The 115,343-nt window shown below is 35.3% G+C and carries 112 protein-coding genes, 3 tRNA genes, 1 pseudogene and 1 riboswitch (1 of these 117 running past the window's edge); of the genes and pseudogenes, 48 read left to right on the top strand and 68 right to left on the bottom strand.

The features are described 5' to 3' along the window. The first annotated feature begins 7 nt into the window (after positions 1–7). Entirely contained in the window at positions 8–1,468 is a 1,461-nt protein-coding gene (gene guaB, locus Q1V95_RS07565) for an IMP dehydrogenase (RefSeq protein WP_300672591.1), read from the top strand. 177 nt (positions 1,469–1,645) lie between these two features. Next, a complete protein-coding gene (locus Q1V95_RS07570; protein ID WP_300672338.1) occupies positions 1,646–2,098 on the top strand; it encodes a DUF6759 domain-containing protein in 453 nt (150 codons plus the stop codon). Between the two features lie 174 nt (positions 2,099–2,272). Here the strand turns inward: Q1V95_RS07570 and Q1V95_RS07575 are convergent, their stop codons facing one another. From Q1V95_RS07575 to Q1V95_RS07590, 4 genes are all read right to left on the bottom strand, one after another. Continuing rightward, on the bottom strand, positions 2,273–3,322 hold the full coding sequence (locus Q1V95_RS07575) for a DUF4407 domain-containing protein (RefSeq protein WP_300672340.1): 1,050 nt from the start codon (positions 3,320–3,322) through the stop codon (positions 2,273–2,275). 191 nt (positions 3,323–3,513) lie between these two features. After that, positions 3,514–4,086, bottom strand: coding sequence for a DKNYY domain-containing protein (locus Q1V95_RS07580; RefSeq protein WP_300672342.1), 573 nt, complete (start codon positions 4,084–4,086; stop codon positions 3,514–3,516). 6 nt (positions 4,087–4,092) lie between these two features. Beyond that, positions 4,093–5,052 carry a YihY/virulence factor BrkB family protein gene (locus Q1V95_RS07585; RefSeq protein WP_300672344.1) on the bottom strand — a complete coding sequence of 320 codons (960 nt, stop codon included), beginning with the start codon at positions 5,050–5,052 and terminating at the stop codon, positions 4,093–4,095. 3 nt (positions 5,053–5,055) lie between these two features. Beyond that, entirely contained in the window at positions 5,056–5,571 is a 516-nt protein-coding gene (locus Q1V95_RS07590; RefSeq protein WP_300672346.1) for a gamma carbonic anhydrase family protein, read from the bottom strand. A 317-nt stretch (positions 5,572–5,888) separates the two neighbouring features. On the opposite strand from Q1V95_RS07590, the gene Q1V95_RS07595 reads away from it, so the two are divergent. From Q1V95_RS07595 to Q1V95_RS07615, 5 genes are all read left to right on the top strand, one after another. Then, positions 5,889–6,767, top strand: coding sequence for a NifU family protein (locus Q1V95_RS07595; RefSeq protein WP_300672348.1), 879 nt, complete (start codon positions 5,889–5,891; stop codon positions 6,765–6,767). Positions 6,768–6,805: 38 nt separating this feature from the next. Then, positions 6,806–7,867 carry a ferrochelatase gene (gene hemH, locus Q1V95_RS07600; RefSeq protein WP_300672350.1) on the top strand — a complete coding sequence of 354 codons (1,062 nt, stop codon included), beginning with the start codon at positions 6,806–6,808 and terminating at the stop codon, positions 7,865–7,867. A gap of 109 nt (positions 7,868–7,976) precedes the next feature. Then, positions 7,977–8,897, top strand: coding sequence for a hypothetical protein (locus Q1V95_RS07605; RefSeq protein ID WP_300672352.1), 921 nt, complete (start codon positions 7,977–7,979; stop codon positions 8,895–8,897). Positions 8,898–8,959: 62 nt separating this feature from the next. After that, a complete protein-coding gene (locus tag Q1V95_RS07610) occupies positions 8,960–9,883 on the top strand; it encodes a hypothetical protein (RefSeq protein ID WP_300672354.1) in 924 nt (307 codons plus the stop codon). 41 nt (positions 9,884–9,924) lie between these two features. Further along, positions 9,925–10,260, top strand: a complete 336-nt coding sequence (locus Q1V95_RS07615) for a WG repeat-containing protein (protein WP_300672356.1) — start codon at positions 9,925–9,927, stop codon at positions 10,258–10,260. A gap of 43 nt (positions 10,261–10,303) precedes the next feature. Here Q1V95_RS07615 and Q1V95_RS07620 read toward each other — a convergent pair whose 3' ends face one another. The 3 genes from Q1V95_RS07620 to Q1V95_RS07630 all read right to left on the bottom strand — a co-directional run bounded on the left by Q1V95_RS07620 (position 10,304) and on the right by Q1V95_RS07630 (position 16,459). Continuing rightward, positions 10,304–13,216: a VIT domain-containing protein gene (locus Q1V95_RS07620; protein WP_300672357.1), complete on the bottom strand. Its 2,913-nt coding sequence runs from the start codon at positions 13,214–13,216 to the stop codon at positions 10,304–10,306. Positions 13,217–13,372: 156 nt separating this feature from the next. Beyond that, positions 13,373–13,654, bottom strand: coding sequence for a hypothetical protein (locus Q1V95_RS07625; RefSeq protein ID WP_300672358.1), 282 nt, complete (start codon positions 13,652–13,654; stop codon positions 13,373–13,375). Positions 13,655–13,717: 63 nt separating this feature from the next. Continuing rightward, the gene (locus tag Q1V95_RS07630; RefSeq protein WP_300672360.1) at positions 13,718–16,459 is read right to left on the bottom strand and encodes a pitrilysin family protein; all 2,742 of its coding nucleotides are present in this window, start codon (positions 16,457–16,459) and stop codon (positions 13,718–13,720) included. Positions 16,460–16,560: 101 nt separating this feature from the next. Here Q1V95_RS07630 and ruvC point away from each other — a divergent pair, with 101 nt between their 5' ends. Genes ruvC through Q1V95_RS07645 form a run of 3 tightly spaced genes read left to right on the top strand, consistent with a single transcriptional unit; the run spans position 16,561 to position 19,715 of the window. Next, entirely contained in the window at positions 16,561–17,115 is a 555-nt protein-coding gene (gene ruvC, locus Q1V95_RS07635) for a crossover junction endodeoxyribonuclease RuvC (RefSeq protein ID WP_300672362.1), read from the top strand. 12 nt (positions 17,116–17,127) lie between these two features. Continuing rightward, complete coding sequence (locus Q1V95_RS07640; protein WP_300672364.1) at positions 17,128–19,260, top strand: helix-turn-helix domain-containing protein; 2,133 nt, start codon at positions 17,128–17,130, stop codon at positions 19,258–19,260. Between the two features lie 8 nt (positions 19,261–19,268). Continuing rightward, positions 19,269–19,715, top strand: a complete 447-nt coding sequence (locus Q1V95_RS07645; RefSeq protein WP_300672366.1) for a hypothetical protein — start codon at positions 19,269–19,271, stop codon at positions 19,713–19,715. 36 nt (positions 19,716–19,751) lie between these two features. Here Q1V95_RS07645 and Q1V95_RS07650 read toward each other — a convergent pair whose 3' ends face one another. The 20 genes from Q1V95_RS07650 to Q1V95_RS07745 all read right to left on the bottom strand — a co-directional run bounded on the left by Q1V95_RS07650 (position 19,752) and on the right by Q1V95_RS07745 (position 42,187). Continuing rightward, the gene (locus tag Q1V95_RS07650) at positions 19,752–20,432 is read right to left on the bottom strand and encodes a hypothetical protein (protein WP_300672368.1); all 681 of its coding nucleotides are present in this window, start codon (positions 20,430–20,432) and stop codon (positions 19,752–19,754) included. Positions 20,433–20,459: 27 nt separating this feature from the next. Then, positions 20,460–21,326 (bottom strand): dTDP-4-dehydrorhamnose reductase, encoded by an 867-nt coding sequence (gene rfbD, locus Q1V95_RS07655; RefSeq protein ID WP_300672370.1) that lies wholly within the window; start codon positions 21,324–21,326, stop codon positions 20,460–20,462. 12 nt (positions 21,327–21,338) lie between these two features. Beyond that, on the bottom strand, positions 21,339–21,818 hold the full coding sequence (locus Q1V95_RS07660; RefSeq protein WP_300672372.1) for an acyl-CoA thioesterase: 480 nt from the start codon (positions 21,816–21,818) through the stop codon (positions 21,339–21,341). 60 nt (positions 21,819–21,878) lie between these two features. After that, positions 21,879–22,376, bottom strand: coding sequence for an OmpH family outer membrane protein (locus Q1V95_RS07665; RefSeq protein WP_300672374.1), 498 nt, complete (start codon positions 22,374–22,376; stop codon positions 21,879–21,881). Between the two features lie 29 nt (positions 22,377–22,405). After that, positions 22,406–23,071: an OmpH family outer membrane protein gene (locus Q1V95_RS07670; RefSeq protein ID WP_300672380.1), complete on the bottom strand. Its 666-nt coding sequence runs from the start codon at positions 23,069–23,071 to the stop codon at positions 22,406–22,408. 18 nt (positions 23,072–23,089) lie between these two features. Beyond that, positions 23,090–25,630 carry an outer membrane protein assembly factor BamA gene (gene bamA, locus Q1V95_RS07675; protein WP_300672382.1) on the bottom strand — a complete coding sequence of 847 codons (2,541 nt, stop codon included), beginning with the start codon at positions 25,628–25,630 and terminating at the stop codon, positions 23,090–23,092. 39 nt (positions 25,631–25,669) lie between these two features. Beyond that, positions 25,670–26,413, bottom strand: coding sequence for an isoprenyl transferase (locus Q1V95_RS07680; RefSeq protein WP_300672384.1), 744 nt, complete (start codon positions 26,411–26,413; stop codon positions 25,670–25,672). A gap of 3 nt (positions 26,414–26,416) precedes the next feature. Then, complete coding sequence (locus tag Q1V95_RS07685; RefSeq protein WP_300672386.1) at positions 26,417–27,163, bottom strand: DUF6089 family protein; 747 nt, start codon at positions 27,161–27,163, stop codon at positions 26,417–26,419. Positions 27,164–27,360: 197 nt separating this feature from the next. After that, positions 27,361–29,775 carry a polysaccharide biosynthesis tyrosine autokinase gene (locus Q1V95_RS07690; RefSeq protein WP_366143273.1) on the bottom strand — a complete coding sequence of 805 codons (2,415 nt, stop codon included), beginning with the start codon at positions 29,773–29,775 and terminating at the stop codon, positions 27,361–27,363. A gap of 80 nt (positions 29,776–29,855) precedes the next feature. Further along, on the bottom strand, positions 29,856–30,719 hold the full coding sequence (locus Q1V95_RS07695; protein WP_300672390.1) for a polysaccharide biosynthesis/export family protein: 864 nt from the start codon (positions 30,717–30,719) through the stop codon (positions 29,856–29,858). Positions 30,720–30,747: 28 nt separating this feature from the next. Beyond that, entirely contained in the window at positions 30,748–31,857 is a 1,110-nt protein-coding gene (locus Q1V95_RS07700; RefSeq protein WP_300672392.1) for an MraY family glycosyltransferase, read from the bottom strand. A gap of 201 nt (positions 31,858–32,058) precedes the next feature. Then, positions 32,059–33,066 (bottom strand): glycosyltransferase, encoded by a 1,008-nt coding sequence (locus tag Q1V95_RS07705; RefSeq protein ID WP_300672394.1) that lies wholly within the window; start codon positions 33,064–33,066, stop codon positions 32,059–32,061. 6 nt (positions 33,067–33,072) lie between these two features. After that, entirely contained in the window at positions 33,073–34,143 is a 1,071-nt protein-coding gene (locus Q1V95_RS07710; protein WP_300672396.1) for a formimidoylglutamase, read from the bottom strand. A gap of 55 nt (positions 34,144–34,198) precedes the next feature. Continuing rightward, positions 34,199–34,660 carry a heme-binding domain-containing protein gene (locus Q1V95_RS07715; RefSeq protein WP_300672398.1) on the bottom strand — a complete coding sequence of 154 codons (462 nt, stop codon included), beginning with the start codon at positions 34,658–34,660 and terminating at the stop codon, positions 34,199–34,201. After that, entirely contained in the window at positions 34,657–36,312 is a 1,656-nt protein-coding gene (locus Q1V95_RS07720; protein WP_300672400.1) for an Ig-like domain-containing domain, read from the bottom strand. Before Q1V95_RS07720 ends, Q1V95_RS07715 begins: the two co-directional genes overlap by 4 nt. A 68-nt stretch (positions 36,313–36,380) precedes the next feature. Further along, a complete protein-coding gene (locus Q1V95_RS07725) occupies positions 36,381–37,658 on the bottom strand; it encodes a serine hydrolase domain-containing protein (protein WP_300672402.1) in 1,278 nt (425 codons plus the stop codon). Between the two features lie 145 nt (positions 37,659–37,803). Next, the gene (locus Q1V95_RS07730) at positions 37,804–38,742 is read right to left on the bottom strand and encodes a 2-hydroxyacid dehydrogenase (RefSeq protein ID WP_300672404.1); all 939 of its coding nucleotides are present in this window, start codon (positions 38,740–38,742) and stop codon (positions 37,804–37,806) included. A 51-nt stretch (positions 38,743–38,793) separates the two neighbouring features. Continuing rightward, positions 38,794–39,315, bottom strand: coding sequence for an acyl-CoA thioesterase (locus Q1V95_RS07735; protein WP_300672406.1), 522 nt, complete (start codon positions 39,313–39,315; stop codon positions 38,794–38,796). Between the two features lie 3 nt (positions 39,316–39,318). Further along, complete coding sequence (locus tag Q1V95_RS07740) at positions 39,319–39,957, bottom strand: hypothetical protein (protein ID WP_300672408.1); 639 nt, start codon at positions 39,955–39,957, stop codon at positions 39,319–39,321. Positions 39,958–40,072: 115 nt separating this feature from the next. Next, positions 40,073–42,187: a TonB-dependent receptor plug domain-containing protein gene (locus Q1V95_RS07745; protein WP_300672410.1), complete on the bottom strand. Its 2,115-nt coding sequence runs from the start codon at positions 42,185–42,187 to the stop codon at positions 40,073–40,075. Positions 42,188–42,230: 43 nt separating this feature from the next. Beyond that, a riboswitch (TPP riboswitch) is annotated at positions 42,231–42,322 on the bottom strand. Positions 42,323–42,445: 123 nt separating this feature from the next. On the opposite strand from Q1V95_RS07745, the gene Q1V95_RS07750 reads away from it, so the two are divergent. Beyond that, complete coding sequence (locus Q1V95_RS07750) at positions 42,446–43,828, top strand: DKNYY domain-containing protein (protein WP_300672412.1); 1,383 nt, start codon at positions 42,446–42,448, stop codon at positions 43,826–43,828. Here Q1V95_RS07750 and Q1V95_RS07755 read toward each other — a convergent pair. Further along, on the bottom strand, positions 43,825–44,217 hold the full coding sequence (locus tag Q1V95_RS07755; protein WP_300672414.1) for a DUF2752 domain-containing protein: 393 nt from the start codon (positions 44,215–44,217) through the stop codon (positions 43,825–43,827). The genes Q1V95_RS07750 and Q1V95_RS07755 overlap by 4 nt on opposite strands. 273 nt (positions 44,218–44,490) lie before the next feature. Here Q1V95_RS07755 and Q1V95_RS07760 point away from each other — a divergent pair, with 273 nt between their 5' ends. Further along, positions 44,491–47,253: a bifunctional aconitate hydratase 2/2-methylisocitrate dehydratase gene (locus tag Q1V95_RS07760; RefSeq protein ID WP_300672416.1), complete on the top strand. Its 2,763-nt coding sequence runs from the start codon at positions 44,491–44,493 to the stop codon at positions 47,251–47,253. Between the two features lie 331 nt (positions 47,254–47,584). Here the strand turns inward: Q1V95_RS07760 and Q1V95_RS07765 are convergent, their stop codons facing one another. From Q1V95_RS07765 to Q1V95_RS07820, 12 genes are all read right to left on the bottom strand, one after another. Then, positions 47,585–48,700 (bottom strand): DUF695 domain-containing protein, encoded by a 1,116-nt coding sequence (locus Q1V95_RS07765; RefSeq protein WP_300672418.1) that lies wholly within the window; start codon positions 48,698–48,700, stop codon positions 47,585–47,587. A 414-nt stretch (positions 48,701–49,114) separates the two neighbouring features. Continuing rightward, positions 49,115–49,957 (bottom strand): DUF6620 family protein, encoded by an 843-nt coding sequence (locus Q1V95_RS07770; RefSeq protein ID WP_300672420.1) that lies wholly within the window; start codon positions 49,955–49,957, stop codon positions 49,115–49,117. Between the two features lie 18 nt (positions 49,958–49,975). Further along, the gene (locus tag Q1V95_RS07775; RefSeq protein ID WP_300672422.1) at positions 49,976–50,914 is read right to left on the bottom strand and encodes a hypothetical protein; all 939 of its coding nucleotides are present in this window, start codon (positions 50,912–50,914) and stop codon (positions 49,976–49,978) included. Positions 50,915–51,237: 323 nt separating this feature from the next. Beyond that, positions 51,238–51,708, bottom strand: coding sequence for a hypothetical protein (locus tag Q1V95_RS07780; RefSeq protein WP_300672424.1), 471 nt, complete (start codon positions 51,706–51,708; stop codon positions 51,238–51,240). Positions 51,709–51,713: 5 nt separating this feature from the next. Next, the gene (locus Q1V95_RS07785) at positions 51,714–51,962 is read right to left on the bottom strand and encodes a hypothetical protein (protein ID WP_300672426.1); all 249 of its coding nucleotides are present in this window, start codon (positions 51,960–51,962) and stop codon (positions 51,714–51,716) included. Positions 51,963–52,204: 242 nt separating this feature from the next. Continuing rightward, complete coding sequence (locus tag Q1V95_RS07790) at positions 52,205–53,140, bottom strand: SPFH domain-containing protein (RefSeq protein WP_300672427.1); 936 nt, start codon at positions 53,138–53,140, stop codon at positions 52,205–52,207. Between the two features lie 278 nt (positions 53,141–53,418). Then, a complete protein-coding gene (locus Q1V95_RS07795; RefSeq protein ID WP_300672429.1) occupies positions 53,419–53,934 on the bottom strand; it encodes a hypothetical protein in 516 nt (171 codons plus the stop codon). Between the two features lie 49 nt (positions 53,935–53,983). Beyond that, entirely contained in the window at positions 53,984–54,436 is a 453-nt protein-coding gene (locus Q1V95_RS07800) for a hypothetical protein (RefSeq protein WP_300672431.1), read from the bottom strand. 1 nt (position 54,437) lies between these two features. Then, complete coding sequence (locus Q1V95_RS07805) at positions 54,438–54,614, bottom strand: hypothetical protein (protein ID WP_300672433.1); 177 nt, start codon at positions 54,612–54,614, stop codon at positions 54,438–54,440. A 70-nt stretch (positions 54,615–54,684) separates the two neighbouring features. Further along, the gene (locus Q1V95_RS07810) at positions 54,685–55,248 is read right to left on the bottom strand and encodes a hypothetical protein (protein WP_300672435.1); all 564 of its coding nucleotides are present in this window, start codon (positions 55,246–55,248) and stop codon (positions 54,685–54,687) included. A gap of 2 nt (positions 55,249–55,250) precedes the next feature. Next, complete coding sequence (locus Q1V95_RS07815) at positions 55,251–55,631, bottom strand: hypothetical protein (RefSeq protein ID WP_300672437.1); 381 nt, start codon at positions 55,629–55,631, stop codon at positions 55,251–55,253. Between the two features lie 4 nt (positions 55,632–55,635). Further along, entirely contained in the window at positions 55,636–56,010 is a 375-nt protein-coding gene (locus Q1V95_RS07820; RefSeq protein WP_300672439.1) for a hypothetical protein, read from the bottom strand. 826 nt (positions 56,011–56,836) lie between these two features. Here Q1V95_RS07820 and Q1V95_RS07825 point away from each other — a divergent pair. Further along, positions 56,837–59,107 carry an aconitate hydratase gene (locus tag Q1V95_RS07825; RefSeq protein WP_300672441.1) on the top strand — a complete coding sequence of 757 codons (2,271 nt, stop codon included), beginning with the start codon at positions 56,837–56,839 and terminating at the stop codon, positions 59,105–59,107. Positions 59,108–59,179: 72 nt separating this feature from the next. Here the strand turns inward: Q1V95_RS07825 and Q1V95_RS07830 are convergent, their stop codons facing one another. The 7 genes from Q1V95_RS07830 to Q1V95_RS07860 all read right to left on the bottom strand — a co-directional run bounded on the left by Q1V95_RS07830 (position 59,180) and on the right by Q1V95_RS07860 (position 64,343). Then, positions 59,180–60,253, bottom strand: coding sequence for a hypothetical protein (locus Q1V95_RS07830; RefSeq protein ID WP_300672442.1), 1,074 nt, complete (start codon positions 60,251–60,253; stop codon positions 59,180–59,182). Positions 60,254–60,505: 252 nt separating this feature from the next. Next, positions 60,506–60,964, bottom strand: a complete 459-nt coding sequence (locus tag Q1V95_RS07835; protein ID WP_300672444.1) for an Hsp20/alpha crystallin family protein — start codon at positions 60,962–60,964, stop codon at positions 60,506–60,508. A gap of 26 nt (positions 60,965–60,990) precedes the next feature. Further along, positions 60,991–61,284: a hypothetical protein gene (locus tag Q1V95_RS07840; RefSeq protein WP_300672446.1), complete on the bottom strand. Its 294-nt coding sequence runs from the start codon at positions 61,282–61,284 to the stop codon at positions 60,991–60,993. Positions 61,285–61,541: 257 nt separating this feature from the next. Then, on the bottom strand, positions 61,542–61,880 hold the full coding sequence (locus Q1V95_RS07845) for a hypothetical protein (protein WP_300672448.1): 339 nt from the start codon (positions 61,878–61,880) through the stop codon (positions 61,542–61,544). Position 61,881: 1 nt separating this feature from the next. Further along, entirely contained in the window at positions 61,882–62,457 is a 576-nt protein-coding gene (locus Q1V95_RS07850; RefSeq protein ID WP_079666646.1) for an RNA polymerase sigma factor, read from the bottom strand. 27 nt (positions 62,458–62,484) lie between these two features. After that, positions 62,485–63,168, bottom strand: coding sequence for a LytTR family DNA-binding domain-containing protein (locus tag Q1V95_RS07855; protein ID WP_300672453.1), 684 nt, complete (start codon positions 63,166–63,168; stop codon positions 62,485–62,487). Positions 63,169–63,341: 173 nt separating this feature from the next. Continuing rightward, positions 63,342–64,343 carry a histidine kinase gene (locus tag Q1V95_RS07860; RefSeq protein WP_300672455.1) on the bottom strand — a complete coding sequence of 334 codons (1,002 nt, stop codon included), beginning with the start codon at positions 64,341–64,343 and terminating at the stop codon, positions 63,342–63,344. A gap of 193 nt (positions 64,344–64,536) precedes the next feature. On the opposite strand from Q1V95_RS07860, the gene Q1V95_RS07865 reads away from it, so the two are divergent. The 7 genes and pseudogenes from Q1V95_RS07865 (at position 64,537) to Q1V95_RS07895 (ending at position 75,743) form a co-directional block, all read left to right on the top strand. Next, entirely contained in the window at positions 64,537–65,370 is an 834-nt protein-coding gene (locus Q1V95_RS07865; RefSeq protein WP_300672457.1) for a DUF5694 domain-containing protein, read from the top strand. A 36-nt stretch (positions 65,371–65,406) separates the two neighbouring features. Further along, positions 65,407–67,533, top strand: a complete 2,127-nt coding sequence (locus Q1V95_RS07870; protein ID WP_300672459.1) for an outer membrane beta-barrel family protein — start codon at positions 65,407–65,409, stop codon at positions 67,531–67,533. Between the two features lie 209 nt (positions 67,534–67,742). Continuing rightward, a pseudogene (locus Q1V95_RS07875) lies at positions 67,743–69,472 on the top strand (thiamine pyrophosphate-dependent enzyme). 96 nt (positions 69,473–69,568) lie between these two features. Beyond that, positions 69,569–70,318, top strand: coding sequence for a histidine kinase (locus Q1V95_RS07880; protein WP_300672461.1), 750 nt, complete (start codon positions 69,569–69,571; stop codon positions 70,316–70,318). Next, on the top strand, positions 70,284–70,994 hold the full coding sequence (locus Q1V95_RS07885; RefSeq protein WP_300672463.1) for a response regulator: 711 nt from the start codon (positions 70,284–70,286) through the stop codon (positions 70,992–70,994). The genes Q1V95_RS07880 and Q1V95_RS07885 overlap by 35 nt, the downstream gene beginning before the upstream one ends. Before the next feature lie 158 nt (positions 70,995–71,152). Beyond that, complete coding sequence (locus Q1V95_RS07890) at positions 71,153–73,432, top strand: cation:proton antiporter (protein ID WP_300672465.1); 2,280 nt, start codon at positions 71,153–71,155, stop codon at positions 73,430–73,432. A gap of 115 nt (positions 73,433–73,547) precedes the next feature. Beyond that, positions 73,548–75,743 carry an outer membrane beta-barrel protein gene (locus Q1V95_RS07895; RefSeq protein ID WP_300672467.1) on the top strand — a complete coding sequence of 732 codons (2,196 nt, stop codon included), beginning with the start codon at positions 73,548–73,550 and terminating at the stop codon, positions 75,741–75,743. A gap of 386 nt (positions 75,744–76,129) precedes the next feature. Here Q1V95_RS07895 and Q1V95_RS07900 read toward each other — a convergent pair whose 3' ends face one another. The 7 genes from Q1V95_RS07900 to Q1V95_RS07930 form a co-directional block, all read right to left on the bottom strand. Beyond that, positions 76,130–76,474 carry a hypothetical protein gene (locus Q1V95_RS07900; RefSeq protein ID WP_300672469.1) on the bottom strand — a complete coding sequence of 115 codons (345 nt, stop codon included), beginning with the start codon at positions 76,472–76,474 and terminating at the stop codon, positions 76,130–76,132. A gap of 397 nt (positions 76,475–76,871) precedes the next feature. After that, positions 76,872–77,672, bottom strand: coding sequence for a DUF1444 family protein (locus Q1V95_RS07905; RefSeq protein ID WP_300672471.1), 801 nt, complete (start codon positions 77,670–77,672; stop codon positions 76,872–76,874). A 51-nt stretch (positions 77,673–77,723) separates the two neighbouring features. Then, positions 77,724–78,422, bottom strand: coding sequence for an RluA family pseudouridine synthase (locus Q1V95_RS07910; RefSeq protein ID WP_300672473.1), 699 nt, complete (start codon positions 78,420–78,422; stop codon positions 77,724–77,726). After that, positions 78,422–78,748, bottom strand: a complete 327-nt coding sequence (locus Q1V95_RS07915) for a hypothetical protein (RefSeq protein WP_300672475.1) — start codon at positions 78,746–78,748, stop codon at positions 78,422–78,424. Before Q1V95_RS07915 ends, Q1V95_RS07910 begins: the two co-directional genes overlap by 1 nt. Positions 78,749–78,751: 3 nt before the next feature. Next, positions 78,752–79,603, bottom strand: coding sequence for an alpha/beta fold hydrolase (locus Q1V95_RS07920; RefSeq protein ID WP_300672477.1), 852 nt, complete (start codon positions 79,601–79,603; stop codon positions 78,752–78,754). Further along, positions 79,584–80,399, bottom strand: a complete 816-nt coding sequence (panB, locus tag Q1V95_RS07925; RefSeq protein ID WP_300672479.1) for a 3-methyl-2-oxobutanoate hydroxymethyltransferase — start codon at positions 80,397–80,399, stop codon at positions 79,584–79,586. The genes Q1V95_RS07920 and panB overlap by 20 nt, the downstream gene beginning before the upstream one ends. A 47-nt stretch (positions 80,400–80,446) precedes the next feature. Next, positions 80,447–81,160 carry a Crp/Fnr family transcriptional regulator gene (locus tag Q1V95_RS07930; RefSeq protein WP_300672481.1) on the bottom strand — a complete coding sequence of 238 codons (714 nt, stop codon included), beginning with the start codon at positions 81,158–81,160 and terminating at the stop codon, positions 80,447–80,449. A gap of 92 nt (positions 81,161–81,252) precedes the next feature. On the opposite strand from Q1V95_RS07930, the gene Q1V95_RS07935 reads away from it, so the two are divergent. From Q1V95_RS07935 to Q1V95_RS07970, 8 genes are all read left to right on the top strand, one after another. Continuing rightward, positions 81,253–83,631, top strand: a complete 2,379-nt coding sequence (locus tag Q1V95_RS07935) for a heavy metal translocating P-type ATPase metal-binding domain-containing protein (RefSeq protein ID WP_300672483.1) — start codon at positions 81,253–81,255, stop codon at positions 83,629–83,631. Positions 83,632–83,741: 110 nt separating this feature from the next. Beyond that, a complete protein-coding gene (ccoS, locus tag Q1V95_RS07940; RefSeq protein WP_300672485.1) occupies positions 83,742–83,933 on the top strand; it encodes a cbb3-type cytochrome oxidase assembly protein CcoS in 192 nt (63 codons plus the stop codon). Between the two features lie 2 nt (positions 83,934–83,935). Further along, complete coding sequence (ccoN, locus tag Q1V95_RS07945; protein ID WP_300672487.1) at positions 83,936–86,206, top strand: cytochrome-c oxidase, cbb3-type subunit I; 2,271 nt, start codon at positions 83,936–83,938, stop codon at positions 86,204–86,206. Positions 86,207–86,287: 81 nt separating this feature from the next. Continuing rightward, on the top strand, positions 86,288–86,437 hold the full coding sequence (locus tag Q1V95_RS07950) for a hypothetical protein (RefSeq protein WP_300672489.1): 150 nt from the start codon (positions 86,288–86,290) through the stop codon (positions 86,435–86,437). 14 nt (positions 86,438–86,451) lie between these two features. Beyond that, positions 86,452–87,330: a cbb3-type cytochrome c oxidase N-terminal domain-containing protein gene (locus tag Q1V95_RS07955; RefSeq protein ID WP_300672491.1), complete on the top strand. Its 879-nt coding sequence runs from the start codon at positions 86,452–86,454 to the stop codon at positions 87,328–87,330. 131 nt (positions 87,331–87,461) lie between these two features. Continuing rightward, positions 87,462–88,913 (top strand): cytochrome c oxidase accessory protein CcoG, encoded by a 1,452-nt coding sequence (gene ccoG, locus Q1V95_RS07960; protein ID WP_300672493.1) that lies wholly within the window; start codon positions 87,462–87,464, stop codon positions 88,911–88,913. Between the two features lie 9 nt (positions 88,914–88,922). Further along, the gene (locus Q1V95_RS07965) at positions 88,923–89,378 is read left to right on the top strand and encodes a FixH family protein (protein WP_300672495.1); all 456 of its coding nucleotides are present in this window, start codon (positions 88,923–88,925) and stop codon (positions 89,376–89,378) included. Next, entirely contained in the window at positions 89,369–90,109 is a 741-nt protein-coding gene (locus Q1V95_RS07970) for a sulfite exporter TauE/SafE family protein (RefSeq protein ID WP_300672497.1), read from the top strand. Before Q1V95_RS07965 ends, Q1V95_RS07970 begins: the two co-directional genes overlap by 10 nt. 52 nt (positions 90,110–90,161) lie before the next feature. On the opposite strand, the gene Q1V95_RS07975 is transcribed toward Q1V95_RS07970, so the two are convergent. The 4 genes from Q1V95_RS07975 to Q1V95_RS07990 are packed head-to-tail and all read right to left on the bottom strand — an operon-like array spanning position 90,162 to position 92,530. Beyond that, entirely contained in the window at positions 90,162–90,632 is a 471-nt protein-coding gene (locus Q1V95_RS07975) for a DUF6702 family protein (protein WP_300672498.1), read from the bottom strand. Between the two features lie 49 nt (positions 90,633–90,681). Next, positions 90,682–91,398: a TIGR00730 family Rossman fold protein gene (locus Q1V95_RS07980; RefSeq protein WP_300672500.1), complete on the bottom strand. Its 717-nt coding sequence runs from the start codon at positions 91,396–91,398 to the stop codon at positions 90,682–90,684. Further along, positions 91,395–92,108, bottom strand: a complete 714-nt coding sequence (locus tag Q1V95_RS07985) for a sugar phosphate nucleotidyltransferase (RefSeq protein WP_300672502.1) — start codon at positions 92,106–92,108, stop codon at positions 91,395–91,397. Before Q1V95_RS07985 ends, Q1V95_RS07980 begins: the two co-directional genes overlap by 4 nt. Before the next feature lie 8 nt (positions 92,109–92,116). After that, a complete protein-coding gene (locus Q1V95_RS07990) occupies positions 92,117–92,530 on the bottom strand; it encodes an RNase adapter RapZ (RefSeq protein WP_300672504.1) in 414 nt (137 codons plus the stop codon). 159 nt (positions 92,531–92,689) lie between these two features. Here Q1V95_RS07990 and Q1V95_RS07995 point away from each other — a divergent pair, with 159 nt between their 5' ends. The 6 genes from Q1V95_RS07995 (at position 92,690) to Q1V95_RS08020 (ending at position 97,231) form a co-directional block, all read left to right on the top strand. Beyond that, positions 92,690–93,910 carry a hypothetical protein gene (locus Q1V95_RS07995; RefSeq protein ID WP_300672506.1) on the top strand — a complete coding sequence of 407 codons (1,221 nt, stop codon included), beginning with the start codon at positions 92,690–92,692 and terminating at the stop codon, positions 93,908–93,910. Between the two features lie 4 nt (positions 93,911–93,914). Next, positions 93,915–94,451, top strand: a complete 537-nt coding sequence (locus Q1V95_RS08000; protein ID WP_300672508.1) for an adenine phosphoribosyltransferase — start codon at positions 93,915–93,917, stop codon at positions 94,449–94,451. A gap of 70 nt (positions 94,452–94,521) precedes the next feature. Continuing rightward, the gene (locus Q1V95_RS08005) at positions 94,522–95,223 is read left to right on the top strand and encodes a tetratricopeptide repeat protein (RefSeq protein ID WP_300672510.1); all 702 of its coding nucleotides are present in this window, start codon (positions 94,522–94,524) and stop codon (positions 95,221–95,223) included. Positions 95,224–95,226: 3 nt separating this feature from the next. Beyond that, positions 95,227–95,709, top strand: coding sequence for a 6,7-dimethyl-8-ribityllumazine synthase (ribH, locus tag Q1V95_RS08010; RefSeq protein ID WP_300672512.1), 483 nt, complete (start codon positions 95,227–95,229; stop codon positions 95,707–95,709). Between the two features lie 216 nt (positions 95,710–95,925). After that, entirely contained in the window at positions 95,926–96,780 is an 855-nt protein-coding gene (locus Q1V95_RS08015) for a neutral zinc metallopeptidase (RefSeq protein ID WP_300672514.1), read from the top strand. A 274-nt stretch (positions 96,781–97,054) separates the two neighbouring features. Then, positions 97,055–97,231, top strand: coding sequence for a histone H1 (locus Q1V95_RS08020; protein WP_300672516.1), 177 nt, complete (start codon positions 97,055–97,057; stop codon positions 97,229–97,231). Between the two features lie 120 nt (positions 97,232–97,351). On the opposite strand, the gene Q1V95_RS08025 is transcribed toward Q1V95_RS08020, so the two are convergent. After that, complete coding sequence (locus tag Q1V95_RS08025; RefSeq protein ID WP_300672518.1) at positions 97,352–98,056, bottom strand: helix-turn-helix transcriptional regulator; 705 nt, start codon at positions 98,054–98,056, stop codon at positions 97,352–97,354. A gap of 177 nt (positions 98,057–98,233) precedes the next feature. Here Q1V95_RS08025 and Q1V95_RS08030 point away from each other — a divergent pair, with 177 nt between their 5' ends. The 11 genes from Q1V95_RS08030 to Q1V95_RS08080 all read left to right on the top strand — a co-directional run bounded on the left by Q1V95_RS08030 (position 98,234) and on the right by Q1V95_RS08080 (position 107,169). Then, positions 98,234–99,040, top strand: a complete 807-nt coding sequence (locus Q1V95_RS08030; RefSeq protein WP_300672520.1) for a hypothetical protein — start codon at positions 98,234–98,236, stop codon at positions 99,038–99,040. A 22-nt stretch (positions 99,041–99,062) separates the two neighbouring features. Beyond that, positions 99,063–99,590 (top strand): hypothetical protein, encoded by a 528-nt coding sequence (locus tag Q1V95_RS08035; protein ID WP_300672522.1) that lies wholly within the window; start codon positions 99,063–99,065, stop codon positions 99,588–99,590. Between the two features lie 849 nt (positions 99,591–100,439). Beyond that, entirely contained in the window at positions 100,440–101,765 is a 1,326-nt protein-coding gene (locus Q1V95_RS08040) for a tyrosine-type recombinase/integrase (RefSeq protein WP_300672524.1), read from the top strand. A 4-nt stretch (positions 101,766–101,769) separates the two neighbouring features. Then, on the top strand, positions 101,770–102,699 hold the full coding sequence (locus tag Q1V95_RS08045; RefSeq protein ID WP_300672526.1) for a hypothetical protein: 930 nt from the start codon (positions 101,770–101,772) through the stop codon (positions 102,697–102,699). 146 nt (positions 102,700–102,845) lie between these two features. Beyond that, positions 102,846–103,136, top strand: coding sequence for a helix-turn-helix domain-containing protein (locus tag Q1V95_RS08050; protein WP_300672528.1), 291 nt, complete (start codon positions 102,846–102,848; stop codon positions 103,134–103,136). A gap of 17 nt (positions 103,137–103,153) precedes the next feature. Continuing rightward, positions 103,154–104,116, top strand: coding sequence for a hypothetical protein (locus Q1V95_RS08055; protein WP_300672530.1), 963 nt, complete (start codon positions 103,154–103,156; stop codon positions 104,114–104,116). An 18-nt stretch (positions 104,117–104,134) separates the two neighbouring features. After that, positions 104,135–104,752, top strand: coding sequence for a hypothetical protein (locus Q1V95_RS08060; protein ID WP_300672532.1), 618 nt, complete (start codon positions 104,135–104,137; stop codon positions 104,750–104,752). A 6-nt stretch (positions 104,753–104,758) separates the two neighbouring features. Continuing rightward, positions 104,759–105,151 carry a terminase small subunit gene (locus Q1V95_RS08065; protein WP_300672533.1) on the top strand — a complete coding sequence of 131 codons (393 nt, stop codon included), beginning with the start codon at positions 104,759–104,761 and terminating at the stop codon, positions 105,149–105,151. Next, positions 105,144–105,392, top strand: coding sequence for a hypothetical protein (locus Q1V95_RS08070; protein ID WP_300672535.1), 249 nt, complete (start codon positions 105,144–105,146; stop codon positions 105,390–105,392). The genes Q1V95_RS08065 and Q1V95_RS08070 overlap by 8 nt, the downstream gene beginning before the upstream one ends. Positions 105,393–105,754: 362 nt before the next feature. Then, positions 105,755–106,447 (top strand): hypothetical protein, encoded by a 693-nt coding sequence (locus tag Q1V95_RS08075; protein WP_300672537.1) that lies wholly within the window; start codon positions 105,755–105,757, stop codon positions 106,445–106,447. Between the two features lie 77 nt (positions 106,448–106,524). Continuing rightward, positions 106,525–107,169, top strand: a complete 645-nt coding sequence (locus Q1V95_RS08080) for a hypothetical protein (RefSeq protein ID WP_300672539.1) — start codon at positions 106,525–106,527, stop codon at positions 107,167–107,169. A 142-nt stretch (positions 107,170–107,311) separates the two neighbouring features. On the opposite strand, the gene Q1V95_RS08085 is transcribed toward Q1V95_RS08080, so the two are convergent. The 3 genes from Q1V95_RS08085 to Q1V95_RS08095 all read right to left on the bottom strand — a co-directional run bounded on the left by Q1V95_RS08085 (position 107,312) and on the right by Q1V95_RS08095 (position 107,562). Continuing rightward, a tRNA-Leu gene (locus Q1V95_RS08085) sits at positions 107,312–107,395 on the bottom strand. A gap of 8 nt (positions 107,396–107,403) precedes the next feature. Continuing rightward, positions 107,404–107,476, bottom strand: a tRNA-Gly gene (locus Q1V95_RS08090). A gap of 4 nt (positions 107,477–107,480) precedes the next feature. Continuing rightward, positions 107,481–107,562 (bottom strand) — tRNA-Leu (locus Q1V95_RS08095). 178 nt (positions 107,563–107,740) lie between these two features. Here Q1V95_RS08095 and Q1V95_RS08100 point away from each other — a divergent pair. From Q1V95_RS08100 to Q1V95_RS08110, 3 genes are read left to right on the top strand one after another with little or no spacing between them, the layout of a single operon-like run. Next, the gene (locus Q1V95_RS08100; protein ID WP_300672541.1) at positions 107,741–108,115 is read left to right on the top strand and encodes a DUF3127 domain-containing protein; all 375 of its coding nucleotides are present in this window, start codon (positions 107,741–107,743) and stop codon (positions 108,113–108,115) included. Positions 108,116–108,171: 56 nt separating this feature from the next. After that, positions 108,172–108,822 (top strand): leucyl/phenylalanyl-tRNA--protein transferase, encoded by a 651-nt coding sequence (gene aat, locus Q1V95_RS08105; RefSeq protein ID WP_300672543.1) that lies wholly within the window; start codon positions 108,172–108,174, stop codon positions 108,820–108,822. Next, a complete protein-coding gene (locus tag Q1V95_RS08110) occupies positions 108,815–109,711 on the top strand; it encodes a DMT family transporter (RefSeq protein ID WP_300672545.1) in 897 nt (298 codons plus the stop codon). The genes aat and Q1V95_RS08110 overlap by 8 nt, the downstream gene beginning before the upstream one ends. Before the next feature lie 51 nt (positions 109,712–109,762). Here the strand turns inward: Q1V95_RS08110 and Q1V95_RS08115 are convergent, their stop codons facing one another. From Q1V95_RS08115 to Q1V95_RS08140, 6 genes are all read right to left on the bottom strand, one after another. Next, positions 109,763–111,133: a tetratricopeptide repeat protein gene (locus tag Q1V95_RS08115; protein WP_300672547.1), complete on the bottom strand. Its 1,371-nt coding sequence runs from the start codon at positions 111,131–111,133 to the stop codon at positions 109,763–109,765. 91 nt (positions 111,134–111,224) lie between these two features. Then, entirely contained in the window at positions 111,225–112,607 is a 1,383-nt protein-coding gene (gene glmM / locus Q1V95_RS08120) for a phosphoglucosamine mutase (RefSeq protein ID WP_300672549.1), read from the bottom strand. A 72-nt stretch (positions 112,608–112,679) separates the two neighbouring features. After that, the gene (locus Q1V95_RS08125; protein ID WP_300672550.1) at positions 112,680–112,820 is read right to left on the bottom strand and encodes a FeoB-associated Cys-rich membrane protein; all 141 of its coding nucleotides are present in this window, start codon (positions 112,818–112,820) and stop codon (positions 112,680–112,682) included. A gap of 18 nt (positions 112,821–112,838) precedes the next feature. Further along, positions 112,839–114,878: a ferrous iron transport protein B gene (feoB, locus tag Q1V95_RS08130; protein ID WP_300672552.1), complete on the bottom strand. Its 2,040-nt coding sequence runs from the start codon at positions 114,876–114,878 to the stop codon at positions 112,839–112,841. 2 nt (positions 114,879–114,880) lie between these two features. Then, complete coding sequence (locus tag Q1V95_RS08135; protein WP_300672554.1) at positions 114,881–115,129, bottom strand: FeoA family protein; 249 nt, start codon at positions 115,127–115,129, stop codon at positions 114,881–114,883. 114 nt (positions 115,130–115,243) lie between these two features. Beyond that, positions 115,244–115,343 carry the final stretch of a GLPGLI family protein gene (locus Q1V95_RS08140; protein ID WP_300672556.1) on the bottom strand. Its footprint extends 794 nt past the window's final position, so 100 of the gene's 894 nt are visible here — the last part of the coding sequence; its start codon lies off the right edge, out of view; its stop codon occupies positions 115,244–115,246.

The raw sequence follows: 115,343 nt of genomic DNA on the forward strand, positions 1-115,343 counted from the left end.
AGTAAAAATGTCTATTCATAACAAAATTGTTGAACAAGCCATCACTTTTGATGATGTTCTTCTCATCCCTTCTTACTCAGAAGTTTTACCGAATCAGGTATCTTTAAAATCTAGACTTACAGACAAAATCACGCTTAATGCTCCAATCGTTTCTGCAGCGATGGACACTGTGACAGAAGCAGATTTAGCAATTGCTTTAGCAAGAGTTGGCGGTTTAGGATTTATCCACAAAAATATGACGATCGCTGAGCAGGCTGCACAAGTTAATCGTGTAAAACGTTCAGAAAACGGCATGATTTCCGATCCTGTAACCTTGTCAAAAGACCATACTTTGGGACAAGCTAAAGATTTGATGTCAAAATACAAAATCTCTGGACTTCCTGTTGTTGACGCTGACGGAATCTTGATTGGAATTATCACAAACCGTGATGTTAAATATCAGGAAAACCTTGACATGAAAGTCGCTGAGATCATGACAAGCGAAAACCTTATCACGTCTGATAAAAATACGAACTTAGAAAAAGCTAAAGAAATTCTTCTTAAAAATCGTGTTGAAAAATTACCGATTGTTGACAAGAAAAATAAATTGGTTGGTCTGATTACCATTAAAGATATCGACAATCAAATGGAATATCCCAATGCTAACAAAGACGAAAACGGTCGCCTAATTGTTGGTGCTGGTGTTGGTGTTGGCGAAGATACTATGGATCGCGTTAAAGCACTTGTTGCTGCAGGCGTTGACATTGTTGCGATTGATTCGGCACACGGTCATTCTAAAGGTGTTCTTGACAAAATTTCTGAAATTAAAAAAGCTTATCCTAACCTAGACATCGTTGGTGGAAACATCGTAACTGCCGAAGCTGCAAAAGATTTGATAAAAGCTGGCGCTAATGTTCTTAAAGTTGGAGTTGGTCCCGGATCGATTTGTACAACACGTGTTGTAGCTGGTGTTGGTGTTCCTCAACTTTCTGCAATCTATAATGTGTACGAATATGCTAAAAAGAAAAATGTTGCCGTTATTGCGGATGGAGGCATCAAGCTTTCTGGTGATATCGTAAAAGCGATTGCTAGTGGAGCAAGTGCTGTAATGTTGGGTTCTCTTTTGGCAGGAACTGAAGAAGCACCTGGTGAAGAAATTATCTTCCAAGGTAGAACTTTCAAATCTTATCAAGGTATGGGAAGTCTTTCTGCAATGAAACGTGGCGGTAAGGAGCGTTACTTCCAAAGTGAAGCTAAAAAATTCGTACCAGAAGGTATCGAGGGACGTGTACCTTACAAAGGAAAATTGGAAGATGTTATTTTCCAATTAACTGGTGGTCTTCGTGCTGGTATGGGATATTGTGGTGCTAAAGATATTGAAACTTTACAAAAAGAGTCTAAAATGGTAATGATTACAGGAAGTGGTCTTAAAGAATCACATCCTCACGATGTTATCATCACACAAGAAGCGCCTAACTATTCTTTATAAACTAAAGATTTAGATAAAACAATTAAGCTGTCCTCTGTGGCAGCTTTTTTTTGTTATTAAACTTTTTTAAAAGTGAAATTTGATTTAAAGTAAAACTTATTTCTGTAATTTTAAACTTTATAAAACTGCTGGTTTTACTTTCTTTAAAAAGCCCAAATCAAAACTATTTTTGAAATTATGTTTAAAATAAAAGCTTATTTTCTTATTGCATTTTTGTTATTATTAGTTGGTTGTGACATAATGCCTACGAGCTATCCTACATACAGACCCAATTCGGGAACAAGTTCATCTGTTAATGAAAGCCGAGAGTTTGCAGAACTTATTGCAAAAGACCAAATCAATAAAAAAGATGAAACAGCACAGGTCCTCACCTATTTGCTTAACAATTCGGATCCCAAGGACAAACAAACAGCTGCGGTTATTACCAACACTTCGAGTTGTGATATCATTGTAAGATTGATACAATCGGGAACAAACAAAGTTTACAACTTGCCCGTTTCTAAAAATACCAAAAATCAATTCGTTATCGATAAAGGGAATTATACTTTGAAGTCCAACGTTTGTGGTGCACAATACTATTCTCAAAAAAACATTTCGGATGCACTTGTAATAAGTTTAGGCACGAAGTAATTTTTTACTTTTTGAAATTAAAGACTGATACTAGGCGATAAATTTCTGTGTACATAATCTGTTTCCAAAACTACTAATTCAAGAAAAATTAAAGAAAATTTGCACAGAGAATTTATAGCAACAAAAAATCCGACTCAGCGAGCTGAGTCGGATTTACTTTTTTGAAAAGAAATACTATTCTTGAAATTCAGAATCGTCTTTATCGAGATCTCGTTCAAAAACCTTCAATCGATGTTTGCTACTCATATCGCCTTTGGCAATTTTTTCTTTAGCATAAACTTTAAAAGAATGTTCGGTCTTTTCTAAAAGATAATCATAAGGACCAACATTGGAAATTAGCTTAATCAACACTGGCGAAATCTCGAGACAAATAAACATGCCCATAATAAAACTCGCTGCCAAAGCAATGATTGCTGAGTTTTTCCCCAACTCATCCAAAGCCTGTAATCGCGCGGCAAAACCATTGAATTTGTCTTCAAAAGTTTCGGTACTTTTACGTTCGGTTTCAAGGTTGGTGTAGACTTTAGAAATTTCTTTATCGAGATACTCCAAACGCGGCGCGACTTGTTTTTGATAATTTTCTAAATCTTGTCGGCGTTGCTCTTTTAGTTCGGCTTTACGTTTAGCATTAGGACCATAACCTTCTTTACCGCTGGTAAGTCCAGTTTTGGTACCAAGAATTTCCTTTTCCAATTCTACCGCTGCCGAATCATAAGAAATTCTGTAAGCTGCAATTTTATCATTAATCTGCTTTTTCTCGGTATCAAATGGTCCAGATTGTTGCAAAATTCTGCCGTTCATTTCGGCTTGCAATTGTTTTTTATTCCGTTGAATAATCGTGTTAAGTTGCTTGTTGACTTCCTTTTCAAAAATCTTAAGTTCCAAAGGTTTTGCAATGATAATGCCTAGAAAAGTTGCCAAAGCCAAACGCGGCAAAGTCATCAACAATTGATGCCACCAACCGACAGTTTTCTTAATCGACGATACAATATAACGGTCGAGATTAAAAATCATTAAACCCCACAATAGTCCAAATCCAGCAGCAACCCAATAATCATCAAATACCGTAAAAATGGCATATCCTGCAGACAAGGTTGCAAAGATTGCAGTAAACAAAACGATACCACCAATACCCGCAAACTTGTTCCATTCCGAAGGCGTTTTCTTCAAAATATGAATATTGCCTCCCGAGCATAATATTAAAAAATGTTGTAATCCATTCATTGTTAAATCAGTTATTTAGTTCACTATTTGTCAGCACATTCTTTATTTTGTTACAAATAGTAATAGGCTTAACCAAGTAGCGAAAAATATGCCAAGACTTTTAATCTTATTTTTAAATTTATCAATGACTTTTCAACAAGCATTCGAAATACTTATTAATAAAGAAAATTTGAAAAAGTTAGGATCAAAAATTATTTCTCAAGAACGAGATATTGATCGGGAGATTTCAGCGCAAGTATTTTGCCTTGCTGATCTTTGATTTGTGTTGTACTTTTTGGTGCAAAAGCATTAATAGAACTAGCATCTTGATAAAATTTATTCTTATCAATCGCATATCTATAATGTTTGTTTAGAACTTGGAAACTATTGACATCTGCATTTTCAATCTTACTAATTTGCATTCCGCCACTCGTCGGTCGATAATAATAAACATTGTTTTTATCTTTTGCATACCACGAATCCCCAATCTGTTCAAAACTATATGCATCAATATCTTGCGAAATCACAGCATTAAAATATTCCACATCTTGCAGCTTCCCATTGACCTCTTTTTGTGCAAAAGTTTTTTCAAACAGGACACCAGTTTTATCTTTATAAAATTGATTTTTGATGTGCATTAGTGCTAGACTATCCGCCAATGCATATTCTACTGGATTCGTTTTTAATTTGGTATCCTTAGGTTTTGACAAAGAAATACTATCGTCTCCTTGTTTTTTAGAACACCCAACAATTAAAACCAAGAACAAAAATTTCAAACTTTTCATTGAAAACTAGGATTCAGTTTTATTCGCCAAATCGTCCTCAACAGGGACAATGATGCTATTTTCTTGGTCGCGTAATCGCTTTTCGGCATTCCATTTTGCAAACTTCGACGGTTTTATCGAGTGGCCTTTCATGTAGGCATAGACTTTTGTAAACTCTGCGCCGAAGAAAATAATTTGACAACTATAATTAACCCACATCATAATAAGAATAACTGTTCCAGCAGCACCAAAAACCGAGGTCGGCTTGGACAGATCAAAATACATGCTCAACAACATTTTACCAATATTGAATAGCAAAGCGGTTACCACAGCGCCCATCCACACAGACTTCCACGAGATTTCGACATCGGGCAAAACCTTGAACATAAAAGCAAACAACAAAGTCACCACCAAAAATCCCATAATAAAGTTGGAAACCTGCATCAAGATATAAGTTTCGATACCGAAATAATGCGTGATAAGATTATTTGCTAAACCCAACAACGAGGATAACACCATACTGATCAACAACAAAAAAGCAATCACCAAAATCATCCCCAACGAGTTGGCGCGATCCAACAAAAATTTTTGCCAAGCCCGCTTTGGTGCAGATTCGATGTCCCAAAGTTGATTAAGCGAAGTTTGCATTTGGAAAAACAAAGTCGTCGCACCATAGATTAAAGTCCCGACACCCAAAGCCTTCATCCAGATATTTTGTCGATCAATTACAGCACTGGTAATAATACTTTCGATACTTCCTGCAACATCTTTGCCCATAATCCCACGAAACTGTGCAGTAATCTCACCGCGAATGGCTTCTTCACCAAAAAAATTTCCCGCCACCCAAATCACAATAATCAGCAATCCAGGAAGCGAGAAAATCGCATAATAAGCAATACTCGCACTATCTTTGCTCGCAGACGACTTCATCCACTCGCTGCTGCTTTGTTTCAAAACATTCCAAAAGTCCGAGATTAGCTTTATCATATTTTAGTCTTTATACCAACCAGAATATTTCACGTAGTTGTCGGCAATTCTGTTAATCTCGCCCTCAATCAACTGTTGCGAAACATCTTTCACTTTTTTAGCAGGCACACCAGCCCAGATTTCGCCTTCCCCAATATGTGTATTTGCAGTAACAACCGCACCTGCAGCAATAATCGAATTACTTTCTACAATGCAATCGTCCATCACAATCGCACCCATCCCAATCAACACATTATCCTTCAGCGTACAACCGTGCACAATCGCGTTATGACCGATGGACACGTTATTTCCAATAACCGTCGGACACTTTTGATAAGTACAATGCACCATCGCGTTATCCTGTATATTCACTTTGTTGCCAATCTTTATCGAGTTAACATCACCACGAATCACCGCATTGTACCACACGCTGCAATCTCTCCCCATTTCTACATCGCCAACAATCGTCGCCGTCTCCGCCAACCATGTGTTCTCTCCCAATTTGGGCGTCTTTCCTAGAAGTTCTCTAACTATTGCCATTTCTTAATTTTATAATTTTACTTTTATTAATAACATTTTTTTAGAAGCCATTTCAAGTCATCATTTTTTTAGGAGCTATTTCCCGCTGTCCGCACTCGCTTTTGCAAGCCAAAACAAAGGCCAAATTTTTGCAAAGAGCTCAAACAAATGCTCCCATCGGGGCTAGAAATTCCGCATCCGTAGAAAAATAACCTTTATAGAAAAAATCAAACAATACATAAAGTCTTATTCTTCAAGCATTCATAGATTTTTAGGCTTATTGTCCATTTTTTTCTTCCACCAAATTACGATATTTTTGCATAAGAAAAATCCAGTCTATGAGACAAATTTTAATAGAACCAACAGAAAACCCTAAAGTCCTAAAGTTTGTAGCAGATTACAACCTTATCCCAGGCTCTTTAGAACTCGATAGAGATTCCGACATTTCGGAAATCCCATTAGCGCAAGAATTGTTCAACTATCCTTTTGTTAACCGTATTTTTATCACGGCTAACTTTATCGCAGTTGCCAAAGAAGACATTGTAGAATGGGAACATATTGCCGAAAGTCTTAAAAACGTTATCGAAGACGAACTTCTTGCCAATCCAAGAATCTACCTGCAAAAGAAAAAAGAATTGTACCAAATCTATTCTGAAATGACGCCTAATCCAAATGTTATGAAATTCGTTTCTAACAAAATGCTTATGGACGGCTTTTTAGAATGCAAAAATGTACAAGACGCAGAGTTTGTTCCTTTAGCAAAAGCACTTTTCGAGGAATTCGATTTTGTAAAAGAAGTCTTTATCAGCGACAACTTTGTTGCAGTGACCAAAGATAACCAATACGAGTGGCATCAGATTATGACACAAGTCCGCTCCAAAGTGGCGGATTATCTACAAGGTGGTGGCGAAATCTCTAATGTAGAACCGCATCCACACGAAAATCCTGTTCAAAAAATTCTTAACAGAGATTATACTGACAACGAGCAAAAAATCAGCGACATCCTTATGGAATACGTGGCACCAGCCGTTGAAAATGATGGTGGAAAAATCTCTCTTATGGAATATGATGAAAGCAACAAAACGGCTAAAATGCTTCTGCAAGGAGCTTGTAGCGGATGTCCGTCATCAACAGCAACGCTTAAAAACGGTATCGAAAATATTTTAAAACAATTTGTTCCTGACTTAGTAGACAAAGTTGAAGCAGTCAACGGATAATCTTTTAAATATATTTGCAAACCTTTTAATACAAAAAATTGAATACCAATACTACTCAACCAAAAGCCAACAAAAAAGGAATCCTCCTCGTTAATCTAGGTTCGCCAAAGTCAACTTCTGTTGCAGATGTCAAAGACTATCTCGACGAGTTTTTGATGGACGAACGTGTTATCGATTATCGCTGGATTGGTCGTGCGCTTTTGGTGCAAGGTATTATCCTGAAAACACGTCCTGCAAAATCTGCCGAAGCCTACAAAACGGTTTGGACAGAGCAAGGTTCACCTTTGATTGTCATAACAGAACAAATCAAAGAAAAGCTTCAAAAGCAGGTTGATGTTCCTGTAGAAATCGGAATGCGATATGCAGAACCTAGCATCGAAACTGGTATTCAAAAACTGGTTGACCAAGGCATTTCGGAGATTGTTTTGTTTCCTTTGTATCCGCAATATGCGATGAGTACGACAGAAACGGTTATCGAAAAAGCAGAAAGCGTTCGCAAGAAAAAATTTCCGAATGTAAAAATCAATTACATTCAGCCGTTTTATAATCGTGAAGATTATGTAACTTGTTTAGCAGAAAGTATTCGTGAAAAATTGCCGACTAATTTTGATGCCTTGCAGTTTTCTTACCACGGTGTTCCAGAAAGACATCTTTATAAAACCGACCCTTCTAACACATGCAAAATTGATGATGCCAACTGCATCAACAGCCAAGTAGAAACGCACAATGCTTATTGCTACAGACACCAATGTTACAAAACAACCGAACTGGTGATTGAAAAATTGGGTATTCCGAAAGAGAAAGTGATTGTAAGTTTCCAATCGCGTTTGGGAAAAGACAAATGGGTTGAGCCTTACACCGATGAGACTTTCGAAAGCATTCCTAAAAAGGGAATTAAAAACATTGCGGTAGTTTGTCCAGCTTTCGTGTCCGATTGTTTGGAAACTTTGGAAGAAATCTCGGTGGAGGGAAAAGAAGAATTCTTACATGCTGGTGGCGAAAATTTCCATTACATACCTTGTCTTAATGACGAAGACCAGTGGATTAATGTTGTTAAAACTTTGTGTGAAGAAAAACTTAATCAATTTTATTTGGTTTAAAAAAAAAGTAAACTTAGTATATAAAAACCTCAGAAATTCTGAGGTTTTTTCGTTTTGTTAAATAGCATTAAAAACAAAAATATTATCTTCGAAAAGCTAAAACACTTATATGAAAAATTATTTAATACTTCTATCGATATTTTGTTTAGCATTATTTAATAGTCAAAATCGTTACGAAGCTTTTGCGAAAAATTGGCAATATGGTATTGTCGACACCAAAGACCTGAGTGAGTATCTAGCACCAACTTATACCAAAATAGATTTCCACTTCAAAGATTATTTAGCTTTGCAAACAGGCGCAAAAACTGATTTCTATTCTAAAACTACAGCCGAAAAATTTAGTTTAACAGACCAAGAACAAGACGCAATAAAACTTAACAACCGAAATTATTTTCATTATCAAGATGCGACATCCTCTTATCTAATTCCTGAAAAAGTCTCGGAGCGAATAAAGCTTAGCAAAAAATATAATAGTTTTAGAAGATTCAATACTTTTGTTATTGCTTCGTTTGACAAAGGATTTGACATCTACGACAGCAACCTAAAACTCATCAAAAATATTCCCGCTCCTTACAATTATTTCAACTATTTCAAAGTTAAAGGAAATCAAGATTTAGAGCCTTTAATGCTTTTCTATGGCGACAAAACAATTGAAATCTATGACAACCAAATGAAACTTTTGGGCAATTACAAGTCCACAGAAAAATCTGAGGAAACGGTCTTGTCGATAATTAAAAAAGATTTTGAAGTGACACTTGTTCCGCCACCAACTGTGATAAGTCCTGTAGCAGCTGAAAATTGGATTTCCAAAATTGATGGTGATAAAACTACAATCCAAAATACAATGTCGCCAAATAAACAATTTAGTTTGAAAGGACGCTATCAAGCAAGATTTGCAATTTCTGAGGATTGGATTAGCCTCGAGGAAGTCAACTATCTGCAAAGCTTCCAGTTTGAAGTCGATTTTAAAAACAAAAAATTTATTCTACCTCAAAAATACATCGACGAACTAGATTTAAAATTTGATTAAAATAAGTTTTTGAAAAATTTTAGAACAAAACAATTATCTTTCATAACGATAAAAACACAAAAATGAAACAACTAATACAACTGACATTCTTATTTGTTTTCAGCATTTTATTTTCGCAAAATCGCTATGCCGCTTTTGCTCACAACAGAACTTACGGCATTGTAGACACCACCAATCAGACAGAATTTTTGGCGCCAACCTATCAAGATGTTAATTTCTTTTTTACTGATTTTTTAGCGATGAACAAAGAGAGAGCAACCGATTTTTACTCCAAGCAAACAGGAGAAAAGTTTCCAATGATAGCAACATTTACTGGAGGCATCAAAATTGGCGACAAAACTTACATTCATTATAAAGACCAGAATTTCAGTTATTTAATTCCAGAACATTTTGCAGAACGAATTAAGCTTCCGAAGAAATATGAAAATTTAAGTGAAAATAAAGATTTCATCATTGGTGAATTAGGAAATAGCTATGATATACTTGACTTAAAATCTCTAAAAATCACTAAAACGATAAACGCTTCGGCATATTGGTCAGGTATTTTTGACAATCAAAAAACCGCCAAGACGGAAGGTCTATTGATATTCTATGGCAAAGGAACAATCGATGTCTACACCGACAATCTAAAGCTTTTAAAAACTTATAAATCATCCGAAAAATCACGAGAAAAAGTACTTGATTTTATTAAAAAAGACTTCGTTGAACGACAGACTAAATACATGAACGAAACCGTAACGGCGGGCATACCAACTTGGGATTATAAAAGCTCGGACAGCATAACCAAAGTGTGGCAATACCGACAACCAAAAAAATCTTTCACTGTTGCAGGAAAATGTCACGCATCCTATGTAGGTGGAGAAAACTGGGTCGAAATACAAGTTTTGGACAAGTTTCAAAGCTTCCAATTCGAGGTCGATTTCGACCACAAAAAGTTTTTAATTCCTCAAAAATATATTGACTTCATGGACTTGAAGTTTGATTAATTTCATTTAATTTGCAAAACACTCAACAAAAAAATAGTTTTATGAAATTTATAACGACAATAACAATATTAGCAGCAAGCACTTTTTTCTCACTTGTTAATGCGCAATACAAAAAAGTATATAGCTATGACAAGGAGCAGGCGGGCTGGGCTAAAGTAAAAACAATTGGTGGCACTTTTGGTTTTATTGATAAAAACAAAAAGGTTGTAGTGCAACCAGTTTATGCTAAAATTGGTAAGTTTAATGAATATAAGCAAGGTTGGGCTTTGGTTAAAAACATATCTGATGGTTATGGTTTTATCGATAATACAGGAAAAGAAGTGGTTCCCGCAACTTATACTTTAGAAGAATTGAAAACAAAATACAACAAGAAGTAATTGTTGCATCTAAAAAAATCCCTCTTTCTGAGGGATTTTTTATTTAATACTCAAACTCTGCGACAAGTATTCCGTTGTTGTTGCCACCTTCGCCTTTCTTATCACTTTGGAAAACTACTATTTTTCGTTCTTGTTTTCCAGAAGCATAGTTTAGAAATATTTCTGCCATCAATGTCGTTGGTCCAGAAATAGAAGCTTGCTGCTCACCGTAGAAGTCAGTTTCGATTTTATATTTGCCTTTAATTGCCTTTTTAAGAATAAATTGTTCAGGACCAAATCCTCCCATAAAATCGTCACTTAACCTGCCTCCAACGGCTGTATTTTTATTAGAATACATGCACTTTTCACCACTAGGATCCGTTACCCAAAGGTCGATATCGGTATTATCTTTGTTCCAGTTAAGAACCACACGAATATTGACTGGAAGTTCTGCAATCAATTTTGGATTGATATCTTTAGGATTGGCTTTACGATGGTTGATTAACTCATTCAGTTCCATCAAAACAGTTTCCTCGATTTCAAAATCTCTGTCCGCTATCTCCTCAGTATAATCATTAGTAAAAACCTTATACAATTGCGCCAAAGCTTCTTGATATTGCCCATCATCTTCCAACGCTAAAGCGTAATCTCTATAACTTTGAGGATCCATAGGTCGCCACTCCAAAATCTTTTTGGCTATAAAAACAGATTTATCATTAATACCTTGTTTTTTCAATTGGTAAAGAACAAGTTTGTACAATTCTTCATTTTCTAAATCCAAGTCTGTGATAGAACTCAAAACCCTTAGACCAAGTTCTTTTTCCTTAAGATTAAATAATAGATTAGCAACATCAAAATAATAACTTGGAGTCTCCGCAAAGGATTTTCGTAGCTTAAGATACTCTTGATAAATTAATTTGGCAGAATTCAAATTCTGAAAATACTTCATATATTCTGCAGTAGATTTGACATCAATTGTTTTAATGTTTGCTTTAATTTCGTCGGCAGAATTTGTAATTGTAAGTCCTGCCACATGTCCTTCTAAAGCTTGTACTGTCGAAACATTAGCAGAATTAACCACTTCATAACTTGCAACAGAATAACTTGCAGTTTTTCTAGAAATACCAGAAGCCGTTACTACAACCGATTCAATATCTTTTGTCTGTACAGAGTCTATTTTTGGCCGCGATTCATTTGCAACAGGGACAGCAACATCAGGGACAACGACAATACTTGGAACATCCGCTGGCACTTCTTTAGCATTGACTTTCGGATATTTTTTTACTCGGCTAAAATCTGTATTCCACCATTCCTTTAAACTTTGTAAAGTTTCTTCCGCACGCTTCATAATATCAACACGTCTTTCAGTCATTTCGTTTCGCTTGTTTTTAATAATCTCATCATAATTTTTGCGAAGCTCTGCTGGTGGAACAATGCTGTATTTCACATAGTCATCAAGGCTTTCCAAAACAATCAAACTTGTATTGCTGGTCACAATTCCGAACTGCTTTCCAAGATTTCTAATTTCATCGGCATTTTCTTTTGGCTGAAGTTCGAGATCTTCAATTTTATTTTGCGCCCAAACCTGTGCTATATTCCAATTGCTGGTTGCATTTTTTTCAAAATCTAAATCGACTACTTTCTCTTCCGAAACTTGATTATCATAACCAAAAAGAAGCACTACTTTAGTATTTTTCGTGTTTGAAATCCCCACTATATTAATGTTGTTACCAACATTTTTCCCTGAACTAGGATACAATTCCGAGATTGAAGAATTTGGTTTTATCCCTAAAAATTTCAAATTGGTTTTTAGCACTTTATTTAATTCTACATTAACATCGTTGCTTGCCAAGTTGATAAATTCGCCGCCCGTTTTTCGACTAATAAATTGAAGTTGCGAGAAATTGGAAGTCACATTAGAAGTCACGCAAAATGTAGGTTTCGTCAAATTCATTTTTAAATCACCAAAACCAGAAATACCATCTGTAAAGAACAAATACTCATCTACTTCAATATTTTTGAGTTGGCTAAAATCAGTTCCACCATCATATTGAATTGTTGATAGATATTGTTTTAATTCAGAAAAATTGCCATTCGAAATCTGGAAGTCTTTTGCATTTTCCCATTTGTTATTTAGTAGAACCAACTTCAGCTTAACATTTCGGTTGGTATTAAAATAAGCTTCCAAAAATTTCAGTTCTTTCTCCAAGTTTCTTTTGGACATACTCAGAGAATTATCCCAGATTAATCCAAGCGTTTTTGGAAGCGTTCGCGCTTTAGTAATCGGTTGCATCGGGACATTCAGTAAGAAATAATAACTCCCAGAAGCAGCTTGGCTAATTAGTTTTCCTTTTAGGTCTTGATCCAAATAAACCTTTAAATTGTCTTTGGTCTTAAAATTAGTTTTAGAAATCTCCGCCGTCCACGCGTTTCCTTGTTTAACAAAATTAAAATCGCCATCAGGACGTTGTTCCAAAGTCGGTATTTGAACTTCATCAAAAACTTGAACTTTTAAATCAAACTTAGGAATTACAACATCTTTTGAGAAAACATAGTTGTAAAATAATTGTCCATTTTCAGACTTTAGATTCTCATTGAATTGTACTTGCACCATCCTCGTTCCGTTTGCTGGAATAGGATAAATACGTGTTCTAAAGCTATTTTCAACTTTTTCAATAATTCCGGGATCCACTTTGCGCCGTTCTACACTTTCAAAAACCTCTTTTGCTTTAGCTTTTTCAACAGGCACAGCATCACGCAACTTTCCGTTGACATCCAAAGCAAATCCGCTAATACTAATCCCTTCGGGCAAGGGAAACGTAAGACGACCTTCCAACACCCGATTAGAATTATTTTTGAAAGTCATAGTCACAATTGTGTTCGCGAGATTACCGACAATTTTAGTTTGAACATCCAATTTGTCTAGGCTCACAAGCTTATCAGAAGTACTTTTTCCGCGCTCATTTAAGATTTCCATTTTAGCAATCTGAGCAAATGAAAAAAAACTGCATAAAAAAGCCAGAAACAAAAAAATATTTTTTCTCATACAATCCGTTTTAGTGTTTCATAAAAATAAGAAAGTCCGAGCAAAAAACTCAGACTTTCATTTAATATTTAAAATAATTTGATCTTTCTAATCGCTCCATGTCATTGTTACAAGCTCGTCTTTAGAATTGTAGAAAACCATATACCTTGATATTCGAAAAACTGGAACATAAACGAGGCGCACTTCACCAGGCGCAGAGTCATAGGTCATATCGGGTTTTCCCAAAATACGTGTAACTTCCGACAAATGCATACCTTTTCTAATTTGACTAAAATTGTAATTTATCAATTTAAAATCAATATACAAATATGCAAAAGCACAAAAGATAATCACTAGAAAAGTTAGGATAAAAAGCGCTGCGTTTTTCATATTTAAAAAAGAAACAAAAGTCCAAGTATAAAACTCAGACTTTCATTTAATATTGTTATGAATTTATTTTTTGTTAAAATCACCTGCAAAAATCGAAGTCAACTTATCTTCAGAAATATATTTTCTCAGAACGGCGTTGACTTGATCTAATTTAAGCGCCGAAACTTGCGCCTCAAGCTTGTCATAATCTTCCAATGGAATACCGTATTGCATTTGCATATTTGCTAAATTCATCAATGTTCCTTCAGTACCCAAACCAGTTTTTCTAGAGTTAAGCCATGACGTCAAATTGGATTTCATCTCCTCTTGTGTAAAACCACCTTTAATAGCGTTTGCAATTTCCTCTTTCAAAGCCTTATTAACAGCGTCTTTTTTGGTAGGGTTGTAGAACGCATACCAAGACCATGATGCCACATTATTATTTGGCGGAATATTCATATACGATCCTGCACCGTAACTAATACCCTCTTTCTCACGAAGACGCATTGGGATACGCGCAGACAAGAATCCTCCACTTCCTAGGATTTCGTTAACCATGATCATCGCTGGATAATCTGGGCTATTTCTGTCCATTTCGAAATTGATACGTCCAACCGCTGCGGCGTTTTCTTTATCTGGTGTGTTGAAGTCTTTATCTAACTTTTTAGTTGAAAACAATTCTGGTTTAACATATTCGTACTTAGATTTAGAATTCCATTTTCCAAAAGTATCTTCTAGTAAACTTCCCACCGTTTTTGCATCCAAATCTCCCACAACAGAACCAACACCATTGTTACTTCCTAACATTGTGTTGTAAAAATCTACCAATTGCTGGCGCGTTACTTTTTTATTGTTTTCAATGAGTTCTTTTGCTGTTGGCGTGTAATAAATACTTTCTTTAGGATAAGGCGACGCAACACGGTCAATCTCGTTGAAAGCAATCGATCGCGGATCGTTAAGCGAAGCTTCCACATAAGTATTGTATTCGTTAACCGTCTTTACCAACTCTGCTTCTGGGAATGTTGATTGGCTCAAAATCTCTTTAACCAAGCCCATTACTTTTGGCAAATTCTCTTTGTAAGTATTAATGTTCACAGAGAAAGTCTGTCCTCCAAAGCCAAAGTTAAGGTTGGTCTTCCACTCGTCCAACATATCTTGAATTTGCTCTTTTGTATGCGTTTTCGTTCCTGTTTTTAGAACTTCTGCCATCAACGAAGCAACATCAGATTTCCCAGTTAAATCTTTAGCATTTCCAATTGGGAAACGGAAATTGGCAACTACTTTTCCTCCTTTAATTTCTTTTTTAATTAAAGCATATTTCATCCCATTGCTCAACTTAGATTCTGTAAGGTTGGCTTTAAGATTTTTAATCGTTGCTTCAAAAGGCGCCGCTTCTTTTTCGATGGCACGACCTTTATAATCTTTGGTCAAACCTGCAATCTGCGTATCCGAATATTCTAAATTTTTAACACGAACTTCGTCCTTAGTTGGGATAAATACACCAACCGTTCTGTTATTACTTCTAAAATACTTTTCTGCAACACGTTGAATGTCTTCTTTGGTTAATTTTTCAACATTATCGCGATACAACATTTCGAGTTTGTAATTCCCAGCTCCAATGATTTCCGTTAAATTAATAGCATAGTTAATGGTATTATTCTTCGTGTTTTCCAACTGTTTAAGGATTTTAGCTTTTGCACGTTTAACATCATCATCAGTGAATTTAATTGTCCCAACTTTGTCCAACTCTTTTCTAAACTCATCTTGTGTTGCTTTAACATCTTTATCATTCGGAATTTCTAGACCGAAGTACATATAACTTGCATCGCGAACCGTTGGCTGCCAAGCATAGACAGAAGCCGCTTTGTGCGTATCGATCAAAGCTTTGTACAAATAACCAGACGGATCCGAAGTCAAAATTTCACTTAAAGCATCCAATGCGGCATAATCTTTATCAGCAAATGGCGCCGTATGATAAAGCGCTCCCACAACTTTGCTATCACCAGAACGCTTCAACTCTATAAAACGCTCGCCGTCTTGTGCTGGCTCCACGGTATAAGTCAAGTCGATAACTCTTGATGGTTTTGGAATGGATGCAAAATATTGAGAAATATAGTCTAAAGCCTTTTTCTCGTCAAACTTACCAGCAACAATTAAAGTGGCATTGTCTGGCTGGTAGAATTTTTCATAAAACTTTCTAAGCGTTGGTGCTTTTACACGTTCGATATCTTCCTTGCTTCCAATGGTTGAATTTCCGTAATTGTGCCATAAATAAGCAGTTGATACAATGCGCTCCTGCAAAACTCGGCTTGGACTATTTTCCCCAATTTCGAATTCATTTCTAACCACTGAAAATTCTTTATCAAGATCCGATTGTAGAATTGTCGCATTAATCATTCTGTCGGCTTCCATTTCCAAAGCCCAACGCAGATTCTCGTCACTCGATGGGAAAACTTCGTAATAATTGGTTCTGTCATACCACGTTGTACCATTGGCATCACCTCCTTTATCTGACAATTGTTTTTTGATATCGCCTAATTTTTTGGTGCTTTTAAAAAGCATGTGCTCTAGCAAGTGCGCCATACCTTTTTCGCCGTAACCTTCGTGTCGAGAGCCAACATTATAGACAATGTTAACCACCATATTACTTTGAGAACCGTCCGGAACAAGTAAAACTTTGAGACCGTTTTTCAGATTGTATTCTTTGATTCCCTCTGTGTTACTGACAAACACAGGTGCTTCAGTCATATTTTTTTGCGCGTAGATTGCAATTGGTGCAACGCCGAAACTCAGCGAAAACGCCGAGATGAGTAAAAGTCTTTTCATAGATATTTTATTAATTTTTGGAATCTTTAAATGTACTATTTTATTTAATTCAAAATTTTTATTATTTAATTTTTAAAAAATCTTGGCGTAACTTTGTGAGGATGCAAACTGAAAAAATCATTTTAGGAATTGACCCTGGTACGGCGGTTATGGGATTCGGACTTATCACTATTAAAGGTGGTAAAATGTCCCTACTTGCCATCCACGAATTGATTCTTAAAAAGTATGAAACCCACGAAATAAAATTAAAGCACATCTTTGACCGAACTCTTTCGTTGATTGACGAGTATCATCCTGACGAAGTGGCGCTAGAAGCACCTTTCTTTGGAAAAAACGTACAAAGTATGTTGAAGCTCGGTCGTGCACAAGGTGTCGCAATGGCAGCAAGTCTCCACCGTGATGTTCCAATTGTAGAGTATTCTCCCAAAAAAGTTAAAATGGCAATTACAGGAAACGGAAATGCCAGTAAAGAACAAGTTGCGGGGATGTTGCAAAAACTTTTGAATCTAAAAGAATTCCCAACCAAATATCTCGATGCGTCGGATGGTTTGGCAGTTGCGGTTTGTCATCATTTTAACTCTGGAAGTCTTTCTACGGAGAAATCCTATTCTGGATGGGACAGTTTTCTTAAACAAAATCCCAATCGAATTAAATAAAACTAAAATCTTATGGAACAAAACGAGGCTTTATTTGATTTGATTGAACATACCAATCGAAGTATATTTTTAACAGGAAAAGCAGGAACTGGTAAAACGACTTTCCTCAATAATTTTGTTAAAAAAACTCAGAAAAAACATATCATCATCGCACCAACTGGGATTGCTGCTATTAATGCTGGCGGTGTTACCATACATTCGATGTTTGGATTTCCATTACGAACTTTTATCCCAACAACAGAACGTATCGATCAAAATCTTGCCAACAATATTGCTGACCTTACAAAGCATTTTCTTTACCGAAAAGATAAGTTGAAGCTTCTCCGAGAGATTGAAGTCATCATTATTGACGAGGTGTCGATGTTGCGTGCTGATGTCTTGGATATGATGGATTTTGCACTTCGTCACATTCGCAGAAATCCTTTAAAATTCGGAGGTGTGCAAATGTTATTTATTGGTGATCTTTACCAGTTGCCTCCAGTTGTTAGAGACGAATATTTGCTGAATCAATATTATAAATCGCCTTTTTTCTTTCATGCAAAAGCAGTTGAAGCATATCCAATTATCACAATAGAACTTCGAAAAGTCTATCGCCAAACGGATGAAAAATTTCTGGAGATATTAAATGCCATCCGAAATGGTGATGTCGAAAACATTGATTTTAATGAATTAAATTCTCGTTACGATCCAGACTTCGAAGCTGAGGAAGAAGCTTACGTCTATCTGTGCTCGCACAATAGACAAGCCGACGAAATCAATCAGCGAAAGCTAAAAGAACTCGGCAACTCTTCGCATTATTTCGATGCCGAAATTGTTGGCGATTTCAAAGAAAGTCAATATCCAAACGAGGAAACTTTGGAGCTAAAAGTAGGTTCGCAAATTATGTTCATCCGAAATGACACGTCGCCAGACAAACGTTATTATAACGGAAAATTGGCTGAAATCACTTACATCAACGGTGACGAAATAAGTGTTGTCATGGAAGGCAGCGAAGAAGAATTCATCATCAAACCAGAAATCTGGGAACAAAAAAGATATGGACTCGACGCCGAAAAAAATATTACAGAGGAGGTTTTGGGAAGCTTCAAGCAATATCCAATTCGCTTGGCTTGGGCGGTTACCATCCATAAAAGTCAAGGTTTGACATTTGACCGATTGATTATCGATGCCGGAAAAAGTTTTGCTTCTGGGCAAGTCTATGTTGCCTTGTCGCGTTGCCGCACCTTGGAAGGTATTGTTTTGAAATCCAGAATTACGCCCGACGTTATTTTTAAAGATCATCGCGTTGCAGAATTTCAATCCACGACCAATGCTAATGATAAAATGGAAGCTATTTTGGAAGCTGAAAAATATGATTACAGCATCGAAAAAGTTATCCGAAGATTGGATTGCACTTGGTTTGCACAGACTTTAGAAATTTGGTACAATAGCGGGAAAGACAGTCGTTACCTCGATCGTGAACAGAAGAAAAATTTGTATTTAACACTAAAACCAGAAATCAATAATCTGGGACAAATTTTTGTTAAGTTCGAAAAGATTTTAAAGCAACTAACTTATAAATTCATCCATCAGGAAAGCGATTGGCAGCAAGTTGAAGAAAAGGCAAAAGGCGCTGTTAATTTCTTTTTTACAAATGTTAATGATAAAATATTTATCCCTTTAAAAGATTTTTATGCCACAACAAAAGGCGTTAAAGGTCTAAAAGCTTATAACGAAGATTTTAAAATTTGGATTGATGATTTGCAAGAATATCTAAAAGACATCAAGGATGCAAAACTTCTAAATGTTGAATTATTCGACAAGAAAAATGATGTTGAAATCACCGCAACCATCAAAAAAATCCCGACGCATATTATCAGCTACCAAATGTTTGAAGAAGGAAAAACATTAAGCGAAATTGCTAGAGATCGCGGTTTGGTCATTTCCACTGTATATGGACATTTAGCCAAATTTGCTGAGCAAGGTGTCTTGGACAAAAAAGACCTTTTGAGAATCTATCCTAAAGAGAAAATTGAAAGCTTCGAAAAAGCATTTAAAGAAAATCCGCAAGAAACACTCAACGATTGGAAATCCGTTTTGCCATCGGACTTTGAATTCAATGAAATAAGGTTATTATGGAATTATTTTCTTAATTTGAAGCCCTAAATAAAATTATGGAACAACTCGACATTTTTGATTCTTTTGATAGTGAAAACATTAGACGCCGCACACTTCTCCCGCTGTGGATGAAAATCTTCACATGGATTTTCCTAGTAACAGGAGTTGCCGCCGCAGTAATCTTACCGATTGCGTCTATCTTTTTAACGAAAATTGATTTAGAAATTTATGGTTTCTATGCCACACAACTTTGGACTTTTGATGGTGTTGCCATTTTATTAATTTTTCTGCTAAAAGGTATTGTGGCTTATGGATTATGGTTCGAAAAAGATTGGGCTATAAAATTGGCAATTGTTGATGCTATTCTTGGGATTGTAATTTGTATTTATGCCATGTTTATACAATATTCGACGCCAGAGCATTTCGAAGTTAATCTTCGCTTAGAATTAGTTTTGTTGATTCCGTATTTAATAAAATCTTGGAGATTAAACTCCATTTGGTAAACATAAAAAAACATCTCGTTTGAGATGTTTTTTGTTTTATTTCTGTTCTGTATAGATTGTGGTCAAAAAATCAGCATAAGAGCGTTCTAGCCCAATAATATCGCTGGACTTAATATTGATTCCGCCGTAGATACTGTTATTCTCTTTAACCTTAAAATTAGAAATTTGGAAATACTGTGCAGGATGATCTTCCTTTCCAGTAACCTTTATACCACTTCCCAAAAACTGTCTTGTAGAAACACTAATTTCTTCACCGACACCGAAAGTCTTTTTGATAAAGTGTCTATCTTGCAATTCTAATTTATCTTTGTTAATACCAATTTTTTGAGCTTTCCCAGCTGATGCAATTAGATAAATGCAGTTGTGCTCAACAGGAATCTGATCTGCTGGAACATAGTACAGATTCAACATATAATGATTTGGGTTAAACGCTTCATCTTCCAAGCCATCAGGTTTTCTCCACGAAAAAGTATTTGCGCCGATTTCTTTTGCTTTTTTGTACACAGCATTAAAAACGGTGACATCATCATTAGAAAAACCATTCACCAAAATCTCGCCAAGATATTCGCCCTTGGTAATTTCGGGATTAATTTTGTATAAAAATTTATCAGTATTGTCACTGGTTTTTGCAACATTACTCAAGATGACATTTTGCGCAAAAGTCAAAACGCTCAAGAATAAAATAGCGAAAGAAAATATTTTTGTGTGAAGCTTCATTATTTTAATATTTAAGTAAGAAAAGCTTTATTTAAAACTTTTTAAAATTTCGATGCAAGATTCCAAACTATGTTCCCAACGACGCGGCTCGATACCATAGGTCGATTCAATTTTGTCAAGATTCATGGTAGAACGCATTGGACGTTTTGCAGGTGTCGGAAATTGCTCGGTTGTAATTGGGTTAAGTTTAACTTTAGAACCAGAAAATTCCTTAATTTTTTCAGCAAAATTAAACCAAGTCGTTTCTGGATAATTTGAGAAATGAAAAATCCCAAAATGCTTAGCATCTTTTTTAATAATTTCCATTATAGCATCTGCTAAATCGTTTGCGTTGGTTGGTTGACCATATTGATCATTCACGATTCCCAATTCTTCCTTGGTTGCAAACAAATTAAGCATGGTTTTAACGAAGTTCTTATTAAACTCCGAATACAACCAAGATGTTCTCAAAATAATCGTTTTTGGGTTGTTATCTAAAGCCAGCTCCTCGCCTTTTCTCTTACTTGCACCATACACGCCTTGTGGATTGGTAAAGTTATCTTCGCAATAATCGATATTGGTATTCCCCTCGAAAACGTAATCTGTAGAAACATGAATTAAAGTACACTCGTGGCTTTCGCAAACGTCTGCCAAATCAGCAACTGCATAAGCATTAACAGCAAAAGCTTTTTCCTCTTCGGTTTCCGCTAAATCGACGGCTGTGTAGGCTGAAGCGTTGATGCAATAATCAGGTTGATAATCCTGAAACTCGCGTGAAATATCCTCGTGTTTTGTAATATCTAAAACGGATGATCCTGTAAAGTTAAAATCAAAAACATCGTGGTATTTATGTGCTAGTTTTTGCAAGCAATGCCCTAATTGTCCGTTGGCTCCGATTACTAAAATTCTTTTCATACTTATTTATTTTTAGTTTTTATTAAATGCTCGCAAAACCTTTGTACGTTCTGCAAAGTCTTTTTCGGGAAGATCAACAATGGTTGGCGTAAAGAGATCTAAAGTCTCTTGCGGATGCGGCACACTTGTCCGAGATTTCATACTAAAATGGATAACCGTCATCCAAAGCACAGCGTGAATCGTTTTTTCGTCCTCGCTTTTCATTAAGATTTCCACTTTAGAAATGCGATCTTGCAATTCTATTAATTTGCTAGAAATTACAACTTTTTTATTATATCGAACTTCTTTGAAATAAGCAATTTCATTTTGAATACTTACCCAAGTAAAACCTGTTTTGGTAGCGTATTCTTCGTAAGTAAATCCAAAGTGTTCTTCTACATGATCTTCCCTTGCATTAAGCATGTATACCAAATAATTAATGTTGTTGAGATGCCCAATTGGGTCGCAATCTGCAAAGCGAACTTTGGCAATACTCTTGAATTCATTTTCCATAGGGCAAAAATAAAAAAACCACTCCAATAAGAGTGGTTAATATCTGTTAATTAAAACGAATTATTTAATTCCTAATTGCGTTTTAACATCTTGAGTCGCATCTGGACCTCCTTTGTAAACGAATACTGTATCGTCAACGATGAAGTCATATCCTTTAGCTTTAGCTACTTTAGAGATAGCGTCTTTAATTTTAGCTTCGATTGGTGTAAGACCAGCGTCATATTTGTCTCTGATATCTTTTTCGCCAGCCATAGCTTCTTGTTGTAAGTTAGCTTGAAGTTTTTCTAATTCAGCATTTCTTTGCTCATTAATTTGTTGTGTTTGAGTAGCTGCTTCTTTAGAATATTTTTCGAACAATTGTTGAGCCGAAGCTTTCTTTTTATCTAATTCTGTTTTTTTAGCATCAGATAAAGTTTTCATTTGTTGGTCTAACTTAATTTTTTCGGGCATTACGCTAAGTACAGATGCAACATCTAATGAAGCAATCTTTTGAGCTTTTGCAACGCCTACTGCAACAAACATCATAACTGCTGCAAATAATACACTTAGTTTTTTCATAATAGAATTTATATAATTTTAATTGTTACTTAATTTGCTTGGAAACTATTATCCGTTTTTAATTTTTGAGTTTCGTTTACATTACCTCTCGCAGGCTTACTTGTTCTTGATTTTGGATTGTTATCATTATTAAGAACTGGTGCGCCAACTTTGTTTCCTGGCTTCGTATCATTATTAGATTTTGGAAGATTCTTCACTAATAAATCTAGCACAGCATCCGTATAATCATACTTTTTGTCCAAGAACAAAACGCTAGTGTTATTGCTTTTATCAATAACTATGCCCAATGTATTTTTTTTGGACATCACATCAATACTATTCCAGATTTGATCTTGGTAAGGCTTAACTAAACTAGAGCGAAGCTGATCAATCTCACCACCTGTACCAAAACGGCCATTAATAGTGTTGCGGATATTATTTTCTAAATCCGATATTTCTTTTTCTCTCAATTTTAATTGATCTCCAACTAATAAAACTTTTTCGCTCTCGAAAGCCGCTTTTTTAGTCTCGTATTCGTTTTGCAATCTTTGCAAATCGCCTTGCCATTGAGACACTTGATTGTTAAGTCTAGTCTCAGCTTCTTTATATTGTGGTAATTTGCTCAATATATAACTGGTATCAACAACACCAATTTTTTGTGCGAAAGCTGTTCCTGAAAAAACACATAATGTAAAAGCTAAAACTAATTTCTTCATATTACAAATGTATAAAAATTATAATGGTTGGTTCATTAAGAAGTGCGTTTGCCATCCTGACGGTTCTGTTTGACCAAGACCTTTGTCAAATCCATAAGCAAAGTCAAATCCAATCAAACCAAATGCAGACATCGAAACTCTAATACCAACACCTACTGATCTCTTCAACTGGAACGGGTTATAACTTCCCCAAGAATTCCAAGCATTACCACCTTCAACAAAGGTTAAAGCAAAAATCTTTGCAGTTTGGTTCATAGATATTGGATATCTTAACTCCGCAGCAAATCTGTTATAAATTGTTGCGCCACCATAAGGCGTAATATCATAAGGTGTAGATGCTGTGAAACCTGTAGAAGAAGCATTCTCATAACCTCTCAAAGGAACAATCTCTCTACCATCGAATCTACCATTGAAAAGCCCGACACCTCCGACATAGAATCTCTCAAATGGTGGCGCTCCCAGCTCTTTGTTATATCCACTAAGGTATCCCATCTCTGCAGTTGTTCTAAGAACAAGTTTACCGATAACTTCGTTGTAGAAATCTGCTTTAAATTTAACTTTAAAGAATTCCATCCACTTATACTTATCCAAAGCTGACATTGTAGAATAATCTTTCTTCTCAAATATCGAATAAGGTGGTGTAAATTTCACATTAAAATCCAAGTTTGATCCATAAGTTGGGAAAATTGGATCTAGACCAGCTGAACTACGTGTAAGACCTAAGTTGATTGTAAATGACTTTGTCGTACCATTCATTTCTTGCTGATCCCCAAACTGGAATGGATAGTTCTGGAAGTTATAACTCTGGAACTGTAGACCAGTGTAGAATGAGAAATAATCATCTGGCCAATTTAGTCTTCTTGTTAAACCTACGTTAGCAGAGAAAATATTTAATTTTTGGTTTTCACCTGAAACATAATCGTAATTAACACGAGAGTAGTTAAAACCAACACTCAAGGCAGTTGGACGTGTACCAAATAACCAAGGCTCAACAAATGAAATTGAGTAGTTGGTAAAATACTGTCCTGCCTGTGCTTGCAAAGATAAAGTCTGACCATCTCCCTGAGGAACTGGCTTAAAGTCTTTAAGCTTCAAGAAGTTTCTTAGCGAGAAGTTGTTAAATGTCAAACCTAAAGTTCCGATAAAAGAGTTACCTCCATAACCAGCTTGCAATTGGACTTGCGAAGATCCTTTCTCCACCAAGGTCCAATGCATATTAACCGTATTATCCTGCGGATTTGGTTTAACATCAGTTCCGATTTGTTGAGGATCAAAAAACTGCATCCCTGCCAATTCGAAATAAGTTCTTTTAATATCAGATTTTGCAAACAAAGCACCAGGCATTGTTCTTAAAGATCTAAGGATAACGTGGTCATGTGTTGTTGTATTACCAGACCAAGTTACACGGTTCCAAGTTGCCTTTTCACCTTCGTTGATACGGATTTCAAGATCAATAGAATCTCCTTTAACTGCTTTTTCTACTGGTGTTATTGTTGAGAAAAGGAAACCATTGTTCATGTAGATAGACTTGATGTCAGAATCATCTTCTTTACCACCATCTTCACCTACTTTCTTGTTAAATCCAACTGCATCGTAAATATCACCCGTTTTATAACCTAATATCTTTTGTAAAAACTCTGTTGTAAAGGTTGTATTTCCAATAAAGTTAACATTACCAATATAATATTTTTTACCTTCTTTAAGGTCAACATTGATATGGTACCCCTTTTGATCACGCGTTACTGAATCAGACACAATTGCAGCATCTCTAAAACCTAAAGAGTTGTAATAACTGATAAGGTGCTTTTTATCCTCTTCATATTTATCTTCAATAAATTTTGATGGTTTAATAAGCCCGATTAAGAAACGCTTTTGCTTAGTGTCTTTGAAACCATTTTTTCTAAGTTTACTAGAAGAAACGTTTTCATTTCCTTTGAAAATAATTTCGTCAATCTTAACCTTTTTGCCTTTATCAACTTCAATAGTCCAGTCTACCATGTTAGGATCGGTAGCACTTGGTGTATCCGTAATCTTGATTTTAGCATCCGCAAAACCTTTTTTGATGTATTCTTGCGGAATTTTATTTTGTAAACTAGAAACTAGATTGTTATTAATCTTTGTTCCTGGTTTAAGATTATTATCTTTAATAAATTTTTCGTTCTTCGACTTCCCAACACCCTTTCCTGTGAACTTCACTTGTCCAAGTTCTTTAAGATCTTGCAAAGAAAAACGAAGCACAGCTTGATCGCCATCTACAGTTTCTACAAGAACTTCAACTTTCGAAAAAGATTGAGAATCCCATAATTTCTTAATTGCAGAACTAATGCGCTGACCTGGTATTTCGATTTTTTCTCCCTTTACCAAACCTGCCATTCTAAGGATCTGTGCCGAAGAATATTTTTTAACACCATCAACAACGATGTCTTTTAGAAAGTACTCATGTCCATCTGGCTCATTTTGTACTTCTGTAGTTTGGGTACCAGTTTGTGGGTTTATTTGTGCATTAACTACATTAGCTGTAGCTGCAAAAAATATTATAGGTAAAATAATTTTTTTCATTTCTCTTCCTGAGTTCTTCAATCGCTAAATCCCCTTTTGTTACTTGACTTGCTCACTAGTCATTCCGTAACGTCTTTCTTTATTTTGATAATCCAATATACATTGGAAAAAAATGTCTTTACTAAAGTCTGGCCACAACACATTCAAGAATTGAAGCTCAGCATATGCTATTTGCCAAAGCATAAAATTACTAATACGAATCTCTCCACTTGTACGAATCATAAGATCTACAGGTGGAAAATCTTTTGTATAAAGATGACTTTCGAATACTTTCCCGTCAATATCTTCTACTGACAATTGCCCATCTTTAACATCAGAAGCAATTTCTTTAACTGCTTTTAGAATTTCATTTTGAGCACCATAGTTAAGCGCCAAAATAAGATTCCCTCTTGTATTATTTTTTGTTAAATCAACCAAATTAAGGAGCTGATCTCGCACTAATTCTGGCAATTTAGAAATATCCCCAATAAAATGAAGTCTTAAACCTTTTGTATAAATTTCCTCTGCCTCGTTAAGCAGAGATTCTGATAACAAAGACATTAATGTGTCCACTTCATCTGTTGGACGTTTCCAATTTTCTGTTGAAAAAGTATAAAGTGTTAGGTAGGGTATATTGATTTCGTTACATGCATTAATGGCGTTACGAACGGCCTCGATAGCATTACGATGACCAAATGTCCTCTGCTCTCCTCTTGTTTTTGCCCAACGACCATTACCATCCATAATGATTGCAACATGCTGCGGCAAATTCTCCTTATCTATTTTTTCTTTTAAGTCTGACATTTACTATTTGCAATTACAAGGAGGTCGTCCAAATGAATATGATAAGATAATGGTCGCCGAATTAACCCAATCATTAGAATTTGGATTCCCAACATTTCTAACATCTTGTACAACTTGTGGTGCATTTTCTACAACACTATAATCGATGGCATCAGAAAAACTTTGTCTAAATGTGAATTCTCCTGAAATAGCCCAATTATAATTAAACTTATACTTCAAACCAGCACCAAATGGCAAGTCCATAGACATTTTTTTAGCAGTACTGAATGTAGGTTTTCCATCAGGCGAAGAGTCATATTTAGCGACATCATGCATCATACCTCCAATTCCAGCAAAAATATAAGGACTTAATTTACTTTTATGCTCTTCATTGATATCGAAGAAATAATACTCGTATAGTAAATCTGCATGAAAGATGGAATTGTCACCATACAAGCCTCTTTGTCTTCTATAGTTCTCTTTTGCATGTAAGTCACTAAATTGAATATGGCTATATCCAAGATTAATCCTAAGAGATTGCTGAGGATTAACATTTAATCGATAAATGATACCAAGATACATTGGTACACCAAGATCTAAGGTTTTTCCAAAAATGGGTTTTTGTAAGATAAAATTGGTATTACCAATATCACCTACCAAATTACTAACACCCAACTGGACACCTAATTCATGACGTTGAGCCTTTAATGTGGTCACACTAAAAAAGCAAACAAAAATCAGTAAAAAACTATAAACAAATTTTACTCTCATATTATTTCGGGACTATTTTTCCCTAAAAATTGCTGCAAATATAACACATTTTTACTTTAGGGAACTTCTTAAATTTTCGTTAAAAATAATCGAACTTAATTAAAATAAGTTAATTAGATAACGAAAAAAAATAAAATTATTATAAAGTCATCCAAAATTAAACTTTTGCAAACACAAAAAAACTTTTCTTAAAACAATTAATTTCTTCTGAAAATCTTTCGAATCTGATTTCTGACTTTAATAATCATTGGTTCTTTGTAATCGACATCTTCTTCAAAATAACCATAGCCATAACCGTAACCATAGCCGTAACCATAGCCATAACCATAACCTTGTTTCGCTTCATAATCATTGTAGATTAATCCAATATGACTAACTTCTTTTTTAGCAACCTTTTCCTTAATCATATTAAGCATATACTTTTCAGTATATTCGTGTCTAACAATATATACGGTTGCATCAACATACTTCATTAACTCAAAAGCATCTGCAACCAAGCCAACTGGAGGAGAATCTATCACAATAAACTCATATTGCTTTTTTAATTCTTCAATAAAAATTTGATTTCTCGCTCCCAAAAGTAACTCTGAAGGATTTGGAGGAATTGGACCAGAAGTTATGACATCCAAACTAGGTATTTGAGTCTTGTTAACAATTTGCTCCAAGCTAACCTCTCCTGTAAGATAATTAGAAACACCATCTTTGTTGGTAAATTTGAAGTCGCCAAAAATTTTAGGCTTACGTAAGTCCATACCTAATAACACCGTTTTTTTCCCACTTAGAGCTAAAATTGTTGCCAAATTCATTGACGAATATGTCTTCCCTTCTCCACTAATGGATGATGTTATCAAAATAACTTTGCAAGGCTTACTATCATCGTATAAAAACTTGAGATTCGATCTTACACCTCTAAAAGCCTCTGAAATTGAAGATTTTGGACGATCCAAAACAGTAAGATTACTATCTTCAGTATTTTTACCAATAACTCCTAGTAAAGGTATTTTTGTAACATTAACAACTTCTTTAATATTTCGCACTCTATTATCTAAAACTTCTGCTATTGCAATAAATAGAAGAGGAAGGAACAACAACCCGCCCATAATCGCACTTTGTATCATTTTAATATTAGGAGCAATAGGTCCTTGACCAAGGTTTTTTGCTTTATCTATAATCGTTAAATTACTCTTATTAGAAACAATACGCATTTGCGCCTTTGCTTGTTCACTTAATAAAGTATTATAAGTAGCTTCGATAATGCTGTAACCTCTTTGCGCATCTAAAAACTGGCGTTGCTTTTCTGGCAAAGTATTCAGATCACCATCAATCTTTTGAACTTGCGAATTAAGATCTAGCAATTGCTCATCAAACTTAGAATAATATTGCCTAAGTCCATTTGTTGAATTGTTTCTAGCTTCGTTAATCAACCTATTAATTTCACGCATTGGCTCAGAATTAGGCGTGTAGATTGTTGCCATCTCTCTACGCTTTGCATAAAGTGCCTTTAATTCAGATACAGAAGCAGAGAAGGCTCCATCCTCAATGCCTGCAGAGCTAATGTTAATTATTTTTTCAATATTATTAGAGCTAACAACATTTCTTACTTGGTCCAAGTTTTTCATTTTTGATAATAGCTCGGCCTTCTTAGATTCTAATTGCTTTAATTCTTCAAATGTTTTAGAATCGAGGTTAGTCATATCAAAAAGCTTATTATCAATCTTAATTTGATTAAGCTTTGCAGCACTTGAATCTAACTTCTTTCTAACATCATTAAGATTCTCAGCAAGATATTCTAATGTATTTTTATCTACCGTATTGGTATCTTCTAATCTCTTCTTTATTAATTCATCAATCGCAGTATTCAAAAAACGAACGGTTCCGTTTAGATTATAGCCAGTCTTCCCAACAAACATAATAGTGGGCAACTCTTGATCGAAATTAACAGAAAGTGTTGATACGATTCCACCTACAGCCTCACTAACCGACATTAATGAAATATTAATATTATCAAACTTAATAGGTGACGGATTTGGATTTTTCTCTAATTTGAAACGTAAATTAGGCGAAGTATACCACTCATCAACCCCAATTATTTTATTTGCAGGCCGTGCATAACTAGGTATATCAGAATAAGATTCGGTGATGTAACTATACAATGTTGTAGATTCACCCTCTTCTGGAAGGATAACTTCATACTTATCGTTTCCTTTAGGAATTAAAGTGATTTGATAATTAACTTGCTGCAAATGCGCCTTATCAATAACGAGTACAACTGGAGAATCATCTTGATCCAAATAGGTATGCTTTATTGCTCCCTTGGTAGTATAGTTGGTATAAAGATCTAATTTATTAACTAAATACTCGTTCAAACTACGTGAAAATAGAATTTTCTTGATGTATATACCATCTTGGTTACCACCCTGCCCCCAAATAAAGTTAATAGACTGATTTGGTGTAAAATAACTAGATGTATTATTAGAAATACTTAATGATAATTGCGATTGATATATACGCTGCGCATAATACTTACTATATAAATACGAAATTGAATAACCCAGCATACCAAGAATGACAAACCAGTACCAATTTCTTAAGATACGATGTAAAAAATGCATAGGATCGAACAAGCTAAAAGATTTACCCTTAACTTCCTCTTCGACATGCTGTTGCTTGTTATTATTTTCTGGAATCATTTTTAAAGCTTAGTAAAGATCAAATAGATAGACAGAACTGTTGTCAATAATGACACTCCTGTTGTTAAACTTTGTAATGGCTCCTTGCCAAAACCTGAGATACTCTTCTTATTGGTACTCAACATTATCATATCTCCATTTTGTAACCAAAAATATGGAGAATTCATAACATCTTCTCTTGTTAGGTCTAGCTTAACACGTTTTACGCCTTCAGGATATTTTCTAAGTAGCACTATATTCTTACGATCTACCGTTCTATTAAGCCCATCATTAGTTGAGATCGCTTCTAGAATATTAAGCTGTTGTACATGCGCCACTTTAGCACCTGTCAATCCAACACCTTCCATATCTCCAAGAATAAAATAATTGATACCATCTAGACTTACACGAACCTCCGATTTGCCATCTAGAAAATTCTCGTTGACTTTGGTTTGAATCTCTTGGCTGATATCCTCTAATGTACGACCTTCCGCTTTTACAAAACCAATTCCAAAAACATAAACATCACCTTTAGAATCCACTTTCAAACCATTGAAATAAAAACGAGCATTCCCAACCATTCCCCCTCCAGACGCTGATCCTCCTACAGCATTTGCTATAGGGTTCTGACCACCACCAGACTCTGAGCCTCCACTTACATTATAGCTTGAATAAAATTGTGCGGCATCGCCTTTTGGAGTAGTAATAATATTAAGTCCTAAAATATCATTTTTTGTAACATGATATTCTTGTATGTTATATGGAATTAAGCCTTCTGAATTAAGCGTTAAGCTTTCACTAGGTTGTAAATAAGTAATGTCTTTTCTCGATATACAAGAAGACACCAAAAAAGTAAAGCTTAATAATAAAAATATTTTTTTTAACATTGTTAATTATATAATTTCAAAATTAATATTATTTCATAATTCTTTTTAACCAAAATGGAAAAAAAGAACATACAAGTCCTATAATAAATACTATTAAAAACAATAGGTTAATATCTGTATGTCTCAATAGATACACAGCAACAATAATAATCAAATAACCTACACAAATTACAAAAGTGGATTTTCTATGACTTAATCCCAAATCCAAAACTCTATGATGTAGATGATTTTTGTCTGGTTTAAAAAGAGATTGGCGTTTAAAAAGTCTAATTAAGATAACAGAAAATGTATCTACAATTGGTAAAATAAGGATCGTCAAAGCAATAATAGGCGCTGATAACAAATGATAGTGCGGAACTAAAGCATCTTTCTTTGCAATAAAAATATCTATAAAATTAATTGCTGTGAAAGCCAATAGGAATCCTAATATCATAGAACCTGTATCTCCCATAAAGATCTTACTGTTCCTTTGCGAAGACAAATTATATCGTAAAAATGCTAAGACCGCACCAATTATAATGATACAAAACACCACCAAAGGATAATTATATTCGCCTAATCTAAAAAAGCTAATCGCAAAAAGCGCACTTGACAAAACGCTATAACCTCCCGCAAGCCCATCAATGCCATCAATAAGATTAAAAGCATTAATCAAAATTATAAAGGTTAGAACACTAAAAAATACACTGAAATAGTAATTGAGTTCTTCGATGCCAAATAATCCAAAAAAACTTCTAATTCTAACATCAGAGCCAACCACAACTAATACGGAAACGATGATCTGAGCGATAAGTTTTTTGTAGGCACGCATCACAACAATATCATCGGTAACACCTACGAAAAACAAAATCACTAAAGAAGCAAACAAGAACTTGTATTGGTCAAACAACTCATATGCAAAAATTGGTGCGCAGACACCTAAAGAAAAGAAAATAGCAATTCCTCCCAAATTAGGAATCTTGCGTTCATGAGAACTTCTTAATGTCGGTTCGTCCATCAAGTTTTTCCTTCTAGAAATCTTGATAATTGCGGGAATCGTAAAATAGGTCAATAAGAAAGAAATCGCGAATCCAAAAATCATCTTTAAAATAAAGACAGTTTCAAAATCCAGACTCTGTACAAAGCTTAACTTTCCCATTGATCTTTGTAGTTTTTCATCATAAAATTTGTGTTCAGCGACACTACTCCATAGTATCTGCCTGCGCAAAAGTACTAATAAAAACCCAAAAATCTTAACAAAGACTTAAAATTACTTTTATTTTTTCATAAACAATTATCAAACTATCATTAATAAACGAATACTGCTGCGAAAATCAAAAAAATAAAAAAAATGAAAAATCTATTTTGCAAGCTTCGATAACAATAATCGATGAAAACGAATTGGAACAAAAAATTGAATTAAATAATAAATTCGCTTCGAAATCGACAAGCTCGAAAAATAGTTTTCGCCAAAGCGTTTGTAAGCTAATACTTCCTTCTTAGCAATATTTCGGTCTTGCATAAATTTTGACAAGTCTTGGCGCATTTGCAAATAATCGGCATCATTTTTAACGAAAGCTAAATAAGCCAAAAACGTATAAACGCCTTCTAAAATTTGGAAATTTTTAAGCTCTATATTTCTTGCAGAAAAAACTGATTGCTTAAAAGCCACTTCAACATCCTTAACAGCATTTAGAATATCAAGTCCTTTTAAAGTATGTGTTTTGGTAATAGAATCAGTGCGTTCTAGATATTGATAATGAAAATGTTGCGTTTGCGCAATGGTTTTGCAATTCAGCAAAAGTTGTGGAATCAATTGTATATCTTCAAAATGAATTCCTTTTTTAAAATTTTTGTTCGAAAACAAATCAGCTCGAAAAATCTTATTACAAGCAAAATAACTTAAATCCGAAAAAACAGAAAAATGCTCATCCAAAACAATTTTCTCCGGCATATTAGGTATTTGCGTTAGCTTCTGAGTAACATTTCCAAATTGATCCACTTTCTGCAAGTTGCAAATCACCATTTCGGCTTGATGCTTTTGCGACAAATCATACATTTCTTCAAACATATTCGGCGTCACATAATCATCACTATCAACAAATCCAATATATTCGCCAGTACAATGTTTTAATCCAAAATTTCGTGCGTCGCTAAGACCACCATTTTCTTTGGAGAACGCTTTTATTTTATTTGGAAAACGAGAGGCAAAATCATCAATAATCTGTTGCGAATTGTCCTTGCTTCCATCATTTACGACAATAATCTCGAGGTCAGATAAAGTTTGACTAACAAGAGAATTCAGACATTTTTCTAAATAAACCTCAACATTATAAACGGGAACAATTACAGATACTTTTGCTTGCATACAAAATTAGTTACGGGTAAAACGTTCTCCCAAATAGCCTCTTTTTGCTTCTTCGAAATCTGAACGCGAGCAAGGAATTAAATTGTTAGAATCTTCATCTTCTCCAAAATACCACAGATTTCTGAATGTATCGCGTTGAAAAGCATAACTTTCGTCACCGACCATCACCCAATACGTTTCGAATTTTCGTTCTTTTGGATGCGTTCTTTGGATATTGATTCCTTCTATCAGATACCAAATCATTTGTGCCAAAAGCTGATGATTCATCCTATCGTCAGAATAAATATTAAAATTAAAAATCCCGACAGATTTTAGATTTTCACTAAGACCAATTTCCTTCATATAGGCGCAAACTTCGCGTTTGTTAAGCCCATTAACTTGTGGATTAATCGAGAAAGGATCCATTCCACTTTCGATGGCGTCACAATTAATCGTCACCAAATCGGTTTTTCTAAAATAAGGTTCAGTACGATCTGTCGAATTCATCATTTCGGCCAAACGAATCACATCAAACTGAACTTCTTTTATCAATTTTACAGAATCAACTTCGTTAAGATGTTTTTGATAACCAAGATGATGATAGTTCTGAATTTCAAAATTTTTGGAACCCAAAATCTTACTCAAAAAGTTACGTTCATTAATTTCTTCACCTTGTGCCAATGACACAATGTTGTTAATCTGCGTATAATTTATTTTCTTGTAATGAAAGTCTAAAGCCGAGTAAAGCGAATACGCCAAATCTGTAGAACCGCCAACCACAACTGGAATTGCATGTTTGTAATGACAAGCCGACAATACTTCTTGTAAAATATAATGCGTATCCTCCAAACTTTTTCCAGAAACCAAATCGCCCAAATCCACCATAGGAATTTCAAAATCCAATTTTGACAATCTGTAAAACTCGCGACGAACATTCATAAAATCCTGAACCTCCGCATCACCACGCGCACCACGATAATCCGAAACAAACAACAACACAATGCTATCTTCCAAAATCTCGTTGCTAATGTGTGCTCCCAATTGCCATTCTTCGGTTTTTATTGGTTTTGGTGCGATGATAAAATCTTCAAAATTCATGATTGTTACTATTTACGATTGATGATTTATGATTTACGATTTCGAAATCTAAGTTTTACTTTTCTTTTAAATCTTTAAGAACTTCGCGGAAATAATTCGCCATCAATTCTCTATCGATTTTGCTAAGGTTGGCTTCTGGATGCTTCTGAATGTAAGACGGCAAAGGCATTGCATAATTTTCCACACTAGTTACACTTTTCTCCATCATACCTTGCTTCTGAAAATTATTGTAGGTTCCCCATTTTGAAAAGTTAAGTCTTTGACGACCTTCCGAAATATGATCTTTTATCATCCAAGAAATTGGCGCAACATAAGCATAATCTGGATATTTAACTTCATTAGAATGACAATCATAACAGGCTACCTTTATCAAATGCTCGACTCTCGAATTGGCTTTGTTAATATCAACAAAGTTCTCATCTTTCTTGACAGGCTCATTCGTTCTGTCAACCGGAATTAATTGTATCAATCCAAAAGCGGCAATTAGTATGATTAAAATTTTAAAAAACTTTTTCAATTTCCTTGTGTTTCAGCGTTCAAATCCCATTTTTCATTAATCTCCCACATTGGACGAATATTAACTTTCGTCATTGGGTTTTGATCTTTTCCTTTTTTAAATAAATAAACATCTTCTGCATATCTATTTTCTGTAAAAGACGACGTCTCCCAATAGCCATCATCATTATTATCCACCAAAATACGAAGAAAATAATCAGCAGGTTTCAAATTCGTAAAATGAACTTGACTGCCTTTCGTATATTCCTGGTACATAACATCGCCTTTTTCATTTAACAATTGTAACCAAAAATGCGAGGTCGGCGGATTTAGAATTTCAACTTTTAAAGAACCATAATCGGCTGGTTTCCCAATTTCAAAATCGAGTCGATACGACTTAGCAATGGATTTATAAAAAGATTTCACAGTTTCTTTCGGAATAGAAAGTTGATAAGATTTCCCAACTTTAAAATCCGAATTCACAATAATATCTTCGCTATTGGTTTTAGAAATACTTGCTGTAAAACTTTGCGAAATACTATCTGAGGTTAACTTCCACTTGTCTGACTGAATCTCCGAAAGCGCAAAATTAGATTTAATTTTAAAGACCGTATTTGGTGGCAATACTTTCTCCCCAGTACTCGCCAAAGTCATTTCAACTTTTGGATCGTATTTATAATAAGTAGAAATCGTATCCGTTTTAACAGAAGTTTTTGCAGCTAGTTTAACATTATCACTTTTTTCAACACCAATTTTCTGCGCCACAGCATCGAACCAAACATATACAGAATCAGATTTCGCCTGATGTGTCACTTTGAAATCGGTAAGATTTGGAGAAGCCGAACTAACCTCAACCTTTTCTGGTTTTCCGTCGTAGATCAACACAAGTCCACCGTTAGTCTGCTTATATTCCTTGTATTTGACTGCTGGTTTGCTTGGGAAAAGTTTAATCTTCATACCAGAAATATTCTTTTTGTCCTCGATATTAATAACGTCTTTAGAAAAAGCAAACTTCTCTTTACCATTATCAAAAATCGAGTTTTGATTCAAATCTTCGAAAGCCAAAATTTTGTACTTTCCGGGACTTAAATAATTGAGTTCGAAATAGCCATCTGGATCAACATTTGTAATATAGTAAGGCTTTTGACGATAATCCATAGAATCTTTAACTTGATAAAGTCCGACAACATAATTAACATCTTTGCCCTCGCTTTTCTTTTCTCCCAAAGCATCAATCAAAGTTCCGCTAATATAGTTATCTTCAATCTCGGAACCAGTTGAAAATGCAAAATTAAAATACGGCAAAGGATTAGCCTCATTAAGATCCGTAATCGAATTTCCGAAATTGAAATTATAAGTTGTATTCGCCTTTAAAGTATCCGACCACTGAATGGACAAAAACTTAGTCCCAAGATTGGCGGGCAAAATCTTTTTGATATTCTTAATCGGTGGCGAAATAATAAGATTCTTGTTAATATCTTTTAGCTTGATATATTCGTCAAAATTAATACGCAATTCCTTAAGCGTTGTTGGGACATTAACGCGCGTGGTGTCGATATTGCTCGACAACATTTTTGGAGGAATCGTATCTTTTGCACCACCATTTGGCGAACCAACACGCGCACAAGAAACGACCAACAAACCGAATAGGAAAAGAAAAAAAATCTTCTTCATTATAGTATTTATACTGCAAAAATAAAAAAACTAAAACGGAAAACACGTTTTAGTTCTTTTTATGATTTTTATTCTGAATAATTGCCGTGACTGACATTGGTAGAATCCGCATTTTCGTTGGTTGGTTGTTCACCCGTCATTACTTTGTTAAGCTTATCAACTTCAAAAGGAAATGGCTCAAACATTCCTGACAATGCCATCGCAGAATAGACACGCTGCGAATATTTGTTACCAATAGCGATTATCGTTGTTTTTGATTTTAAAAGATGAACAAAAACCGCATTGCTGCCATGCCACCAACCATTATGATAAGTCAATTTTTCGCCATCGTCAAAGATTTTCATTCTAAAACCAATTCCGTAATTATTGATTCCTTTTTTCTCGTTGCTATAAGGTTCGAAAATTTTATCTTTTAATTCTGGTTTCAAAAAGTCTTTAGAAAACAAAGCAGTCGAAAACTTCAACAAATCTCTTGGCGTTGTATAGACATTTTTATCTCCGTAGATTAGGTCAAAGTGATCAAGCGGATATAATTTATTTTGTCCATTATAGAAAGATTGCGAAGCCGTCGGAATATCTTTTTCCTGAAAAATATAAGTATGATCCATTTTCAAAGCTTTAAAAACAATTTCTTGCATCGCTTGAGGAAATGGCGTTTTAGTAACTTTTTCAACAATTAAAGCCAACATCGCAAAATTGGTATTACAATACATAAAACCTGTGTTGCTCGGTCTTGCCAACTCTGGCTTGTCACGCTCCAAAATATTAAGAACATCTTGATTGGTCACAAAAGTTTTTTTCAATTCTTCGGGCGCAGGTTTTACCGATTGGTCAAAATGCTCATATTTGGGAAGTCCGCTGCGTTGCGACAATAGACTGAAAACCGTGATACTGGGATAAGGAAATTTTGGAAAGAACTTTGTCAAATTATCATCTAAATTAAGCTTTCCCGCTTCTACCAACTTAAGAACCGCCATCGCCGTCATCGTCTTACTAACCGAAGCAACATGAAGCGGCGTATCTTTATCAATCGGCATTTCGTTATTAACGCGACCAAAACCTCTGTATTTTTCAACAAGGATGTCATCGCCTTTTGCCACTAAAAAACTTCCGCTAAGATTTCCGTTTTCCCAAACCGTTTTATAGTAATTATCAATTTGCGAAACAATTTCGGCTTTGTTGTCAAGTTTTCGATCTTCGTCTGTAAAGACTTTATCGAGTTGAACGTTAGAATAGTTGGGTAATTTGCTTTCGTAAGTTATATTTTCCTTAGCAGGTTGTTCTTTTTTACAACTAAAAAAAGACATCAAAATCACTAACAAAAATACACTTTTAGATTTCTTCATTGTTCCTTACATTAATTACATTTAACAGAACGGCTAAAGTATGAATTTGTTAAAAAAAATGAGTCACCCGAAAATGTTATTTTATGTTAAATTAATTACAAAAAAAGAAGCTTAAATGATTTAAGCTTCCTTTCTTTTATTTGAATTAAATATTGTAAAGTTTCAAAATTTTATCAACGATAAATTGCGCTAACTTTTCTTTACTTTGATGTGTCCAGCCTGCGATATGCGGCGTTACAATTACATTTTCAGAATTTAGAAGATATTTTAAATCATCATTTTCTGCATCGAGATTTTCAAAAGACGATTTTTCGTATTCCAAAACATCAAGTGCGGCAGCTTTGACTTTTTTAGATTTCAAAGCTTCTACCAAAGCCGAAGTTTTTAGGTTTTTACCTCGTGCGGTGTTCACGAAATAAAAATCTTTTCCCATTTTATTAATGAAATTGTCATCAATCATATAATGCGTCAAATCTGTCAACGGAATATGAAGACTCAAAATATCTGCACGCTTTTGCAATTCTTCCAAGCTAACTTGTGTCGCAAATTCGTCTGATAGATTTGGCAGAATATCATAAAAAATAACTTCTACACCAAAACCCGACAAACGTTTAGCAACGGCTTTTCCCATATTTCCGTAGCCGATAATTCCGAAAGTTTTCCCAAGAAGTTCATCACCACGGTTTTCTTCGCGAAGCCAAATACCATTTTTAACTTCATTGGAAGCGATAAACAAACGATTCATCAAAATCAACAACATTCCCAAAACATGTTCTGCAACAGAATCACGGTTACCTTCGGGAGAATTTATCAATTCAATATTTAAAGCTTTAGCAGTTTCCATATCGATATTCTCCATACCTGCACCAACTCTCGCTATGAATTTCAGATTTTTAGCATGATTCAGAAAATTAGCATCAATCGGAATTCGACTTCTAATAATAATGCCGTCGTAATTATTTATCTTTTTTAAAACCTCATCGTAACTCGAACTAAAATCTTCGTCCAAAACAAATCCTTGCGCCAACAATTGCTCATCTATCAAAGGATGGTTTTTGTCTAATAATAAAATTTTTGCTTTCATATCATCTTCATTTTTAGTGATAAAAAAACGGAAGATAAATCTTCCGTTGTATTAAATTTCTCCAGCGAATAATTTTTTCAACTCAATAGAATCTGTCGCTTTCATTCTTCCCGAAAGAATTAATGACAATTCTTTTCTGCGAAGCGCCGCGTCAAATCTTTTAACCTCTTCCTCCGTTTCTGGCTCAATTGCAGGAATCGGAACTGGTTTATTAAACTCGTCCACCGCAACAAAAGTATAAATACCTTCGTTAGTATGGATTTTTCTTTGGTTAATTGGATCATCTAACCAGACGTCCACATAAATCTCCATCGATGTAGAAAATGCGCGGCTCACTTTAGACTCCAAAACCACAATCCCTCCTTCTGGAATTGGATGATTGAAAGAAACATGATTAACAGAAGCTGTTACCACACGTCTTTCGCAATGGCGCGTTGCCGAAATTGAAGCAGCACGATCCATTCTCGAAAGTAACTCTCCACCAAATAAGTTTCTTAAAGAATTGGTCTCATTGGGAAGTACTATGTTGGTCATTACCGTAAGAGATTCTAACGGATGTTTAACTTTTTGCATATATTATTTGATTGTATTGTTTGTAGGAACGGTCAAGGAATCCACCTTGATAGAATCGCTAGGCTTAGCCAAAGTAGAATCTACAACAGCTGGCTTAGTTGGTTTTTTATCAATTTTCGAAAGCTCGGCGCTATCGAAAGATGCTTTGCCAAAGAGTTTGTCTTTTTGTGTCACTGCAAAATACAGCATACCAGCAACCGGAATGACCACTAAAAATATCCACAAAATAGACTTATTGAATTTGTAATCTTCATCCGAAGATGGCATCAACTGTGGCGAATCGGCGCCAATTCTAGGCACAACGATTTCTTCGAAACCATAAAAATCATTTCCTGCAATTTGCGAATCGGCAACAAAATTGATTTTGCCAGCGAAATTGGTCCACTTACCAATACCTGCCAAATCGTAGTTTCCTTTTTCTAAAAGGTCTTTTAGGATTTGTGAAGATAAAGCGTTAAACTGATTTTCGGCTTTTTGACCACGGTCAAGATTAAAAATTAATTCCTTTTTTGGAGGCAGAATTTTATCATTCTGAACATCCAATTCAGCATGTTTTGTGATTAGAGAAAGCGTCCCCAATCCTGCCAACTCAAGTTGTCCTTGAGCATTAAGAACCTGTAAAATTTGCTGTGCAATGTCCATAATGTGCAAATTTATGATTTTATAACAGGATGGCAAATTAATTATTAATTTATAAAAACAAAAACATCTCATAAAATTTGAGATGTTTTCGTTGAAAAAATTAATTAGTGTTCAATTATTTAAACTTTAAAGAAATACCGAACATAAAATTAACGCCAGCTTGTGCATAATAATAAGGTGTATCACCATAGACAAAACCATTGCTAATGTATTTCTGATTAAAAATATTGTTGACCAATAATTTTAACTCAGCTGTTGTTCTCGGAAGTTCAAAAGTATATTTAGCATTAAAATCTGTCAAGAAATAATCTTTAAGTCGAAAGGCTTCATTTTGTGTATTATCCAAATATTGTTTCCCAACATATTGATTCCCCACGCCCAATGTGAAAGCTTTAGCCATATCATATTGCAAACCTAGATTCGCAACAACCGACGGCGAAAACGAAGTGTCTGTATCTTTAAGAACAACACGTTCATCACCTTTTTGAGAGTTAAGTTGGTTAATTTTATTCTTACTTAAACTTAAATTTGCATTCACTCGGAAATCTTGGGAAACATTTGCCAAAGCACCCAGCTCGATTCCTGCGCGGTAACTTTTATCAACATTTTCTCGGATAAAACTTCCCACATCGTTGATGACACCAGACAAAACCAATTGATCTTTGTACTGCATATAATACAAGTTAGCAGTCAACGACAACACAGACCCAAATTGTTTTTCAAGACCCAATTCCCAGTCCTGAAGAAACTCAGCTTTTGTATTTGGATTTTCTTTTAGATCATCACGGTTAGGCTCTCTGTTGGCAATCGCGTACGACAAATAAATTTTGCCACCATTTATTCTATAATTAACACCAGCTTTTGGATTAAGGAACGTCCAGTTTTTGTCAAGATTTAATCCTTCACCATCACCTTCTTTGATAATTTTCGCATTGTAGGAAACATTTCGCACTTGCATATCACCAAAAAATTCGAAATCATTAACACGATAAAGTGCCTTTGCAAAACTAGAAATCTCACTCTTCACCGTTCTATTTCGGTAATACTCATACTCGTCAATTTCTGGAAAATAAACACCAGTTACATTACCATAATGTTTACCATAATATTGATTAGCAACGACACCAACATTAATATCTACGTTTTCATATTTCCCATATAAAGTAGACACCAAACCATAAAAATCATTGTTAAGCCATTTGTTGCGAATGAAGTCTGAGCGCTTAACTTCGGAACCGTTAACTAAAATATTCGGTAAACCATATTTTGAAAACTTCGCATCTTGTTTGTAGTTCTCGTAGTAACCTTTTCCTTTGGTATAATGCAAAGTTGTTTCGAGATTCCAGTGATCGCTAAATCCTTGTTCCCACAACAACTGATAATGATTTTGCTTATAATTATCTGTTTCGTTTTTATAGAATCCAATAATATTTTCCCAATTCGCATCGTAGATTGCTCCAGAAGAATTGAATCGTCTGTCTTTATCGTAAGTATCTTTATCAACACCATTCCAAGCTTGATACGTTTTCTCCTTTCCACCGAATGCCATAAAGCGAAGTTTCGTTTTATTCTCTTCAAACAAGGCTGCAAAATTATAGGAGTCCAAATCCGAAAAAGCTCTATCAATATAACCATCAGAATGGATTTTGGTATAGCGTCCCATCACGGATAATCGGTTATTCCAAAACTTACCAGAGCCTACTTCTGCCGAATATTTATAAGTATTAAAAGAGCCATAACTATCATCGGTTTTCACATAGAATGTTTTTTCTGGATCTTTGGAAATCACATTAACACTGGCTCCAAATGCCGAAGAACCATTGGTAGAAGTCCCAACACCACGCTGAATAACAATTTGCGACGCAGAACTTGCCAAATCTGGAACATCAACAAAAAACGTCCCTTGACTTTCCGCATCATTGTAAGGCACGCCGTTCATCATCACATTGATGCTAGAACCAGCAACACCACGAATACGAAATCCTGTGTAACCAACGCCATTTCCCGCATCGGAGGTTGTAACAACTGAGGTTTGATTCTTCAATAAAATTGGTAAATCCTGACCCAAATTTTTGCCGTCCAAATCTTTTTGAACATTGATGATTTCCTTGGAAACAGGTAACTTTTTAAAAACACGAACCTGCTCTATTTCCTGAATAGTATCTTGCTTCGATTGAGCAAAACTGAAAGCTCCAACACTAAGAGCCGATAAAAAAATAAATCCTTTCATTCTAACATATTATTAGTTGGAATAAAAGGATGCACCAAACAGCCAAGCCGTTTGCTTAGTTCCCTTGGCAGCATTACCCGCCCAGGTTCGTAGGGTATAATCTCAGCCTTTTTAGGGGCACCCCTTTTTCCGTTTGCAAACTTATAAAAAATAATTTTAATTTTTTGAAAATTTTTCAATCTTTAATTTCATATTCAAAAATCTAGACAAAAACATTTAATTTTAACAAAAGAAAGTAATCGAATATAAAAACAGATTATGGCTACAAAACGAATATCTATTTTATGCTTTCTGAGTTCTCTACTATTTGCGCAATTTACCTTTGCACAACCAGGAATGTCGCCAGTTTCAAAATATGAGATTAAAGGCAATAACATCTATTATCTACAAGGCTACAATAGAATAATTAAAGATTCGATTCTATTAAAAGATGTCGATCCTAAATCCTTTGAAATTTTACCAAATGAAAGATTTTTGCCATTCTACGCAAAGGACAAAAACCACGTTTACTACAAGGGACAAGCAATTAACAATGTGGATGCAAAGACTTTTAATATTCTATTCGCAGTTGAAGATCGCCCAAATGTATATGCAGATTCTGAGCATATTTTTTATCAAGGAAAAAGCTTTCCCGAAATAGACAAAAAAACCTTAAAAAAAGTAGGCAACTTGTACGTAGACAAAAACAATGTTTATAAAAGTGATCTAACAATTCTTGAAAATGCAGATGCCAAAAGCTTCGAAGTCATAGGAGACAACGTCAGTTACAAAGACGTTAAAAAAGTTTATACTTCAAATCTTAAAATCATTGAAGGAGCCGATCCTGCGAGCTTCAAGTTTTTGTTTTATCTAAGCAAGTACCAGAATTCAGATAAAGGAATCGGCGTCGATAAAACACATGTTTTTTATGGAACAAAAGTCATTCAGGGCGCCGATCCGCAAAGTATTCAGCGTTTAAAAAACACGGAAGAATGTATGATTGACAAAAATTATGTCTATTTCCAAAACGATATTATCAAAGGTGCAGACCCAAAGAAAGTCGCCGCAATAAAGGATCGAACAAAAGCTGATAGGTTCCTAGACGCTTATATTGCCAACGGAACCGAAGTCGTCAATCTCGTATATGGCGCGATTATTCCCAATTCGGATGCATCCACTTTTTACCACGTTTCAGATTTTCTATATGCCGACAAAACCAACTTTTATGAATTTCAAAACAAATCGCTAGAAGCAAATCCTAATAATTTTTTTATGATTCGCTGGAATCTAATTTTTAGCAAAAACCGTCTTTATGATAATTTTTCAGAAATAGACAAGCCTATCTATAGTTTTGCTGAACTGTCCAAAGCGACCGACCGAGACGTCCTTGACATCGAACTTCCCGTGGAAGATTATGGTTATACGGTGATGAACAATAATCTCTACTATTGGATTGATGCAAAACAAGTTTTAGTTCAAGAGAACACGAAGCTTGACAACTTTCGTGTTTTGGGCGCTTACTTGCAATCGGGAAATCAAATTTTCTATCAAGGAGAAGTTGTGAAAGAGGCTGATCCTGCAAGCTTCGAATGGATAGAACAGTCTAAAGCTAAAGACAAAAATCACTTCTACAACGAAGGGAAAATTGTACGTAAATTTTAAATTCCAAAAATCAATTCGTGATAAACTTCCGTATTTCGGACAACAAAAAATAGAATGATGACAATTAAATAGATAAGAATACTTTTAAACCCAAACAAGGAATTGTAAAATTTCGAGTACTTTGTTTTTAAATCGCCAATCTGAAAAACAAGGAAAATCAAAAAAACTGGAATCGCGACTACAAAAAGTGGATTCAGAATAAAAGCATTTTTAAAATGTCCGTGCAACAATTCGTGGAAAGCGCGCTGACTACCACAGCCAGGACAATCGTAGTTCGTCATCATTTTGAAAGGACAATTTAGCGCCCAACCAGAATTTGCTGGATTTACAAAAAAGTAAATCAACAAAATACCAAGGACTAAAATCCCAAAAACATATTTAATTTTCATTTTCAAAATAAGCAACCAGCGAATGTTCGCTAAATATTTTTTATTAATTTTAAATCTAATAAAAATCACAACTACCTATATACCAATAGTTTAAAAACAAAATTCAACTAAGATAGATAAAAACTAATTTTTATTATTTCAAAACCTAATGAATAAAGCTGATAAAAAGTATAAAAAATCGTATTTTTGGCTGCAATTTATATAATAATTTAAAAATTAACTGACTTCACGTTTAGTTTTAAATAAAATTACAAGCAAAAGCTTCTACTTATTATGAGTATTTACACGAATTATATTCAAGAAATTGAAGAAAGAAAAGGCCAAGGTCTTCATCCAAAACCTATTGACGGTGCCGAATTATTAAGCGAAATCATCGCACAAATTAAAGATGCTAACAACCCGAACAGAGAAGATTCTATTCAGTTTTTAATTTACAACACGCTTCCAGGTACAACGCCTGCTGCTGGTGTAAAAGCTAAATTTTTGAAAGAAATTATTCTTGGAGAAACTGCAGTTGCGGAGATTACGCCAAGTTTCGCTTTCGAATTGTTGTCGCACATGAAAGGTGGTCCATCTATCGAAGTTCTTTTGGATTTGGCTTTAGGAAATGATGAGGCTATTGCAAAGCAAGCGGCTGAAGTTCTTAAAACTCAGGTTTTCTTGTATGATGCAGATACAGCGCGTTTAGCAGATGCTTACAAAGCCGGAAATGCAATTGCAAAAGACATTCTTGAAAGCTACGCAAAAGCAGAATTCTTTACAAAACTTCCAGAAGTTGCAGAAGAAATTAAAATCGTAACATTCATCGCTGGTGAAGGAGATATTTCTACGGATTTATTATCGCCAGGTAACCAAGCGCACTCGCGTTCTGACAGAGAATTGCACGGTAAATGTATGATTACGCCAGAAGCTCAGGAGCAAATTCGTGCGTTACAAGCACAACATCCTGATGCGAGTGTGATGCTTATCGCAGAAAAAGGAACAATGGGTGTTGGTTCTTCTCGTATGTCGGGTGTTAACAACGTTGCACTTTGGACAGGAAAACAAGCGAGTCCTTATGTACCTTTCGTAAATATCGCGCCGATTGTTGGTGGAACGAATGGTATTTCTCCAATTTTCTTAACAACAGTTGACGTAACTGGTGGTATTGGAATCGACCTTAAAAACTGGAAGAAAAAAGTTGATGAAAACGGAAATGTTGTTCGTAACGAAAACGATGAACCGGTTTTAGAAGAAGTTTATTCTGTTGCGACAGGTACGGTTTTAACAATTAATACAAAGACTCAAAAATTATACAACGGTGACCAAGAATTAATCGACATCGCTCGTTCTTTAACACCGCAAAAAATGGAATTCATCAAAGCGGGTGGTTCTTATGCGATTGTTTTCGGAAAGAAAATTCAAACTTTTGCAGCGCAAACTTTAGGTGTTGAAGCACCAACAGTTTTTGCTCCTTCAAAAGAAATTTCTAATGATAATCAAGGTTTAACAGCGGTTGAAAAAATCTTCAACAAAAATGCTGTTGGTGTTACTGATGGAAAAATTTTGCATGCAGGTTCTGACGTTCGTGTAAAAGTAAACATCGTTGGTTCTCAAGATACAACAGGTTTGATGACCGCTCAAGAATTGGAAGCAATGGCGGCAACAGTTATCGCTCCAACAGTGGACGGCGCTTATCAATCTGGATGTCATACGGCTTCGGTTTGGGATAAAAAAGCACAAGCTAACATTCCTAAATTGATGAAATTTATGAATGATTTCGGTTTGATTACTGCTCGTGACCCAAAAGGTGAATACCACGCAATGACCGACGTTATCCATAAAGTTTTGAATGACATTACCATCGACGAATGGGCGATTATCATCGGTGGAGATTCGCACACAAGAATGTCTAAAGGTGTTGCTTTTGGAGCAGATTCAGGGACTGTGGCTTTGGCTTTGGCGACTGGTGAAGCATCAATGCCAATTCCAGAATCGGTGAAAGTGACTTTCAAAGGTGAGATGAAACCTTATATGGATTTCCGTGATGTTGTACACGCTACGCAAGCGCAGATGTTGCAACAATTCGGAGGCGAAAACGTTTTCCAAGGTAGAATTATCGAAGTTCATATCGGTACTTTGTTGGCAGACCAAGCCTTTACATTCACTGACTGGACAGCGGAAATGAAAGCGAAAGCATCAATCTGTATTTCACAAGACGATACATTAATTCAATCTTTAGAAATCGCAAAATCTCGTATTCAGATTATGATTGATAAAGGAATGGATAATCATAATAAAGTTCTACAAGGTCTTATCGATAAAGCAAACAAGCGTATCGAAGAAATTAAATCTGGTTCTAAACCAGCGCTTCAACCTGATGAAAATGCAAAATATTACGCTGAAGTTGTGATTGATTTAGACATCATCAACGAGCCAATGATTGCTGACCCAGACGTTAACAACGAAGATGTTTCTAAACGTTATACGCATGACACAATTCGTGATTTGACGTATTATGGAGGAACAAAAGCGGTAGATTTAGGTTTCGTAGGTTCTTGTATGGTTCATAAAGATGACCTTAAAATCGTTTCTCAGATGTTGAGAAATGTTGAGAAAAAAGAAGGTGAAGTTAAATTTAATGCGCCATTAGTGGTTGCAGCACCTACTTACAACATCATCGACGAATTGAAAGCGGAAGGCGATTGGGAAATGCTTCAAAAATATTCTGGATTCGAATTTAATGACGATGCACCAAAAGGCGCTGCACGTACAGAATACGAAAACATCATGTATCTTGAGCGTCCGGGATGTAACCTTTGTATGGGTAACCAAGAAAAAGCGGAAAAAGGAGATACGGTAATGGCGACTTCTACGCGTCTTTTCCAAGGTCGTGTGGTTGAAGACAGAGATGGCAAAAAAGGTGAATCTTTATTGGCTTCTACTCCAGTGGTTGTTCTTTCGGCTATTTTGGGTAGAATTCCAAATATCGAAGAATACCAAGATGCTGTTGAAGGTATTAATTTAACGAAATTCACACCGATTTCTTGTCACTAAGAAATTCTTGAATAAATACAAAAGACTGCTCGATTTGGGCAGTCTTTTTTGTTTGGATTTTTTTTAACGCTAAGGCGTATGATCAATTGAAATTTTAACTAAATACTATTCAAAAGTATTTTCAACATTAAGGCATTAAGATTTGAACAGACTTCTAATTTTTAAAAAGCTTAATTAAAATCAATGTATTGATTTCTTAATAAAATGAAATTCCTACTTTCTTAAAATTCTTAATGTTTAACTAAGAATAAACTCCGTTTATTTCGATTAAGAAAGCATTAAGTGAAGTTTAAACATATTCAGATTTTGTTTAAAAAATTAGGAGTCATCACTACACATTATACATTTCAACCGCTTTCCAATATTTATCCTTAAAAATGGAATAAGTAAAATCTATTTTGCCTTTGTATTTAATCATCATTTTATCTAAAACTCGTGTTGGCTTACGAAAATCTTTACACGCAATAAAAATCACACGTTCGCTATCAGCCGTTTCTCTACCGATATTTAGATAGCCGTCAACATCTTTTAGATCCTCAGCCAATTCATCTTCAAATTGGTCAAGAAGTTTGTAAATACTTTCATCGGGAAAACCATTGTTGTTTTTGCCGTCGTATTTTATTTTGACTGTCACCATCCAAGGGTGCGAGGCTTTACTATCCCACTCCAACAAAGTTTTATCTACGATTGCAATTAGCGGAAGTCCGTTATTTAGTGTCGCTTCTAAAGAAGAAAATCCATCATTTTTAGTATCATAACTCACCGCTTGATATTTTTCTACGAACTCTCTTTCACGCCAAAGTAGGTAATCTTTCATTTTTCCAATCGGAATCAATTCTTCTGTGGCTTCATTTTTTCCAATAATTTGCAAATGGTCGATTGTCGTCACCGAATTTAATTCTCCCAAATAGTTATCCAAAAACAAATATGCGGCGTTGGTAATCATATCTTTGTCGGCAGCTTTGTAATTTTCATAAACCAAAACAATGTCGACTTCGTCAGGATAACTCTCGTCCGAATTGGCATAAAACCACAGATTATCTTTATCGAAACTATAATCTCCCATGCGCAAACCGATATTAGAAATATCTGCGGCGCTCGGCTTTAAAGCTGTGAAAACCCAATTGGAAAAACTCGGTGCTGCTGCCACCAAATCCTCGATAATAGCAATTTTCTTGATAACGCCATCGGGAGTGAAAATCAGTTCTGCTGTGTCGTCGTCTTTCATTCCTGTTAAAAAGTAAATGCCATCGTCGATATTTTTTAATTTTGGAGAAAGGATATCAAAAAAATCTTTTTCAATATCCTTTCTTGATTTTACAACTTCAAAAAACTCCTTTTCTTTAGTGGCAAACCAATTCCAAAAATCTTGATAAGTCGTTTGCTCGTTAGTTTCCATCGGCGAATTCTCGTCCTTTTTACCAAATAGATTATTTAAAAATCCCATACAATATTGTGTTATTTGAATGATTTTCGAATGACTAAATTTTAAAAATCATCAAGTGTTATGACAAGTAATTTACTAAAAAACTTTGTTTCAAAAATATTTTTAACATTTAGCAATTAAGTCTAAGTAACGATTAAATTTAATTAACTTGCTGCAAATCAATAGTTTAAATATTTGAAACAAACGAATTCATTTTTTAAAATCCTAATATTTAAGAAAAGACAAATCTTTATCAAATTTAAACGCAAAGAAAAACGAAGCTAATGACCTATTCATTTCCAAATAAGTAATACAAAATTGTATTTCAAAAATGAGTGAAACGCCTTTGTTTATCATTAATTGATTACAATTTACTTTGCTATTCTTGTTTAGCTTTGCGTTTAGAATTATTTTAGATTTAAATAAAACAAAAACCTAAAACTCAATATCATCCGCCACATTCCCACCTTGGTCAGCAGCAAAACGCTCTTTGTAATGCGCTCTTACACTTTCTTGGAAATCCGCATCTTCTCTTATTTGGTCAGTACTGAAATCCAGATTTCGCTTCGTCATCCACTCCATCGCCACCGATTGAAAATCCATCAAGTCGATTCCGAATTCATCTTTTATCCATTGCGCGCCATCAATTCCGTATTCATAAGCGACAGAACGTGCGGCTTCTAATTCTAAATAATAAGCTTTGTCAGTTTTTAAACGATTGAGATTTTCAGAATTTCCTGTACTGCTTGGAGCAGAGCCATTTTTTAAAGCTAAAATTTTAGGATGATTGGGCGCTTTCATAAAAGCTTCGCCGTACAAATTGACAATCGTAAATGTAGAATCTTCCTGCATACGTTTTGGCCAAAGCGTGTTGACTTCCTGCCAAATTGCGGTATCAATGCCGAAAGCTTTAAACAATTCATTTTCATCAAAAGTCGTCAAATTCATGGCAATAGCGGCATAATCGTCCAAAGAAATTCCGTGAATAGGCGCTTCCAAAGGATTTCCTGCGTCGGCTTTTACATACCCCATCGTCGAAGTTCCAAAATATTTCAAAGAATGCATCATTTCAAACTGGATAAAATCGTCTTCATCCGCATCCTCATTCCAATCAAAATAAACATTTCGTACAAAATGTCTTCTGTAACTTTTTACGTCATCTTCTTCCCAATTGTCGCCTAACTGCTGTTTTTTTGCTTCCAATCTCGCTTCCACCTCAGCATCAAATTGTGCTTCTGTATAATGATTTCCGTGTAGATTTTCTGGATTGATACTCATAATATTTTCTTTTGTGATTTAATAATTTCTGTTTTGAAGACTTTGATAAAACCTCTCGTTATGCTCTGCCAAATCTGGAACCAAGCGTTTCCATTCGTCAAACATCGCTCGTTGATATTCCTGATAATATTGCGGAATTAAAGCTTTGGATTCTTGATGTTGTTTTTCAAGTTCTTCTATTTGTTGCTCGAGCGCATCGTCTTTTTCGGAAAAATCGCGCTTTAATTTTAATTGATGACCTTGCATGTACAAATCGCGCTCTCGATTTTCCTCTTCATAATATTTATCCAACAAAGGTTGCGTTCTTTGCTCTGCCAAACTTCGACCAATCTGCTCTAAACCTTGCGCCAACGAGCTCGGCGTAAACGTATTTTTGTTTTGACAACTCGGACATGCGATGTGTGAAGTCACGAAATAAATCTTTGTCAACGGAATGGTATCGCCACATTGTTGACATTTGAACTGGTTTTTAATCGCTTCATGTTCATCCAAAATTTGTTGATACAAAACTTCGTAATCCGTGAAATTGGTTTGTTCCAATTGAGCTCTCAGTTCTGATAGTTTTGCTTCCAAACCTCTATGAAGTTGGTTAGAGCAAGTCGTTCTAAATTGAGTTAATTGATTATAAAACGGATTGAAAACATCAATTTTTTCTTTAAAAATTTGATAGACATCTTCAATTTTTTCGTCGTAAACGGCTTCGGCTTTCTCGCGGATATTTCCCAACTGACCTAAAATTCCGCTCAACATTAAGCCATGTTGTCTTTCGTCCTCTTTTTTAAGTTCATAAAGTTCTGGCAAAGCTGCTTCAGTTAACTCAACTGCTTTAGCTTCCAACTTTTCTAAGAACACAAAAAAGCGTTCTTGATTTTCTTGGAGAAGTCCCAACCACTCTGGATTTTCAGAAAATGAATTCTTCTCTAGTTGGTTTGTTTTTTTATTGAAAAAATTAAACATCGTATTTGTTTTAAAATTTGTGTTTTTCTATTGGTATTTTCTTGATATTTTTATCGCAAAGCAAAACAAAGCTTTATTTTACTTAAGTAAGTTTTACGCCTTTGTTTATCTTATTTTTTTTAAAAATTGTAAAAACTTGTTTGACTTTGCGTTTAACACTCGTGTAACCCAAAGTCGCTATTTTCCTTTCCTTCTATACTTTTTTAAGGCATAAGGATTCTATCTTCGATAAAATTGTGAACGTCCCATTCAAAAATCTTTGATTTTTTTGCGCCTTTATAAACGAAAAAATTAGTTTTGACTTGCGCCTTTGCGTTAAAAAACTATCCTATCCCTTTTAAATCTTCAATTTCGTTGAGTAGCTCTTGCATCGGTTTTACTCGCAATGCTTGAGAAACTGGAATGCTCTTAATTTTCCCATCGGCCTTTACAACTGCTAACAATTCTACATGAATGAGGATTCTGGTGTAATACATTTTGCGCAATTCAAAACTTTGAATATCCTGAAACGGAAAAACCAACGGCTTCTTAAATTTAGAATAAAGCAACTCCAAAGATTCTGGTTTATCGCCATTCATTATGATTTTTGGACCGCCTTTGCGAGCTGTTTTAGCGAAAATAAATCCTAACAGCAAAACGACCAAAATGCCTATTCCCGTTTTTTTATAATCGCTCCAAATGACCATTGCAAGCGCAATAAAAACCCATAAAACAACAATTATTACAGCAAAACCCATAAATTGTTTCACGTCATAATCTTTTCCGTTGGGAATTAAATATTTATAGTTTTTCATTTCGATTAAGATTTCGAATTATCGTTTTCATTCAAATTAATTCCATTTGAAATTTTCACTGCGATAAATTCAAAACCACAATAAGCGCAATGTGTGATACCATCTTGCTGAGCTCGAGCAGCACCGCAATTCGGACAATCTTTAATGGACAAAGAAGCCGATTTGTCTTCCATTTTTCCACCATAGACTTCTTGCGTTTTTGCCTTTTTTTTCATCTTTTCGATGAAGGAATTCACTTTCTTATCTTCCGCCATTTTTTAATAAATTAGAATTAATTTTGACTGCACCCAACCTTAATATTTCTTAATCAAAATAAACGAAGTTTATTCTTGCTAAACATTAAGAAATTTAGAAAATCAAGCCGTTTATTCTTTAAGAAATCAATAAATTGATTTTTTTTAAGGTATTTAAGAACATGTCTTTCAAAAAATCTTAATTTGACTTCGTCGAACCTTAAGGTTTCTTAATGTTTAAAATATTTCATTTTTTTTATGACTTAAAGTTTATCCAACAATTCAGATTTCTTGGTTTTGTATTCGTCTTCCTCGATTAGACCATTGTCGAAAAGCTTTTTTAGTTTCAATAATTTTGCTTCAATATCGTCCTCGGCGGGTTTATTTTGCTGTATCTGATTCATCATCATTCCCATTGCAACGGCGTTTGTCGTAGCTTCATTGAGTGCGGTGCCTTTTTCGCCGATGGCTTGCGCTTGATTGAATTTGGTAAATTTATCCATGTCGGTTACCATATTCATGTTCGTGATTTTGTCGTAATGTTTGGTCACTTCTTCGGGAAGCGTCACGCTGGTAATCACGAATTGCGTTAATTCTAAACCGAAAGATTCAAAATAAGGAGCGAGAAAAGGCAGAACTTTTTTGCCCAAATCGGTGATGTTTCCCGCAACATCGGTAACCGTAATATTTTCATTCGCCAAAACCTCAGCAAATTTTGGCGCTATAAAATCTCTCAACTCATATTGCAATTCAAAAACCGTAAACTGCGGGTAAGCCCCTGCATAATTTCTGAAAAAAGTGGGAATATCTTTAATTCTAAAATCAAAACTACCAAAAGCACGAACCCTAATTTGCCCAAACTGCGGGTCATTCATCAAAACTGGTGCTGGCGTTCCCCATTTGTTATTGACAAAATTTCGCGTATTGATGAAGTAAACATCCGCTTTGAAAGGACTTTTAAATCCATATTTCCAACCTTTCAGTTTGCTTAAAATTGGAATATTTTCGGTGCTTAATTCGTGTAAACCAGCATAAAAAACATCCGCCAACTGACCTTCATTGAGAAATAAAACCGCCTGACTTTCGCGAACCGTAAGCTGGGCACCGTTTTTAATTTCCTTGTCGGCATCGGCATATTTCCACATCAAAAGATTGGGGTCTGGCGTTGTCTCTTCTATAATTTCGATGAATACACTCATTTTTTAGTTTTTTTATAGTTTAGAGTTTGTTCAAAATTTTTAACCTTAATTACCTTAATCAAAAATAAACGAAGTTTATTCCTTCTTTAAACATTAAGAAACCTTAAGGTTCGACGTAGTCAAACTTAGAAAATCAAACCGTCTATTTTTTTAAGAAATCAATAAATTGATTTTTATTAAGATTTTTAAGAGCACTTTTCATGAAATCTTAATGCCTTAATGTTAAAAATATTTTGGACTAAAATTTAAATAAGATTTTAAAACAGATAATCAGTAAATTAAGGATTAACCTGTCCTACTAACTCATTGATTTTGCTTAAAATTTCATTTTCGTACAAATCGGCTTTGGCAATACTTTTCTTGGAATCCCCGAAATACTCGCTGATTTTGTAGCTTTTAATTAAATGTTTTCTCTTTTCGCCGATGGCATACGCCCAACCTTCGTTGTCGGAACTCGTAAAAAGCACCATTTTATCAAGGTCGAACAATGCCTTATTTTTAACAAAGAAATTCGATTTGAAAACTTTGTTCTGACCAGCATCAAACGTATAATAAATAGGAATCCTGAACAGCAATTCTTTCAACATCCACAAAACGATTAAAATCGTTAACGTAGAAGCGATGATTAAAACATATTCTGGCATTCCGTTGCGGTAATACAAGCAAACCAAACCGATGACAACCAAAGCCAAAACATACCATTTCAAACCTTTTTTGTAATAATTATAAGGTTGAAGACTCAAGGTTTTGTAGCTTTCATCAACGTTGTATTTATCTTTAATATTGTTTTCCATTTTTGTTTTGGTTTACTTTTTTTAATGAAAATCTTTGATTTAAATAGGTTTATTCGCGACCCATTATTTCGTCAACCTCGTTGAGAATATTTTGCATGTGCGTTTTGCTAATGCCTTGCGCCACTTTCATCACTTTTTCTTTGCCTTTATCATTAAGGTAATAAAGGTTGAGAACCACACTCGAACGAATAAAATTAGTAGTCGTTGTCAGCATTTCGAAAGTGATAATCTTATCAAAAGGTACTTCTCGACTTTGCATATAAATCCCTTGTCTCAGGTTGATAACTTTATGATTGGTGTCGATTTGAAACTTGTCCGTAAACAAGGTGATGATAATCATTACACTTAATAAAGCAAAAACTGCCACCATCCACTTAATATCAACCTTCCAGAATACCCAACATAAACCGATCAACATAAGGACAATTGCAGATTTTACGATGTATTGAGGTTTAAAGGAGTACGAGCTTCCCTCTTGTGAAAAATATTTGTACTGATTCATTTTATTTATTTTTATTGTAGATTACTATTCCGCTTACGAGAACGACCAAAGCGACAGCGATTAGCGGCCATTCGCCATACGAGAACAAAAATTCGGTTTCTTGGGCTGGTCCCATTTTAAGACATACGACTAACGCAAATCCGATAATCATAAGGACGATTCCTAAAAGTTTTTTCATAATTCTTAAATTTTAATTAGTTTTCATTTAATTTCCCAAAGCGTATTCGGAAAATAATCATAATGTGTTTTTAATTAGGATATTCTAAAATCTCGTATTTAATATTGTGTTTATCAGCGTAAGGAAAAATCAAATCATGCGCTTTATTGAATTTCTCATCAATAATTTTTCCTTTTGTGCTTTGCAATTCTTCAATCGCTGCATCAATTTCTTGGTCGCTTTTTCCCTCATCAATCATTTTGGCAATGCGCAACATATCGGTTTTGTAAACTTCTTCGGAATATTTAAAAACATCCAAACTCGCCTTTTGCATTGGTCGTGTTTCGTCATCTACATTAAGTTTGTTGAGCGCTTCAATTTCTTTTTTGAACATCGTAGGATACATATTTTGAACATATTCTTCCGCCGAAACGCCTTTCTTTACTTCATTATTTGGCGTTACATAAGTCAAACTTCCATTTTTATATTGCGCTCGGATTTCTTTAAAATGTTGACTAAACTTGTAAGGAATTTTATTCAAGCTCAAACCACAAACTTCAAAAGTTTTCTCTGGGTCAATACCATTCGGACTACAAGAAATCACCGTAAATCCTAAAAAAAGTAGCAAGAGGTAACAAAATTTATTTTTCATCATTTTTATTTATTAATAATTTCGTTGTACTCCTTTATTCTCTTTAAATGCGGTCTTACCATCGTCAAAAACACGAAGAGCGCCATCGCCACACAAGCTCCAACAAATCCCCATTTCCCAATGATTGAATACATCGAAAAAGCCGTTTGATTTCCAAAAGATTTGTTCATTGCGGCTTCTGGGATAACATTTCCGTAAATCTTTTCTAAAGCATTAAACTTCAACAAACTTCGGACAGCAACAAACACGAAAAAAGCAACAATAAAACTGTATATCATCGCTTTGGATTGACTAAACTGCTTTAACTTTTTAATGGCGTCTTTGTTATTTTGCGCACTTCCATCGTAGGTGTGCAAACTTCTTTGGTCTTGGTCTAAATTTTCCATAAAATTATTTTTTCGTGATAAACATGAGGTAAGCCAAAAGCCCAGCAAACATCAAAACAATGAATAAAAAAGTGCCCCAAATAATGTACAACCACCCAAAACGATATCTGAAAGGCAACTTGTATTTTGTCTTTTCCTGCTCGAAATAGCTTTTGATTTCAGGCGTCCATTCATCCAAAGTCAACATTCTTTTTGTTGGCATTTCATAGACGTAAGCATATTTTTTTCCGAGTGGACCAGAAGGGAGTTTTCCAAAAAACATCGCCGCATAACCTTGACAAATATCCATATTCAAAGGCGCTCCATTTGTTGATTTGAATGGAAGTTCTTGGGTCGCAAAATGATACTCGTACTTGGTAATTGAACTATATATAAACATCTTTTGAAACTTTAATAGAATAAAATATTTTCCTCATCCCACATTTTTTAGAATTAAATTAAAGTCTCGTTTTATAAATTTTAAGACTTCAATTGTTCTAAAATTGCTTTGACCAAATTTCTGTATTATTTTTCCCTGAAACTATTTTTCACCTACTACAAAACAGCTACTCACGATTTTTTTTAGCTACTACAAACCGACTACAACAATCAACTAACCACGATGAATACAGTGTTTAAAAAATGGAATGAAAATCATTTCAAAAAACATCGCTTTGATGCAGTTCAATAATTTTGAATAAATAATTGTGGGAGTTTTAAACACAATGGCGCAAGAAAAATTAAATTTTAGACGTTTTATAGGGCGCAAGAAAATCAGAGATTTTCATTTTATATTCTAAAATTTATAAAGGTGATTTTTTGAAGAACTTTGATTTTCTTTGAAATCTTAATTTGACTTCGTCGAACCTAAAGGTTTCTTAATGTTAAATAAAACGTAGAAGATCTATGGAAAATAATTTCCTTGCGCCTTAATAGCAATATAGAAAAACAAAAACTTTGCGCCATTGCGTTTAAATTAATCAAATCAAAAATTGTTGCGATAGGCATTTTCAACCAAAAGCAATCGATATTGGCATAAAATTCTCATCTTAATTTACGCTCTTAAAATTGATTTCAAGTCAAAATAAAGAAGTCAGATTGTCAATTTTGATTCTTATTTAAAATCAATCTTAATAACAAGCTAAAATGAAATAAGTTCTAAATAATCACTAATTTTAAAACTCATTTCTAAAACATTTCAACGTATAATATTAAAAAATTAAAGTATGATTTTTGACCTTGATATGATCAAAAAAGTGTATGAGCGTTACCCAGAAAGAATCGCTGCTGCGAGACAAGTTGTGGGAAAACCGTTGACACTTGCTGAGAAAATTCTTTATGCTCACCTTTGGGAAGGCAATGCTTCACAAGCTTATGAAAGAGGAAACTCTTATGTAGATTTTGCACCAGACCGCGTAGCAATGCAGGATGCGACGGCGCAAATGGCGTTGTTACAATTTATGCAAGCCGGAAAAGCTAAGGTTGCAGTTCCATCTACAGCACATGCCGACCACCTTATCCAAGCGAGAGTTGGTGCAGCAGCAGATTTACAAGAAGGAATAAATAAGAACTCGGAGGTTTTCAGCTTCTTAAGTTCTGTTTGTGATAAATACGGAATCGGTTTCTGGAAGCCAGGAGCGGGGATTATTCACCAAGTGGTTTTGGAAAACTACGCTTTCCCTGGCGGAATGATGATTGGTACCGACTCGCACACCGTGAATGCTGGTGGTTTGGGAATGGTAGCCATCGGTGTTGGTGGTGCTGACGCTGTTGATGTAATGGCTGGAATGGCTTGGGAACTGAAAATGCCAAAATTAATCGGTGTTAAATTAACTGGTAAAATGAATGGATGGACTTCTGCGAAAGATGTTATCCTAAAAGTTGCTGGAATTTTAACGGTTAAAGGAGGTACAGGTTGCATCGTAGAATATTTCGGAGAAGGAGCGCAATCGCTTTCTGCAACTGGAAAAGGAACGATTTGTAATATGGGAGCAGAAATCGGTGCTACGACTTCTACTTTCGGTTACGACGATTCTATGAGAAGATATTTGGCTGCAACTGGAAGACAAGATGTTGTTGATGCTGCTGATAAAGTGGCTGAACATTTAACTGGTGATGCTGAAGTTTACGCAAATCCTGAACAATATTTCGACCAAGTTATTGAAATTGACCTTTCTACACTTTCACCACACCTTAACGGACCTTTCACGCCAGATTTAGCGACGCCTGTTGCAGAATTTAGAGCAAAAGCGGAAGCTAACGGATGGCCTTTGGAAGTAGAATGGGCATTAATCGGTTCTTGTACCAACTCCTCTTATGAGGATTTATCAAGAGCAGCTTCTATCGTTGAGGATGCCGTTGCTAAAGGTGTTAAACCAAAAGCAATTTTAGGAATCAACCCAGGTTCTGAGCAAGTGAAATTCACGGCGGAAAGAGATGGTTTCTTGGATTCATTTAGAAAATTCGAGAATGCAAGAATCTTTACCAACGCTTGTGGGCCTTGTATTGGACAATGGGACAGAGAAGGTGCTGACAAAGCTGAGAAAAACTCAATTATCCACTCTTTCAACAGAAATTTTGCAAAAAGAGCTGATGGAAACCCAAATACGCACGCTTTCGTAGCTTCTCCAGAAATGGTTGCTGCGGTTGCGATTTCAGGTAGATTAGATTTTAACCCAATTACTGATACGTTAACAAATCAAGCTGGTGAGCAAGTAAAATTAGACGAGCCAAAAGGTTCTGAACTTCCAGAAAAAGGTTTTGCAGTAGATGATAACGGTTACCAAGCGCCGTCAGCAGATGGTTCTAGTGTTCAAGTTGTAGTTAGTCCAACTTCGGACAGACTTCAGTTGTTAGAGGAGTTCCCAGCTTGGGATGGTCTTAATATTACTGGTGCTTTTGTTTTGATTAAAGCTTTTGGCAAGTGTACAACCGACCATATTTCTATGGCTGGGCCTTGGTTGAAATACAGAGGTCACTTGGATAATATTTCCAACAATATGTTGATAGGCGCAGTAAACGCTTACAACATGGAAACCAACAAAGTTAAAAACGAATTAACTGGTGCTTACGGAGAAGTTCCTGCCGTACAGAGAGCTTACAAAGCGGCTGGCGTTCCGTCAATTGTTGTTGGTGACGAAAACTATGGTGAAGGTTCTTCAAGAGAGCATGCTGCAATGGAGCCAAGACATCTTGGTGTGAAAGCGGTTTTGGTAAAATCTTTCGCGCGTATCCATGAAACAAACCTTAAAAAACAAGGTATGCTGGGTCTTACATTTGCGGACAAAGCAGATTACGACAAAATCAGAGAAGATGACGTTGTGAACTTCTTGGATTTGGATCAATTTGCGCCAGGAAAACAATTGACTTTAGAATTCGTTCACAATGATGGAACTAAAGATATTGTTATCGCAAACCACACTTACAACGAGCAACAAATTGATTGGTTCAAAGCGGGTTCTGCCTTGAATTTAATTAAAAGAATGGAGGCGAATTAATTTCGGTTTTCCTTAAATACTAAACCACTCTTTTTAGGGTGGTTTTTTAATTTTCATTAAATAATACTTATCCTAATATTCACTTATAAAAATCTGAAACTTTCCATAATACAAAGCTTGAGGAGCATTGGAAATGTTCATCAAATAAACTTTAATTGTATTGGTTGAAATCAACTTGGAAGAAACAACCGTGAAATTAGAATCAAAGCCAGAATCTGGATTTACTGATACAATCGCTTGTGTTGATGTTGGCTGACTAGCAGCCGGAATACTAATATCTACTGAAACCACTTTACCACTTTCAACTCCAGAAAATGTCATTGACGTAGAACTATTAAAAGCAAACTGATTTTTTTGCACATTCCCTTTTGGTCCTAACTTTACATTCCCGCTAACATCCAATTTGGCATTGACATTGGGAGCACTAGTTCCAATTCCGACATTGGCATTTATACCACCCAAAACAACGGCATTTGCCTGACTTGTAGAAGCACCATAACCTAAAGCCGTGGAAAACTGTCCCGTAGCCGAAGCTCCCGAACCAATTGCAGTAGAGTTTTGGTTTGCTGTTGTTGTATTAATTCCTACAGCTGTCTCATTATTAGAATTTGTTTTTGCATTAAATCCCATAGCAATCGACTGATAGCCTACAGCATTTGCATTTTCACCGATTCGAATATCACCAAGGACACCAAATCTTTGGACAACTTTAGCGTTCGCTTTAAATACCAAATCGTCATATGAAGAAGTCCCAAATGACAAATTAGTACCCGCTCCTCCATTATTACCTACATTGCTCCCAGATGAAGTCCAAGCTCCCGTGCTCGAACCACCGCTTCCTACAACCGCATTCCATTTTCCATCCCAATAATAAAAACCTTTAGTGGACAAACCACTTTCACCGTTATTCCACACCAATAAACTTGTCGCAGGAGAAGGTACTGTTGTAATATCATTTACTGACGTAAGATTAACCCTTGGAATAAGTAAACCTTTGTTGTTACCATAGACATCCAATGCCGCAGATGGATGAAAAGAAGCTGTATTAATTCCAACTTGCGCATTAAAACTTATAGTTATAAATAACAGAACAAGAAAAATTGATTTTTTTATGGTGTTTCTTTCGAAAAAATTAAGTGTACTCATATTATAAAATTTGATTTTTAATCAAGCCTGCAAAACTACGTACTAACAAGGCTAAAACTCTTCAAGTCAAAGATGATATAACTCATATAACTAGCTTTAATAAAAGGACATACATAACAAATTCAATCTTTAAATTTGCTAATAAAATCATCTTTAAGTTGAAAACGCCTTAACTTAAAAACAAAAAAAACTCCAACAAAAGCTGGAGTTTAGGATATATAATTTTAAATTTAGTTTTACAGAAATCGACTTTTAGTGAATGTCAATTTTTTGTGCAGGCAAATTATGTTCCGGATCTTTTGGTAAAATAATGGTTAAAATTCCGTCTTCATAAGTTGCTGAAACCACTTCCGATTTCACTTTGCTTGTTAATTGGAAAGAACGCTCGAAGCTCGTCGGATAATATTCTTGATAAACGATATTTTGAGGTTCCGAAGTTTGCGTTTCGTTGTAAGCGATTTTCAAAACATTGTTTTTAATCGAAACATTGAAAGCTTCTTTTTTCAGTCCTGCAGCGAAAAGCTGTAAGGCAAAATAATCTTCACTTTCCGAGATATTAACAGGTTTATGTGCACTCAATTTTTCGGCTACAGCTTCCTTAAAAGGATGATTTGAGCTAAAAAATTTGTCACGACATCTGTCGAATTTTTGGTTAAAATTATTTCTGCAGTGGTCTTTTTTACTTCTTGTATTTTGAGTTGTTGAAAACATATTGTTTAATTTTTAATATTGATAAATTATTGAATTGGGATAATGGCAAGATTTTCAGATCTTGAAGCTTGGAAACTCGGTTGAACCGCATAGTTTTGCTCAGAATTTCTATCGAAACTTATTGGCGAATTATCGTAATAATTGATATACTCGCGTTGTCTTCTTCTGGCAAATTTACGAGCGACTAAAGTTCCGATGCCTGCAGCGACAGTTCCTAACAAAAGCAGTTTGAAAATCGTCCCGATTATTAATGTTGCGATACCAGCGATAATCGTAACTCCGACTAATCTTGGCAATAAAAAACGCATTTTATTTTTCATTTTTTTGATTTTAAAGTTTGTAATTCTAAAGGCCTTTTTATGGAAGACGCACCAAAATTTGTTTTACTTTAAAATTTTAAAAAATATTTTTAAAAACTTTTGCAAAAGGCTAATTAACAACACCTTGTCTTTTCGACGAAAGAGAAATTTTTTATTTAAAAAGAGATTCTTCGCTGCGCTCTGAAATCGAAGATTCGGCGAAGCCAATGACAAAACAAAAAAAACTCCCAAAACCTTTCGATTTTGGGAGTTTATATCTATCTACCAAACTTGCAGCGATCGCCAAAACGCTTGCGCCATTCTTCACGGAAACGCTCTTTATCATCGTCTGTCATTTGAGGCATTTCTCGGTTACATTTATCTTTAAAATGACCTTTTCCGCGGCCACCACCATTGAAACCTCCAAATAAAATTTTGGACAAAATCAATATTCCGAAAGCTTGCCAATAGGTTATACTTTTAACACCTAAAATCTCTGGCAAAAGCATATTCCAAAGCCATTGCACAAACCAAACCAATAAAAATGCCAAGCCAATACCTATCGGAAAGGCGAGCCAAAATTTCTTTTTATTTCTATGTCTAAATTTCGGATTCATTTTAATATTTAAGTTCGTTGTACAAATGTCTTAATTTTACGCGAAGATGCTTCACAGCATAACCTTTTCGGCTGATAATTGTCTTGAGGTTTTCATTTTCCTCGTCCGCAATTTCCTGCAAAGTACGGTCTTCTATTTCATTCTGAATAAAAACGCGACGTTGATTTTCGGGAAGTTCTTCCAAAGCTTTCATCAACTCGTCCCAAAAAATATCTTTAAACATCTTTAACTCGGGATTGTTGGAATCGTCCGCCAAAAGAATTTCTTTTATGCTAAAACTTCCATCTTCGTCCTCGTAGACGTAATCTTCCAGCGAGTCGCTTTTCTTTTTTCGGTAATTGTCGGTGATTTTGTTTCGCGTTACGGAATATAGCCAAGCGCTCACATTTTCCAAATCGTCGATGTTGGTCAAACGGCTGGTCTGATACCACACTTCCTGCAAAATATCTTCTGCATCCTCAACTTTGCTCACTTTACCCTTGATAAAGCGCAGCAATTGCGAGCCGTAATTTTTGACGACTTCGGTAAGTGAAGCAGATTGTTTTTCAGCCATTTTATCCAAATATAGCGAGTCCATATTGAAGTAGACGAAGCTGAAACGAATTTACTTTAACTTTTTTAAAAAATTTATTTTAAAACTTTCCCCAATTGGAATTTCGGTGTCTGAAATAAGTAAAACAGACTTGCTATCAACCGATTTTATGTGATTAAGATTGAGAATATAGGATTTGTGAACTCGGCAGAATAAAGAATCCGGAAGCTTTTCTTCCATAGATTTCAAAGTGTCGAGGACGATATATTCTTGGTTTTGGGTTTTGATGTTTACATAATCTTTAATGCTTTCGATGTACAAAATATCGTCAAACAAAATTTTATGTTGCTGTCCAGAAGATTTAATGAAAAAGTAATTTTTCTCAGATTCCTGCACGCTTGCAAAACGTTCTTTTGCTTTTTCAATTCCTTTTTGGAAGCGCGAAATCGTAATTGGCTTCAGCAAATAATCAATCACATTATGTTCGTAACCCTCCAGGGCAAATTCTGAATAAGCAGTGGTTAGGATATACTTTACTTTGTCACCAACGATTTTCATAAAGTTGATACCTGACAATTCGGGCATTTGGATGTCTAGAAAAACCAAGTCAACATCATTGTTTTGGATAAACTCAATCGCTTCAATGGGATTCAGAAAAGTTGACAACAACTCAAAGTTTGGCGTCTCGGAAACATATTTTTCCAAAAGTGAAACCGCCAAAGGCTCGTCGTCGATGATGATGGTTTTTATGTTCATGCTTTTTTGTACAATGTATTATGTAAAATGTACGATATATTTTATAGTTCGTTTGTCATTGGCTTCGCCGACTCTTCGATTTCCGAGGAACGAGGAATCTCAATTATAGAGATTCATCACTACGTTCTGAATGACAATATCGCAGATTTCTTGGCTCTTCGTTCTAAAAATCTCTACAGCTCAATCTTCAACTCAACTACAAAAAGATTTTCTTTATCTGAAATATGCAGTTCGTGTTTGTTGGGATAAATCAGTTCCAAACGCTTTTTAACATTGCCGATTCCGATTCCTGAAGTGTGGTCTTTGGAACCTTGTCGCTTTTGGTTTTCGATTCGGAAATTTAGAATATAATTTTCTTCTTTTAAATCAATTTTCATTTCATGTTCGTTGAAATCACCGTGTTTAAAAGCATTTTCAACAAACGGAACCAATAACATCGGCGAAATTTGCAAATTTTCGTTCTGAATATTCTTTTCAAAAATAATCTTTTCAGGATTTCTGATGCGCAGTTTTTCTAAGGCAATCAAACTTTCTATATAACCTACTTCACGTTTTAGTGGAATAAAATCTTGCTGCAAATCTTTGGTTGAATAACGCAACAACTCGCTTAATTCTTCAATCGCAGGAAGCGCTTTATCGGATTTCTGATAGACCAAAGAATAAATATTATTCAGAGAGTTAAAAATAAAATGCGGATTGATTTGGGTTTTTAACGCTTGAATTTCCGCTGTTTTTTTTTCCGAAATCAGCTGAACTCTTTCTTCTTCTACTTTCATAAATTTATATATCAAACTAAAAACCGTGGAAATAAAAATCGTAGTCGAACTAAAATAAATATTATCAAAAAAATAAAATCCAAATCCAGTTTCAGGTGCGTAATTTCCACGACCGATATACATCGGCAATAAGGTTTCTTCAATAAAATACCTAACAAGAACGAAACAAAAAACGCTTATAAAAAAACCGATTAAGGTTTTATATAGTTTATGAATGTCGAAAAACTTAGGAACAACGAAGAAGTAATTGACATAAAAACAAATAAACGCCGTGACAAAAAACGTGACATTGAGTATTATGTGGTCAGACTTAAATACAAATTTTGGCACCAAAATACTTCCGGCAAAGTTGAGTACCCAAAAGACGATATGTAAACCAACGAGTTGCTTATTTTTCATACCCAAATGTAAGTTAGAATTTGCTTTAAATTCAAACATAAATCGACAAAACCACATTTTTCTCCGACGAAAAAAAATTAGTCCGATATTCTTAAAGCTTGGTCTAAACGCTATTTCAAAAGACTTAGCTGGTAAATACCTTTGTCCTATCGAAATAATCACTCAAATAATTTTTATTAAAAATAATTTAAAGATGAAAACTTTAGTAACTGCATTTTTTATCATTTTATCGACATTTAACTTTGCTCAAGATAAAATAAATGTTATTTTGATTGGTACTTTTCACTTCAACAATCCAGGTCTTGATGCTGCAAAAGTAAAAGAGAGAAATATTTTAGAGCAATCTAATCAAAATGACCTGAACCAAATTGTAAAAACTTTAAAAAGCAGCTATAAACCAGACAAAGTTTTTGTCGAAAATCCTTTTGAAGACCGTAAAACTCTCGATAAAAGGTATGATTTGTACAAGCAAGGAAAAGCTTACTACAAGGCAGATACTATGAAATATGCTTTTGACAAGAGAATGCTAAATGAAAATGAAATCTATCAGTTGGGATTTCGATTAGCAAAAGAGGCAGGCAATCAAAAGATTTATTCTATTGACTATCCAAGTGATATGAATCTTGGTGCTTTGGAAAACAAAATCAGCTTAAACCCATCGCTTTCAATGTTGGATTTCCAAACAAGAATAAAGCAACTTTCAGAAAGTTCAAATGCGTGCCTTAGCGAAAGTAGATTACAAAAAACTTTTAAATGTCTTAATACGGATGAGAGATATTCAGAAAATAAAGGACTGTACATTTCATTTTTCAACAAAATTAACAAAGCACCAGATTTCTATGGTTCTCAATTGGTTGCAGATTGGCACAAGAGAAATTTAATTATGTACTCATACATTCAAAATCAAATCGAAAAAGGTGACAAAAATATTGTCGTAATCGTTGGGTATGGGCATGCTGCCATGATGTATGATTTCTTCAAAAACGATACACAATTCAATATCATCAATCTAAACAACATTTTTTAAAAACAAAAACTATCCCTAATTAAGCAAGTTAGCATCATGAAGAAGACTACTATATTTTTAGCCCTTATTTGTCAAGGTTTACTGATTGCGCAAAGCAAAACCGACACCATAAAAACTACGAAATCTATTGAAGAAGTAAAAATAACTTCAACTAAAAAATTAATTGAACGTAAAGCCGACCGTTTGGTTTTCAACGTTGATGCTTCGATGGCATCACAAGGAATGGACGCCGTGGAAACTCTTGCAAATGTTCCGATGTTGAATGTGAACGAGGAAAAAAATACGATTTCGATTGTTGGAAAAAGCAGCGTTTCGGTGATGGTAAACGGCAGAATGCTGAATATTTCGGGCGACGCTTTGGTGAATTACCTTAAAACTATTCGTTCTGAAAACATTGCAAAAGTGGAAGTTATCACAACGCCACCAGCAAAATACGAAGCCGCAGGAAATAGCGGAATTTTGAACATCGTATTAAAGAAAAATCCGAATATGGGTTTCAGCGGAAATATCGGAACTGGACTTCATCAAAGAAGTTATTTTGGTGGAAATGCGAACGGAACTTTGAATTATCAAACCGAAAAACTTAGTTTGAGTTTTAAAACCAATTATTTGAACTCCGCAAAACGTTCTATCGAAAATTACAGCATTCTCGGAAGTACCGACAGTTACAGTCATTCTCGCAGAAAAGACATGTGGAAAAGTATTGCGCCAAGTCTGAATATGTCTTATAAACTCAGCAAAAACTCAGAGATTGGATTTAATTATTTGTTTACACACCAAACGCCAGATATGGACATTGTGAACACAACCAATTATTTTCAGAATGCTCAAAATATCGAAAATCTGTTTACCAACACGAAGCATCGCGAAAAAAACACGATGAATACTTTGGGCGTTTATTATGATTTGAAATTGGATTCTATTGGTAAAAAGTTGAGTTTCACAGGGAATTATTACGGAAACAATGCCACGACAAATGTAAATTTTAACACCTTAAAATCTTCCGACGAAAGTTTAGCTTTTGTAAAAACTATTTCGATTATAAAACCTGAAATTTTCTCTGGTCAAGCCGATTTGGAACTTCCCTACTCTTTCGGAACTATTGAGACTGGTGCAAAATTTAATCAATTCAAAAACTCAACCGATATTGGTTATTATAATCTTCAAAATCAGGATTGGGAGATTGATGCGACGCGTTCTAATCTTTTTCAGTACAAGGAACAGAACTATGCAGGATATTTTAGTTTCGCAAAAACCTTTAACGAAAAATGGTCAACAAAAGTTGGACTTCGTTATGAGCTTACGAATGTTGATGCGTACACTCCGCAAACCGATGAACGCAACAAATACAGCTATGGAGAGTGGTTTCCGTCGGCTTACATCAATTATAAAAACGACAAAAACTCCTACACGATTTCGTATTCACGAAGAATAAATCGCCCCGACATGGACAATTTGAATCCATTTCGTTGGTATTCGAATACGTTATCTTATTCTTCGGGAAACCCTTTATTGAAGCCATCTTACATGAATAATTTCGAATTGGGTTATACGTATAACAATAAATTTAATGCGAGTTTGTACTATTTACGTCAAACGAATGGTTTTGGGCAAGTGTCTTTCCAAAATGGTTTAGAAAGCTACGGAACCTATCTTAACACTTATGACAGCAATTTTTATGGAGCAACTGTTTCGTACACGGACAAAATCAAACCTTGGTGGGAAATCTCAACTTACGTAAATGCTTCTTTAACCGATTCGAAAGTTTACAATATTGAAGCAACGCCGAGAAAAGGGACAACTTTCGACTACAGCATCCGAAATACGTTTACTTTGAACAAAGCAAAAACGATTAATTTCTTCTTGAACTTTAGTCAAAACTTGCCTTATCACAACGTGAATTCTTATTTCCATAGTTTCACGAATTTAGATTCTGGGATAAAAATCGCTTTGATGGAAAAACAGCTTCAAATCAACGCTTCGGTTTCTAATATTTTCGGGCAGTATTGGAAAGGTGATATTTATTACGCAGACAACAGCCAACATTTCAACAATTATTGGGACGGCCGAGGTTTTAGGCTGAGTGTGAATTACACTTTCGGAAATAAAAAAGTAAAAGAAAGTCGCAGCATCGATTTTGAGGAAAAAAGTAGAGCGAAGTAGAATTTCTATTTTAAACTTTAAATATTTAATTCAAAAAAAATCATATTCAAATTAATATTTACTTTCAAAACACGTTTCAGACTTTGAAGCGTGTTTTTACTTTTTTAAAAACAATTATTCAGAATTTTTTTGGCATATATTTTAATACTACTTTCTAATCACAGTCACTATAAAAGTCAATCACAAATAACCACCAAATACCAAAAATTATGAGCAAAAATGTTTCTGAACAAATTGTAGAAATGCTTGTGGAAGCAGGCATCAAAAGAATATATGCTGTAACTGGCGACAGTCTTAACCACCTTAACGACGCTGTCCGCCGAAACGGAAAAATCGATTGGATACACGTTCGTCACGAAGAAGTTGGCGCTTACGCCGCCGCTGCCGAAGCCGAACTCGATGGACTTGCCGTTTGTGCAGGAAGTTGCGGTCCGGGACACGTACATCTTATTAATGGTGTTTACGATGCCAATCGAGCGCACGTTCCGCTTTTGGTAATTGCTTCAACCATTAATACGCACGAATTTGGAACTGATTATTTTCAGGAAACCAATACCATAAAGCTTTTTGACGATTGTAGCGTTTATAACCAAATGATTACGACGGCGCAACAAGCTCCGAGAATGCTGCAAATTGCGATTCAGCATGCGATTAGTAAAAAAGGTGCTGCGGTTATCGGTCTTCCGGGCGATGTTTCGGAATTGCCAGCCGAAGAAAATCTAACTTCTAATCAATATTTTTTCACGAAGCCGATTATCAGACCAAATGACATCGAGCTCAATCAATTAGCAAAACTGATTAATGAAAATGATAAAATCACTTTGTACTGCGGTATCGGAGCCGAAAATGCTCATGATGAAGTGGTACAACTTTCAAAATATCTGAGTGCGCCTGTTGGCTATTCTTTCCGTGGAAAAATGGGAATTCAGTACGAAAACCCTAATGAAATTGGCATGACAGGACTTCTTGGCCTTCCATCGGCTTACCACAGTATGCACGAATCCGACTTGGTCATTCTGCTGGGAACCGACTTTCCATACGAAGCTTTTATGCCGACAAAAAATAAAATTGTCCAAATTGATACCGCTTCCGAAAGATTGGGAAGACGAGCAAAATTAGAACTCGGACTTTGCGGTGACGTTGCGGAAACCATAAAAGCTTTAATGCCATTAATTCAACAAAAAACGGATGCTTCATTTTTGGAAGACCAACTGAAAGTCTATGGAAAAGTAAAAGAAAACCTCGAAACTTATGTCAAAGATTCTGGAAATGCCAGCAATATTCAACACCTGAGTTTCTGGCAAGTATGTTGTGTAAACATGCTGCAGATGACGCCATCTTCACAGTGGATACAGGAATGACTTGCGTTTGGGGCGCTCGATTTATTCGTTCCACAGGCAAACGAAAAATGTTAGGTTCTTTTAATCATGGTTCTATGGCGAACGCAATGCCAATGTCGATTGGTGCAGCGCTTTCGCATCCTGAGCAACAAATTATTGCTATGTGTGGCGACGGCGGAATCTCCATGCTTTTGGGCGATTTAGCAACCATTCATCAATACCAATTACCGATAAAAATTATTGTTTTTAACAATCGAACTTTGGGAATGGTTCGTTTGGAAATGCAAGTGGCTGGACTTCCCGACAACCAAACCGATATGGTAAATCCAGATTTTGCAAAAGTTGGCGAAGCGATGGGCATCACCAGCGAAAATATCCACGAACCGAATGATGTTGAAGCAGCTATCCAAAGAGCTTTTGCTCATAATGGACCTTATCTCCTCAATGTTTTCACCAATCCAAATGCACTTGCCATGCCTCCAAAAATTGAAATGAATCAAATGATTGGCATGACCAAAGCGATGACCAAATTGATGCTTGGCGGAAAAATAGACGAAGTTATCGACACTATAAAATCCAATTACAAGCATTTAATTTAAAACCAAAATAACCGAAAAGCAGTACCAAAAAGTGCTGCTTTTATTTTGCTTCGACTAAAAAAATTATCTTTGCTAGCGAATTTGCATTATTAAAAAATGACATCGACTAGCATTTTTATTACAATTTGCTTTGCTGTACTTCTTAGCGTTATTGGATTTTTGATTTCAAAAATTACGAAACTTCAGAAGGAACGAAACGATTTAACATCTGAGACAAAAGCCCTAAAAAAGAAATTAGGTGCTGTAAAATTGGATTATATCGAGACCAAACTCAATCCTCATTTATTCAAAAATATTCTCAACTCGGTGCAGTCGCATGCGTACCAAACCTTTATTTCTTTGGATAAATTGTCAGGCGTTTTGGACTATGTTTTATACGAAAGTAGCGAGCGCTTTGTAACACCAAAACAAGAAATCGAATTTACCAAAAACCTCATCGAAATCAATAAGATAAAAGTAAATCCACTTTTTGATTTTAGGATTAAACATAATATTGATGAAAATGATGTGGTCTTTAACGAGAAAGTTTTGTCACCTTTAATAAGCGTCGATTTTATTGAAAATGCTTTCAAGCACACCAATTTCCTTGCAGACGATTCTTTTATTTTGGTTCAGATTTCACTACAAAATAGTATTTTCGAATTAAAAGTTCAGAACAAAGTTTCCTCCAAAAATCCAATGGAAAAAGACCATAGTGGATTTGGTGCAGAATCTTTGGAACAACGTCTAAAAATGGTTTACAAGAAAAATTTCACGCTTCGAAAATCTATTCAAGACCAAGTTTTTACAGCTCATTTTAAAATTGATTTGAATGACAAATACAATCAAGTGCGTTATACTCGATGATGAATTGTTGGCAATAAGTTATCTGAAACTTTTGTGCGAACAAATTGAAGGCGTCGAAGTTGTAAAGGCTTTTAACAGACCCGATATTTTCTTACAAGAAATCAATAATATCGATTGCGATTTGTGTATTTTGGATATCGAAATGCCCAACATCAATGGTTTGCAAGTGGCTGCGCAAATTCCTGACAAACAAATTATCTTCACAACTGCTTATAAAGATTATGCAGCAGATGCGTTCGACCTTAATGTTGTGGATTATGTTCGAAAGCCGCTAAAAAAAGAACGTTTGGAACAAGCTTTTGAAAAGGTAAAAGTCGTCCAAAAACCAATTAAAAAATCTTTTTTTGAATGGAATACTGGCATCGGAAAAACCCAAATTGACATAAAATCATTGTTATATATCCACACTTCGGACATCGACAGTCGTGACAAAACGGCTTTGCTTGACGACTATTCAGAAATTACGCTGAAGAATATTAATTTCAAAACCTTACTAAGTTTGTTGCCCGAGCAAGAATTTGTTCAGATAAATAAAAAAGAAGTTTTAGCAATTTCAGTGGTCAAAGCTTTTTCGGATAATGAAATTGTCACCAACATTCACAAAGATGGAGAACCAATTCTGAAACTCGCTTTAACAGAAGCTTTCCGAGAAAACTTTAACAAAACATTGTCCTAAGGCTTGATTAAATTTTCGAAGCAAAACATTACAGAAAAGCTCACAATTTTGCAGTAAAATTTCATTACATAAATCGTGGGTTTCATTTCATTTTTGCGATTGACTATCGGATTTGTATTATTTTCTTTAGAATTTTACCACAGCAAAATGTTTAGGTTATGAAGAAGTACAGAAATCTTATATTTTATGTTGTAACAATTGTTTTCTTTTCCATTCTTATGTATTGGTTTTTCACGGAAGGAAAAACTTTGGAAAGCGCCAATCACAGCATTAATAATGCATCGGGCAAATCGATGTGGGAAAACTTCAGCGAATCTTTTTTAGAAAATCTACATCATCCTTTAGCTTTATTACTTTTACAAATCGTTGCCATATTGCTGACTGCGAGGCTTTTTGGATGGATTTGTGTTAAAATCCGACAACCCTCTGTCATCGGCGAAATGATTGCTGGCATTGTGCTCGGACCATCACTTCTAGGGATGTATTTTCCAGACTTTTCTGCGTTTCTATTTCCAAAAGAATCTTTAGGAAACCTACAGTTTTTAAGTCAAATAGGTCTAATTCTCTTCATGTATATCGTGGGAATGGAATTGGATTTAAGTGTATTAAAAAAGAAAGCGCACGACGCCATTGTTATTAGTCATGCTAGCATTATCATTCCATTTGCTTTGGGAATAGGACTTTCTTATTTTATTTATCTACAATTTGCACCAGACAAAATTCCGTTTAGTTCATTCGCGTTATTTATTGCGATTGCGATGAGTATCACGGCTTTTCCTGTTTTGGCAAGAATTGTCCAAGAACGAAATCTTCAAAAAACAAAACTCGGAACCGTGGTTATCACTTGCGCTGCAGCAGACGACATCACGGCTTGGTGTATTCTCGCGGCAGTTATTGCGATCGTAAAAGCGGGTTCTTTCGCGAGTTCTATTTATGTCATTTTGATGGCGATTGCTTATGTTATTTTGATGATAAAAGTTGTTCGTCCTTTCGTAAAACGCGTCGCAGAACTACAATCGGGAAAAGGCATTATTAGCAAATCGATTGTTGCCATATTTTTCTTAATCCTCATCATCTCATCATACACAACAGAAGTTATCGGAATCCATGCTTTATTTGGTGCTTTTATGGCAGGAGCAATTATGCCCGAAAATACAAAGTTCAGAAACATCTTTATTGAAAAAATAGAAGATGTTGCCCTTGTATTGTTGTTGCCTTTATTCTTTGTATTCACTGGTTTGAGAACGCAAATAGGTTTGTTAAATGACATCGAATTGTGGAAAACAACAGGACTTATTATTTTGATTGCTGTTATTGGAAAATTTGCTGGAAGTGCGCTTACTGCTCGATTTCTAAAGATAAATTGGAAAGATAGTCTCACCATTGGTGCCTTGATGAACACACGAGGTTTGATGGAATTAATTGTTCTCAATATTGGCTACGATTTAGGTGTTTTGGGACCAGAAATTTTCGCGATGATGGTGATTATGGCTTTGGTGACAACCTTTATGACAGGACCTGCTTTGGACTTGATTAATTTTTTTTTTAAAAAATCCAAATCATCGATTGAGGAAGAGGACGACGCCAATACCAGCAAATACAAAGTTTTATTATCTTTTGTAAAAGCCGAAACGGGCAGCACTTTGTTAAAGTTAGCAGATAACTTTACGCACAAAATGAATGAAAACAAATCGATTACAGCCATGAATTTTGGTCCTGTTGACGATTTGCACAACTTCGCTTTAGCAGATTATGAGAAGCAACAGTTTGAAGATATTATTCACACTTCGCACCAATTGAAAACCAGTATTACAACAATGTTTAAAGCTTCTAATGACATTGAATCTGACATCATAACCACGACCAAAAAAGGCAATTATGACTTGTTGTTGATTATGTTGGGAAGTTCAATTTTTGAAGGAAGTTTGTTGGGACGATTGTTAGGTTTCACGACCAATATTATTAATCCTGAAAAGCTGTACAATACGGTAAAAGGGAAAACCAATATCTTTAACAGTACGCCTTTCGATGACTTCACTTTGAGTATTTTGGATAAAATAAATATCCCTGTCGGCATCATGCTTGACAAAGGTTTTAAAACTGCTGACAAGGTATTTATCCCGATTTTTGACTTAGGAGATTTCTACTTGTTAGAATATGCAAAACGGTTGATTAATAATAACGATGCGCAAATAATTATTCTGGATGCAGCTGGACAAATTCGTAAGAATGTTGAAATCCGCGAACTTATCCGAAACATCGAACAAATGGCGCCAAACCACATAAGCCTCCGAACAGACAAATCCATTGAAAAAGACTTTTTGGAATCTCAAGACCTTATGATTATCAGCAACCGAAGTTGGAAAAATCTTGTAGACAGCAAAAGCCTTTGGTTATCAGATGTACCATCAACATTAATCATCTCCAATCCGAAGTAAGTTTAACATTAAGATTCATTAATTATTCAAAAAATAAAAGCACTGCGAAAAAAAGCGCAATAGCTCTTTGTAACAAAAAACATTTTTGCTAGTCTAATTGCATAGACAAGCATTTATGAACAAGAAAATTATTTTAGCGGCGAGTTTATTTTTAAGCATTCAAGTGGCATTTGCACAAGAGACTAAAAAAGATAACTCAAAGGAAAAACAAATTGAAGAGGTTACCATAACCAAAACTAAAAAAGCTGTTGAGCAAAAAGCCGACAGAACTATTTTTGACTTTTCGGAGCAAGCGAGCCTTAACTCAGGGTCCTCTTTGGAAGGTATCAAAAAACTTCCAGGCATGGTGGTTACTGACATCGCAGGAATGATGTATCAGGGAAAACCACTTCAAGTCTATATGGATGGACGACCGCTTAACATTTCGACCAACGATTTGACGGCATTCCTAGAAGGTATGCCTGCATCGGCGATTGAGCGTGTGGAAGTGGTGACGCAACCTGGCGCAGAATTCCCTGCAACTTCGGGTGGTGCCATTCTAAATATTATCACTTCAAAATCTGCTAAAAACTATTTGACAGCGACTTACTCTGGCGGATATCGATTTTCGGATTATGATAAATTCAGAAATAGATTTAATAATAGCATCGTTTTAAATTCTAGAAATAAAGTTTTTGGATGGCAATTTAGTGCTGGTCAAACTTATGCCGAAACATTCTCTAGCAACCAAATGGATGACATTTCTAGAGCTTTTGGTGATAAATATGCAAGAGGTTATTTTGCAAAAGGCGCTTTAACTTTCGATATTGGACAAGATCGATTGTTGTTAAATTACGATTATTACAACTCTAATAACGATGCTTACAACAATTCTAATGGTACGGCTTTGTTCGAATCTCCAATTGAATCAGGAAATCAAGTTGTGGCAAATTATCTAAACCTTGGTAAAAGCAAAACAAAAAGTGATCGAAACGAGATTACAGCAACTTACCAAAAGCGATTTGCAGACAAAAACCAAAAGTTAGACATCAAAGCAAATTACTCAAACTTTAAATCAACTTTTGACCAAGTTGGCACCAATGATGTTTTTGCACCAGCAGGAACAGAGCATTTTAGCGCTAATATGGACAATGCTTCTAATCAGAATTATTACAATCTTCGCGTCGATTATTCGCAACCGATAAAATTATTGGATGAGGGCAAAATTAGTTTTGGAGGTTTATACGAAAAGACAGATTTCACGACAGATTTCTTAGGGATCAGAAACTTAGATTATCAAAGACAAACAGCTTCGACTTATGCCGAATTAAATACAAAGATTCAGAAGTTTAGTTTTATTGCAGGTCTTAGAGCCGAAGATTACGACATTTCTGGTAAATCTTTAAACTTAAGAAAAAACCAATGGGATGATTTGACGGCTTTCAAAAAGTTTGAGTTGTTCCCAAATGCGAGTTTACAATATGATTTTGCGAAAAGCTTGTATTTTAACTTAAACTACAACCGAAAAATTAGCTTGCCATCGACAGGTCAATTGAACCCGAACAACACAACGTTCCAAAATCCAAACGTTAGCATTTCTGGTAACCCAAATGTGCAACCGACGATTTACAACAACTTCGAGGCAAAAATTAGCGCTTTCGATTATGCCTTTATCAGCTATGATGTGAGCACCGTGAAAGACCAAGTGATGATGCATGTGGAACGCGATGGCTACAACATTTCGCAGACCAATGTCAACATCCACAGTTTGACACAACACAGCTTCAACATTGGACTTCCTGTGCCGTTTATGATTTTTAGCAAACCGCTTAGCGAGATCATGAAGTTTAATTTTAATCCTGACAAAATCAATTTCTTGTATTTCTATGCAGGTTACCAATTCCAAGATATTAAAGAAGTGGTTGACAGAAAAGGTATGTGGTTCTTTAATGTAGCTGGACAATTTATTCTTCCTTATGATATTAAATTCGCTCCAAATTTCTCGTATTCAACAAAAGGGAATTATTATTTCTTCCAGTCGACACAACCAATTATGAATCGTGTTGACCTTAATTTCAGCAAGAAATTTAATAAAGATAGAATTACGTTAAGCTTATTTGCGAATGATATTTTTAACAGCTCGAGAATGAGTTTCAAAACAGTTAATACTGCAACACCAATCTATTTGCAAAACCGTTGGGACAGCAGAAACTTTGGTTTCTCCATCAACTATAAAATCCCAACTAAAAATAAGTTAGCAAAAGTTGACCAAAATCTATTGAATCAAGATGCGCCAAAAGAAGATAATGGCGGCTTGATGAACCAAAAGTAGACACTCAATCACACATTTATATTACTAGAAAAGGCATCTGAAATTCGGATGCCTTTTTGTTTTGGATAATTTTCTTTGAATAATATCAGTAGAAATTATTATAAAATCTTAGGTTGAAGAATTTATACTATATGTTGCTAGTAAAGTCCCGTTTAATCGAATTTTTTATTGTCCGCTTAATTACCTAAATAAGATAGATAATGTCATTCAGAGCGAAGCGAAGAATCTCAAGTATTTGATCACCAGAGATTCCTCCTCCGTCGGAATGACAAGCTTTGTTTTAAAAAATGACTAAGGCACTACTTAGGATTATCAATATCGAATTTGTACACTTTATTATTTTGCAAAATTTGAAGTTCAGCTTTTTGACCTGTAGATTTAATGTTTTAAATTATTTCATCTGCAATTCTTTTTGCTTTTTGAAATTCCATTTCTTCATTAAATGTCATTTGAATCCCAACCTCCTCAAATGAATAACTATATTCATCACTTCCAACTTGAAAATATGGCCAGCCATTTCGCAATACTTTTTTTGTATCAATAGTATTTGGACTTAAAATTTTTTCCCAACTTTCAGAATCCAACTTAATTTCACCACAAATTAAGAATTCAAATTCTCCATTTTTAAAATCAGTTTTTGATTCTAAGTTTAATAGATTTTCTTCAGTATTTTCTTTTTGAAAATCTGATTCCTTCTTTTTATTTTTCTTCCAAAAATTAAATATACTCATATCTTCAAGCAAAACTTTTAATCGAAAAATAATACAGATTAATTAAGCTTTAACATCCAATTTAGATTTAGAGAACCACATTTTGGGCAGTTCGCATATTCACTTTCCAAATTATTAAAATCACATCGTTTACACTTATCATGCACTTCATTAATATGTGACACAATAAATTTGGCAACAGTTAAACTTAATTTAAAATCAGTATTTAAAAACCTTACAGCAGTAATTGGTGAATCGTTTACAAGACGCGTTATTTTTTGTTTTTCATTAATTGTAAAATTCGGAATTTCTACGCCTTCTATTGGTAAACATTTTGGACATTTAATTCTCATGATTTCTTTTTACAATTAATGCTACTATTGGAATTAGAATTTGGTTGTAGTTAAACAATAGCTTTTTATTTATTCCAAACTTCAAATTTATTATCTACTAAATGAAATAATTTATCAGAAACAACATGGTCTCCACTTTCATTTATTTCTATAATCGTCTTTTCAATTCGTTCAATACTATCTTTATCTTCACTTCCAGTTACAAATAACAAATCTCTAGCAGGAATTCCTATAATAATCTCACCCAATACAGGGAAGTTGTCTTTGTTCCAAATGTCAAGCAAGATTAAACTTGATTCATAATTACCACCAGCAATTAACATGAAAGCATTTTCATCTCCATTTCTTTCAATACTTTCGATAATTGCGTTTAAGTTGTTAGTTGCTAATTCTAACAAATCGCTTTTATCTATTTGAAGTTTTTCTAAATCCTTGATATTTAAATATGATATATTCTCTTCTCTATCTTCAGCATAAAAAATATACAGATCCGAATTATATTTTTCAAAAACATTTATATTGTCATTTTCATTTTTAAATAGTTTAAACATTTCATCTAAGAACCTCTTATCTTTAATAATTGGAATTATCCGACTGACATTTATTTCTTCTCTAGGAGAATATAGATTTTCAGCTGCTTTAACATACCGTTCTAAAATTTCATCTAAATCGTTTGGTTCGGATCTATATTCAGAATATGAATTATCTAAAAAATGGATATATTCTTCATTTTCGTCCTTAGTTTTTATTTCAAGTGGAGAAATTTTCAAAAGCTTTATTCCTGAGATTTTTTCACTAAGCTTTTTAAAGAAAAAATTAGAAAACTCTATTTCAGAAAGTAGTTTTCCGTGTTCTAGATTACTCATAAATTCTATTCTTATATTTTGTCAAACAGTATAATTGACTTAACGAAAACCTTACAAAGTCTCACACGCTTGCCAAACCTTATCATTCTTTGGTAATGGCGCAATGATTTCAATCTCTTCTTTTGTTACAGGATGAACAAAATTCAGCTTTCTAGCATGAAGATTAATGCCGCCGTCGGGATTTGAGCGTGGCGAACCATATTTGAGATCACCTTTTATTGGAGTACCGTTTTTTGATAATTGTGCTCGGATTTGGTGATGACGACCAGTTTCTAAATCGATTTCCAACAACAAATAATTGTCCAAAGTCTGAAGTAAATTGTAAGTCAAAATCGCTTCTTTTGCACCATCAGTCGGTTTGGAGAAGACAATCGCTTTGTTATTTTTTTCATTCTTTTTAAGATAATTCACCAAACGTTGCGAAGTTGGAATCATCTCTTTTGCCACCAAAGCCCAATAGGTCTTTTTCACTTCCCGATTAGCAACCATCTGCGTTAAACGAGAAAGCGCTTTGGAAGTTTTAGCATAAATAACCAAACCAGAAGTTGGTCTATCGATACGATGCACCAAACCCAGAAATACATTTCCGGGCTTGTCATCTCTTTTTTTAATAAAATCTTTAATAAGTTCCAGCAACGACGAATCACCAGTTTTGTCACCTTGTACCAGTTGACCAACCTTTTTGTTAATCACCATCATGTGATTATCCTCGTAGACGATTTGCGATGCAGAAAAAGTTTGTTCTGACATTATTGCTCTACGTTTCTATTTCGTCCAAATAACGACATAATAACACCTGCTATTAGTCCGATGGTTCTGATAGCAGCAAATCTAGAATCTAACGGCAAGAAAACACCAACAATACAAAGTCCCGCAGCGATGTACATTGGGATTTTAAATTTTGGATTGCCTAAAGTTGGCGCTTGCAAAATAAAACTAGCTCCCACCAAAATATAGAATAGTTTATTATAAATAATGCTGTTAATCTCTGGAGAAAATGGTTGGATCCAACCTATTACGAGACAAGCGATGGCAGCAAAAGAGACACCCGCTTGTATTGCCATTGTATTTTTCATATTTTATTTCTTTTGTTTTAACAACCAAGTCGGAATTGCTTCCACCAAATCTGCGTTAAGAATATTGTTGTGGTATTTATCTTTATATTCCCAAAGGAAAACTTTTCCTTGGTTTTTCATTTCGTCAAAAAAACGAAAATTACTTTGTGGTAAAGCATCCGTATCCAAACTTCCGTGTACAATCCAAATCGGAAGCCTTTTAAGCTCACTCATTTTATCAAATTCCGAAATCCCAGAAACATTAATTGCCGCAGCAAATAAATCTGGTCTTTTGGAAATGGCATTCATCGTCGTTGCGCCACCCATCGAAAATCCCATCACGTAGATTCTGTCTTTATCGATATTGGGATTATTTTTAATTAAATCATCAACATTTTTTAAAACCAAATCCAGATATCCATTAGACTCCGAAGCTTTTACATTTCGAGTTTCATCCAAGTGATAATTTGACGAGCGAACCGAAAACTGAGGCGACAACACAAAAACAGGATACTTATCTCTATTTTCTGGCATTAACCACATTTTCGACAAAACACCCATTTGCGAAGTATTGTTAGTCCCCATTGCTCCAAAACCATGAAAAACCAAAATCAAAGGATATTTTTTATTGGTTTCAATAGTTTTCGGACTTAGAAAACGATAATTTACTTCGATATTATCATTTTTAAATTTTCCTTCTTTAAAATCAGAATAATCCAAGCTTTTAATCGCTTGAATTTTCTTTAAAACCACCAAAGAATCTGGACTATCTCTAAACTCTGTTTTGGTACCGTATTTCAAATTTTTCGAAACACAAGACGTCAAAAACAAAGCTACGAAAGCCGCAAATAAAAGCTTAGTAACTTTCTGATGCATTCGGGAAATCTACAGATTTTACATCTTTTACAAACTGAGCAACAGCACCAGTAATTTCGGTATGTAAGTCTAAATATCTTCTTAAAAACTTAGGCGAAAAACCTTTGTTCATCCCAACCATATCATGATAAACCAAAACTTGTCCGTCGCAGTCTGCACCAGCACCAATTCCGATTGTTGGAATTGTAATCGCTTCGGTTACTTTTTTAGCCAAATCAGCAGGAATTTTTTCCAAAACAACTGCAAAACATCCTAATTCTTCCAAAAGTTTAGCATCAGAAATCAATTTTTCAGCTTCCGAATCTTCTTTAGCTCTTACTTTATAAGTTCCGAATTGATAAATCGACTGCGGTGTCAATCCCAAATGTCCCATCACTGGAATTCCCGCATTTACAATTTTACGGATAGATTCTTCGATTTCTTTTCCACCTTCAATTTTCACAGCATGAGCACCACCTTCTTTCATCATTCTTACCGCAGATTCCAAAGCTTTTTCTGGATTACTTTGGTAAGTTCCGAAAGGCAAATCTGCCACGATTAAAGCTCTATCAATCCCACGAACAACACATTGAGTGTGGTAAATCATTTGATCTAAAGTAATTGGTAAAGTAGTTTCGAATCCCGCCATAACATTCGCCGCCGAATCGCCAATCAAAACCGCATCAACGCCACCAGCATCCACCATTTTGGCCGTGGTAAAATCGTAAGCAGTAATCATTGAAATTTTATCTTTGTCGAACTTCATTTTGCGAAGTGTCTCCGTTGTAATTTTTTTTATTTCTGAATGTACAGACATGGGCTTAATTTTTAGAATGTATTAAAGAAACAAATGGCTATCTAAAATTAGATAACCACATGTCCAAGTTTTATAAGTTTCTCGTGATTGATGATTTTGATGTTCCTGCCTTCGACAAGGATCAACTCATCTTGTTTGAATTCTGATATTAATCGGATTGCACTTTCTGTTGCTGTTCCGATAAGGTTGGCGATTTCTTCTCTTGTTAAAGAAATATTGATAAATCCTTCTGGATCTGTACCAAGCTTTTGTTCTAATAAAATTAAAATCTCAGCCAATCTTTCTCTAACAGTTTTTTGTGCCAAAAAGGTAACCGTGTTAGACGACTCTCCCAACTCGTATGCAATTTTTTGCAACATCGCGTAGGACAATTTCGCATCAACTTCTAATAAATGAATAAAGAAATCCGCTGGTAAAAAAACAACCTTAAGAGGTGTCATAGCTTCGGCTTTTGCTTGGAAATTCTCTCCACACAATAACGAGCGATAACCAATAAGATCGCCTTCTTTACAAAATCTAAGGATTTGATCTTTACCGTAAACGCCCGATTTCGAAAGCTTTGCTGTTCCTTCTTTGATAAAATAAACACCTTGCGGAGATTCTCCATCTTCAAAAACGGTATCGCCTTTTGCGAACTCCATATCTTGAAGCTCTGCAACCAACTTCGTATAATCCTCCGGACTCAAACTGTTTTTAAAAGACTCCCTGTTAAAGGCTTTAATAAAATTCTGTTCAATAACTTGCTGTAGTTCAAGTGACATATGTAATGACATTTATCAGCAAAAATAAGACTTTCTACTCCCAAAAGCAAAGTTTTTTGACGTAATTTTGTAAGCTAAACCCAACAAGCCACATGTCAGAAAAGTGTTTCCATTGCGGTCAGCCTATTGAAAATGAGCGCATTGAATTTGATGAAAAAGTCTTCTGTTGCAATGGTTGTCAGTCCGTTTACGAAATCCTAAACCTACATAATCTTGGTAACTTTTATGAATTTAATAAGAGTTCGGGGATACGACCAAATAGCGATGACCAGACGCAGTTTGACTATTTAGATGCTGAGGATATCTTTAACAAAGTGGTAGATTTCCATGAAGGAGGAACGACATTGGTTACATTCAAAATTCCAGTTATACATTGTACATCTTGTATTTGGTTATTGGAAAGCCTACATACCATCAATCCAAAAATTAAATATTCGCAAGTTAACTTCACTAGAAAAACGGTGCAAATCGCCTACAAAAGTGAAGAACTGCAACTTAGTGAACTTGCTAAATTCTTAACGAATCTTGGTTACAAGCCAGTTATCAACCTCGAAACGGCTGACAAAAAGAAAGAAAAACTTGACAAAAGCCTTTTAATAAAATTGGCAATTGCGGGATTCGCTTTCGGAAACAGTATGTTTTTAAGCTTCCCAGAATACATTGGTGGTAACGACGTCTGGATGGAAAACTACAAATACCTATTCCGAATCACGTTGTTGATTTTGGCAACACCTGTCGTTTTATATTCTGCACAAGATTATTACAAATCTGCTTGGTATGGCTTAAAAAACAAAATCATCAACATTGATGTTCCGATTGTTATTGGGATTTTCATGTTGTATGGTCGCTCGATTTACGAAATTGCAACCGATTATGGTGGTGGATATTTCGACACACTTTGTGGACTTTTATTCTTTATGCTTTTGGGCAAAACGTTCCAAAAAAGAACCTACAACAGCTTATCGTACGACCGCGATTACAAATCATTCTACCCAATTGCAGTTACCAAAATTGACTTTAACGGAAAGCAAGAAAACATTCTACTTTCTGACCTGAAAGTTGGTGACAGAATTATGGTTAGAAACCAAGAAATAATCCCTGTCGATTCCATTTTGATAAAAGGTGAAGCCAATATCGATAACAGTTTCATCACTGGAGAAGCGGCTTTGGTACCAAAAAAAGCGGGTGACAAAATCTTTGCTGGCGGTAAACAAAGCGGACCAATATTAGAATTGGAAGTTATTAAAAACGTTGACCAAAGCTACCTTACGCAACTTTGGAACAAAGAAGCTTTCAAAAAAACAGAAACAGGACTCGATACGATTACCAATAAAATCAGTAAGTATTTTACAATTGTTATTTTGACGATTACTGCGATTGCTGCCATTTATTGGTCACAAGAGAATTTTGAAAAAATGTTCCAAGTGGTTGCTGCGATTTTAATTATTGCTTGTCCTTGTGCATTGGCACTTTCGGCGCCGTTTACTTTTGGGCATGTTATGCGAATTTTGGGTAGAAATAAATTCTATGTTAAAGACACTCTGACTATTGAAAAACTTTCGAAAATAGACAGTTTGGTTTTTGACAAAACAGGAACCATCACCGAAAGTAAAAAATCGAATATCAATTACTTAGGTCAAAACATTTCGGAATTCGATTTAAAAAACATTAAGACTTTACTTAAAAATTCTAATCATCCGCTTTCCAAATCTTTGTATGATTTTATTGAAATTGAAGACGAGTATCTTCCAATCGAAAACTTTGTTGAAATCTCTGGAAAAGGTTACTCCGCAATTGTTAGAGGAAAGCTTTACAAAATAGGCTCCGCAAGCTTTACAGGACAGAAATCCGAAAATCTTGAAACCGCAGTTTTCATACAGGCCGGTGACGAATTCTTAGGAAAATACATCTTCAAAAACGAGTACCGAAAGGATTTAGAAACATTATTCAAACATCTTAAAAACTACGACATCAGCATTTTGAGTGGCGACAATTCTTCAGAGGAAACACAGCTAAAAGCAATGATTCCGAATGTTAAAGAAATGCGCTTCAACCAAAGTCCAGAAGACAAACTAGAATACATCCAAGAATTGCAAAATCAGCAACATAAAGTTGCTATGCTTGGAGATGGCTTAAATGACGCTGGTGCTTTGAAGCAAAGTAATGTTGGTATTGCGATTTCTGACGACACCAATGCCTTTACACCATCATCAGACGTAATTATGGATGGTAGCAAAATCCCCGAACTTGATAAATATCTTAAATTTTCGAAAGACGCAATTGGCATCGTAAAATTGACATTTGCTGTAAGCTTATTCTACAATGTTATTGGGGTTACGTTTGCGGTTATGGGCGAGGTTTCACCGTTGTTTGCTGCGATTATTATGCCAGTCAGTTCAATCAGTGTTGTTGCCTTTACAACCTTGTCAACGTGGTATCGTAGTACGAAGTATTTCAAGTTGTTAAAATAAAAAAACCTATTTAGATAAATTATAAATTAATTAATTTAAATTCATTCTGACTAAAGTCATTAATTTTAACTAAATTTGGGAACTTTAATTAGCGTAAATTTGTCTCAGTTATGGAGATTCTCTATTTAATGATCATATGCAGCGTGTCTTTAGCTGTGGTTTTCTTAATAATTTTTATTATTGGAGCTAAAAAAGGGCACTTCGAGGACGATGAAAGTCCGGCTGTACGTATCCTAATGGATGATGAAATAAGGGAAGAGAAAACTGACAATAAAAAAGAAAAAGATAATAGTGATTTGTAGATATGGAAACACAAAAGTTTAGTTATGACAATAGTATCGTAAAAGCTTTTTTGATTGCAACTGTAGTTTTTGGCTTGGTTGGATTCTTACTTGGGCTTACTGCGGCACTAATGCTTTTTTATCCGGAACTTCCTGAATATTTCTTAGGAACGGACGACCTGACAATTGCCAGTCTCAAGAGTGGGGATATGCAGGGATTAATCAACTCACATGGGGCATTTGGGTTCGGAAGAATCAGAATGTTGCACACTAGTGCTGTGATTTTCGCGTTCGTATGTAACAGCTTCTTTGCTGGGGCATATTACTCGATGCAACGACTTCTAAAAACAAGAATGTGGAGCGACACGTTGTCATGGATCCACTTCTGGGGATGGCAGATTATGATCGTCTCTGTAGTCATCACATTCCTTATGGGTATTAACACTTCTAAGGAATATGCCGAGCACGAATGGCCTATTGACATTTTAATTACGGTAATCTGGGTGATTTTCGGTATTAACATGTTCGGGACAATTGCCAAGAGAAGAGTTAGACACTTGTATGTTGCTATTTGGTTCTACTTGGGCACATGGGTTGCCATTGCAATGTTGCACATCTTTAACAACCTTGAGGTTCCTTTAACAATGTGGAAGTCTTATTCTATCTATTCTGGTGTTAAAGATGCATTGGTACAATGGTGGTATGGTCACAACGCTGTGGCTTTCGTATTAACAACGCCTGTATTAGGTTTGATGTATTACTTCTTACCAAAAGCTGCTGACAGACCAGTATTCTCATACAAACTTTCGATTATCCACTTTTGGTCATTAATTTTTGTATATATCTGGGCTGGCCCTCACCATTTACAATATACATCTTTACCAGCATGGGCTCAGGCCGTAGGGACTGGTTTCTCAATTATGCTAATCGCACCCTCTTGGGGTGGTATGCTTAATGGTCTATTGACATTAAGAGGAGCTTGGGATAAAGTAAGAGAGAATCCAATTCTTAAATTCTTCGTTGTAGCCGTAACTTGTTATGGTATGGCAACTTTTGAAGGTCCGCTTTTAGCAACAAAAACTTTAAATAAAGTTGGGCACTTTACAGACTGGGTAATTGGTCACGTACACTTAGGAGCTCTTGGATGGAATGGTTTCATGGCATTCGGGGTTATCTATTACTTGGTACCAGTAATGTGGAGAACAAAATTGTGGTCTACGAAGATGGCTAACTGGCATTTTTGGTTAGGTACATTTGGTATCATCTTCTACGCTGTGCCATTATACATTTCAGGATTTACACAAGGTTTGATGTGGAAACAATTTAACCCAGATGGTACTTTAGTTTACAAAAACTGGTTAGATACTGTTACAGCAATTCTTCCTTATTATAAAATGAGATTTGTTGGAGGTTTATTCTATATCTCAGGTGCAATCTTGATGGTAGTTAACTTAGTTAAGACGGCAAAACAAGGTTCATTCCTTAAAGAAGTGCCTGCTGAGGCGCCTGCATTAGTAAAAACGGTTAAAGGAAGAAAACAAGGCGAAACCTTCCACCTTTGGTTGGAAAGAACACCTTTATATTTCACAATCGGAGCTTTCGTTGCTTTAGCTATCGGAGGTATGATCGAGATTTTACCAACAATATTTGTGAAAAATAATGTCCCTACTATATCAGCGGTTAAACCTTACAGTCCATTAGAATTAGAAGGTAGAGACATCTATATTAGAGAAGGGTGTAATGCTTGTCACTCTCAAATGATTAGACCTTTCCGTGACGAAGTTGTTAGATTTAACGGTAAAAATGGACAATACTCAAAAGCTGGAGAATTCGTATATGATCATCCATTCCTTTGGGGATCTAAGAGAACAGGTCCAGACTTACAAAGAGAAGGTGGTGCAAGACCAGATTCTTGGCACTTCAAGCATATGTATAACCCAAGATCAACTTCGGCAGGATCTATCATGCCACGTTATCCTTGGTTAATTGCTGGTACTTTGGACAGAACGCACACAAAAGCGAAACTAGAATTGATGAAGAATGCATTTGATGTTCCTTATACTAAGGCTCAAATCGACTCTGCTGATTCTTGGATGAATAACCAAGCTGCTAAGATTGTTAAAAACATCTACTCTGAAGCGGCTGACGTTAAAGATCAATTTGCTAAGCAACAACAAGCGCAAGGTGCTAGTTTTGTTCCATTGGAAAAGAGAGAGATTACCGCTTTAATTTCTTACCTACAAAGATTGGGTACAGACATTAAAACTACTGAAGTAAAAACTGCGAGCAACTAATAATAATTACGAATGATTCCGCAAAGTTTTAAAGATATTGTATCGAGTGTTGAACACGCTGGCTTACTAAATACCATTTCAATGATTTTATTCATTATATGTTTTTTAGGAATTACACTCTATGTGTTTAACAGACCAAAAAAATTCTATCAAGAAGAGGAAAATGCTCCACTTAATGATGGACTTGACATTGATGACAACAAGGACAATAAAGACAAAACTTCGCATTAATACATTTTACGATCATGAAAAGAAGAACACCCGTATATATTAATATCCTTATTGTTTTAGGATTATTGCTTGTCGTATTTTACATGTTTGCACAATCTTCAGATTTCTTTAAAACAAAGTATTTCTGGGCTGCAGCATTGGTAAGTATAATCGTTGTATTTATCCAAGGAGCGATTGGTGACCTAATTGAAAATGAAAAATTCAAAAAGCTAACAGAGGAAGAGAAAAAGCTTTACTTAGCAGAAACTAAAGTTCCTTATTTCCAATATTTGTGGAACTCAGCTTCTAAAAAGCAAACAGCTAAAGAAGAAGAAGACATTCTTATTGACCACGGTTTCGATGGTATCATGGAGTTGGATAATCAACTTCCAAAATGGTGGTTAGGTCTCTTTTACTTTGGTGTTGCTTATTGTATTCTTTACCTTGTTTCATTTAGTTTTACAGATTTTGCCCACCCAGATGTTGAATACAACATAGAGCATAAAGAGCAAATTGCTGCAATTGACGAGTATAACAAAAGTGTACCTCCAGTAACTATCGAGACGGCAGTATTCTCAGAAGATAACGTAGCAGAAGGAGAACAGATCTTTAATACAAACTGTACAGCTTGTCATATGGATGCTGGTAAAGGTGGTATTGGTCCTAACTTAACTGACAATTTCTGGATCAACCAACCGGAAAAAACTTTATACAAAAGTATTTTCCACGTGGTGTACAATGGTAGCCCACATAACCCAACAATGCAAGCTTGGGGTAAAAATGGTGTATTAACTGGGAAAGATATCGAAAAAGTAGCGGCTTACGTATATCACATTAACCAAGAACAAGCACCTATTACAACAGCACAAGGCGGCGCAGCACCTCAAGGTACTGAGGCGCATTGGGAGAAATAGATTTTTAACAAAACATACTAAAAGAGATTGTCAAGATGTATCGGTTCAATTATTGCAAATGAGCTGATATACGAAAAGAAACTTCGTTTTTTTTTCAGGGCAATCTCTTTTTCTATTTATAAATGAATGATATGAGCAACTCTAACAAACCTGACATTGGAGGCCAAGGCCAAATAATAGAGGCAGAAACATTTAGAGATTCTGTCGGGACAATGGACAATACAGGGAAGCGTAAATGGGTCTTCCCGCGCAAACCAAAAGGAAAATACACCAACTATAGAAATATTGTTAGCGTTATCCTTTTAATTATTCTTTTTGCTATTCCTTTTATTAAAATTAATGGCAACCCATTTTTGATGATTAATATTATAGATCGTCAATTCTTTATCATTGGACAACCTTTTTATCCACAAGATTTTTTCATACTTGCATTAGGAGCTATCGGCTCTTTGGTATTCATTATTCTTTTTACAGTTGTTTTTGGTCGAATATTTTGTGGATGGATCTGTCCTCAAACTATTTTCATGGAAATGATTTTCAGAAAAATAGAATACGCCATCGAAGGTGACAGAAACAAACAAATCCGTCTAGATCAACAAGCGTGGAATACTGAAAAAATATGGAAAAGAGGACTTAAATGGACCATCTATCTCATTATTTCTTTAATCATAACACACATTATGTTTATGTATGTTGTAGGATACAAAGAAGTATTCAAAATCATGCAAGAAGGACCATTCGCACATCCTACCAATTTCTTGGTGATGATTATGTTCACAGCGGCATTTTATTTTGTGTTTGCTTGGTTCAGAGAGCAGGTTTGTACTTTAGTATGTCCGTACGGAAGATTGCAAGGTGTACTGATTGATAAAGAAACCATCAATGTTTTCTACGATTACCACCGAGGCGAAAACCGTTCGAAATGGAAAAAAGGAGAAGATCGTGCTGCAGCTGGCAAAGGTGATTGTATCGATTGTAACCAATGTGTAGTTGTCTGTCCAACTGGTATCGACATCAGAAATGGTCAACAGTTAGAGTGTATCAACTGTACTGCTTGTATAGATGCTTGTGATGAAGTTATGGAAAAAGTTGGCTTGCCAAAAGGCCTTATTCGCTACGCATCCATCAATCAAATTGAGAATAAAGAGAAGTTTAAATTCACTAACAGAATGAAAGCTTCCTCAGTAATATTAGTTTTATTGACCGTATTTTTAGGTTTCTTACTTTACAATAGAGGAACAATGGAGGCCAAATTCTTGAAACCTCCAGGATCAACATATTTCGTAAGAGATGGACAAATTACCAATACCTATAATTACACATTCCTAAATAAGTCAAACGAAACCAAAACCGTTATGATTAAAGTGATTGATCCTCAAAATGGGACAGTTTCTTTAAGTACAGGAAACAAGATTGTTTTGAAAAGAGATATGATGATAAAAGGTACCATTAATGTGAGCTTCCCAGAAAAGCAAATCACCCTATCAAAACAAAACCTAACCATCGGTGTTTATGATATGAATGGTAAACTTTTGGACTCGTTCAAGACTTATTTTGAAGGACCGTTTAAGTTTCAATTTTAAAAATTAAATATGTTAAAGAAGTTATCGTGGGGACATGCAGTGGTAATAGCTTTAGGTAGCTTTATTGCATTTATTTTATATTTAATTCTCATCTTCCCAATGGGAAAACAAAATGCAGAGATGATCTCGAGTAACTATTATGAAGAGGAATTGGTCTACCAAGACGTTATCGATGCTAAAAAAAGAGCCATGGAATTGGAAGCGCATCCTGTCTATTCACAAGACAAAGATGGAATAAAACTTCATTTTCCAGCAGAACGAAAAGTACACAAGAAAGAAGTTGACTTTGTCCTATTCCGAACAGATGACTCCAATCTTGACATTAAAAAAGTGGAATACCTAGATGGCACTAATTCTTTGCTAATACCAGCAAAAGTTTTAGTACCAGGATCTTATACTTTAAAAACAAAATGGAAAGAAAATAATCAATTGTATCAAATTGATTATGATGTATTATGGAAATAGCATTGCTTTTTTCAGCATTATTTCTAGGATTTGCGTCGGGCTTTCACTGCATTGGCATGTGTGGTCCGATTGCTCTTTCCATGGGTTTAACGCGCGAACAAAGAATTAATTTTTACCTCCAAAATCTAACTTACAATTTTGGAAGAGTCCTAACCTACTCCATTCTTGGTGCCATTATCGGTATTGTTGGTGAAAGCTTCAACTTTGCAGGTTTACAAACAAAACTGAGTATTGCTGTTGGTGTGCTATTAATTTTGATGGCTTTTTTCTCTTTTGGAGGAAAAGACTTTGCTACCAAAATACCTTTTGTCAACAAAGCTTTATTACAGGTTAAAATAAAGCTTTCGAAACTGCTTACAAAAGCAGATCTCAAGTCAAGATTCACAACGGGTTTGTTAAATGGACTTTTGCCTTGTGGTATGGTCTATATGGCACTCACAGCTTCCATTGCAGCAGGTGGTATTTGGCAAAGCGCGCTGTATATGTTTTTCTTTGGATTAGGCACATTTCCATTTATGTTCGCTGTTGTGGTAATCGGAAATTTTTTAAACCAAAGTATGCGCCTTAAAATCGTAAAAATAGTTCCTATTGTTATGATTATATTAGGCGGTCTATTTATCTTACGCGGATTAGAATTGGGAATTCCTTATCTATCTCCGAAAAAAGAAGCCTTACAAATTAAACATCACAATCATGGTGCAGATCCTAACGATCATACCATGTGTCATTAAATAAAAAAACTCCCAAAATTTGGGAGTTTTCTATTTAAAATAAATTTCAATTTTAGAAATCGATATCAGCAGTTTCTTTTCCTTTTTGGAAATTGACTGTCTTTAGATTTCCTTTGTACGATACGTTAACAATATTAACTTGTTTTGGATATACGTTTGTCAAAATCGAATTTTTAATCTTCAAACTTGACACGTCGCTAACACCAGCTGCCTCGTAATACACGAAAACAGATTCGCCGTTAACTTGGCTTCCAGTAAAGGTTAACACCTTGTTGCTACCATTAACAGCAACCGAAACGTTGTTGTTAACATACTTTTTAACCTCCGCATCAAAACCAGCAGTCTCTGGGTCAATTCCTATCGCTTTTGAAATATGAGAAGTGTTGAGTTTTGTTGTAAATTTTAAGGTTTTACTACCCTCCACAAATTCCACTTTCGTCATTGACGAGAACATTTCGACTCCTGTAAAGCTCATCGCAATTAACAGGAACAAAACCCCAAAAATGTTGAAATACTTTTTCATAACAATTGATTTTTATATTTAGCTCAAATTATATGCCATCAACCAACTTCTAGAAGTTAACGTTAACCGAATATTTGTCATAGAATGCTTTAACATGCGCCACGGCATCATCAGCGGTATCTACCACACGGAATAACTGCAAATCTTCTTCGTTGATGAGTTTCTTCTCCAATAAGGTATTCTTGAACCAATCCAAAAGACCACTCCAAAAATCGGAACCTACCAATACAATTGGGAAACGACCAATCTTTTTTGTTTGAATTAAAGTTAAAGCTTCCATCAACTCGTCCAAAGTTCCGAAACCTCCTGGCATCACAATAAAGCCTTGTGAATATTTGACAAACATTACTTTTCTAACAAAGAAATAATCAAAATCCAAGTTGTAACCTTTGTCAATATACGGATTAAAATGTTGTTCGAAAGGCAATTCGATGTTTAGTCCAATCGAACTTCCATGACCAAAAGCACCTCTGTTCCCTGCTTCCATAATACCTGGACCACCACCAGTAATAACACCAAAACCAATTTCGGTGATTTTTTTGGCAATTTCGCTCGCCATTTTGTAATAGTAATCGTCTTCTTTCAAACGAGCCGAACCAAAAATAGACACACAAGGTCCTATTCTACCCATTTTTTCGTAGCCATCTACGAATTCTGACATTACTTTGAAAACCATCCAACTGTCTTTGGTAATGGTTTCGTCCCAAGTTTTTCTACGAAAACTGTCGTGTAACTTTTTATCTAAGTCTTGATTATCGTCAATCATAAAAATAATTTTTCTGCTTCTACAATAGATTCTGGTTTTCCAACATCAATAAGATTTGCGTGATGCTCGTAACCGACAATCTTTTCTGTCATCATCATATCGAGATACTCTTCCATGATGGAGAATTTTCCTGTTCTTTTAATCTTATTAAAAATCCCCGAATTAATGCAATGGATACCGCTAAATGCCAATTCCTTAAAACCTACATTAGTACTCGCCATTCGTGTTTCTCCAGTCCCGACATTCATCCAACCTTTCAAAATCATGTCCTCATCGAAAAATAATTTTCGAGAACTTTTTCTATCCGAAACCGCTAAAGTAACAAAATTATGAGATTCTAAATGTGACTTAACAAAATCCGAAATATTAAGGTCTGTAAGAATATCCGCATTCATAATGAGGAAATCTTCTTCTGATGATAAAAAGTCTTTTGCAAAAACCAAACCACCGCCAGTTTCCAAAAGTGCATTTCGTTCATCCGAAATTTGAATATTGGCACCAAAGTAATCTTTTAATTTTAAAAAATCAAGTATTTGTTCTCCAAAATGATGAATATTGATAACAAAATCATTAATTCCGTAAGATTGCAAATATTTAATATTTCTTTCCAGCAAAGGGATTCCGTTAACTTCAGCCAAAGCTTTCGGATGCGAATTGGTGAAAGGTTGCAGGCGTGTTCCTTTTCCTGCGGCAAAAATTAAAGCTTTCATCAGATTAGTTATTTATTAAGTTGTGGCTGCTCGTCATGATTAATCACAACTTCGACTTCTGGATATTTTTTTTTAATAAACGCCGCAATTTTAATCGCCGAATATACCGAACGGTGTTGTCCACCTGTACATCCAAAGTTGATTTGCAAATTCTCAAAACCTCTTGCCAAATAATCGTCAATGTTGATGGACACTAGAGATTTAATAGCATTAAGGAAATCTGGCATTTTTGTTTTGTCCTCCAAATATTCTTGCACCGCAATATCGTTTCCGGTTTGCACTTTGTATTCCTCGATGCGTCCAGGATTTAGAATACCGCGACAATCGAACACAAAACCGCCACCATTACCTGAATTATCTTTTGGGATTCCGCCTTTTTTATAGGAAAAACTATGGATTTCAACTTTTAATTTATTCGCCATTTTATTTTAATTTTTGTAAAAATAGTTTTTTTAATAGGCTTTACGAAAAAGAAATGATGTAATTTTGCAGCATTAAAAGCATATCTTCTGCAAAACATTGCATTGTAGATATTTAACAACAATTTTGTATATTCGACTTTTAACTGAAAAAACATAAATATGAAAATCTTTCGTTACTTTTTATTTGCAAGTTTATTACTTGTAATGTCTTGTAAAAAAACCAGTGTTGACGGCTCCAACAGAAAAGATTTCCAAGAAAGTATCAACGATATGGCTTCGTCTTTGACGACTTTACAGCAAATCAAATTCAACGAAGCTTTATATATTCTTAAAACATTTGGCGTAGAAGCCGATGGCGACATTGCAGAAATTGAAGCTTTAGGAAAACTTTTGAATGGTAAAAAAGTTCCTGAAATCTTAAAAATGGCTGACGAAGTCGCTCAAAAAAATAACATCACTTGGTCTAGCACAGCGCCACCATCTTTGGGAACGATGAATATCTTTGGCAACGAAAAAGCTTCAGAAGTTGACCCTAACGACATCACGGCAAGCGCTCTTAACATCATTGTAAAACCAGCTTTGTCTGACAGCATTAGTGGACCAAAAGCCTTTGTTGTTATTCCGCAATTGGTGGACCAAAAAGGAGAAAAAATCAGCTTTACAGGAGCAGGTCTAGAAACAACGCTAGAAGTATACAGCAACGGAAACAAATTACAAACTGCAAAAAACCTAATGCAGGACAATAACTTCAAAGGTTTCACGGTTAAATATGCTTCGCTTCCACAGTCGAGTATTGTTGATAACAAACTTGAAGTAAAAGTAAGTGTAAAAACGGCTAAGAAAGTTTACCAAATGATTAAATCGGGTATCGAATTTAATCCTCGAGCTATTGTACAAGCTGTGCCAACAACGCCAAGCGAGCCAACTGACCCAACTTTGGTTGACCCTAATAATCCAGAAACACCTACAACTGGTACAGAAACTCCTACCACTGGCACAACTCCAACGACAACGCCAGCTGCGCCACCAACACAACCAGCAAAACCTGCAGGAGATCCAAAATCAACGGTTTCAAAATTCTTGAGTAATCTTAATTCTCAAAACTATAAAGCAGCTTTTGACAATGCGGACAATCCTGCTTGGGGAAGTTATGACAAGTTTTCGAATCCAACTTCAGGCTTTGGTTCGGTTAAAAGTGTTAAAGTAAATTCAGTGTCAGCACCAGTTACAAAAGATAATGCATCGACAATTAATGCCAACTACGATGTAACAGACAAAGATGGTAATGTTACTTCACTTAATGTTACTTATGGTCTTAAGTCCACAGCTAATGGTTGGAAAATTACAAGCTACAAAATCAATTCATCTAAAAAACAATAATTAAATGGCATCTTCGGAGCTTATTCACGATTTAGAAAAAACGATAGACAATATCCCAGATTTCCCAATTGAGGGTATTCAGTTCAAGGATATTTCACCAATATTTTTACAACCAAAACTTTACGAAGAGGTTATCAAAGACTTTGCAGACTATAGCCGAGGCAAAATCGATGTTGTTTGCGGTATCGAAAGTCGTGGTTATCTTTTTGGGATTGCGATTGCAGTGGCATTAGAAGTTCCTTTTATTTTAATTCGTAAAAAAGGAAAACTTCCACCACCATTTATTGGTCAAGTTTATGACTTAGAATATGGCACTTCGGAAATCGAGATGAAAACCGACCAACTAAAAAAAGGACAACGTGTACTAATCCACGACGACCTTTTAGCAACGGGCGGCACTACAGAAGCAGCAGCCAAATTGGTTGAAAAGCAAGGCGGCATCCCAGCACAATTCAGTTTTCTAATTTCTTTGGAAGGTCTTAATGGTTCCGAAAAACTAAAAAAATTCAACGCAGACATTTATTCAATTTTAAAATATTAATCTATAAAACGCAGTTTTTTTGCATATCAAGCAGAAAGCATTAAATTTGCATTTCGATTATCTAAAAAATATGGCAGACTTAAATAAAAAACAAATCGAGGAAGGTAAAGAAACCGTAGAGTTTTTTAAAGACTTAGACCAAAAAGCATTCGATGTAGAACAAGGTCTAGAAAAGCATTCTAAGACAATAGGTATTGTTTTTGGAGTTATTATTCTAGCAGTTTTAGGATTCTTTGGTTACAAGCAATTTATCGTTGGACCTCAAAACCAAGAAGCAACTAAATCATTCTTAACAGCGCAAGCTAACCTTACAAAAGGTGACAACGACTTAGCTTTAGGAGGAAAAAGCGCTGCTAACCCAGGCTTTGTAGGTACTTATAACGAATATTCTGCAACAGACGCTGGTAAGCTTGCTGCTTATAACGCTGGTCTGATTGAGTTCAAAAAAGGAAACTTCCAAAAAGCTTATGACATGTTGGACAAGTTCAGCAGCGACAATAAGACTTTAATGGCGATGAAGTATGGTGCGATGGCAGATTGCTCTTCTAACCTTAACAGAGCTGACGATGCTCTTAGCAACATGGACAAAGCAGTATCAGCTTCTAAAGATGCTTTCACTGCCTATTATTTTACAAAAAAAGCAGGTGTTTTGGCTTTAGCGCTTAACAAAAAAGCAGAAGCTAAAAAATACTTTGCAACAATCGATGAGAAGTATCAAGATTACGACAACGGTCAATCTGATGCTTATATTGAAATGACTAAATATTACTAAAACATGGCAACGGTTAATCTTTCAGATTACAAGCCACTCAGCCTATCCAATGCCGATGAATATTCAATCGGCATTGTTGTTTCGGAGTGGAATGATTTCGTGACTTTCAACATGCGCGATGGCGCAATAGAAGTACTTCAAAAAGAAGGCATTCGCAAAGAGCACATCAAGGTATTCTACGTTCCGGGCGCTTTCGAGCTTAGCTTTGCAGCGATGCAAATGTGCAAATCCAACCGTTTTGCGGCGGTTATCGCGATTGGCTGCGTTATACGCGGTGAGACGCCTCACTTCGACTACGTTTGTTCGGCGGTGGCGCACGGTATCAAAGACTGCAACGTCCTTACCAAAACCCCAACGATTTTCTGCGTTTTGACGGACGACACCAAAGAGCAATCTATTGCTAGAAGTGGCGGTGCATTGGGCAACAAAGGTATTGAAGCAGCTGTTACAGCCATCAAAATGATACAGTTTAACAACAAAGTATAATTTTAGGAGCAAGACCATTTGTCATTCTATGGACTATTGGTCCCGCTGTCCGCACTCGCTGTAGTAGCCAAGGCATTTCCAAAGCTTTACAACGAGCTCAAACAAATGCTTCCATCGGGGCTATAATAGAAGAATTTCGGCATTCTAACAATAAAATACAATGTAGGTTTTTTACCTACATTTTTTTTGTAATTTTATCACATAAATTTTCAAATTATGAAATGGACTAACGATAGAAGCGACATGGTCGACGACCGCAGAGGCACTGGTGGCGGTGGCGGACTGCTTGTTGGCGGCGGACTGGGCACATTAATTATTGCTGCCATAGTTTTCTTCTTAGGAGGCGACCCCTCAGCAATATTAGGAACAGCGGTTAACTCGGCACCACAAACCGAAAAACGCGACCTTACACAACAAGAACTTCAAGTTCGTGAGTTTGTGAAAATGGTAACCGGCGAAACCGAAAAAACATGGACACAAATCTTCCAACAAAACGGAATGACTTATAGAAAACCCCACGTTGTACTTTTTGAGAACACCACACAATCCGGATGTGGTACGGCAGAATCTGCAATGGGACCATTCTATTGTCCTGCTGACGAAACCGTCTATATGGACATGAGTTTCTTCAAAGAACTACAACAACGTTTTGGCGCCAAAGTAACCGAATTTTCGATTGCTTATGTTATGGCGCACGAAGTTGGTCATCATGTCCAAACCCTCCTCGGAACAACCCAAAAGGTCGACCAACTGCGACGAAGCGGACGCTATTCGGAAGCGGACCTTAATCGTGTTTCGGTTGCAACAGAATTACAAGCAGATTTCTACGCTGGCGTTTGGGCAAAACAAACCGATTCCCGCGAGCATATCCTAGAACCTGGTGACATCGAATCTGCTGTTAGTGCAGCGGCTGCCGTTGGTGATGACAACATCCAAAAAAGAGCCACAGGAACAGTTAATCAAGAAGCCTTCACACACGGCTCTTCTGCCCAACGTGTAGAATGGTTTATGAAAGGTTACAACACAGGCGATATTCGCCAAGGTGATACCTTTAATGCTTTATTGAAGTAAAATTCACATTAAACATACACAGCTCCAGATGCACAATCTGGAGTTTTTTTGACTTTTCTTGTAAGAATTCGACAAAATAAAAAGACTTGGAAAACGACTTTTATTTACAAAAGATAGCAAAAACCAAAGAATTGAATATCCAAAGTCGCCAAAATCGCAGTCAAAAAGTTAAAAATCCCATAAATAAAGCCTTACAGCATCATTTTTATTGAAAAAAAATTGGGAACATTAAAACAAAATTTTATATTTGACGCTCAAATTAAAATAATTTACAATGAAAGAACTTATTGAAAAGATCAATGTAGAAATCGAAGCTTTCAAAACTGATGCTAGCTTACAAGAAGAAAAAGGAAACAAAGCTGCAGGAGCAAGAGCTAGAAAATCAGCTTTAGAATTAACAAAACTATTCAAAGAATTCAGAAAAGTTTCTGTTGAAGAATCTAAAAAGTAATTTTTTGAATCTATCAAGTTATAAAGCCCTCGGATGAGGGCTTTTTTTATCTTGAAATAAAAAAGCTTTTACACTTCTAAAAATTTTTCTCATAACTATTTTAAGACGATTATACGACCTCTAAGACTTGGGATTTTGATTTTGATGCATCTGGACAAATTCTGAGGGAGACATATTTGCAACTTGTTTAAAGACTTTCGAAAAAAGACTATGAGAAGAAAATCCGGCTTCTTCCGCTAAAGATGATATTTTATAATTCGCAAGCCTCTTATCTTCTACTAGTCGTTTAATAATATTATTAATTCTTAATTCATTGATATAGGCATTGAAATTTTTGCCTTTATGTTTGTTGATGATTTCGGAAAGATATTGCGTATTGGTCCCCAATAAACCAGCGAGCGACGCAAGAGATATTGAAGGGTTTGTATATTTATTCCCCCGTTCAAATCGGCAAAGCTTCTGCAAAATAATAGTTTCCAATTCGTTAGAGATTGTCTGCTTTTTCACAAGCACTTCCTCTTTTTCAATTTCTTGATTTTCGATCTCAACAAAATCTTCTTCTTTTTCGGAGTCAATCTTAAAAGCGTTATTTTCTAGTTGAGCTTTTTCATCAGTTAATTTTTTAATGATAGCTTCATAACTCTTCTTCTGATTTTTAGAAACCTTTCTTTGTCTAAAATAATAGAACAAAATACCTCCAATAATTATTAATCCGGTTATAATAATATATGTATTTTGAAGTCTTGACTTTTTTTGCAATTCAAGTCGCTTATCTTCAATTGTCTTTATGGATGTGTTTACATTAGTGAGCTCTTCTTGCGTCAAAAAGGTTCTTACTTTGTTGTATTTGTTTCTATATTCTTGCGACTTTACATTATCTCCTTTTAGTTTATAAACGATTGAAAGAAGATTGTATGCTTCATATAACGCGGAATTTGTAGTAGTTTCAAGATATGGAAGTGCTAACTTAAGGTGATCTAGACTTTCATTTATTTTGTTTTTTTGATAGGCAATATTGAAGCTCAGCCTCAAATCACTTGCGGAGCACATCAAATAAAAATTACAGGATTTGACAAAGCGGGAAGTATTTCTTGTCCAAGTGCGCCAGGCGGAACTTGTACAGATGTAACTATTCTTACAGGAACGTATGAATTCGACTTCACAATTAACAAACCAGTTTATGCGATTTCATCTATTAATGGATCATTGGCAGGAACAAACTTTAGTGGATCAATAACATTGAATAATACAACAGCATTTGCAACTTCAGGAGATATTAAAGTTAATTTCTATTGTAGAGATGCAGCAGGAAATCCAACGAATACCTTGTTTGGAACGGCTACAATTTCTGCAGTAGCAGCAAATTCTACATCAACGCAGAATTATTCGTTCACACCAATTGCAGGGGCAAGCTGTGCAACAGGAATGTATTATGCTATTATTGAGCAATCAAACAATTGTATTTGTTCAAGTTCTAATGGTTCAAATGTTCTAACAAGTTGCTATAAACCAGGAGTTTTAACAGGTACAACATCTCCAACCAACCATGGTATTACTGCTTTAGGAAGAGCTGGTTCTACAAATGGAAATTGGCCAATGGTAAGAAACGGCGCATGGACAGTTCTAGAAGCTAAAACCAAAGGTTTTGTGGTGAACAGAGTAGCATTTACATCCGCTGGAAATCCGGTAGGTATCGCGACGGCTAACTTCGTAGAAGGAATGATGGTATATGATACTACGAACAATTGCTTGAAAATTTATAACGGAACAATTTGGAGTTGTTACACCACTCCTGCTTGTCCAGATTAATCAAAAAATATTAAAGAACATTATGAAGAAACTATTCATATCCTTATTTAGTCTTGTTGTAACCTGTGCCTTTGCACAGGTGGCAATAGGCAAGACTAGCATTAGCAATTCATCCGTTTCTCTAGAGTTTTATGATGGTGCAGATAATGTAAAAGCGATGGTGTTGCCGTGGGTTACGAAACAAGCTGACGTTGCCGGTGCTGTAGATGGAACAATCATCTATGATAGCGATGATAAAAAAGTGAAATACCGAAGATCAGGAAATTGGTTCGACTTATCGGTAAATACAGACGGAGCTGTTGATACATCGCTTCAGAACGGCTTAACAGAAAGAGCAAGTGCGAAAACTCAAATCGGAGGAAATCCAACAACGGATACTACGCCAGGTATTTTGGTTCTTGCTGATACCGACAAGGCAATGGTTTTGCCAAAGGTAGCAAGCCCTCATCTTACCATTGTTAAACCAGAACCCGGAACGATTGTTTATGATACGGTAACCAAACAACTTTGCGTGTACAATGGTACAGTTTGGAGTTTTTGGAAACCATAATTTTGAAATTTAATATCTAATGAAACAGGCTCTGAGTTTTCGGAGCCTGTTTTTTGTCTTATTGATATGAAGTACGAGATATTGTTAATACCTTTAAATAAAAAAAACTCATTTATATATCTAAAGCACACAAATTCATTTTTAGCAGTTGGTTTAAGTATTAACTAAAACTTATAACCCGATAAAAATTATCAAAACTGCGATCGAAAATGTTTGTTGCAAGCCAATTTCACTGCTGTAATATTAGGCTTAGAGGACTTAACACTATAACCACATCGATGAAAACAAAATACTTACATGATTTCAAAAGAATTCAACTCCATTTCGTTTAAAAAAGTGTTTAGTAGCAGATCTAAAATTAGATAAAGTACCCAAAAAAAAGCAAACAGAGAAGCCAGTCCTATTGTATTTAAAGTTTTCAAAAAAAGACATCTTCGCATTTATTGAAATTAATATAAAAGTTTCTTTAAATTATACTCTATTAAAGATCGTATTGAAATATTAAATAAAAATAAGGTGAATGCAAATGCCAATTTCGAAATCGTAGATCGATAAAAAGGCAACGAAAAAGACTACATAGCAATGCTAAAACCCTGCAGAGATAGAGTCACAAAAACAGCGACAAAACAAAAAAGACTGATAATCGATGATTATCAGTCTTCTTATGTACCCCAGACGGTAGGCAAACCCACCAATCTTAAAACATTATTATCTTTACTATTAATCGGCTTTAATGCCCTATTCACAGCATTTTAAGAATAAAGAAAAATAAAGCCAAATAAAAATAAATAAACTTTTTTTCGGGACATATTCGGGATTTAATTAATTTAGCATAAATATTTGTAGTCAATGAAAGTGCTATTTTTTATCAAAAAACGAAAAAATCCATATTCAAAAATTTATGTCAGACTTTGGGAGAGTAAAAAGTATGATTTTACAACCTCGACAGGTTTGCAAATTAAATTTGATTATTGGGATAACAGAAACGAGAAAGTAAAAAACAAAGTCGAAGCATTAGACAAAGATTTTATAAACTCGAAACTTTTGGAATTGAAAAAAAATGTTATCGAAAATTTTAATCTTGACTACAATAGCGAAAAATCAATTTCAAATGATTGGTTAAAAACCAAAGTCGATAAATTTTTTAACCGTGTGGACGAAAGTAAGCCCGAATTAACATATTTCATTGATTGGATTAAGGTATTTATCGAAACCGCTCCAAAAAGATTATACAAAGGCAAACCGATAAGCCAAAGCACTCTAAAAAAGTACACCACTACATTAAACACCCTAACCCAATATGAAACCGACAGGGGAAAGCGTTTGAGGTTTGAGGATATTACAATGACTTTTTACTTTGACTTTGTGGACTTTTGCAGAAATACCCTAAAACATAGTACCAATACAATCGGAACCTATATCAAAAAAATAAAATTCTTTTGTGGTCAAATTGATTTGGAGGGTTTACCAATATCAAACCATTACAAAAACAGCGAGTTTATGAGTATTGGGGAATCCGCAGAGGATATTTATTTGACCACCGCCGAAATTCAAAAAATATTCAATTATGACTTTAGCGGAACCCCGTATCTGGACAATGCAAGGGACTTGTTTGTAATTGGGTTAAATACAGGGCTTAGGGTGTCGGATTTTATGCGTTTGGACTTATCGCATATCAAAGCCGATACGATACGCATAAAGGCACAGAAAACGGGCAAAATTGCCGAAATACCTATTAACGAACAAATCGAACGTACATTGATTAAAAACGGCGGAAAATTGCCGCGTTCGATTAGTGAGCAAAAGTTTAATGAATACCTAAAGGAAATCGGCGAAAAGGTCGGATTTACGGAAATGGTACACGGGGCGAAAATGGATTGCATCAATGAGGACGAAGCCAAAGCCAAAGGCGTTAAAAAACTATTTCGCAAAGTATCGGGAACGTTCCCAAAATATGAGTTGATGACCTCGCATATTTGCCGCCGTTCGTTTGCGACGAATTTGTACGGGCAAATACCAACCCCTGTAATTATGGCAATAACGGGACACGCAACCGAAACGCAATTTTTGACCTACATAAAGAAAACGGCGGCGGAAAACGCTGATGTATTGCGGAACTTTTACAAAAGGAAAGCGGCGGAAAATGGACTGGAGTTTAATTTAAAAGTAATTTAATCAAATGGAAAGCGAATATTTTTTGACGGATAAAAACGGGCAGCGGATTGATAACCTACAAAAGTATTATGATGAAAACCCCGAAATACTCAAAAAACACATTGAACGATTGAATGAGAATAATAATTGGGAACCGTCTGAAAGTTTGTTTAATCCCGAAAAAGTTAAATTATTAATTGAAATTCACGACGTGGGAGTATTTCGCAAAGCGTGCGAAAAATTTTATTTGGATTGGCTAAACGAAATAAACACCCGTTCCGCAAACGAAAATTTTCTTTTGGAGCAAAAGGAAAAGGCGCAGGATTTTATTGATGAATCAAAAATTGAAATTGCATACCGCCCCGACAATGTAGTAATTATGGAAAACGGCAATTATTTAATTGCTACAATGGAATCCTTACAAAATAAAACAAACCGCTTTTTAAGCCGTTTAGAGCGTGAAAGAGCCAAAGGTAACCCAACGGGAGGGCGCACTAAAAAAAGCGGCGAAAATCGCATTTTGGCATACAATAACAATATTGAAAATGCTTTGAAAAAAATTGAATTGATTTTGAAAGATGTAAATACTTTGCTTTTTGAAAATTCCACTTCCGACCAATGGAAACAAATATTAAACTTGGAAACGCTTACAACGCCAATTATTGTTAAAAATGGAATTGCGTTAAATGGATTATCAAAATTTTTTGAAGCATTAAGTATAATTGGTGTTTTTGAAAAGCAATGGCAAACAAAATTGAGTTTACTAAATGCCTTTAAACATAATACCGAATATGTTACAGCCGACCAATTTAAAAGGGCTTTGAATGACGGGAAAAGTAACGGAACAAAGATTGACAGGGATTTGGAAATAATATTTATAGGGTTTAAAAATGGAAGTGATATTGATAAAGAATTGAATGAGTTATTAAGCCGCCCGCCTAAACATAAGTTTTAGTTAAAAAAATCTTTTTACCCAACCCAACCCAACATTTTAAATAATGTTGGGTTATTTTATTGTATATCAGTGTTTTAAATGTTTTGTTCAATTTACTTTTGCCTTATTGTTTTTGACAAAGTGATAACAAATAAAATTTTAAATAAATGAATACAGTAAAAATTGAGGTAAATGGCGTAAACATTGCCGACCTCGCGGAAAAATTGGACAATCTCACAAGCGTATTAAGCGGGCAAAGCCGCCCCGAACCACAAGCCGCAAACGACGACAAATTAATTACGCGAAGTGAAGCCGCGCAAATGTTAGGCGTTACCCTACCGACGATTTACGATTGGACAAAAAAGGGGATTATTTCCGCGTATCGTATCGGGAACCGCGTACGGTATAAGCACGCCGAAATATTGACAACCGTAACCAATAACAAAACCCATTATTAAGGGCTAAAAGTACCCAAATGATTGATTGGTTTAAAATTGAATTGATGAACCGACCCGCAGACGAATTAAGAGCGAAATTTGACTTTATTAAGCCCGTGAATATGAAAACGGGCGAAATATTGGGAACCTATGAAATTGCGTATTTGCGTATTCACGATGTCTCCGATTGTTCAATATCGGTTAAAATATTCCGTTCGGGGCGCGTATGGGTGCAGGGTAGCATTCATAAGTTTTGGCACGGTCAAAATCATTCAATTTTTACCATTGAGGAAATGCGAAACGCCTTTGAGTATTTGTTTGAAAAGTTGGGAGCCGACCCAAACGAGGCGAAAATACTTCAGATTGAATACGGTTTGAATGTTTGCCCGCCCTTTGACCCCGATTTGTTTATAAATCGCCTTATTTGTTTCAAATACAAACCTTTTGAGGGTATGGGTAATTACGAAAAAATCGGAAAGGTATGTTATCAAAAAGAATATGATTTGAAAATGTACAACAAAGGCAAACAGTATAGTTTGAAAAGCAATGTTTTGAGGATTGAAAAGAAAATAAAAGACAGCCAACACCTTAAAAAACTCAGAATTGGTACAATTGGCGACATTACGACGGCGAACGCGGCGGAAATGATAAAAGACCTTAACAGCGTTTTTGATGAGGTTTTATTTGATGATAAAAGTATCGACGAAACAAAGTTAACCACCCGTCAAAAATTGGCACTTTCCAAATATCGAAATAAGGATTTTTGGAATGAGTTAAGCAGGTCAAATAAATTAAACACCAAAAAGAAATTTACAAACCTCATCACAAAATACGGTGGCGAAAATTTCCAAAATACGGTAAAAATATTGTCGGAAAACTCACTAAAAAATATCGTTCAAAGAGTTGACGTTTTGGACGATAATAAAAATAACGAAGAGTTGACGTTTTGGAACTTCAAATATGGTTCGGAAACGTCAATCTTTAACACAAATAAATATTAACCTAAAATCACTAAAAAAATGAGTACAAAAACAACGATTGTCTTGGACAATGAAGCCGCCGAAAATGTGCGGGAAATTATGCGCGCAGAAATTAAACGCCAATTTGGGGGAATGGTTCCGAAAAAAGTAAATGAACTATTTGAAAATACCCTGCGTTTGTTTCCCGATATTGAACTGACCAAAGCACAAAGCGGCGCATACCTCGAACCCGAAACGGTATTATTGACGAGTTCCGCCCGCAATAGTTCCTGCGGTAACGTTTGGCAACTTATCGAAAGTTACAAGGCGGAATATTATTCGGGCGCGGTCGGGGAACCCGCAACCCCGTTGGAGTTGAAAGTTTGGAATATGTCGGAGGATGAATATTTGGAAGCGGTTACGAATCGAAATTTACCACTTGAACAACGTAAAAAATTAGCGGACGCGTGGGAAAAAAGACCCGACGAGGAAAAGGAATTAATCCAAACGATGTTAAACAAGGATTTGACCGTCGAAGAAAGATTAAACGCCGTTTACAAGTTTGAGGACGAAGTAAATCCACAGGCGGCAAAGGATGCCGAAAACGAACTAAAAACGAAGTTGGCGGACGAATCCGTTAACCTGTTGGATAAAATCGACGATTTATTGACCAAATAAAGGGAAATGAACCACAAACGTAAAATATTTATATCAGAATACTCACGAAGCGGAAACGCAACGGAAGCGGCTAAAAAGGCGGGTTATTCCGACCGTAGCGCGTATAGTACAGGGCAAAGATTGTTGAAAAATGCTGAAATCGTCAAAGAAATTAGTAAAATACAAAATGAAGCTCTCGAAAATGCGGAAATGAGCGTTATAGAAGTTGTAAACCTCGTTAAAGGAATTGCCACAAGCGGCAAAAGCGAAACGGTACGTTTGCGCGCAATGGATATGTTATTGAAATATTTGGGAGCGTATAACGACGATATGAAGTTAATACTAAAAATGAACGATATTGAAATCGGGAAATTGGCGGATAAGGTAATCGACAAACTTAACAACGGAAACGATGAATAAAAGGGAATTTATCAAAGCAATATTGCGAGGCGACAAAGACGAGGCGTTGGAAATCCAAAGTAAAATTATCGGCAGTTCAATGGATAATTATTTGATTGTGGTTTACAATGGTTCGCCAATTTCGGGAGACCTCACACCCGACGAAATAAAAAAGCGGGATGAGTTTATGAAAAAGACCGAACGGGAAAACCCGAATAAGGAAATAAAGTATATCGGATATGAGAAACTAAAACCGATTTGATATTGAGCCAAAAGCGTAAAAACTAAACTATTTGACCATTGCAAAGGTTATTTTTTGACCGTCCTTTTTCACATAAAAGGGGCGGTTTTTTATTTCCATATTAATTCACTCAAAAACATTAAATTTGACACAATATTTTAACGTAAACAAGGCGTAAGCTATTATATTGGTTCAAGAAAACCGCGAATTTTCTCAAACATCCATTTATGATAGACTTATGCCCGTGCCTTATACGGCGCGGGCTGAGTCATTTTGGATGTTGGGTTCTTCGCGGTACCTCTTGACCTTATGGCTTCAGTTCCGCGCTCTTTTTATATATTAATATCCTCTTTGGGGCTGGCAGGATTAAAAACATTTCAAAAATGAAAAAAACATTTTTATTCTTTATCCTTTTCCTATTCGGACAAATTTTCGCCCAAAGTAATATCGATGGAATCGGTATTTTTAAAATCAACAAAACCAAAGTCGCAATTATTGATAGTCTTAAAAATGAAGATTATACATTACAGGTTTGCGATGTTCCACAAACTTGTAATTTTAGTAGCTACGCCTCCACATCATCCAAAAAAATTTTTGAACTCAAAAAACAAGATAAAATAGTTAGTAATTATCCATTAATTGACAATGCACAGGTATTTATATTAAGTAAATACGATGTGGCAGATTTTACAATTAAACAAGTGAGATTGAAATTTTATAACGGAGTTCTTTATGAGATATATACAGATAATATTCTCCCATTGACGGATAAATTAAAATTAAAATATCAAAGTGTACCAAAGGTGGATGAAAAGGAAATCAAATGTTCCACGGTGTATGGCGAAATCAAACGAACAGAGGGGTCGTATATAACGGCTTTTCGGGATGATAATATTAACGCATATACTATTATGTATAAATTTCACGATAGTAAATGTAAAGCCAATATACTTTCATTTTTTAGTATTTATGATAAAAAAACGAGTGAGGAGGTTCGTGTAAAAAGTGAAGTGATTGAGAAAGAAATCAAACAAAAACAAGATGTAAAGACGGCAGAAACTTTGAAAGGTCTTTAAGTTTACGGTTTTCCGTAAAAATATATCCTGCCAAATGTTTTAATTTGTAAAAATTATATTCAATTGAAAAATAAACTATGAAAACAAAAATTTATTTTATTGCAACTTTGATGGGTGTGTGTACTTCATCTTTTGCGCAAAAACTATCTGAAATTGATACGCTTCAATACTCAAAAATGATTAGTAAAGAGGAGGGTAAAAACTTCAAAACAGGAATGGATATAAAACATTATATCGCATCCGACAAAAACACTTACAAAGTAGGCGACACACTAATATTAGGCGCGCCTACAGGCGAGGGACATTCTGCGTTTAGTAAGAAAAGGCATTTTGAGTACTTGTTTTACGGAAAACCTGCGGGAGTATTGTTGAAAGGTATGCGTTACATTGAGGAACAATACAAAGACTACAAGATAACGATTGAAAAAATCCAATTCAACAAAGGAAGTATGGGACTTGAAAATTATGTTTTCTTCTATGTCAAACCTTTACCAAATACCGATTTTACAGTTTTGGATAATTACATAACTGTTACGATGGTTGATAATGCAATTACAAAAGGCGAAATTAAACCGTTACATAATACGAGACCATTAACTCGCGAGGAGGCTGTGGAATTATTGAAAAAGAAAAAAGAGGAGTTGGATTTGGAAATTATTAACAAAGAGGAATTTGATAAATTCAAAGAGGAATTAACACCAATTATTAAAGGGGGCAAATAAATTCAGAAATATAACTTGTAAAAGTCCGACTGATGAGGTCGGATTTTTATTTCCAAATTGAAATTTAGGAACATTTTCGGGACAAACGCTCCATTAAAAAGAATAAACCGCTGAAAATCAAACGATTAACAGCGGCTTAATGTACCCCAGACGGGACTTGAACCCGTACGCCAAAAGAGGCACAGGATTTTAAGTCCTGCGTGTCTACCAGTTCCACCACCAGGGCATGGTGTGAGCGAAAAACGGGATTCGAACCCGCGACCCCAACCTTGGCAAGGTTGTGCTCTACCAGCTGAGCTATTTTCGCATAGTGCGGATGAAGGGACTCGAACCCCCACGCCGTGAAGCACCAGATCCTAAGTCTGGCGTGGCTACCAATTACACCACATCCGCTTTATTTAAAGAACTTCTTACCTGTTGTTTTGTGGTTGCAAATATAGAACCTTTTTACTTTACCAACCAAATATTTTTTAAAACTTTTTTATATTTTTTTTCCACCTCTTTTTTAGACCCAAAAATTTTTAATCTATTTTCGTTTTTATTACCTTTACCCACATAAATTTATTTTAACATGGAGTTACAAGGCACGATTAAAAAGCTTTCTGATTTACAGACATTTGCAAGTGGTTTTCAGAAAAAAGAAATGGTATTATTAACTGAGGAGCAGTATCCACAGCCAATTAACATCGAATTTCTTTCTGAAAAAGTAGATTTGCTTAATGCCTACAATGTTGGTGACAAAGTGAAAGTTTCTATCAACATTCGTGGTCGTGAGTGGACTTCACCACAAGGAGAGGTTAAATATTTTAACTCTATCAATGGTTGGAGACTCGAGAAAATGGAAGAAGGAAGTGCTAACGAACCAACTGCCGCATCTGGTGCGCCAAGTAGCACTGCGCAAAACACAAATGTTTTCGAAGATGAAGAAGATGATCTTCCTTTCTAAACCATAAGAAAACAATAAAAATAAATCCTGCTTATTAGTGGGATTTTTTTATCCCAATGATCAGACTAGACCCCAACGATATAACATTTCCGGATCCTATGATGTACGATCCCGACCAAGGCATTATGGCGATTGGCGGCGATCTACGTCCAGAACGATTGTGTTTCGCTTACGAATTGGGAATTTTTCCTTGGTACAATGAAGACACAGATATATTATGGTGGTGTCCAGATCCGAGATTTGTTTTGTTTCCTAAAGAAGTAAAAATTTCGAAGTCGATGTCAAAGATCCTGAACCGAAATGTTTTTAGTTTTAGCGAAAATAAAAACTTCGAAGCGGTCATTAGAGCTTGCCAAACGACTTACAGACCAGACCAAGATGGCACTTGGCTCAATGATAGTCTTTTGAATTCTCTTGTTGAACTCCACAAAAAAGGCATCGCCCACAGCATTGAAGTTTGGCAAAACGAAGAATTGGTTGGTGGATTTTATGGCATTAAAATCGGTCGTGTCTTTTGCGGCGAAAGTATGTTCTCGAAAGTTAGCAACGCTTCCAAGGCTGGTTTTATTAATTTTTGCCAGTCCCATACGGAAGATTTTGATGTTATCGATTGCCAAGTTCACAGCGAACATCTGGAAAGTTTGGGAGCCAAAATGATTTCAAAAAGAGAGTATTTAACAATTCTATACCAATCGTCAAATGTCTAACGAAAAGCTAAAATGGATTCTCCTCATTGTTTTGTCACTAATTTGGGGATCTTCATTTATTTTAATAAAAAAATCTCTAATCTACTTTACACCTTATCAAGTTGGCGGCTTGCGCGTTTTGATTTCAGGTTTAGTTTTGCTACCATTAGCGATTAAAGAAATCAAAAAATTTCCAAAAGAACACCTGAAATGGTTAATCTTGGCAGCTTTATGCGGCAACTTTTTCCCGATGTTTCTATTTCCCTTGGCGGAAGAACATGTAAGTAGTAGTATTGCAGGAATCATCAACTCTATGATGCCTATTTTCGTGATTATTATCGGCAGTTTGGCTTGGGGAATTGCAACAACCAAAACACAACTTTACGGAATCCTGATAAGCTTTACAGGCGCATGCATCTTAGCGTTTGGAAATTTAAACTTTGGCGAATTTAAGCTCTACCCTATCCTTTTGCTTCTTTTAGCAACATTGATGTATGCTGTGAGCACAACTACTGTAAAAGCAAAACTTCATCATATCGAACCCAAAATACTTTCGGCATTTGTATTTTCGATTGTATTGTTACTGCCGTCATTTTTAACTTTAATCTTCTCTGGTTTTTTCACAAAACTAAATTCTGGTGCTGAAATCCCTTGGAGCGGTTTTTTGTACGTTGGAACTCTTTCGATTTTCGGAACTGGATTAGCGATGATGATTAACTATAAACTCTTACATATTTCAAATCCGTTATTCGCATCAACCACAACATTAATAATGCCAATTGTGGCGGTTATTTGGGGTTTACTAGATGGCGAGCGTTTGACTTGGATACAATATGGTGGCGCGGTATTAATATTAGCAGGTTTAATATTTTTACGAAGCAAACCCACAAAAAAAATCATCTCGGATTGAGATGATTTTTTGTTTCGAATAAGATTTTATTGCTAAAACTAAGTCTTAGTTTTATTTCTTTTTGGTTTTCACTTTTTTAACCGCTTCTTTTATGAATGGATATTTTTGTCCCATATCTTCAGAGATTTCAGGATCCATTTCTAAAGCTTGTTTCAGTGCTTCATTGCCTTCTTTAACCAAATTAAGATGGAAATAGCAATTGCTTTTTTGATAATGCAATTCTGCGCGGTTATGCAACTGAATTGCTTTTTCTAAAACTGCTAAAGCATCTTCGTACTCGCCAATCAACATCAAAACTTCAGAATACGCATACCAATTATAAAATCTAGATGGTTCTACAGAAATCAACTTTTTAAAACAAGCCAAACTCTCTTCAAACTTACCAGATTCAATATAAAGGAAAGCCAAACGTTTTTGATATTCGATGTTATTCTCGTTTAATAAAACACTTTCTTTAGCAAAGTGCAAAGCTTCTTTTAACTTGCCCATATCCTCGTAGATATATGACTGCTCCATCATCGACAAATAAAACTGTGGATCTTCTATCAATGATTTTTGAAAATAAGCCAAAGCCTGAATCGGCATTTTGTTTTCTTTGTAACAAAGTCCAATTTTATAAAATGTGAAAGCCTTCGTATACTCCAGTTCCAACATTTCTTCATAAACTTCGATTGCGCGTGCCCAATCTCCCAAAGCCTCATAACAAGCGGCTTTGTTAGCATAGACACCAACCGAATTTGGATTAATCGCTAAAAGATAATCAAAACCTTTGATGGCTTCTAGGTAATTCTTTTTGTTAAAATGCAATTGCCCATACTCAAACCAAGCCATTTCCGAAAACGGATACTTGTCCAAATATTGGTTGATAAACCCTAAAGCTTCTTGGAAGCGATTAAGCTTCGTATAGCAAGCCATCGCATTTTCCAAAGAATATTCGTCTTGAGGATCGTATTGCAAAGCTTTAGAATAATGTTTCAAAGCATTGAAAGGATCATCTAGATTAACATATTCGTCAGCGATAAAGTTGTGCAAGAAGTTTTCTTCTTCTTCCAACTCCAAAGCTTTTTCGCAATATTCTATAGAGCGTTTTGGATTCCCAAGATTAGAATAATATTTAGCACAACATACCAAAAAGTCTGTCATTTCCATACAAGATGGCTTTAACTCGTCGATAAGTTCTTTAGCCTTTGTATAACGCTCTAACTCAAGGAAAACCTCTAGTTGTTTTGTTTTTAATTCGATTGAAGTTGGATGGAGTTTCAACGCATATTTTGTTGCCAATTCTGCATAAGAAATGTCGCCAAGTTCCAAATAATAAATAATGATATCCTCGTATTCTTCGGTGTCGAAGTAAAGTTCTTCATTATTTTCAATCATGTCTTCGAACTTTCTAGCAAGTTCGTTTTCAAAAAATTCTTCCAATATATTTATAAACGTACTATCGAACTGAGAAAAAAGCTTTACAAACTTCGATAGACTTTAATTAATGATATTTAAATTTAATAAAAAAATATTAAATCAAACTTTTAATTTTGGCGATGATATCATCACCTAATTTGTCAGCTTCTTCTTGCGATTTAGCTTCTGTATAAATTCTGATAATTGGCTCTGTGTTTGACTTTCTAAGGTGAACCCAGTTTTCAGCAAAATCTATTTTAACACCATCAACCGTCGAAACCTCTTCATTTTGATACTCTTTTTGCATTTTAGTTAAAAGCTCATCAACATTAATTTCTGGTGTCAATTCGATTTTCTTTTTACCCATAAAATATGCTGGATAAGTTGCTCTAAGCTCAGAAACCGTTTTGTTCTCTTTTGCTAAATGTGTTAAAAACAAGGCAACACCAACTAAAGAATCTCTTCCGTAATGTAAATCTGGATAGATAATTCCGCCATTACCTTCGCCACCGATAACCGCATCTTTTTCCTTCATTAAGTTAACCACGTTAACCTCTCCCACTGCACTTGCAAAATATTCTGAACCGTGACTTTTCGCCACATCACGAAGCGCTCTACTCGATGACAAGTTAGAAATCGCTGCGCCTTTTTTATGTTTTAAAAGATAATCTGCAACAGCAACCAAGGTATATTCTTCACCGAACATTTCGCCTTTTTCGTCGATTAAAGCCAATCTGTCAACATCTGGATCAACGACAACACCAACATCGGCTTTTTCTTTAATCATCAATTCGCAAATATCACCAAGATGTTCCTTCAAAGGTTCTGGATTGTGTGGAAAGTGACCATTTGGCTCGCAATAAAGTTTTACAACTTCACAACCAAGCTTTTCTAATAACATTGGAATTGCTAAACCTCCAGTAGAATTAACAGCATCCAAAACAACTTTGAAATGCTTAGCTTTAATCGCTTCTGCATCAACCATTGGCAAATCCAAAATCTTATGAATATGAATATCGAACGCCTCTGTGTTTACTTCGTAATTTCCCAAATCATCAACTTCAGCATAATTGAAATCTTCATTTTCGGCAAGTTCTAAAACTTTTGAACCTTCCTCAGCATTGATGAATTCTCCTTTTTCGTTAAGAAGTTTTAGCGCATTCCATTGTTTAGGATTGTGAGAAGCCGTTAAGATAATTCCGCCATCCGCGTTTAATTCTGGCACCATTACTTCAACCGTCGGCGTTGTTGACAAGCCTAAGTCGACAACATCAATACCCAAACCCTGCAATGTCGCTGTTACCAAAGACGACAACATCTGCCCAGAAATACGAGCATCACGACCAATGACAAGTTTTAGATTTTTTTTGCTTTTAGTGTTTTGAAGCCAAGTTCCGAATGCCGAAGCAAACTTTACGATATCCAAAGGCGTCAAGTTATCATTGACTTGTCCACCAATTGTTCCACGAATACCAGAAATACTTTTTATTAATGACATGCTATATTTTAGATTTAAAATTATTGCAAAATTACGCAAAAAAGATTTCTTAAACTTTAAGAATATATTATGTTAAGAGCATCCGCAATTGGTATCGCAGCCACCACCTTTTTTAGATTTTCGGAAAGAGTTTCTCAGATTTCTGAAAAGTGCATAACCTAGTGCTAAAACCAAAACAGCAATCACAATATACTGAAATACAATAGAGTCCATTTTGTTTATTTTTAAAAGTTATTTTAAAATTTGATACGTAATAAGTGACACAATGTATGCCAAAACGCACATTGCAATGGCTTGTGTTGCCGTCAACTTCCAACTTCCTGTTTCTCGATAGACTACCGCAATGGTTGTGAAGCACTGCATCGCAAAGGCATAGAACATTAACAACGAAATCCCTGTTGCTAGCGTGAAAACCTTCTCGCCATTCGGATACGTATCGTGATGCATTTTATCAATCAATTTGCCTTCGGGCGCATCATTATCCAAACTGTACAAAGTTGACATTGTCCCAACAAAAACCTCTCTCGCTGCAAAACTTGACAACAAGCCGATTCCCATTTTCCAATCGTAACCCAAAGGTCGAATGGCAGGTTCTATAAAATGTCCAACTTTTCCAAGATAAGAATCTTCCAACTTGACTTCGGTTGCAACAAATTGACTAGGTTCTTGTTTTGGTCCAAAATAACTCAGAACCCAAAGAACAACACTCACTGCGAAAATGACTTTCCCCGCACCTGTGATAAATCCCCAAACTTTCTCCAACATCAATTTAAAATCATAACCCCAAAGTGGCATTTTGTACGTTGGCAAATCCATTACCAAGAAACTTTTGGTTTTAGATTTAATAAAAGATTTCGACACAAAAGCTGCTAAAAGCGCCAGTACAAAACCAAGAACATACATTCCCATCAACGCCAAAGCATGGTATTTAATACCGAAAACCGTTTTATTTGGAATAACCAAAGTTATCAAAATACTATATACAGGAATTCTCGCAGCGCACGTCATAAACGGCGTTGCCAAAATAGTGATTAATCTTTCTTTCGTATTTTCGATATTTCTTGTGGACATAATAGCGGGAATTGCACACGCAACGCCAGACACCAAAGGCACAATACTTTTTCCGTTTAATCCAAAAGGACGTAAAAATTTATCCATCAAAAACACGACACGCGCCATATAACCCGAATCTTCGAGAAGATATAAGAAATACAACATGATCCCAATCTGCGGTGCAAAAACCAAAATCCCACCAACACCAGGAATAATACCTGTTGTAATAAGACTATTAAGCGGACCTGCAGGCAAAGTTTCGGCAGCCCAAGCTGTTAACCAATTAAAGCCATCTTCGATCCAAGTCATTGGATATTGCGCAATGAAAAATACACTTTGGAACACCAAAAGCAATATCACGAAAAAGAAAATATAACCCCAAAATTTGTGTACCAAAAGCTTGTCCAACTTTTCGGTAAGCAATTCTTTAAAAGCTGGTTTTTTATCTAAAATTTCTTCTAAAATGCCATCAATCCATTGATAACGACGGATAGTTTCTTGGACTTGCAGACGCTTCGGAACATGACAACTCGTATCTTCTTTTTTAAGAATCTCGTTGATGTTATTAAGTTTGCCAATATAATTATTAGCTGCCAAAAGCGTCCAAACACGATATTGATTAGCCTCATGTGTTTGATCCGAAATGTGCGTTACGATTTCTTTCTGCTCTACAGGAATTTCAAAACTAAGTTTTTCGGTTGTTGAAAAGCTAGCATTTTTAACAGCCTTTTTTATTTCGTCAAGACCTAAATTCTTTTTAGCATTGGTTGTGAAAACCTTTACTTTTAATAAGTCAGAAAGTTTTTGAGTATCAATAAAAATATCGCGTTTTTCAGCTTCGTCAATTTGGTTAATGACCATAATGGCTGGAATCCCATAATCGCGAATCTGCTGAAATAGCAACAAGCTACGTCTTAGATTAGTCGCATCAGCAATGTAGATAACACCTTCATAAGTCGATCTTTCTTCCACCAAATATTTAGAAAAAATCGCTTCATCTTCGGAACTAGGATAGATACTATAGGAACCAGGCAAGTCAACAACTTCCACTTTTTCTCCTTCAAACTCGTATTGTCCAGAATGACTTGCAACGGTAACACCAGCGTAATTACCTGTTTTTTGTTTTTTGTTACAAAGCCAATTAAAAATGGTCGACTTCCCAACATTAGGATTCCCGACCAACAATACTTTTTTGCTAATACCTTTAGTATTCTCCATAATTACAACACTTCTACATCGATAAATCTTGCTTCTTCGACGCGCAAAGCTAGACGAGCTCTTTCGGCGCCATATTCTATATACAAAGGCCCATCAAAAGGCGCTTGGTACAATATTTTAAAACTTGTTTCTGGCAACAATCCCATTTCCAAAATTTTGGTTGGCATCTTTAGTTCATCATTAAAACCACTAATTTTCCCCAACGTATTTTTGGGAAAGCAACATAATGTACCAGATATTTTTTTTGTCAAAACAAATGATTTAGAATTGCAAAGATAGCTTATTTTAATTAAATCTAAATAACACCTTACAACAGAAAAGTCGAGCTTTCACCCGACTTTTATCATGTTATCAATATTTTAAGACTATTTCTTCTTAGTAGGTGCGTCTGTTATCTCGATTGGATTATCATTCGCAGCCAAGAAATCCTTAACCAACTTTTCTTGATTTTTAATAAATTCTCCC

This window comes from Soonwooa sp. (assembly GCF_030151385.1).
Taxonomy (GTDB): domain Bacteria; phylum Bacteroidota; class Bacteroidia; order Flavobacteriales; family Weeksellaceae; genus Soonwooa.

Coding starts and splice junctions, on each gene's coding strand:
- Q1V95_RS07790 (WP_300672427.1), bottom strand. CDS start 53,140: ATGAGTGTATTCATCGAAATTATAGAAGAGACAACGCCAGACCCCAAT.
- Q1V95_RS07815 (WP_300672437.1), bottom strand. CDS start 55,631: ATGGAAAATTTAGACCAAGACCAAAGAAGTTTGCACACCTACGATGGA.
- Q1V95_RS08075 (WP_300672537.1), top strand. CDS start 105,755: ATGAAAAAAACATTTTTATTCTTTATCCTTTTCCTATTCGGACAAATT.
- Q1V95_RS08060 (WP_300672532.1), top strand. CDS start 104,135: ATGAGTACAAAAACAACGATTGTCTTGGACAATGAAGCCGCCGAAAAT.
- Q1V95_RS08050 (WP_300672528.1), top strand. CDS start 102,846: ATGAATACAGTAAAAATTGAGGTAAATGGCGTAAACATTGCCGACCTC.
- Q1V95_RS07845 (WP_300672448.1), bottom strand. CDS start 61,880: ATGAATCCGAAATTTAGACATAGAAATAAAAAGAAATTTTGGCTCGCC.
- Q1V95_RS07865 (WP_300672457.1), top strand. CDS start 64,537: ATGAAAACTTTAGTAACTGCATTTTTTATCATTTTATCGACATTTAAC.
- ccoG (WP_300672493.1), top strand. CDS start 87,462: ATGAGCAACTCTAACAAACCTGACATTGGAGGCCAAGGCCAAATAATA.
- Q1V95_RS08000 (WP_300672508.1), top strand. CDS start 93,915: ATGGCATCTTCGGAGCTTATTCACGATTTAGAAAAAACGATAGACAAT.
- Q1V95_RS07585 (WP_300672344.1), bottom strand. CDS start 5,052: ATGATAAAGCTAATCTCGGACTTTTGGAATGTTTTGAAACAAAGCAGC.
- ccoN (WP_300672487.1), top strand. CDS start 83,936: ATGGAAACACAAAAGTTTAGTTATGACAATAGTATCGTAAAAGCTTTT.
- Q1V95_RS07880 (WP_300672461.1), top strand. CDS start 69,569: ATGACATCGACTAGCATTTTTATTACAATTTGCTTTGCTGTACTTCTT.
- Q1V95_RS08040 (WP_300672524.1), top strand. CDS start 100,440: ATGAAAGTGCTATTTTTTATCAAAAAACGAAAAAATCCATATTCAAAA.
- Q1V95_RS07770 (WP_300672420.1), bottom strand. CDS start 49,957: ATGAGTATCAATCCAGAAAATCTACACGGAAATCATTATACAGAAGCA.
- Q1V95_RS07575 (WP_300672340.1), bottom strand. CDS start 3,322: ATGAATGGATTACAACATTTTTTAATATTATGCTCGGGAGGCAATATT.
- Q1V95_RS07700 (WP_300672392.1), bottom strand. CDS start 31,857: ATGGGAAAGTTAAGCTTTGTACAGAGTCTGGATTTTGAAACTGTCTTT.
- rfbD (WP_300672370.1), bottom strand. CDS start 21,326: ATGAAAAGAATTTTAGTAATCGGAGCCAACGGACAATTAGGGCATTGC.
- Q1V95_RS07765 (WP_300672418.1), bottom strand. CDS start 48,700: ATGGGATTTTTAAATAATCTATTTGGTAAAAAGGACGAGAATTCGCCG.
- Q1V95_RS07995 (WP_300672506.1), top strand. CDS start 92,690: ATGAAAATCTTTCGTTACTTTTTATTTGCAAGTTTATTACTTGTAATG.
- Q1V95_RS07905 (WP_300672471.1), bottom strand. CDS start 77,672: ATGAGTAATCTAGAACACGGAAAACTACTTTCTGAAATAGAGTTTTCT.
- Q1V95_RS07775 (WP_300672422.1), bottom strand. CDS start 50,914: ATGTTTAATTTTTTCAATAAAAAAACAAACCAACTAGAGAAGAATTCA.
- Q1V95_RS07620 (WP_300672357.1), bottom strand. CDS start 13,216: ATGGAAATCTTAAATGAGCGCGGAAAAAGTACTTCTGATAAGCTTGTG.
- Q1V95_RS08080 (WP_300672539.1), top strand. CDS start 106,525: ATGAAAACAAAAATTTATTTTATTGCAACTTTGATGGGTGTGTGTACT.
- Q1V95_RS07965 (WP_300672495.1), top strand. CDS start 88,923: ATGTTAAAGAAGTTATCGTGGGGACATGCAGTGGTAATAGCTTTAGGT.
- Q1V95_RS07885 (WP_300672463.1), top strand. CDS start 70,284: ATGACAAATACAATCAAGTGCGTTATACTCGATGATGAATTGTTGGCA.
- Q1V95_RS07665 (WP_300672374.1), bottom strand. CDS start 22,376: ATGAAAAAACTAAGTGTATTATTTGCAGCAGTTATGATGTTTGTTGCA.
- Q1V95_RS07795 (WP_300672429.1), bottom strand. CDS start 53,934: ATGGAAAACAATATTAAAGATAAATACAACGTTGATGAAAGCTACAAA.
- Q1V95_RS07660 (WP_300672372.1), bottom strand. CDS start 21,818: ATGGAAAATGAATTCAAGAGTATTGCCAAAGTTCGCTTTGCAGATTGC.
- Q1V95_RS07850 (WP_079666646.1), bottom strand. CDS start 62,457: ATGGACTCGCTATATTTGGATAAAATGGCTGAAAAACAATCTGCTTCA.
- Q1V95_RS07870 (WP_300672459.1), top strand. CDS start 65,407: ATGAAGAAGACTACTATATTTTTAGCCCTTATTTGTCAAGGTTTACTG.
- panB (WP_300672479.1), bottom strand. CDS start 80,399: ATGTCTGTACATTCAGAAATAAAAAAAATTACAACGGAGACACTTCGC.
- Q1V95_RS08065 (WP_300672533.1), top strand. CDS start 104,759: ATGAACCACAAACGTAAAATATTTATATCAGAATACTCACGAAGCGGA.
- Q1V95_RS07705 (WP_300672394.1), bottom strand. CDS start 33,066: ATGCAAGCAAAAGTATCTGTAATTGTTCCCGTTTATAATGTTGAGGTT.
- Q1V95_RS07735 (WP_300672406.1), bottom strand. CDS start 39,315: ATGCAAAAAGTTAAACATCCGTTAGAATCTCTTACGGTAATGACCAAC.
- Q1V95_RS08045 (WP_300672526.1), top strand. CDS start 101,770: ATGGAAAGCGAATATTTTTTGACGGATAAAAACGGGCAGCGGATTGAT.
- Q1V95_RS07890 (WP_300672465.1), top strand. CDS start 71,153: ATGAAGAAGTACAGAAATCTTATATTTTATGTTGTAACAATTGTTTTC.
- Q1V95_RS07805 (WP_300672433.1), bottom strand. CDS start 54,614: ATGAAAAAACTTTTAGGAATCGTCCTTATGATTATCGGATTTGCGTTA.
- feoB (WP_300672552.1), bottom strand. CDS start 114,878: ATGGAGAATACTAAAGGTATTAGCAAAAAAGTATTGTTGGTCGGGAAT.
- Q1V95_RS07900 (WP_300672469.1), bottom strand. CDS start 76,474: ATGAGTATATTTAATTTTTGGAAGAAAAATAAAAAGAAGGAATCAGAT.
- Q1V95_RS07625 (WP_300672358.1), bottom strand. CDS start 13,654: ATGAAAAACGCAGCGCTTTTTATCCTAACTTTTCTAGTGATTATCTTT.
- Q1V95_RS07725 (WP_300672402.1), bottom strand. CDS start 37,658: ATGAAGAAATCTAAAAGTGTATTTTTGTTAGTGATTTTGATGTCTTTT.
- Q1V95_RS07810 (WP_300672435.1), bottom strand. CDS start 55,248: ATGATGAAAAATAAATTTTGTTACCTCTTGCTACTTTTTTTAGGATTT.
- Q1V95_RS07680 (WP_300672384.1), bottom strand. CDS start 26,413: ATGTCAGACTTAAAAGAAAAAATAGATAAGGAGAATTTGCCGCAGCAT.
- Q1V95_RS08005 (WP_300672510.1), top strand. CDS start 94,522: ATGGCAGACTTAAATAAAAAACAAATCGAGGAAGGTAAAGAAACCGTA.
- Q1V95_RS07920 (WP_300672477.1), bottom strand. CDS start 79,603: ATGCATCAGAAAGTTACTAAGCTTTTATTTGCGGCTTTCGTAGCTTTG.
- Q1V95_RS07710 (WP_300672396.1), bottom strand. CDS start 34,143: ATGAATTTTGAAGATTTTATCATCGCACCAAAACCAATAAAAACCGAA.
- Q1V95_RS07830 (WP_300672442.1), bottom strand. CDS start 60,253: ATGAGTACACTTAATTTTTTCGAAAGAAACACCATAAAAAAATCAATT.
- Q1V95_RS07605 (WP_300672352.1), top strand. CDS start 7,977: ATGAAAAATTATTTAATACTTCTATCGATATTTTGTTTAGCATTATTT.
- Q1V95_RS07745 (WP_300672410.1), bottom strand. CDS start 42,187: ATGAAAGGATTTATTTTTTTATCGGCTCTTAGTGTTGGAGCTTTCAGT.
- Q1V95_RS07640 (WP_300672364.1), top strand. CDS start 17,128: ATGGAACAAAACGAGGCTTTATTTGATTTGATTGAACATACCAATCGA.
- Q1V95_RS07930 (WP_300672481.1), bottom strand. CDS start 81,160: ATGTCACTTGAACTACAGCAAGTTATTGAACAGAATTTTATTAAAGCC.
- ribH (WP_300672512.1), top strand. CDS start 95,227: ATGGCAACGGTTAATCTTTCAGATTACAAGCCACTCAGCCTATCCAAT.
- Q1V95_RS07860 (WP_300672455.1), bottom strand. CDS start 64,343: ATGAAAAATAAGCAACTCGTTGGTTTACATATCGTCTTTTGGGTACTC.
- Q1V95_RS07720 (WP_300672400.1), bottom strand. CDS start 36,312: ATGAAGAAGATTTTTTTTCTTTTCCTATTCGGTTTGTTGGTCGTTTCT.
- Q1V95_RS07670 (WP_300672380.1), bottom strand. CDS start 23,071: ATGAAGAAATTAGTTTTAGCTTTTACATTATGTGTTTTTTCAGGAACA.
- Q1V95_RS07590 (WP_300672346.1), bottom strand. CDS start 5,571: ATGGCAATAGTTAGAGAACTTCTAGGAAAGACGCCCAAATTGGGAGAG.
- Q1V95_RS07645 (WP_300672366.1), top strand. CDS start 19,269: ATGGAACAACTCGACATTTTTGATTCTTTTGATAGTGAAAACATTAGA.
- Q1V95_RS07570 (WP_300672338.1), top strand. CDS start 1,646: ATGTTTAAAATAAAAGCTTATTTTCTTATTGCATTTTTGTTATTATTA.
- Q1V95_RS07755 (WP_300672414.1), bottom strand. CDS start 44,217: ATGAAAATTAAATATGTTTTTGGGATTTTAGTCCTTGGTATTTTGTTG.
- Q1V95_RS08070 (WP_300672535.1), top strand. CDS start 105,144: ATGAATAAAAGGGAATTTATCAAAGCAATATTGCGAGGCGACAAAGAC.
- Q1V95_RS07800 (WP_300672431.1), bottom strand. CDS start 54,436: ATGAATCAGTACAAATATTTTTCACAAGAGGGAAGCTCGTACTCCTTT.
- Q1V95_RS07760 (WP_300672416.1), top strand. CDS start 44,491: ATGAGTATTTACACGAATTATATTCAAGAAATTGAAGAAAGAAAAGGC.
- Q1V95_RS07895 (WP_300672467.1), top strand. CDS start 73,548: ATGAACAAGAAAATTATTTTAGCGGCGAGTTTATTTTTAAGCATTCAA.
- aat (WP_300672543.1), top strand. CDS start 108,172: ATGATCAGACTAGACCCCAACGATATAACATTTCCGGATCCTATGATG.
- Q1V95_RS07935 (WP_300672483.1), top strand. CDS start 81,253: ATGTCAGAAAAGTGTTTCCATTGCGGTCAGCCTATTGAAAATGAGCGC.
- glmM (WP_300672549.1), bottom strand. CDS start 112,607: ATGTCATTAATAAAAAGTATTTCTGGTATTCGTGGAACAATTGGTGGA.
- Q1V95_RS07980 (WP_300672500.1), bottom strand. CDS start 91,398: ATGATTGACGATAATCAAGACTTAGATAAAAAGTTACACGACAGTTTT.
- Q1V95_RS07950 (WP_300672489.1), top strand. CDS start 86,288: ATGATTTTATTCATTATATGTTTTTTAGGAATTACACTCTATGTGTTT.
- Q1V95_RS07910 (WP_300672473.1), bottom strand. CDS start 78,422: ATGTCAGAACAAACTTTTTCTGCATCGCAAATCGTCTACGAGGATAAT.
- Q1V95_RS07785 (WP_300672426.1), bottom strand. CDS start 51,962: ATGGCGGAAGATAAGAAAGTGAATTCCTTCATCGAAAAGATGAAAAAA.
- Q1V95_RS07690 (WP_366143273.1), bottom strand. CDS start 29,775: ATGCATTTTTTACATCGTATCTTAAGAAATTGGTACTGGTTTGTCATT.
- Q1V95_RS07820 (WP_300672439.1), bottom strand. CDS start 56,010: ATGTTTATATATAGTTCAATTACCAAGTACGAGTATCATTTTGCGACC.
- bamA (WP_300672382.1), bottom strand. CDS start 25,630: ATGAAAAAAATTATTTTACCTATAATATTTTTTGCAGCTACAGCTAAT.
- Q1V95_RS08100 (WP_300672541.1), top strand. CDS start 107,741: ATGGAGTTACAAGGCACGATTAAAAAGCTTTCTGATTTACAGACATTT.
- Q1V95_RS07780 (WP_300672424.1), bottom strand. CDS start 51,708: ATGAAAAACTATAAATATTTAATTCCCAACGGAAAAGATTATGACGTG.
- Q1V95_RS07955 (WP_300672491.1), top strand. CDS start 86,452: ATGAAAAGAAGAACACCCGTATATATTAATATCCTTATTGTTTTAGGA.
- Q1V95_RS07970 (WP_300672497.1), top strand. CDS start 89,369: ATGGAAATAGCATTGCTTTTTTCAGCATTATTTCTAGGATTTGCGTCG.
- ccoS (WP_300672485.1), top strand. CDS start 83,742: ATGGAGATTCTCTATTTAATGATCATATGCAGCGTGTCTTTAGCTGTG.
- Q1V95_RS07610 (WP_300672354.1), top strand. CDS start 8,960: ATGAAACAACTAATACAACTGACATTCTTATTTGTTTTCAGCATTTTA.
- Q1V95_RS07985 (WP_300672502.1), bottom strand. CDS start 92,108: ATGAAAGCTTTAATTTTTGCCGCAGGAAAAGGAACACGCCTGCAACCT.
- guaB (WP_300672591.1), top strand. CDS start 8: ATGTCTATTCATAACAAAATTGTTGAACAAGCCATCACTTTTGATGAT.
- ruvC (WP_300672362.1), top strand. CDS start 16,561: ATGCAAACTGAAAAAATCATTTTAGGAATTGACCCTGGTACGGCGGTT.
- Q1V95_RS07840 (WP_300672446.1), bottom strand. CDS start 61,284: ATGAAAAATAAAATGCGTTTTTTATTGCCAAGATTAGTCGGAGTTACG.
- Q1V95_RS07685 (WP_300672386.1), bottom strand. CDS start 27,163: ATGAGAGTAAAATTTGTTTATAGTTTTTTACTGATTTTTGTTTGCTTT.
- Q1V95_RS08125 (WP_300672550.1), bottom strand. CDS start 112,820: ATGGACTCTATTGTATTTCAGTATATTGTGATTGCTGTTTTGGTTTTA.
- Q1V95_RS07975 (WP_300672498.1), bottom strand. CDS start 90,632: ATGAAAAAGTATTTCAACATTTTTGGGGTTTTGTTCCTGTTAATTGCG.
- Q1V95_RS07695 (WP_300672390.1), bottom strand. CDS start 30,719: ATGTTAAAAAAAATATTTTTATTATTAAGCTTTACTTTTTTGGTGTCT.
- Q1V95_RS08015 (WP_300672514.1), top strand. CDS start 95,926: ATGAAATGGACTAACGATAGAAGCGACATGGTCGACGACCGCAGAGGC.
- Q1V95_RS07595 (WP_300672348.1), top strand. CDS start 5,889: ATGAGACAAATTTTAATAGAACCAACAGAAAACCCTAAAGTCCTAAAG.
- Q1V95_RS07650 (WP_300672368.1), bottom strand. CDS start 20,432: ATGAAGCTTCACACAAAAATATTTTCTTTCGCTATTTTATTCTTGAGC.
- Q1V95_RS07740 (WP_300672408.1), bottom strand. CDS start 39,957: ATGGACATTGCACAGCAAATTTTACAGGTTCTTAATGCTCAAGGACAA.
- Q1V95_RS07915 (WP_300672475.1), bottom strand. CDS start 78,748: ATGAAAAATACAATGGCAATACAAGCGGGTGTCTCTTTTGCTGCCATC.
- Q1V95_RS07730 (WP_300672404.1), bottom strand. CDS start 38,742: ATGAAAGCAAAAATTTTATTATTAGACAAAAACCATCCTTTGATAGAT.
- Q1V95_RS07855 (WP_300672453.1), bottom strand. CDS start 63,168: ATGAACATAAAAACCATCATCATCGACGACGAGCCTTTGGCGGTTTCA.
- Q1V95_RS07630 (WP_300672360.1), bottom strand. CDS start 16,459: ATGAAAAGACTTTTACTCATCTCGGCGTTTTCGCTGAGTTTCGGCGTT.
- Q1V95_RS07580 (WP_300672342.1), bottom strand. CDS start 4,086: ATGAAAAGTTTGAAATTTTTGTTCTTGGTTTTAATTGTTGGGTGTTCT.
- Q1V95_RS07750 (WP_300672412.1), top strand. CDS start 42,446: ATGGCTACAAAACGAATATCTATTTTATGCTTTCTGAGTTCTCTACTA.
- Q1V95_RS08035 (WP_300672522.1), top strand. CDS start 99,063: ATGAAGAAACTATTCATATCCTTATTTAGTCTTGTTGTAACCTGTGCC.
- Q1V95_RS07835 (WP_300672444.1), bottom strand. CDS start 60,964: ATGTTTTCAACAACTCAAAATACAAGAAGTAAAAAAGACCACTGCAGA.
- Q1V95_RS08020 (WP_300672516.1), top strand. CDS start 97,055: ATGAAAGAACTTATTGAAAAGATCAATGTAGAAATCGAAGCTTTCAAA.
- Q1V95_RS07615 (WP_300672356.1), top strand. CDS start 9,925: ATGAAATTTATAACGACAATAACAATATTAGCAGCAAGCACTTTTTTC.
- Q1V95_RS07825 (WP_300672441.1), top strand. CDS start 56,837: ATGATTTTTGACCTTGATATGATCAAAAAAGTGTATGAGCGTTACCCA.
- Q1V95_RS07990 (WP_300672504.1), bottom strand. CDS start 92,530: ATGGCGAATAAATTAAAAGTTGAAATCCATAGTTTTTCCTATAAAAAA.
- Q1V95_RS08110 (WP_300672545.1), top strand. CDS start 108,815: ATGTCTAACGAAAAGCTAAAATGGATTCTCCTCATTGTTTTGTCACTA.
- Q1V95_RS08055 (WP_300672530.1), top strand. CDS start 103,154: ATGATTGATTGGTTTAAAATTGAATTGATGAACCGACCCGCAGACGAA.